General features: G+C 49.9%; 92 protein-coding genes and 5 pseudogenes (2 of these 97 cut by a window edge). 19 read left to right on the forward strand and 78 right to left on the reverse strand.

Going from position 1 to position 115343, the window contains the following annotated elements:
• From ACFOLF_RS00275 to ACFOLF_RS00300, 6 genes are all read right to left on the reverse strand, one after another.
• Window positions 1–856, reverse strand: partial view of an ABC transporter substrate-binding protein gene (locus ACFOLF_RS00275; RefSeq protein WP_210047144.1) — the 5' portion only. 542 nt of this gene lie to the left of the window's left edge; only the first 856 of its 1398 coding nucleotides appear in the window; it begins with the start codon at window positions 854–856; its stop codon lies beyond the left edge, outside the window.
• 90 nt (window positions 857–946) lie between these two features.
• Complete coding sequence (locus ACFOLF_RS00280; protein ID WP_210047143.1) at window positions 947–2488, reverse strand: response regulator transcription factor; 1542 nt, start codon at window positions 2486–2488, stop codon at window positions 947–949.
• Window positions 2489–2490: 2 nt separating this feature from the next.
• Window positions 2491–4227, reverse strand: coding sequence for a histidine kinase (locus ACFOLF_RS00285; protein WP_210047142.1), 1737 nt, complete (start codon window positions 4225–4227; stop codon window positions 2491–2493).
• A 425-nt stretch (window positions 4228–4652) separates the two neighbouring features.
• Window positions 4653–5090 carry an NUDIX hydrolase gene (locus ACFOLF_RS00290; RefSeq protein ID WP_210047141.1) on the reverse strand — a complete coding sequence of 146 codons (438 nt, stop codon included), beginning with the start codon at window positions 5088–5090 and terminating at the stop codon, window positions 4653–4655.
• 119 nt (window positions 5091–5209) lie between these two features.
• Window positions 5210–6442, reverse strand: coding sequence for an RNA polymerase sigma factor (locus ACFOLF_RS00295; RefSeq protein WP_379114505.1), 1233 nt, complete (start codon window positions 6440–6442; stop codon window positions 5210–5212).
• Window positions 6439–6789 carry a YciI family protein gene (locus ACFOLF_RS00300; RefSeq protein WP_210047139.1) on the reverse strand — a complete coding sequence of 117 codons (351 nt, stop codon included), beginning with the start codon at window positions 6787–6789 and terminating at the stop codon, window positions 6439–6441. Before ACFOLF_RS00300 ends, ACFOLF_RS00295 begins: the two co-directional genes overlap by 4 nt.
• A gap of 180 nt (window positions 6790–6969) precedes the next feature.
• Between ACFOLF_RS00300 and ACFOLF_RS00305 the strand changes: the two are divergent.
• Window positions 6970–7385: pseudogene (locus tag ACFOLF_RS00305) on the forward strand (methyltransferase domain-containing protein); the annotation flags it as partial.
• 12 nt (window positions 7386–7397) lie between these two features.
• Here ACFOLF_RS00305 and ACFOLF_RS00310 read toward each other — a convergent pair.
• From ACFOLF_RS00310 to ACFOLF_RS00350, 9 genes are all read right to left on the reverse strand, one after another.
• Entirely contained in the window at window positions 7398–8159 is a 762-nt protein-coding gene (locus ACFOLF_RS00310; protein ID WP_210047138.1) for an ABC transporter permease, read from the reverse strand.
• 2 nt (window positions 8160–8161) lie between these two features.
• A complete protein-coding gene (locus tag ACFOLF_RS00315) occupies window positions 8162–8920 on the reverse strand; it encodes an ABC transporter ATP-binding protein (RefSeq protein ID WP_210047137.1) in 759 nt (252 codons plus the stop codon).
• A 15-nt stretch (window positions 8921–8935) separates the two neighbouring features.
• A complete protein-coding gene (locus ACFOLF_RS00320; protein ID WP_210047155.1) occupies window positions 8936–9286 on the reverse strand; it encodes a DUF1048 domain-containing protein in 351 nt (116 codons plus the stop codon).
• Window positions 9287–9298: 12 nt separating this feature from the next.
• Window positions 9299–9646 carry a DUF1048 domain-containing protein gene (locus ACFOLF_RS00325; RefSeq protein ID WP_210047136.1) on the reverse strand — a complete coding sequence of 116 codons (348 nt, stop codon included), beginning with the start codon at window positions 9644–9646 and terminating at the stop codon, window positions 9299–9301.
• Window positions 9643–9951: a PadR family transcriptional regulator gene (locus ACFOLF_RS00330; protein ID WP_379114507.1), complete on the reverse strand. Its 309-nt coding sequence runs from the start codon at window positions 9949–9951 to the stop codon at window positions 9643–9645. Before ACFOLF_RS00330 ends, ACFOLF_RS00325 begins: the two co-directional genes overlap by 4 nt.
• A 367-nt stretch (window positions 9952–10318) precedes the next feature.
• Window positions 10319–11611, reverse strand: a complete 1293-nt coding sequence (gene ltrA / locus ACFOLF_RS00335) for a group II intron reverse transcriptase/maturase (RefSeq protein WP_379219374.1) — start codon at window positions 11609–11611, stop codon at window positions 10319–10321.
• Between the two features lie 800 nt (window positions 11612–12411).
• Window positions 12412–14682, reverse strand: a complete 2271-nt coding sequence (locus ACFOLF_RS00340) for a M56 family metallopeptidase (protein ID WP_210047181.1) — start codon at window positions 14680–14682, stop codon at window positions 12412–12414.
• Window positions 14679–15056 carry a BlaI/MecI/CopY family transcriptional regulator gene (locus ACFOLF_RS00345; protein ID WP_210047182.1) on the reverse strand — a complete coding sequence of 126 codons (378 nt, stop codon included), beginning with the start codon at window positions 15054–15056 and terminating at the stop codon, window positions 14679–14681. Before ACFOLF_RS00345 ends, ACFOLF_RS00340 begins: the two co-directional genes overlap by 4 nt.
• Window positions 15057–15387: 331 nt before the next feature.
• Window positions 15388–15609: a DNA-binding protein gene (locus tag ACFOLF_RS00350; RefSeq protein ID WP_210047183.1), complete on the reverse strand. Its 222-nt coding sequence runs from the start codon at window positions 15607–15609 to the stop codon at window positions 15388–15390.
• A gap of 439 nt (window positions 15610–16048) precedes the next feature.
• Here ACFOLF_RS00350 and ACFOLF_RS00355 point away from each other — a divergent pair.
• The 8 genes and pseudogenes from ACFOLF_RS00355 to ACFOLF_RS00390 all read left to right on the forward strand — a co-directional run.
• Window positions 16049–17014, forward strand: a pseudogene (locus tag ACFOLF_RS00355) (IS110 family transposase); the annotation flags it as partial.
• A gap of 585 nt (window positions 17015–17599) precedes the next feature.
• Entirely contained in the window at window positions 17600–19015 is a 1416-nt protein-coding gene (locus ACFOLF_RS00360; protein ID WP_210047191.1) for a spore germination protein, read from the forward strand.
• Entirely contained in the window at window positions 18916–20145 is a 1230-nt protein-coding gene (locus tag ACFOLF_RS00365) for a GerAB/ArcD/ProY family transporter (protein WP_210047184.1), read from the forward strand. The genes ACFOLF_RS00360 and ACFOLF_RS00365 overlap by 100 nt, the downstream gene beginning before the upstream one ends.
• A complete protein-coding gene (locus ACFOLF_RS00370) occupies window positions 20142–21233 on the forward strand; it encodes a Ger(x)C family spore germination protein (protein ID WP_210047185.1) in 1092 nt (363 codons plus the stop codon). Before ACFOLF_RS00365 ends, ACFOLF_RS00370 begins: the two co-directional genes overlap by 4 nt.
• A 519-nt stretch (window positions 21234–21752) precedes the next feature.
• Window positions 21753–21887, forward strand: a pseudogene (locus tag ACFOLF_RS00375) (IS110 family transposase); the annotation flags it as partial.
• Window positions 21888–21975: 88 nt separating this feature from the next.
• Window positions 21976–22308 (forward strand): transposase, encoded by a 333-nt coding sequence (locus ACFOLF_RS00380; RefSeq protein WP_210047186.1) that lies wholly within the window; start codon window positions 21976–21978, stop codon window positions 22306–22308.
• A gap of 96 nt (window positions 22309–22404) precedes the next feature.
• On the forward strand, window positions 22405–22719 hold the full coding sequence (locus tag ACFOLF_RS00385; protein ID WP_210047187.1) for an IS3 family transposase: 315 nt from the start codon (window positions 22405–22407) through the stop codon (window positions 22717–22719).
• Between the two features lie 3 nt (window positions 22720–22722).
• A complete protein-coding gene (locus tag ACFOLF_RS00390) occupies window positions 22723–23232 on the forward strand; it encodes a DDE-type integrase/transposase/recombinase (RefSeq protein ID WP_210047188.1) in 510 nt (169 codons plus the stop codon).
• Between the two features lie 268 nt (window positions 23233–23500).
• Here the strand turns inward: ACFOLF_RS00390 and ACFOLF_RS00395 are convergent, their stop codons facing one another.
• Window positions 23501–24805, reverse strand: a complete 1305-nt coding sequence (locus ACFOLF_RS00395; protein ID WP_210047189.1) for an alpha/beta hydrolase family protein — start codon at window positions 24803–24805, stop codon at window positions 23501–23503.
• 520 nt (window positions 24806–25325) lie between these two features.
• Window positions 25326–26231 (reverse strand): DUF3885 domain-containing protein, encoded by a 906-nt coding sequence (locus ACFOLF_RS00400; protein WP_210047190.1) that lies wholly within the window; start codon window positions 26229–26231, stop codon window positions 25326–25328.
• Between the two features lie 337 nt (window positions 26232–26568).
• Between ACFOLF_RS00400 and ACFOLF_RS00405 the strand changes: the two genes are divergently transcribed.
• Together ACFOLF_RS00405 and ACFOLF_RS00410 are read left to right on the forward strand one after the other, a co-directional pair.
• The gene (locus ACFOLF_RS00405; protein WP_379219376.1) at window positions 26569–27771 is read left to right on the forward strand and encodes an IS110 family transposase; all 1203 of its coding nucleotides are present in this window, start codon (window positions 26569–26571) and stop codon (window positions 27769–27771) included.
• 696 nt (window positions 27772–28467) lie between these two features.
• On the forward strand, window positions 28468–29691 hold the full coding sequence (locus ACFOLF_RS00410; protein ID WP_379219378.1) for an IS110 family transposase: 1224 nt from the start codon (window positions 28468–28470) through the stop codon (window positions 29689–29691).
• 265 nt (window positions 29692–29956) lie between these two features.
• On the opposite strand, the gene ACFOLF_RS00415 is transcribed toward ACFOLF_RS00410, so the two are convergent.
• From ACFOLF_RS00415 to ACFOLF_RS00455, 9 genes and pseudogenes are all read right to left on the reverse strand, one after another.
• The gene (locus tag ACFOLF_RS00415) at window positions 29957–31585 is read right to left on the reverse strand and encodes a bifunctional metallophosphatase/5'-nucleotidase (protein ID WP_210047198.1); all 1629 of its coding nucleotides are present in this window, start codon (window positions 31583–31585) and stop codon (window positions 29957–29959) included.
• 266 nt (window positions 31586–31851) lie between these two features.
• Entirely contained in the window at window positions 31852–33264 is a 1413-nt protein-coding gene (locus ACFOLF_RS00420; RefSeq protein WP_210047197.1) for an ABC transporter substrate-binding protein, read from the reverse strand.
• An 86-nt stretch (window positions 33265–33350) separates the two neighbouring features.
• Window positions 33351–34184 (reverse strand): carbohydrate ABC transporter permease, encoded by an 834-nt coding sequence (locus ACFOLF_RS00425; protein ID WP_210047196.1) that lies wholly within the window; start codon window positions 34182–34184, stop codon window positions 33351–33353.
• Complete coding sequence (locus tag ACFOLF_RS00430) at window positions 34181–35146, reverse strand: carbohydrate ABC transporter permease (protein WP_210047195.1); 966 nt, start codon at window positions 35144–35146, stop codon at window positions 34181–34183. Before ACFOLF_RS00430 ends, ACFOLF_RS00425 begins: the two co-directional genes overlap by 4 nt.
• A 10-nt stretch (window positions 35147–35156) precedes the next feature.
• Window positions 35157–36653, reverse strand: coding sequence for a bifunctional metallophosphatase/5'-nucleotidase (locus ACFOLF_RS00435; RefSeq protein WP_210047194.1), 1497 nt, complete (start codon window positions 36651–36653; stop codon window positions 35157–35159).
• 9 nt (window positions 36654–36662) lie between these two features.
• On the reverse strand, window positions 36663–37190 hold the full coding sequence (gene thpR / locus ACFOLF_RS00440) for an RNA 2',3'-cyclic phosphodiesterase (RefSeq protein ID WP_210047193.1): 528 nt from the start codon (window positions 37188–37190) through the stop codon (window positions 36663–36665).
• A 55-nt stretch (window positions 37191–37245) separates the two neighbouring features.
• A complete protein-coding gene (locus ACFOLF_RS00445; protein WP_210047192.1) occupies window positions 37246–38025 on the reverse strand; it encodes an HAD family hydrolase in 780 nt (259 codons plus the stop codon).
• 1951 nt (window positions 38026–39976) lie between these two features.
• A complete protein-coding gene (locus ACFOLF_RS00450) occupies window positions 39977–41248 on the reverse strand; it encodes an IS110 family transposase (RefSeq protein ID WP_379219380.1) in 1272 nt (423 codons plus the stop codon).
• A gap of 274 nt (window positions 41249–41522) precedes the next feature.
• Window positions 41523–41666 (reverse strand): annotated as a pseudogene (locus ACFOLF_RS00455) (TetR/AcrR family transcriptional regulator); the annotation flags it as partial.
• A gap of 492 nt (window positions 41667–42158) precedes the next feature.
• On the opposite strand from ACFOLF_RS00455, the gene ACFOLF_RS00460 reads away from it, so the two are divergent.
• The gene (locus ACFOLF_RS00460) at window positions 42159–43382 is read left to right on the forward strand and encodes an IS110 family transposase (protein ID WP_379219382.1); all 1224 of its coding nucleotides are present in this window, start codon (window positions 42159–42161) and stop codon (window positions 43380–43382) included.
• 478 nt (window positions 43383–43860) lie between these two features.
• Here the strand turns inward: ACFOLF_RS00460 and ACFOLF_RS00465 are convergent, their stop codons facing one another.
• Window positions 43861–44457 carry a TetR/AcrR family transcriptional regulator gene (locus ACFOLF_RS00465; RefSeq protein ID WP_210047210.1) on the reverse strand — a complete coding sequence of 199 codons (597 nt, stop codon included), beginning with the start codon at window positions 44455–44457 and terminating at the stop codon, window positions 43861–43863.
• A gap of 196 nt (window positions 44458–44653) precedes the next feature.
• Between ACFOLF_RS00465 and ACFOLF_RS00470 the strand changes: the two genes are divergently transcribed.
• Both ACFOLF_RS00470 and ACFOLF_RS00475 read left to right on the forward strand, forming a co-directional pair.
• Window positions 44654–45613 carry an NADP-dependent oxidoreductase gene (locus ACFOLF_RS00470; RefSeq protein ID WP_210047209.1) on the forward strand — a complete coding sequence of 320 codons (960 nt, stop codon included), beginning with the start codon at window positions 44654–44656 and terminating at the stop codon, window positions 45611–45613.
• 225 nt (window positions 45614–45838) lie between these two features.
• Window positions 45839–46055: pseudogene (locus ACFOLF_RS00475) on the forward strand (IS110 family transposase); the annotation flags it as partial.
• Between the two features lie 34 nt (window positions 46056–46089).
• Here the strand turns inward: ACFOLF_RS00475 and ACFOLF_RS00480 are convergent.
• A complete protein-coding gene (locus tag ACFOLF_RS00480) occupies window positions 46090–46956 on the reverse strand; it encodes an alpha/beta fold hydrolase (RefSeq protein ID WP_210047208.1) in 867 nt (288 codons plus the stop codon).
• A 530-nt stretch (window positions 46957–47486) separates the two neighbouring features.
• On the opposite strand from ACFOLF_RS00480, the gene ACFOLF_RS00485 reads away from it, so the two are divergent.
• Window positions 47487–48637 (forward strand): IS3 family transposase gene (locus ACFOLF_RS00485; protein WP_379114518.1). Its coding sequence is split into 2 segments (ribosomal slippage): window positions 47487–47739 and window positions 47739–48637, totalling 1152 coding nucleotides; the frame shifts between segments, so codons are not numbered across the junction.
• A gap of 509 nt (window positions 48638–49146) precedes the next feature.
• Here ACFOLF_RS00485 and tatC read toward each other — a convergent pair.
• From tatC to ACFOLF_RS00530, 9 genes are all read right to left on the reverse strand, one after another.
• Window positions 49147–49878, reverse strand: a complete 732-nt coding sequence (tatC, locus tag ACFOLF_RS00490; protein WP_210040978.1) for a twin-arginine translocase subunit TatC — start codon at window positions 49876–49878, stop codon at window positions 49147–49149.
• A gap of 1 nt (window position 49879) precedes the next feature.
• Window positions 49880–50098 (reverse strand): twin-arginine translocase TatA/TatE family subunit, encoded by a 219-nt coding sequence (locus ACFOLF_RS00495; protein WP_210040976.1) that lies wholly within the window; start codon window positions 50096–50098, stop codon window positions 49880–49882.
• Window positions 50099–50199: 101 nt separating this feature from the next.
• Window positions 50200–51831 (reverse strand): alkaline phosphatase D family protein, encoded by a 1632-nt coding sequence (locus tag ACFOLF_RS00500; RefSeq protein ID WP_210040973.1) that lies wholly within the window; start codon window positions 51829–51831, stop codon window positions 50200–50202.
• Between the two features lie 93 nt (window positions 51832–51924).
• Window positions 51925–52998 carry a metallophosphoesterase gene (locus ACFOLF_RS00505; RefSeq protein ID WP_210040971.1) on the reverse strand — a complete coding sequence of 358 codons (1074 nt, stop codon included), beginning with the start codon at window positions 52996–52998 and terminating at the stop codon, window positions 51925–51927.
• A 458-nt stretch (window positions 52999–53456) separates the two neighbouring features.
• Complete coding sequence (locus tag ACFOLF_RS00510; protein ID WP_210040969.1) at window positions 53457–54362, reverse strand: aldo/keto reductase; 906 nt, start codon at window positions 54360–54362, stop codon at window positions 53457–53459.
• Between the two features lie 78 nt (window positions 54363–54440).
• Entirely contained in the window at window positions 54441–55235 is a 795-nt protein-coding gene (locus ACFOLF_RS00515; protein ID WP_210040966.1) for an SDR family NAD(P)-dependent oxidoreductase, read from the reverse strand.
• 211 nt (window positions 55236–55446) lie between these two features.
• Window positions 55447–56496 carry a helix-turn-helix transcriptional regulator gene (locus ACFOLF_RS00520; protein ID WP_210040964.1) on the reverse strand — a complete coding sequence of 350 codons (1050 nt, stop codon included), beginning with the start codon at window positions 56494–56496 and terminating at the stop codon, window positions 55447–55449.
• 112 nt (window positions 56497–56608) lie between these two features.
• Window positions 56609–57316, reverse strand: a complete 708-nt coding sequence (locus tag ACFOLF_RS00525; RefSeq protein ID WP_210040962.1) for a DNA alkylation repair protein — start codon at window positions 57314–57316, stop codon at window positions 56609–56611.
• 1229 nt (window positions 57317–58545) lie between these two features.
• Window positions 58546–58923: a MerR family transcriptional regulator gene (locus ACFOLF_RS00530; RefSeq protein WP_210040961.1), complete on the reverse strand. Its 378-nt coding sequence runs from the start codon at window positions 58921–58923 to the stop codon at window positions 58546–58548.
• Window positions 58924–59246: 323 nt separating this feature from the next.
• On the opposite strand from ACFOLF_RS00530, the gene ACFOLF_RS00535 reads away from it, so the two are divergent.
• Window positions 59247–60119 carry an SDR family oxidoreductase gene (locus ACFOLF_RS00535; RefSeq protein WP_210040959.1) on the forward strand — a complete coding sequence of 291 codons (873 nt, stop codon included), beginning with the start codon at window positions 59247–59249 and terminating at the stop codon, window positions 60117–60119.
• 123 nt (window positions 60120–60242) lie between these two features.
• Here ACFOLF_RS00535 and ACFOLF_RS00540 read toward each other — a convergent pair whose 3' ends face one another.
• The 7 genes from ACFOLF_RS00540 to ACFOLF_RS00570 form a co-directional block, all read right to left on the reverse strand.
• Window positions 60243–60854 (reverse strand): NAD(P)H-binding protein, encoded by a 612-nt coding sequence (locus tag ACFOLF_RS00540; RefSeq protein WP_210040957.1) that lies wholly within the window; start codon window positions 60852–60854, stop codon window positions 60243–60245.
• A gap of 439 nt (window positions 60855–61293) precedes the next feature.
• Window positions 61294–61596: a hypothetical protein gene (locus ACFOLF_RS00545; protein WP_210040955.1), complete on the reverse strand. Its 303-nt coding sequence runs from the start codon at window positions 61594–61596 to the stop codon at window positions 61294–61296.
• Complete coding sequence (locus ACFOLF_RS00550) at window positions 61593–62156, reverse strand: SDR family oxidoreductase (protein WP_210040953.1); 564 nt, start codon at window positions 62154–62156, stop codon at window positions 61593–61595. The genes ACFOLF_RS00545 and ACFOLF_RS00550 overlap by 4 nt, the downstream gene beginning before the upstream one ends.
• 68 nt (window positions 62157–62224) lie before the next feature.
• Window positions 62225–62797 (reverse strand): TetR/AcrR family transcriptional regulator, encoded by a 573-nt coding sequence (locus ACFOLF_RS00555; RefSeq protein WP_210040951.1) that lies wholly within the window; start codon window positions 62795–62797, stop codon window positions 62225–62227.
• 182 nt (window positions 62798–62979) lie between these two features.
• The gene (locus ACFOLF_RS00560; RefSeq protein ID WP_210040949.1) at window positions 62980–66789 is read right to left on the reverse strand and encodes an RCC1 domain-containing protein; all 3810 of its coding nucleotides are present in this window, start codon (window positions 66787–66789) and stop codon (window positions 62980–62982) included.
• 391 nt (window positions 66790–67180) lie between these two features.
• Entirely contained in the window at window positions 67181–67624 is a 444-nt protein-coding gene (locus tag ACFOLF_RS00565; protein WP_210040947.1) for a CBS domain-containing protein, read from the reverse strand.
• A 52-nt stretch (window positions 67625–67676) separates the two neighbouring features.
• Window positions 67677–68531: a manganese catalase family protein gene (locus ACFOLF_RS00570; RefSeq protein ID WP_210040945.1), complete on the reverse strand. Its 855-nt coding sequence runs from the start codon at window positions 68529–68531 to the stop codon at window positions 67677–67679.
• A gap of 353 nt (window positions 68532–68884) precedes the next feature.
• On the opposite strand from ACFOLF_RS00570, the gene ACFOLF_RS00575 reads away from it, so the two are divergent.
• Window positions 68885–69058 carry a YfhD family protein gene (locus tag ACFOLF_RS00575; protein ID WP_210040943.1) on the forward strand — a complete coding sequence of 58 codons (174 nt, stop codon included), beginning with the start codon at window positions 68885–68887 and terminating at the stop codon, window positions 69056–69058.
• Between the two features lie 159 nt (window positions 69059–69217).
• On the opposite strand, the gene ACFOLF_RS00580 is transcribed toward ACFOLF_RS00575, so the two are convergent.
• The 7 genes from ACFOLF_RS00580 to ACFOLF_RS00610 form a co-directional block, all read right to left on the reverse strand.
• A complete protein-coding gene (locus ACFOLF_RS00580) occupies window positions 69218–69349 on the reverse strand; it encodes a DUF4023 domain-containing protein (protein ID WP_210040941.1) in 132 nt (43 codons plus the stop codon).
• 123 nt (window positions 69350–69472) lie between these two features.
• Window positions 69473–70069 carry an isochorismatase family protein gene (locus ACFOLF_RS00585; protein WP_210040939.1) on the reverse strand — a complete coding sequence of 199 codons (597 nt, stop codon included), beginning with the start codon at window positions 70067–70069 and terminating at the stop codon, window positions 69473–69475.
• Window positions 70070–70089: 20 nt separating this feature from the next.
• Window positions 70090–71298, reverse strand: a complete 1209-nt coding sequence (locus ACFOLF_RS00590) for a multidrug efflux MFS transporter (RefSeq protein ID WP_210040937.1) — start codon at window positions 71296–71298, stop codon at window positions 70090–70092.
• Window positions 71299–71406: 108 nt separating this feature from the next.
• On the reverse strand, window positions 71407–72231 hold the full coding sequence (locus tag ACFOLF_RS00595) for an AraC family transcriptional regulator (protein WP_210040935.1): 825 nt from the start codon (window positions 72229–72231) through the stop codon (window positions 71407–71409).
• A gap of 255 nt (window positions 72232–72486) precedes the next feature.
• Complete coding sequence (locus ACFOLF_RS00600; RefSeq protein ID WP_210040933.1) at window positions 72487–73227, reverse strand: MBL fold metallo-hydrolase; 741 nt, start codon at window positions 73225–73227, stop codon at window positions 72487–72489.
• Between the two features lie 77 nt (window positions 73228–73304).
• Window positions 73305–73691: a VOC family protein gene (locus ACFOLF_RS00605; protein WP_379113889.1), complete on the reverse strand. Its 387-nt coding sequence runs from the start codon at window positions 73689–73691 to the stop codon at window positions 73305–73307.
• Window positions 73692–73775: 84 nt separating this feature from the next.
• Entirely contained in the window at window positions 73776–74762 is a 987-nt protein-coding gene (locus tag ACFOLF_RS00610; protein WP_210040929.1) for an oxidoreductase, read from the reverse strand.
• 259 nt (window positions 74763–75021) lie between these two features.
• On the opposite strand from ACFOLF_RS00610, the gene ACFOLF_RS00615 reads away from it, so the two are divergent.
• Complete coding sequence (locus tag ACFOLF_RS00615) at window positions 75022–75375, forward strand: winged helix-turn-helix transcriptional regulator (protein WP_210040927.1); 354 nt, start codon at window positions 75022–75024, stop codon at window positions 75373–75375.
• 376 nt (window positions 75376–75751) lie between these two features.
• Here the strand turns inward: ACFOLF_RS00615 and ACFOLF_RS00620 are convergent, their stop codons facing one another.
• The 6 genes from ACFOLF_RS00620 to ACFOLF_RS00645 form a co-directional block, all read right to left on the reverse strand.
• Window positions 75752–76174, reverse strand: a complete 423-nt coding sequence (locus ACFOLF_RS00620; protein WP_210040925.1) for a cupin domain-containing protein — start codon at window positions 76172–76174, stop codon at window positions 75752–75754.
• A gap of 352 nt (window positions 76175–76526) precedes the next feature.
• Window positions 76527–77483 carry a DUF1861 family protein gene (locus tag ACFOLF_RS00625; protein ID WP_210040923.1) on the reverse strand — a complete coding sequence of 319 codons (957 nt, stop codon included), beginning with the start codon at window positions 77481–77483 and terminating at the stop codon, window positions 76527–76529.
• 78 nt (window positions 77484–77561) lie between these two features.
• Complete coding sequence (locus tag ACFOLF_RS00630; RefSeq protein ID WP_210040921.1) at window positions 77562–78623, reverse strand: BtaManbiosPhlase; 1062 nt, start codon at window positions 78621–78623, stop codon at window positions 77562–77564.
• 44 nt (window positions 78624–78667) lie between these two features.
• A complete protein-coding gene (locus ACFOLF_RS00635; RefSeq protein ID WP_210040919.1) occupies window positions 78668–79507 on the reverse strand; it encodes a carbohydrate ABC transporter permease in 840 nt (279 codons plus the stop codon).
• Window positions 79494–80369 carry a carbohydrate ABC transporter permease gene (locus tag ACFOLF_RS00640; protein WP_210040917.1) on the reverse strand — a complete coding sequence of 292 codons (876 nt, stop codon included), beginning with the start codon at window positions 80367–80369 and terminating at the stop codon, window positions 79494–79496. Before ACFOLF_RS00640 ends, ACFOLF_RS00635 begins: the two co-directional genes overlap by 14 nt.
• A gap of 45 nt (window positions 80370–80414) precedes the next feature.
• Window positions 80415–81758: an ABC transporter substrate-binding protein gene (locus ACFOLF_RS00645; RefSeq protein ID WP_210040915.1), complete on the reverse strand. Its 1344-nt coding sequence runs from the start codon at window positions 81756–81758 to the stop codon at window positions 80415–80417.
• A gap of 352 nt (window positions 81759–82110) precedes the next feature.
• On the opposite strand from ACFOLF_RS00645, the gene ACFOLF_RS00650 reads away from it, so the two are divergent.
• On the forward strand, window positions 82111–83196 hold the full coding sequence (locus tag ACFOLF_RS00650; RefSeq protein ID WP_210040913.1) for a LacI family DNA-binding transcriptional regulator: 1086 nt from the start codon (window positions 82111–82113) through the stop codon (window positions 83194–83196).
• Between the two features lie 228 nt (window positions 83197–83424).
• Here the strand turns inward: ACFOLF_RS00650 and ACFOLF_RS00655 are convergent, their stop codons facing one another.
• The 21 genes from ACFOLF_RS00655 to ACFOLF_RS00755 all read right to left on the reverse strand — a co-directional run.
• On the reverse strand, window positions 83425–84549 hold the full coding sequence (locus ACFOLF_RS00655; RefSeq protein WP_210040911.1) for a glycoside hydrolase family 88 protein: 1125 nt from the start codon (window positions 84547–84549) through the stop codon (window positions 83425–83427).
• Complete coding sequence (locus ACFOLF_RS00660) at window positions 84533–86869, reverse strand: glycoside hydrolase family 95 protein (protein WP_210040909.1); 2337 nt, start codon at window positions 86867–86869, stop codon at window positions 84533–84535. The genes ACFOLF_RS00655 and ACFOLF_RS00660 overlap by 17 nt, the downstream gene beginning before the upstream one ends.
• Before the next feature lie 60 nt (window positions 86870–86929).
• Window positions 86930–89062, reverse strand: a complete 2133-nt coding sequence (locus ACFOLF_RS00665) for a TIM-barrel domain-containing protein (protein ID WP_210040907.1) — start codon at window positions 89060–89062, stop codon at window positions 86930–86932.
• Between the two features lie 24 nt (window positions 89063–89086).
• Window positions 89087–90061 (reverse strand): Gfo/Idh/MocA family protein, encoded by a 975-nt coding sequence (locus tag ACFOLF_RS00670; protein ID WP_210040905.1) that lies wholly within the window; start codon window positions 90059–90061, stop codon window positions 89087–89089.
• Window positions 90062–90065: 4 nt separating this feature from the next.
• A complete protein-coding gene (locus tag ACFOLF_RS00675) occupies window positions 90066–91106 on the reverse strand; it encodes a glycoside hydrolase family protein (RefSeq protein WP_210040902.1) in 1041 nt (346 codons plus the stop codon).
• Window positions 91107–91112: 6 nt separating this feature from the next.
• Window positions 91113–92423 (reverse strand): glucuronate isomerase, encoded by a 1311-nt coding sequence (locus tag ACFOLF_RS00680; protein WP_379113815.1) that lies wholly within the window; start codon window positions 92421–92423, stop codon window positions 91113–91115.
• Between the two features lie 92 nt (window positions 92424–92515).
• Window positions 92516–94363 carry a sensor histidine kinase gene (locus ACFOLF_RS00685; protein ID WP_210040900.1) on the reverse strand — a complete coding sequence of 616 codons (1848 nt, stop codon included), beginning with the start codon at window positions 94361–94363 and terminating at the stop codon, window positions 92516–92518.
• The gene (locus tag ACFOLF_RS00690; protein WP_210040898.1) at window positions 94360–95379 is read right to left on the reverse strand and encodes a response regulator transcription factor; all 1020 of its coding nucleotides are present in this window, start codon (window positions 95377–95379) and stop codon (window positions 94360–94362) included. The genes ACFOLF_RS00685 and ACFOLF_RS00690 overlap by 4 nt, the downstream gene beginning before the upstream one ends.
• A gap of 349 nt (window positions 95380–95728) precedes the next feature.
• Entirely contained in the window at window positions 95729–97327 is a 1599-nt protein-coding gene (locus ACFOLF_RS00695) for an extracellular solute-binding protein (RefSeq protein WP_210040896.1), read from the reverse strand.
• An 83-nt stretch (window positions 97328–97410) separates the two neighbouring features.
• Window positions 97411–98280 (reverse strand): carbohydrate ABC transporter permease, encoded by an 870-nt coding sequence (locus ACFOLF_RS00700; protein ID WP_210040894.1) that lies wholly within the window; start codon window positions 98278–98280, stop codon window positions 97411–97413.
• Between the two features lie 29 nt (window positions 98281–98309).
• Window positions 98310–99266 carry an ABC transporter permease gene (locus ACFOLF_RS00705; RefSeq protein WP_210040892.1) on the reverse strand — a complete coding sequence of 319 codons (957 nt, stop codon included), beginning with the start codon at window positions 99264–99266 and terminating at the stop codon, window positions 98310–98312.
• A gap of 55 nt (window positions 99267–99321) precedes the next feature.
• A complete protein-coding gene (locus ACFOLF_RS00710) occupies window positions 99322–99687 on the reverse strand; it encodes a cupin domain-containing protein (protein WP_210040890.1) in 366 nt (121 codons plus the stop codon).
• 235 nt (window positions 99688–99922) lie between these two features.
• Complete coding sequence (locus ACFOLF_RS00715) at window positions 99923–102490, reverse strand: glycosyl hydrolase family 95 catalytic domain-containing protein (protein ID WP_210040888.1); 2568 nt, start codon at window positions 102488–102490, stop codon at window positions 99923–99925.
• 203 nt (window positions 102491–102693) lie between these two features.
• The gene (locus tag ACFOLF_RS00720) at window positions 102694–106392 is read right to left on the reverse strand and encodes an OmpL47-type beta-barrel domain-containing protein (protein WP_210040886.1); all 3699 of its coding nucleotides are present in this window, start codon (window positions 106390–106392) and stop codon (window positions 102694–102696) included.
• Between the two features lie 50 nt (window positions 106393–106442).
• Window positions 106443–109508: an FIMAH domain-containing protein gene (locus ACFOLF_RS00725; RefSeq protein ID WP_210040884.1), complete on the reverse strand. Its 3066-nt coding sequence runs from the start codon at window positions 109506–109508 to the stop codon at window positions 106443–106445.
• A gap of 296 nt (window positions 109509–109804) precedes the next feature.
• Window positions 109805–110023 carry a small, acid-soluble spore protein, alpha/beta type gene (locus tag ACFOLF_RS00730; RefSeq protein ID WP_210040882.1) on the reverse strand — a complete coding sequence of 73 codons (219 nt, stop codon included), beginning with the start codon at window positions 110021–110023 and terminating at the stop codon, window positions 109805–109807.
• A gap of 117 nt (window positions 110024–110140) precedes the next feature.
• Window positions 110141–111100, reverse strand: a complete 960-nt coding sequence (locus ACFOLF_RS00735) for an ATP-dependent DNA ligase (RefSeq protein WP_210040881.1) — start codon at window positions 111098–111100, stop codon at window positions 110141–110143.
• Between the two features lie 110 nt (window positions 111101–111210).
• Complete coding sequence (locus ACFOLF_RS00740; RefSeq protein ID WP_210040879.1) at window positions 111211–112236, reverse strand: LacI family DNA-binding transcriptional regulator; 1026 nt, start codon at window positions 112234–112236, stop codon at window positions 111211–111213.
• 67 nt (window positions 112237–112303) lie between these two features.
• On the reverse strand, window positions 112304–113335 hold the full coding sequence (locus tag ACFOLF_RS00745; protein WP_210040877.1) for an ABC transporter ATP-binding protein: 1032 nt from the start codon (window positions 113333–113335) through the stop codon (window positions 112304–112306).
• Between the two features lie 2 nt (window positions 113336–113337).
• On the reverse strand, window positions 113338–114375 hold the full coding sequence (locus ACFOLF_RS00750; protein WP_210040874.1) for an ABC transporter ATP-binding protein: 1038 nt from the start codon (window positions 114373–114375) through the stop codon (window positions 113338–113340).
• Window positions 114376–114408: 33 nt separating this feature from the next.
• On the reverse strand, window positions 114409–115343 hold the 3' portion of the coding sequence (locus ACFOLF_RS00755; RefSeq protein WP_210040872.1) for an ABC transporter permease. It continues 211 nt past the right edge of the window; only the last 935 of its 1146 coding nucleotides appear in the window; its start codon lies off the right edge, out of view; it ends in the stop codon at window positions 114409–114411.

Genomic DNA, 115343 nt, shown 5'->3' on the forward strand with positions numbered 1-115343 from the left:
CGTTTTTGTTGAAATAGTCTTTTTCCTTCATCGTTTGAAGATTTTTATAGACCGCCTGGATCGCCGGATCGTCCGCTTTGATCACGCCGTCGTACATCTTTTTGCCGTATTCGGGATCGCTTGCAAACCCGTAGGATTGGATCCACAACGACATGAACAACTGCGCCGTCCAGGCGTCTTTGAATCCGAGCGCAATCGGCGTTTTGCCGGCCGCCTTCAGCTTCTCGCAGACGTCCATAAATTCCTGCACCGTTGTCGGCGGCTTCAGACCGAGTTCGTTGAACATGTCCGCGTTGTACCATACGCCCCCGGCCGGGGTGCTTCCGAGCGGCACGCCGAGTAGTTGGCCTTCATACAAGACGGCAGGAGATTTCTTGCCGGCATCCGACAGGCGGCCGACCCACGGCTCGTTCGAAAGGTCCATGAAATTGCCGGCTTTGAACCAGTCCTTCTTCTGGAAGAAAGTGACGTCGGGTGCCGAATCGGAAGCAAACTGCGCCTTCAGCTTGTCGAAATAGGTGGCGCCGAGCGTAATATCCCACTGAATTTTGGCGTTGGGATAAACCTTCTTGTAGCCCTCTTCAACCGCTTTCATGAAATCCTGTTGGTATGGGCGGTCGTCGAGGAACCAGGAGCCGATGCGGATCGTAAACGCCTTGTCCTTCGAAGCGTCTGCGGCTTCTCCGCCCGCCGCATCGTTCGCCGCTTCGTCCGTAGCGTTGTTCTCCGTGTTGTTCGCCGCCGCGCCCCCATTGTCGGCATTGCCTGAGTTCCCCGAGTTCCCCTCGCCGCACGCCGCCAGCACAAGCATCAGACAAAGCACGGCAAGCAATGATATGATTGCATTCTTCCTCAATGTGAGCACCCCTTCTTGACGCATTATCGCTTACATTTCCATGTTAGCCTGGATGGGGGGAATGTTCGATGGCTGGGTTTTGGTTTTTCTTTATTGCAATTTACCGCCGGACTGGCGCTTGTATTCGCTCGGAGTGCATCCCGCCATTTTCTTGAAGAGCATGCTGAAGTGGGCCGAATCCTTGAAGCCGACGGCATAAGCGATCTCGTAAGCCTTGAGGTCGTCTTTCAACAGCTTGACCTTGGCCGCCTCTATGCGGCATTCCCAAAGCATATCCGTAAAATTAACGCCCGTTTCTTTCTTGATCAGACGGCTCAGATAGGAATAATTCACGTTCAGCCGTTTGGCCAGTGTTTGCAGCGTGAGCTCGGACGCATACTCCCGGTCGATGATCTGCTTGGTTTCCGCGACGAGCCGCTTTGGAGACTGCGACAGAAGGCGACGGATTTCTTCCGCGTTATCCAGCAGATAACGTTCAAGCGATTTCATCATATCCGTCAGGATCAAACTGGAAAGCATCGTTTCCCGGATTTCGACCGCCGTTCGGGCGTCCGGCTCGATGCCAAACTCAAGCAGCACGTCCTCCGATCGTTCAACCATCCCGATGCAGAAATGCTGGATGTCCTTTCGGCTCGCGCCGACGGACAGCATGCGGCGGTAAGCGGCGGAAATCGAATCGCGGATGCCGTCCGTTTCTCCGGTGCGCAGCAGCTCTGCCACCCGGTTGACCGATGAGAGAGACTCTTTCTCCTTCTCGCTGACGATCGTCTCGATCGCATCGAAGGCGAGCACCGTTTTTTTGCCGAGCAGCATGCGATAGTCCATGCAAACGCCGGTTTGCCCGATGGCCTCCGGAAGCTTGAGAAAGGAAGCCATCGTCCGGCTGATGCCGACCGAAACGCTCGGTCCTTCCTGAGACTCGCACGCTTCGATCATTCGTTTCGCGAATTCGATGCTCCGGGATGCATTTGTTTCCGAATCCGACCGGCATGGCAGAAGCACGTAGACCCCGCTGGAGGCTTCCGACATCCAGGCCGTCGTTCCCTCCCGTTTCGAAACGGTCTCAAGCGCCTTACGAACCTGCTTCAGCGCAAACGGATTTCGCGAATATTGCAGACCGTGCACATGATCCAGCTCAGCATAAAGCAATACAAAGTTTCCGTCTTCGATTCCGCGGTCCCGCAGCCATTCCCGCTTCCGTTCCGCGCATAGCGTTTCGCCGCCGATTGCCGTAAAGAAAGAATCCCGCTCCAGCCAATCGTCGCGCTCCTTTGTTCGCAGCTGCTCCACCGCACTCACGATGTCCTCCGGCCTGAACGGCTTCGTAATAAAATCGGCGGCGCCCAGACGGACCGCTTGTCTCGCATACTCGAATTCATGATGCGCGGTAAGGAAAATAATCGGCAGATCGGGACGCGTCGCCCGGACCGCCTCGGCCAGCGCGATGCCGTCCATTACGGGCATGCGAATGTCGGTCAACAGTACGTCGGGACTCGTTCTCTCCATCAGTCCCAGCGCCTCCTCCCCGTTGGCGGCTGTCCCGACGACCGTGCACCTTGCCTCTTCCCATTGCGGTAATCCCGCCAAATAGTCGCGGATTTCGGACTCGTCGTCAACGATAAGTATGCGCATCTCTATTCCTCTCCCGTCTCGCTCCAAAGTTGGATCGGCATTTTCAGCGTGACCGTTACCGTTCCTTCCGCGTCCCGGCTGAGCTTGGCACCGTATACATTGCCGAAATGATGGCGTAGCCTCATATTCACATTTTCCAGACCGGAACCCAAACCTTTCTTGTCCGGTCGACCGGGACCCGGGCTGCGATCCGATTCAGCGGGCGGAGCCGGGTTTCGGATTTCGACCACAAGCATATAATCTTCTTCTTTCGCCTCGATCTCGATGCGGCCGCCATCCGGCAGACGGTCGATGCCATGGATCACCGCATTCTCGATGAGCGGCTGCAGCACCAGCTTCGGCACCACGGCCTGCCGGAGCATGTCCGGCAGAACGATGGTGTGTTGCATCCGCCCGCCGAACCGGTATCGATGAATCTGCAAGTACTTTTCCGCGAATTCGAATTCCGTCTCCAGAGATACGAACTTTCCGCCCGGCATGATGGAGAACCGGAAAATGCTTGACAGCTTCTGCACGATATCGGGCACGTACCTCGCCTTGCCGGGGTTCTGCGACATGATGCTGATGTATTCCAGCGTGTTGTACAGGAAATGCGGATTGATGTACATGCGGATCGCTTTCAGCTCGGCCTCCCTCACAAGAAGCTCGTTCTTGTAGTTTTTGTCGATCAAGTCCTTCGTCCGCAGCACGAGCCGATTATAGCCGTGACAGAGCATCGCGATTTCGTCCCTCGTAACGACGTCCTGTATGAGCTGGTATTCCTCCTTCTCCGCCCGGCGCATCAGCCGGGTAAGACGCTGGATCGGATCGGTTACTTGCTTGAGTATCAAATACGTCACTACCAGGACGGCCAGCCACGCCACGAATGTGAGCGAAGCGGAAAACAGCGCCTGCTTTTCCACAATCTCGTCCGTGCCCGGCGTTGCCAGAAAAATGTAGCGGAAGTCGGCATACTGTGACTTCTGCCGAATAAGCAGCTGCCTTGACGGTCCCCGCACATCCAGCACGCTTCCGATTTCGCCCGGATCAGAGGCGGAGAGGACGATGTTGTCCGAACTGGTGATGAAGAACGTACCGGGCGCAAATCCGGCATAGGCGTTCTGCAGACCCGAGGGGAGCAGCGTGACGACGATCTGCCCAAGCAATTTATCGGTATCGAGCTCCTTATCGACCCCGAAAATTTTCATATCGCAAGCCATCCGTCCATCATCAGTAAAAAAAGCCCATTCGGGCATTCGTTCGAATTCGAAAGGCAAGAGGCGATAGGCGGAAGGGTACTGCAGCATAAGGCTGCCGTCGATACCGACGACCAGATCGTCCGGCGTGATCAAATACATGTTGTCCACGAATGGACCGATGGTTCTCTTCATTTCAACCAGTTCGACCTGCAGTACATCCTTTACGCTTTCGAGCAAGTTGGACCGGTTATCGTCGTTCGTCGCGTTAGCATCGGTCTGTTGATACAGCTTCAAGTAGGATTGGATCGTATTCCGTTCGCCCACCTCCAGCATCCTCTTCTTGATCGCAAGAAGAGGGGCGTCAATTGCTGTCGCAGCCGCACCAAGCTCCTGCTGGGCGTTCTCCGTCGCTTTCTTGCCAATCAATTGGCTGGAACGGTAGTAGAAGGTGGTGCTGACGACGATCAGCGGAACAAGCGTAAGCAGGGAGTAGATGATGAGCATTTTGTAGAAAAGCCTTGAACGGATCGAGTTGACGAAATCGAACATAAAGTTTGCCATGTCGCAGGCCCCCACAACGATATCTATATGCCGATTATACTACAACCGCTGAGCTGTCCCTTTGCTCCGTTTGATCATTTCTTTGCTGCATTTGACACGGCGGAGCCAAAAGGCCCAACCTTAGGAACTTATTATGTATTTTCATGATTGTATCTATTGCAGGTAACTCCAGTCATAGTTGAAAATTCAACTTGATTATATCCATTTATTTATCTTATCCGTAACGTTCTCCCAATGTGGACGAGTTGATGAATATAAGAAAATCCCGATAAAGCCCCTGATTTCCAGATATAAACTTTATTTAGAATAAGGCGATTTGTTGCGCATAACTGCCCGTAAGCGTAACGAAAAAGGAGCAGCTGCGGCTGGCAAACTGCTCCAAGATGCGTTGAACTATTGTGCTTCGTTCGTTAAAGAAACAAATATTAAGATTTATGAACAACAGTTCCCCTAAAGATATAGGGGGCTGACCATTCTTTAATCTCCCCCTTTAATTCACTAGGTATATGCATGTGCGTTTCTGCTATTTGGGGTTTCAGCCAAGTAACTTCCTCAATCTCCTCTGGAAATAAAATTGTTATTTCCCCATCCACTATCCTTCCTCTAAAAGTAAAGAAAATAACGTGATGTCCATTTTCCTCAAAAAACGCTTCACTCACTGTTAAGATACCATCTAATTCAACGTCTAATCCTGTTTCTTCTTTAACTTCCCGAATAGCAGCCTGTTGTAATGTTTCGCCCTGTTCCACCGCTCCTCCAGGGAGTGTGTAGTATGAAGCTTTATCTCCTTTATTTTTTACCATCAATATATTCTCGCCAATCTCATCGTAGAGAAGTACATATGCAACATCTACTCTTTTCATATAATCCTGACCCCTTTGACGTATTAATTTCCATATAAATATTCGTCTAATGACTTTATTATCCTGCCAAATTGAAGAAGCGGCAAGCGTGAAGTCTGCCTGACATTCAAACGAAACAGTTAACATTCGACGGATTGCTTCTCCAGAAACGCTCGAATGGATGGATCCGTGCACAGTCCGATGGCCCGGCTGTATGCAGCGCGAGCCTCCTCGAATCTCTTCATCTTTTTGAACAAATGGGCGCGCAGCGCCCAATAAGGCTGATAGCTCTTAACCGCTTCTGCCGGTATTTCAGCCAACAGCGCCATCCCGGATTCGGTGCCGCGCGCTTCGGCAACAGCTGCCGCGCGGCCGACAATTGCGCCGATCGTTGGAGCGATGCCCACCAGCCCCTCGTACAGAAGAGCAATCTCTTCCCATTCCGTACGGTTAGTCCAGGCACGCTGGGCATGTACGGATTGAATCGCCGCTTCAAGCTGGAACCGCCCGATGCGCTTCCCTTGAGCGGCAGTGCGAAGGCAATGCTCCGCTTCCTCGATCATCCCGATCGACCAACGTGAATGATCCTGTTCGGATATTGGCACATAGCCGCCTGCCTCCTCGCGCCGCACATGGCGGCGCGCTTCGCAGTGCAGCATAAGAGCCAGCAATCCGAGCGCTTCCGGTTCCCCCGGCATGAATCGCACAATCAGCCTTCCCATGAAAATCGCTTCTTCAGCCAGACCCTTCCGGCGCGGATCTATGCCGGCTATATCATCCCAGCCGCTTCCATAGGCTGCATAGACGGCTTCAAGCACGGCATCAAGGCGCTCCGGCCATTCATCCTTACCGGGCAAGTCGAATCTAATGCCATCGCTCTTCAGCTTAGCTTTAGCCCGGGTAAGGCGCTGCCCCATCGTAGCAGGTTTAACGACAAAAGCCGAAGCAATGCGGGCCGCGTCAAGACCAAGCACGGACTGGAGCATAAGCGGCGTGCGCACAGCAGGATCGATTCCGGGATGAGCGCAAATAAACAGCATCTTGATCCGTTCATCCGGGAAAGATGTCTCGGTTCCGGCCCATTGCTGTGCGTCTTCTGCCATTGTGATCAAAGCTTGCTCCGCACCGGTTTGCACCCGGGCATGCCGGGTGCCGTCGATCAGCCGACGCCGCGCAGCGGTGAGCAGCCATGCCTCTGGTTTGTCCGGCACTCCGGTCGCAGGCCATTTTTCCAGCGCGGCCAGAAAGGCGTCTGCAAGCGCATCCTCCGCCGCGGCCAGGTCGCGCCAACGAACAGCCAGAAATGCAACCAGACGGCCGTAGGATTCACGGGCCGTCTGTTCGATTATTTGGTGAGTTTGCATGGCGCTCATTTCGAAATCGGATGCAAGTTGGGGCGAACTTCAACCGAGCTGCCGGGACAACGTGCCGCCCATTCCAATGCGGTGTCCAAATCTGGCACGTCGATGATCATCAAACCGCCGATTTGCTCCTTGGTTTCGGTGATCGGGCCATCCTGAACCAGCAATTCACCACCCCTGAGGCTAAGCGTGGTCGCGGTCTCCGGGGGATGGAGACCTGCACCGCTTACAACAATGCCGGAATCGAGCAACGCTGTGACATAATGAGCCCAGCTTGCGGCATACGCCTCCTTGTGAACCGGATCGGTTCGTTTGGCGAAATCCTCTGTCGTTTCATACATTAACAATGTGTAATTCATGGTTATTGCTCCTCTCAACGTTCATAGTGGGTTGTTTCACGACGTCTTCACAATAATGACGAGTCAGATGTATGGATTTCTACATCATGTGAAAATATTATTTTTTGACGACGGGTAAAGCTACTCATGGCCATCTCAAAACCCATACTATCCAGGTAATAGCAGCCGCCGGCAACTTGACCAGTGGATTATTTTGACTTTGTTTATTCGATTTATGCCATAGACTGGACCACCGACCTTGAGGGTGCTTTTTGCCGGATCGCTTCCTACCTTAAAAAAGACGGTGTATTTATTTTCAGTTGGTCTCACCCTATACACTTGTTGCAGAAAATAATATGCTTGCTTTTAAAAAATGTTATTTCGATGAATCTTGGTATTCGGTATCTCTTGATGAAGGTGCGCTAACATTATCGGACCGTAAACTATCAACCTATGTGAATGCGTTGGCAAAAGCGGGATTTGTAATTGAGCAAATGATTGAGCAATCTGATGATGAAATTATGCAATTGCGAGACGATAACAGCGATTTTGCAATAAAAGCAAAGATGCTTCCTGTAACTTTTGTAGTCAAAGCAAGAAAACTAAAAACATTATAATGCATACAAACATTAAGCTGCATTCTGTTTATATGCGCGCACCGCAAATAGATATGCGACGATCATTATCCCTAAGCACCACGCTAAAGCGACCCAGATATCATTGCCTACCGGTTGACTTGACAATAGTGCACGGATGGTTTCTACGATAGAGGTCACCGGCTGGTTTTCGGCAAAAGCACGAACGACTTTCGGCATCGAGTCGGTCGGCACAAAGGCCGAGCTGATAAACGGCAGGAAGATAAGCGGATAGGAAAATGCGCTTGCACCTTCCACTGATTTCCCGGACAATCCGGCAATCGCCGCAACCCAAGTCAAAGCCAGCGTAAACAGCACGAGTATACCGGTTACGGCGAGCCATGGCAGGACCCCTGCCGACGAGCGAAAGCCCATAATGAGCGCTACGAGAATGATGACGACAAGAGAAATGACGTTGGATACCAGCGAGGTCAGCACGTGCCCCCACAGCACGGCGGAACGCGCAATCGGCATGGAGTGGAACCGCTCAATGATGCCCCGTTGCTTATCCATAAACAGGCGGTAAGCCGTATAGGATATACCGCTTGCAATCGCAATCAGCAGGATACCGGGCAACAGGTAGTTCACATAGTTATCCGTACCGGTTTGAATGGCGCCGCCAAACACATAGACGAACAGCAGCATCATCGCAATCGGCGTGATGCAGACCGTGATGATGGTGTCCATGCTGCGGAAAATATGACGCATGGAACGTCCAAGCATCACGCTCATGTCGCTGAAAAAGTATTTATTCATGGTTACTTTCCCTCCTTTTTACCGATGATTGCGAGGAAGATCTCCTCCAATGAAGGTTGTTTTTCCACATACTCCACTTTTGCGGGCGGGAACAGCTTTTTCAGTTCCTCAAGCGTTCCATTGGCAATAATCCTACCCTCATGCAAAATGGAAATTCGATCGGCAAGTTGTTCAGCCTCATCCAAATACTGAGTGGTCAGGAATACCGTTGTGCCACCCTTGGCAAGCTCTTTGACAGTCTTCCAAACCTCGATGCGCGCCTCGGGGTCAAGCCCGGTGGTCGGCTCGTCGAGGAAAATGATCTGCGGTTTTCCGATCAGGCTTAAGGCGATGTCGAGCCTGCGGCGCATACCACCCGAATAAGTAGATGCCTTTCGGTCCGCGGCATCTGTCAAGCCGAAGCGTTTAAGCATATCGTCCGCAACCTGACGCGGATTTTTAAGGTGCCGCAGTTTGGCGATCAAAATAAGATTCTCCCGCCCGGTCAATATCTCGTCCACGGCGGCAAATTGCCCGGTCAGACTGATCGCATGCCGCACATGGTCGGGTTTTGACGCGACGTCAAATCCGTTTACGGTGGCGGTGCCTCCGTCCTGTTTGAGCAGCGTGGTGAGGATTCTGACAATCGTCGTCTTGCCCGCGCCGTTGGAGCCAAGCAAGGCGAAAATCTCACCTCGCTTCACTTCAAAATCCACGCCCTTTAGCACTTCTGTGTCCTTGAAAGACTTTCGCAGACCTTTCACTTCAATTGCTTTTTCCATCCCTATATCCCCCTTTTACTTTTTTTTATCCGTAACCTTTTTCATGGTCTTGTTACCTTCTTGGTCAACAGATGCTTGATAGATGTCAGCGTAAGTTTTTGAATCTTTGATTAGATCGTCGCAGAAAGCCGCTACGTCACTGCCCGTCACTTCGAGCACGCCTTTCCCCAAGGCCGCGCCCTCTTCAAAAAGATCGATAATCCCCGAGAGCAAACCAGTCCCGTCGGTTAGCTCAACAGGGCCGACCTTAAAAAGATATTTCTGAATCTCTTTATAAACAATTTGATAATCTTGCGGGAGCGCCTTGACACGCGCCATGTGCGCTCGCCACTCTTTTTTGCCTTCGATGATATCTTGTATTCTCATCATTTTACCCTCCTATTTACCTAATTTTTTAGCGATATTATTGTTGAGTTGCTCGCGCCACTTGTCGCGAAAAGACTTTGCCCCTTCTTCGCCGGCCAGCGCTGAACAGAAGCCTTTGATATCGTCACCCAAAACCTCTTGGACACTCTGACCGTCCGCCGCCGTTTCTTCGAACAGACCAAGCACACCGTCAAGAATTGGCATGAGGTTGCGACCGGAGAAATCGGAGTAGTGCCAAATGTTGGCCCAAACTTCTCCCCATGCCGCTTGATAATCAGCCGGCAGCTTTTTGACTCGCGATTCAAAAGATTTCAATTCTTTAGTCATGTCGCTGCCAGTGATCTTTTCCCAAAAATTCATGATTTTTTCTCCTTTAACTCGTTAATTTTTGATGATACGAACTCCCATTTTTCCCAGAACCTCCGCAGCTCCTCGCGCCCAGCGTCGTTGATCGCGAAGAACTTTCGCGGCGGACCCATGTCGGAGGGCTTCTTGGTGATCTCCACCAGCTTGTTTTTTTCAAGCCGGATCAGGATGGTGTACACCGTTCCCTCCACAACATCTGTAAAGCCGAGGGCGTTCAGCCGCCGCGTAATTTCGTAGCCGTAAGTTTCTTTGCGGCTTATAATTTCAAGGACACAGCCCTCAAGCGCCCCTTTGAGCATTTCCGTTAGATTTTCCAGCACAATCACCCCTTGCTATTCTGCATCACTGGTATGAAGTGGTACTTACTACTGCTATAAAGTAACACGCAGTAGTTTATTTGTCAATAGCATTTGCTGATACGGATTTTACATTTTCATTAATCTGCCCGTTAGCCACCCATGCCCTCTCGTGTTTCCTTTCTCAGCAAATAGTTGGAGACCATTCAAGCACAATATTAGACGAATGGGAGGAGAAGTTGTTGCGTTAATCTGCCAGTTACTTCAACTAGAGTAAGGGACTGAATAATTTCAGCCCCTCCTCATCAAACCGTACGTGAGGTTTTCCCTCATACGGCTTTCCGATGTTCGTCATTCATGTGCATGCGATTTACGCAAGCGCCTTTAATCTATGCATGTGGCTAAGCAACTTCACTTCTTGTCCGGAACTGCGCCAGTTGCTACGCTGGCGCTTCTTAGCGTACCACTTCGTTAGCCGTTGCCGAATGTACCAATCTAGCTTCGTCATCCACTTCGTGCTGTACGGCGTCGCATAATAGTTCTTCCAGCCTTGTATTCTCAGGTTGAGCCATCTCACGTGTTCTTCGAACGAAACGTGCCGCATCTTAGGCGGAGCGAGTCGTTCTTTTACGACTTCCCGTACATGCTTCTCTGCTTTTACGCAGAGCCATTGTTGGGTCGTGTAATACACACGTTTCTGTCCCGTTTCCGCTTTTGTCTTCCGGTGGTGCATGCCGAGGAAGTCAAAGCCTTCTTCTCCCGTCCATAGCCCCACAATCCGCGTTTTCTCCGGATGCAAGGTCAGTTCCAATCGCGCCATAATCGTTTGTATAAGCTTACACGCATGTTGCGCGTCCTTCCTTGTCTTGCATACCACGACGAAATCGTCTGCATACCGCGTCAATTCTCCGACCCCTTTGCCATGTTTCTCCCACAATAGATCGAAGTAGTTCAGGTAGATGTTCGCAAGTAACGGCGATATCACGCCGCCTTGCGGCGTGCCAAGGTCGGTCCGTCTTACTTGCCCTTCCTCCATCACGCCTGCTCCGAGCCATTGCCGGATCAGCTTGAGTATACGTCTGTCGCTGATTCTCATTTCCACCAGCTTCATCCGTTTCTCTTGGTTCATGTTGTCGAAGTAGCCTTGGATGTCCACGTCGACCACCCAATTGCCTTTACGGTTGCATGCTTTGCGGATTCGCTCGAGCGCTTGTTTTGCGCCGCGCTTTGGTCGAAAGCCATACGAGCATTCCTGAAAATCGGCTTCAAAGATCGGTTCGACAATCCGTTTCGTTGCCATTTGTACGACGCGGTCTCTCACCGTCGGAATGCCCAGCGGACGTTTTCGTCCATCTTTCTTCGGAATGTAGTGGCGACGAACGGGCTGGGGACGGTAGCTATTCTTCAACAGTTGTTCTTGGCATTGTGCGACGAATTGATCTTCACCTATCTTTGCAATATCAGCCATGGTCTCACCGTCTACGCCTGCCGCACCCTTATTTGCCCTCACTCTTCGCCACGCTTCCTGAAGGACATCCAGTCGATGAACCTTGTCGTACAGTGCATGAAATTTTCTACGCTTGCTGATCTTGGCAGCATGACCTAGCTTCTCTTGGAGTTGTTGAACTTTTTCCCTAGGTGTCGTTAGCCATTTGGCAATCACTCACTCGTACCTCCTTGAAAAGCTTGAACAAAGCAGGGCGCCTTCCCTCCCGCAGGTTGTGTTGTCCTGCATTCTTCGGTACTATGCACCCCTCGGACTCCCTTCCTGCAGATGGCTCACTTCGTCTTTTTGACTTATAGAGTCTCTCGCTACGAAAAAAAAACTTTCGTGCAGGGGAGGGTCTCCCCAGTTCACTGCATTATCTTTCCTACCATGCCGATCCCATTACACCGGGAGATCCTTCGCTGTTGTTCCAAGTTCTGCACAGCTTCCTTGGCCTTCGTCTACGTTTGCAAGACTCGGCTTCCCCTTTTTCCTCTCGCGAGGCCTTTTTGACGATGCGGCAGGATTCACTTCATGTTACGGCCTGGTATGTTGCTCGCCTTGTCTCCGACAAGTACTTTGTCGATGCGCTTTTACGCACAGATTTCGCCATGCGCAAGCATCCTAGCTACAAGGGTGGCTTGGTCCCTCCCTTGGTTGGACTTTCACCAACTAGATAATGCGTGCTTCTGGGCACGCCAAACAAAAAAGGAGCTGCCGCGTGGCAAGCTCCTCACTAACGTAATCCGTTAGCGCAATGATCTTTGATTTTTTTATGATTCGGTTCACCGTATCTTCTAAAAGGGGAATTTGGGAGGCTCCCTCTCGGGAGCCTTGCTTTCACATCGAACGATGATCTGAACGACTCAAACCAACCGATCTCCGCGCTTCTTCACATAGTTTGCAAACACGAAACGCCAAGGAATGACGAAGGGATATATCAGGACCAACAAGCAAGCATTTTGTTATTTTCCTGGTCATTCAACGGGAGCGAGTACTAAGGCGTTAAGGTTTTCTTCCTGATGTTTGTCCACCCCATAGAAATGAGCCGTATAATAAACACCGTTTTGCTGCCACACGTAAAACGTTTGAGTTTTGAACTTCAATTGATTGCTATCGGAATGGACAGGCTCTGTATAGATATTATCGTTATCCGCATAGGCGGTAATTCCGATCCCGTTCATCTCCAACTTGCGCAGGAACGACAGCCTTTTCACGTCCACAACAGGTGCCTTGCTTTGATAAAACTCAATACTGTCATTTAGTTCATACATGGGAGAATTGAAAGGAACTCGATATGAATTCCACAAAACATCCGTGTCCGGTCTAAAATAGAACTTGGTGTTCTGATCGTCAGCCCGCATCAGAGATGAATCGGAAAGTTTAAGACCATAGTCTGAGACATCAACCGGAATCTTCACTGGAAAGCCAAGAATACGCTTCGCTTCTTGCAGGTCTGTCTCGTCATATAAAGCGAATGAATTGCCCTCACCTTTATAGTCGACATGTTGAACTTGGCCTGGCGAAACAAAGGATTGCACGACTTTCGCCAGTTCATCCTGGGAAAGATCATTGCTATAGAAATTAATCGTATACATGACACCGTTATCCTGCCATACAAAGCTTTTGGCCGTTTCAGGTTTTTGCTTGGACCAGATCTTGGTAGTCGTGTACATAACACCATTGATATTGCCGATTGTCATGTCTTCTTGCTTGTCGGAAGGCGCGCGGTCCAGCGCTTGGGGATACGGGGCACCCCACAAAAAATTATGCTCCAGCAGCGTGCCGTTTCCTTTGGCAGCAACCATCTCGAAATAGTGTTCGTCTTTCTGGCCAAAGTTGGATACGAAAGTGATGGAAACTGAATTAATCAAGTCCGCTTTATGCGCTTTCGCGAAACTCTCGCCCAAATTTATATTTTCCAATTGATACCGTTCAGGCATATAATCAGGTACTTTAAATTCAAACTTTGAAAAATTGATTGCCCGGTTCAGGTTATTAAACCATTTGTACGAGGGAATCAGTCTGTCGACCTCAAATTGGGCAACCGGATTCTCTTCCTCCGGACTCTCCGCCCGGGAGGAGGCGTTTGATTCGACTTTAGCATTGGTGAGCAAAACTGCGCCCAAGAGGAGGATCAACACAACAGCCATGGCAGACAGCTTGTATGAACCTTGTTTGAACTTTGTGATCATGGTAACTCTCCGTTTCGTTTCATTCTTGTTGTTGAAATAATAGGAAAGATGAACCCGCGGCGAAGAGCTTCGGGAAAATAAACGCGACAGCATAAGAAGTGTCATGCCGTAGGAAGAAGATCCCCGCTCGCCCAGCAGCTCAAGCACAGCCGCATCGCAGGCCATTTCCCGATCGGAGGCCATTTTGCGCCGGGCCAGCCACACGAAAGGATTAAACCAATGCAGCCATACCGCTAACGTCCACAAGGAATTGAACCCTAAATCCTTGCGTTTATAATGGGCTAGTTCGTGTAAAAGAACATGCGCCAGCTGCCGGGAATCGGCGATTACAGCAAAATCCTCCGGCAAATAAATTCTCGGCTTTCTCACTCCGTAGATGCAAGGGCTGTAAAAACCGCTTATCTCATACACCGGAATGATTTGTTTGATTCCGAGTTGTTTACTGCACGCTTTAAGAACGGAAAGTACCTCTTCGTCGTCGATCGGACGGGAGTGCTTGAGTTGTTTTCTGAATCTGAGCGTCACAATCAAATAATACATCCCGAGTACGGCCAAACCTCCAAGCCATATCCATAAACCGATTTTAAGTATATTGGACCACAACTGTTTTTTCTCAACGGTAGGAGGAAGAGAAGTTGCTCCTGCTGAAACAGGTTCTTCAGGCTGCTTTGTCGATAAATTGGAAGGCAGGTTTTCTTCTGTTCGTTGCGGCAAAGTTGCCTTCGTTTCGTTACCGGGTGCCAAAATAGCAGGAGAGGAAGACCCGTTATCCCCGCTCTGATTTACGGATTCGGAATGATCGGCCGGATGGCTTTGAACGGTTGTCCATTTGTCGGCTGTCGCTTGCGGCACCAGATTAAACAAACTGATGGAACTCGACGGACCGACAGGAATAAGAAGCTTAATTAATACAAGGAACCATAAGACGTAAATGAATCTGGGTTTCAGCCGCACAAGGAACAGCTTCCGAATGCCGAGCAGCAGCAAGACGATTACCGACGATGCCAACGATGCGTGCAAGATAACGGAGAATATCGTTTTCATGACGATCATGATTTTTTCTTCTCTTCCAGCAGCTGTTGGAGCTCTTCGATATCTTTCTCCGAAAGAGTCTCTTCCTCAAGAAATTTCGCAAAAAGCATGCCTACGGCACCGTTATAAACTCTGTCCAGAAAGGATCGGTTCTCGGTTTTTAAGTAATCTTCATATGAAACCAACGGATAATAGAGATAATTCCTGCCGGACTTTTCGAAACGGATCGCATTCTTCTTGTGTAAGCGGTTCAGAAAGGTTTTGATTGTCTGATCCGACCATTGCATCTGTTCCGTCAGCTTGAGTATGATCTCATTAGCGGATAAAGGCTCTTTCTGCCAAAGAAGCTTCATGACTTCAAGTTCGGCATCGGTAATGTGAGGGGGATTATTCATAGTCTTAACCTCTTTTCAATCCCAAACTTATCGTTTACACCTGTAAACGATATTTAAAATTTACACATATAAAAGAATATTGTCAACCGGAGAGATATGGATAACCCGAAATTGTAGCAAAAGACATATTCTATTTCGGGTACATTACCTTGCATATTCCCAATAAAGGACAGCCGGGTTCCCCGCAAATGATCTTTAACTAACCGTTACTTCAATGAAAAAGCAGCTGATCGATGTAACCAGCTGCTGATCATCCTTCTATCTGCCAAAAAGCAAGCTCCTCCACTATCGTACCCTTAACGGAAAAATGAATGTGCATAATTCTCGTAGCTTAAGATCTGTCAGCGAACGAAAGTCCCTTAGCGGCGAGTTCTTGACGGATAATATCTAACGCTTTTGGTCCCATACCATGCAACTTCAGAACCTCGGCTTCGCTGATCATCGTGAACTTTTCAAGCCGAAAGTATCCAGCTCCGGCGAGTGCTCGTTGTGCTGGTTTGCCTATCCCGGTCGGAAGGTCGTTTTCAGGTTTTGGTTCATTGATATTTGTCAACGCTATTTCTCCCTTCTCCTTAAGTAGTGATTTTCGATCTTGAATTGATGACTGTAAGTTTCTCTCTATCATAGCAGGTAATATATGTCATGAGTTCTTATCGACTGCTCCCTTTTTGAAATAACGCGTTTGGGAAGGTTTTTTGAGCTGCCGTGGCAGCTCCTTCGTAAAGCTATCTATCGTGCTTCGTTAGCCTCCCATGCCCCTCTCGGGGCACCGCAGAGTAATGAAAATTTTGGTGCGGCGTTTTATACTATATTTACGGCTGGTGAGGAAGGTCGTTACGCTATGGTGTCACGAACCCATCCGTTAGTCTGACTACGACGATCACGGTGCACCACGGTATGTCGCTCCTTTTGGGAAGCACGCGGGGTAGAGTAATCCTTTTCTGGTTGTTGCACCAGTCCTCAACTTTCATTGCCGTAGAAAGGTGAATGTTATGGATGTCCTGATCGAACGCGCTTGTGGTTTGGATGTTCACAAGAAGTCCATCACTGCTTGTGTTTTGACGCCAGAAGGAAAGGAGATTAAGACCTTTCGTACGCATACGGTGTTCCTGCTGGACTTGATCGACTGGATCAAGCAGTATCGCTGTACACACGTGGCCATGGAGAGTACCGGCGTTTTCTGGAAACCCGTCGTCAACCTGCTTGAAGCCGAGGAGATTCCGTTTCTCGTCGTTAACGCCCAACACATCAAGGCAGTCCCCGGCAGGAAGACGGACGTGAAAGATGCCGAGTGGATCTGTAACCTTCTGCGTCATGGACTGCTCAAACCCAGCTACATTCCGGACCGTAACCAACGCGAACTCCGCGAATTAGTCCGTTACCGTCGCAGCCTGATTCAGGAACGCTCTCGTGAACATAACCGGGTTCAGAAGGTCCTTGAAGGCGCCAACATTAAGCTCGCTGCTGTTGTCTCCGACATTATGGGCGTGAGCAGCCGCGATATGATGGGTGCCATGATCGAGGGCGAAGAAGATCCAGAAAAGCTGGCAGCCTTTGCACGGCGGACACGAAAGAAAAAGAAAGAAGAGCTGGAATTAGCCTTACGCGGCAACAGGAGTGCCCACCAGCGGATCATGCTGAAAACCATGCTCACTCACGTCGATTTTTTGAATGAGCAGATTCTCGAACTGGATACGGAGGTAGCCAAACGGCTCGACCCTTTTCAGCAAGACATTGAACGGCTGGATACGATTCCAGGGATCGGCCGGCGTACCGCCGAACAAATCTTAGCCGAAGTTGGGACTGACGTCGCTTCACGCTTCCCATCTGCCGCTCATCTCTGTTCGTGGGCTGGCCTCGTTCCAGGGCAAAATGAAAGTGCCGGAAAACGTAAATCCTCGAAAACTCGCAAAGGCAACAAATATCTCCGAGCGGCACTGATCGAAGTCGCCCATTCGGAAATCAATGATATCACTATACGTTAACTGATTATATTTCACTTCAAAATAATCCTTCGTTATGCTGTTGATAAATCCGGTTGTTTTCACCTTCCCTTTTATCAGGGTATTGAATGTCACTCTAACCTGATTGCCCTCAATATAAGCTTGGTGAATCAATTGTTTCCACACTATCGGCTGTAATATAACCACCGCGTCATAAAAGGCCTTTCTCACTTGTTCGATATGTAGAGATTCTTAGGATCTCCACGCAAGCTCATCGTTCATTCCGTTCCAAGCTGGCCATTGTTCCAATAAGAAGATCATACGCTCCAGATCCACATTCGGCTTAATCGCATTTCCTCTCAAAAGATATACGGCATTTTTGATCGCCTGGTGCGACTCATTAATAATGGGCCCACGCATTTTCCCAATCCTCGGGTTATGCTTACTCTCAAATGAAATCCATATCTCTAGCATCTGCGCGATTCGCTCATTCAATCGTAAACGGACCAGCGGAGGATAAAATAATCGCGGCCTGAGCATATTAAATTATGGCAATTATTATGGTTAAGGCGGTGTATTTCCTTGGTTGATGCCAGCTCCATGCTAACCATGGACAATCTCAAAGCACTTCTTGAAGGCATGAGCGATGCCCAATTCGACCTGCATGAGTTCAACGAGCGCCACAAGACAACCCTGGTTTATATTAAGACGCTAATCGATTCTGAACGATTAAACGAAGCTGTCATTGAACCCTTGACTATCCATCCGCATGAGACGCTAATAGAAGGTCCGGCTGTCTCTAAAGTGATTTCGATTACCTCCTTGCAGGAGGCAGAGGACAAGCTTGTTACCGGATATGTTCTTATTGTCAATATGCTCCAGCATCAGTGGCTGGCAGTGCAGTTGGAGAACCCGCTTAGCCGCGCTATCGAACAATCTGTCACGGAAACGATTATCTATGGAGCCAAGGATAGCTTTGACGAGCAATTGGAACACAATATCACAATGATCCGAAGGCGTCTACCTCTTGCCGCACTCAAAACAGAGAAATTTATCGTCGGGTCGTTGTCAAAAACGGAAGTCGTTCTTATGTATATCAAAGGGTTGACCAATCCCGAGTTTATCTCCATAGCAAGAGAAAAAATTAATGCGATCGATTATGACATGTTTCTTGATTCATCGCAGATTGCCGCTTTTATAGAGGACCATAAATATACCGTATTTCCTCAATTCCTGGAAACTGACCGCCCGGATCAGTGTGTTTATTCCCTGGGGCTCGGCAAGCTTGTCATCCTGGTAGGCAATACACCCTATGTCTTGATAGCTCCGATCACCTTCTTCCACCTTTTTCAATCGCCGGAGGATTATTTTCTTCGCTGGAACGTTGCCAGTTTTTTTCGTGTTATCCGATATCTCAGTTTCTTCCTGTCGATATTCTTAATTCCTTTTTATGTGGCGTTGTCCACCCATCACTATGAAATGTTTCCGCTGCAAATTCTGTATGTAATGATGGAATCCCGCAGCAGATTGCCATTTACTCCTTTCTGGGAAGCGTTTATTATGCTAATCACCCTGGAAATCATTAAGGAAGCCAGCATGCGAATGCCGTCCAAATCCGGGCAAATCCTGGGGGTTATTGGCGGTATCGTGATTGGGCAAGCTACAGTTGCGGCAGGTTTAGTCAGTAAAGTCCTCATCGTTCTGGTCGGTATTTCAGCTATCGCCTCTTACTTGGTGCCTAACTATCTCATGACCAAGTCCAGCACATTGATTCAGTTTCTTTTTCTTGTGATGGCTTCTTCAATGGGAATATACGGCCTGATACTCGGATTGACCTGCCTTCTGGCACATTTGAATGGACTTTCCTCCTTGAAACAGCCTTTTTTTTCTCCTGTATCCCCTTTTTACGGAAGAGAGTGGCTGGACTTGTTTATTCGGGCACCGCTGAGTTGGATGAAGGACCGGCCAGCATCGCTGCTCCCTTTACAGAAATGGCGAACCAGCCGAAAGAGGTGACTTTCATGAATCCTGTTGCATTTTTCGAGAAAAAATATACCTACAGCGGCGTCTATGCCTTTCTGCTGATCAACCGCATTCAGATTCTTTATTATCCTTTAATCCTGCCTACTTATTTGATTCACCCTTATATGATATGGGGGATTATTGGGGTTGGCCTTATTTCGCAGTTTAATTTATTCCTGCTGTCGAAATGGTTTTCTTCCGAGCATTCCGGTTTGGGGTATAAAGGGCTGGTCCATCTTTTTGGACAAGGCTGGCTTCGGCTATTTGCTGTAATTGGCCTTTTCCTGCTTATCATGAAGCTATCTGTTATTACCCTCGGTTATGTTGAGATTTTGGATACATTTATTTTCCCCTCCATGAGTTCAATTTGGTTGACTTTGTCTCTATTATTGGTTGGCTTCTATATTGCCTCCTATGGTCTGGAGAAAACCATCCGGTTTATTGTTGTCGTTTTTTTATGCTCAGTCTGGCTCATTATCGTTTATATTCCTTTCCTATTACCGCCTGTTGCTCATCTTTATGACATATACCCCTTGTTTCCCGTAGACGGTATAGATTCGCCATGGAAAAGCCTATTGTTTATTTGGTCAGCCTTTTCCGGTCCGGAGTATCTGGTATGCCTTTCCCCATGGCTGAAGCCGCAATCCAGGATGCTCAAATCGTTCACTTTGGCGAATACCCTCTCCATTGTTGAATATTTAATCCTGTTTATCAGTTCATTATTTTATTTCGGGTCAGCCTATATTAATAAAATTAGTTATCCGATCCTGAGCATGCTTCGTTATCTTCAATATCCTGTGCTTGAACGAATAGATATGTTTTTTATTACCATTCACATGCTTAACTTTTTGTTTTTCATCTCGCTGTTCCTGTTAATGATCTATGGAGCTGGAAGGATATCTATGGGAATCCATCTCAAGCCAACCAGTCGTATGGGGTTCATCTTGTGCTCCTTGGCCTTGTATGCATGTATGATTGCGGCATACAAATGGCTTTGGCGTACGGAATCCTCATTGAATATCATGATAGTCTTCGAAATTTGTTCCAGCGCCCTCAGTTATTTGCTTGTTCCTTCTTTGCTCCTCATTGCCATAAAATTAAAAAAAGGACGCGTACCCTCATGAGAACAACCAATCGGACATTCATATGGATCTTGCTTGTCGGCTGCATTTTGATTAGCGGCTGCTCACCCTTTGTGGACAATAATACGGTTGAAGAAATCGCTCCGATTATTTTCTGGTCCATTGATGGAGCAAGCGGAAAGAAGCTCAAAATCAGCACACTGGTACCGCCTTTGCTTAATATGAAGAAAAGAATGCTAACCATGCAGGTGGATATGTTAAAGCAAGGTGAAAAGAACTTCAATTTGAACTATTACCGCGAATTAAAGCTTGGACAGCTTCGTATGCTGTTCCTGAACGAGAATTATGTAAAACACAACGGAACCAAACCGCTGCGGACCTCCCTCATGAATCCTGATGTTTCCCCACGAATCTTTCCTGTCATCGTACGGGGGAAATTCGAAGAATACTTGAATAATCAATTGCCCGAACAGGATAATTTGGACTATTTTCTTTATCGCATGTTCAAGCACTATGAGATTCAGCATCAAGGAGAGATGACCATTGTCAATCTGCATGATTATCTGAAACGTTATTATTCCCCCTCGCCGTATCCGGTTCTTCCGGTCTTCAAGGCAGTTCCTTCCAGTTTCACCTATGACGGGACGGCATTGTTTCATGGTGATACCCTCATGGGAACAATCCATAATGAGGAGGATGAAATTTTCCAGCTCATCGATAACGATCATTACCTCAAGCAGTTACCAATACCTAAGCTTTCCTTGAGTCTAGGAAATATCCGGGCTGAGACCAGTATGAAAATTAGCCGTGATTATTCGGCTCTCTCCTTGCAAGTCAGGCTTGAGGCCAAGCTTGAAGAGTATCAAAAGGAGAACAATTTATTTGAACAAGATGGATTAAGTGCGCTGGAAGTTGAGATTGAATCCTATTTAAATACTAGCACCTTGAATCTGCTCAACAAAATGCAGCGGTGGAAAGTAGATCCCTTACAGGTAGGTACGCACACAATCACCCCATTCAAAAAGCCGATGAGCAGTGAACGATGGGAAGTTTACTGGGAGCATATGAAGATGAATGTAGATTATCAGGTTGTCGTTGTCCTCCGCCCTTTGACCAGAGTTAGCAAATAAAGTCAGGTTAGGTGATGCTGATTCGAGGAGGAATGAGAAATAAGAAAGAACCATAATGGTCCTTCAGAGTGTCGAGAAAGCCCAACGGACTTTTCGGCACTTTTATTTTTATTTGGTGGTTCTCGTCTCATTGAAGAAAAATCGATTTAAAACGATCTGAGGACCACATTTAGACGAAAAAACTTCGAGGAATTTAAGTCCGCATAAAAAATAGGGGGTTTCTCGACAGCCTGAGGACCATAATGGTCCTTCTTTGTTGAAGAACTATCGTACCCCTTCGTATTATGAGGTCACCAGAACTTACTGGTCGACCTCATTTTTATGTGGTCGTAAGATAGCGGTAGCCGGTGATCGAACGTTCGTACCCGTGGGACTTGGATCCCGAGAGCTATTCCGTTCATCCCCCTACTTGTTAAACCATGATTAGGCTGGTTGGGACAAAGATCCCGAATAACAAGCGATACTGTGGACGACAAGATTGTTAGGGTTGCCGGTGAAAATAAGTTAAGGAGTGGTGGAATGAACCCTGTTATTGGATTGGACGTATCAAAAGGAGAAAGTCATGCACAAGCTTTTTCAGATCGAGGAACGCCTTACGGAAAGACCTTTCGATTTGAGCACAATCTGGAGGGATTAGCCTCCTTCCTTCGTTATGGGTTTTACCTCTTAAGCCCCAAAATTGGATTTGAGTCTAGTCTACTTAACGTAGTAAACTAGAAGCAGAGCCGATGGAGGGATTTTTATGCAACGAAGAAGGTTCACAATCGAGTTTAAACAACAGCTTATCCAAGAAGCGAGTGAGATTGGAAATGCATCTCAGGTAGCCCGCCGGCATGGTGTGGATCCTAAAATGTTGTATCGATGGATCAAGCAGGCGGAACACGCTGATTGGAAAAACACCGATCCTGCTTTGAAGGCGGTCAAGGTGCATACCCCTTCGCCCCATGAGTTTCGAAGTCTTGAAGGGGAAAATAAGCAGCTAAAGGAATTGCTCGGGGAGAAGGATCTTGAGATCGCCATTCTGCGTGATCTGATAAAAAAGCAGAACCCAGCTTATCGGACAAAATTGAAGTAGCCGACAAGTGGATCAAGCTGGGGTATGCGGCAAACCGCGTGTTAGGGATCGTCGACGTAAGCGAGCAGATCTATTATTACCGGCAAGAAAATACAGGTGGAGCCTCGTTCCGCCAAGCGCGGCGGTGGTCGCCCCGTGCCTGGTTACTCCCGGTCTCTTTTTGGAGATCCGGTCAGTGACGGGCAGATCGCCGAGTGGCTTAGTGAGCTGATCAACGGGGAAACCGGCGTGTATGGCTACCGTAAGCTGACGCTTGCCCTGCAGCAGGATTACCACCTCATCATCAACAAAAAGAAAGTGTATCGCCTGCTCAAATCCATGGACCTGTTGCATCCACAACGCCGCAAACGCGTGCATTACCCGCGAAAATTAGCAAATAATCGGATCATCCAGGCCTCCAATGAGCTGTAGGAGATGGATATCAAATATGGCTATATTGCAGGCGAACAGCGCTTCTTCTTCCTGCTCAGTGTCCTGGATGTCTACGATCGTGCGGTGATCGATTACCACATCGGTTTGTCCTGTGAGGGGAGTCATGCAGCGGCTCTTATTCCGCGTGCGCTTTGGAAACGTCAGTTGTTCCACTCGACCATTCGACCGGTTATTCGGACGGACAACGGGCCGCAGTTCATTTCTCGTGCCTTCGAAGAGACTTGTCGGATGCATCAGACGGAACATGAACGTATTCCGCCGAAAACGCCGAATAAAAACGCGCACATCGAAGCTTTCCACAGTCTCCTTGAGGCCGAATGTCTGTTGCGAAATGAGTTTGTAGATTACCAGGAAGCGTATCGTGTTGTAACAGAATACCTTTCGTTTTATAACGAGCGGCGCATGCATGGCAGCTTATATGATCGTTCACCCGAACAATTTCGAAAAGCGATCATGGCCCAGCAAGTTCAGCCATTCACAGTGAAAGTTTGAGTAGATTCGTGCAAATATAAGGATAATGCTCGTTAAGTGGTCTTGACTCAAAAATTTGGGTGTTTAAGCGTTACGATATAAAGTAATTCTGCGTAGTAATTAGGGTATCCTGCCCGTTCGTAACGACATTTTCAACACATACCTTATATCTTATGTATCGAAAAAACCAGCCCCCTTAAAGGACTGGTTCACTGCAGCTAGCTATCGTCTCCGGTTTGGGCGTTTCCGTACCTCTGAAACGGTTGTCCACATTGGCCTGTTAGATTGATTAACGGATAAATTCAATTTCCGGGTGCTCCGGTGAAGGACCTTGGAGTAAATCGCCGGACATGTATCGCAAGTGTCGGTCGAAGAAAGCTATGACATAATCGCGTTGGACTGCAATTGCCTGCGCCGGATCGATGGTACCGATCGACTCTTGGATCACCGTATCGGGTAAGCCCAGCTTTTCTTTCAATTGTGGCAAAATCGCCGGGTAATCAGTAAACGTAAAATGCATGCCTTGAGGCGCGTTCAGATCAAGCTTCCAGCCGGCTGAATGCTCCCACAACGACTTCCAGTCCGGCCTCGTCAAGTGGGAATCGGGTCCTTCCTCCTTGTAATACCCTGAGCCCAACAACATGAAGGGCCGATCCAGACCTTCCGTCGCGACCGGAAGCAGAGAATCCGGCAAATAGCCTAACGTGCCGTCCATGAGTATGCCGGCATCGATGCGACTGTCATCGTGCATCGTTTGCAAGGCGGCGGCACCTCCGGCCGAATGACCGAATATGCCGATATGCGCAAGATCCATCGCTTCGCCAAGCCCGTAAGGTAGCCGGCGCTGATCGGCGTCGGGATTTCCACCGGTAGAGAGTACAGCAAGCTGGTCAAGGACGAATCGAATGTCCAGCTCGCGTACGGCAAGCGATCGCATCACTGATTCCTTGCTCAGCTTTGGCAATGCCTGGATTTCGACCCTCCCGTCGGGAAATTCAACTTCGGACGCGTCGTACGTATGATCAATAGTAACTACGACATAACCATGGCTGGCCAATTCCTCGGCCGCAATCGTGCCGGCCGTCCGCGGTACGCCGCTTCCTGGCGAGTACAGTACGACGGGATAGCCGCCACGGGCATTCGCGACCGGGGCAGCTATCCGACCGTGCGTCGTAATTCGCGACCAATTGATTGTCCCCGGCTTTATGCCGACGGAGGCAAGAGTCGTCTGCTCGTAGTGGGCGGCCGCTCCGGGCTGCATGTATGGGGCGAGCTGTCCGGGCTTCTGCTTGGCTGGATACCAGATGCTGATCATGAGTTCGCGCTTTTTGTCTTCCACCCACGGATCAGGCCGGCCCCGGTCAATCAGATGCAGCTCCGTCGTGCCGATCGAGTAAGGCCCGGTTGGCGCAGGCAAGCTGAACGTGACCGATGCGTTCGTGTCTCGAATCGGGACGGAGACTGACGATTCAGCATACAAGGTCGGAACGGCTTCGGTCATTCCGCCAACCAGGAGGGCGCCTATGCTTAGATGGAGCAGAAGCTTCCGGCCCATCGCCGCACTGTTTAGAATGATTTTCCATTTGGTTTTCATGCTTTTGGAACCTCCATTCGCCTATTGAGGATAACTCAATGTCCTCTTTTCTCATTCTACACGAGGCTATACTAATTCTGACTTACAATGCGGTTCCCCAAACTTACGTTTTTGTAACGATGATGGTCGCGGGACAGGTTCCCGCATCGATGTTCATTCCATAACCAAAATGAACAGAGATCTTCTGTAGCTACCAGCACTCATTGAGAAGTCTTCTCAGCTAAGGAAATTGATATAGGTTCTTTGTAGTCCGGCGCTTGTATTGAAAAAGTCGCCCTCCTGTCTAGGGGACTTTTTAGTTCTCCTTATAACAGTCTAGTAGATGCTTTTCCGGGTTGGAATGGAAAATAGGAAGGACCATAATGGCCCCCCCTTATTGAGCTATTGTACCCGTTAGCGGAATGGTTACTTACTAAATTAAGTGCAATCAATTATTATTTGCTATATTTGAAATGGCTTGAGCTAATATTTCTGCAGCTCGATATTCTTCCTGAAGGCTGTTTTCTTGACCTCCACTGAATCAAACTGTTTTCTCAGAGCTCCAACCGGCATAGGTCCCATATTTTTTGCCGTACATACTCATGAGGTGCGTTTGATAATCAATAAGCGCTAAGGCTTGCGTTTTGGTAGCTATAAACGTGACCCGGTCATCCGTTATGGAAATCCGCCGAATCGCGAACGACGTGAACGCGATTTCTATTGCAAACTTATCGGCGTTCACGGACGGAATCTCGAAATGATGCGATATGTGACAGGTATTAACTCGCCTAAGATTGATTCCGGAATCAGTAACTTTTTTGTCGTTAAATTCCCATCGAGTCTTTCGTTCTTCGTCCGTTTCAATGATACCGGCGAGTCCTTCACCGAAAAGGCTGTCAATTTCGTATCGGTTAAAATCTAGGATCCATTTTCGGTGTAGATGGTAGAGAGGCAAAAGAGTGCCTTTGTCGGAACTGAAAATATCACAGCCGCGATCGTCATACATGTGAAACAAAATGCCTTTTGTTTTGTTATACAGGTAAATCCGACCGCCGGAGGTCGGTTTACGCATGAAATCGGCATTTTCAATGGATTCAAGTACATACGGCATTCGGATTTCTTTCGCTTTAACTTCAACAGCCCATTCTTTAGTGTAGAGTTCGTCATCAGATTCATCAAACTCATATGGCAAAGTGCACGATCGCGTTTGCTTCAATCGCGTTTTGAAAAAGCGTTTTAATCGTATTTTACTGACTCGTTTTTCATTTGTACCATAGCTGGTGCGATGCATAAAAATCACATCGTCTTCAGGATCGAAAATTGAACGACAAATGGCACTCGCGCGACGTAGACCTTCGCACCGATATGCCTCACCCATCAAATTTTCGAGTCCTAGTTCAAGACGAATGTAAAGACCATGAGCCTTCATTTCTTTTACAATATCCACTGCAAATATTCCCTTCGTATAAAATATTAGCTTTAATTTACCATGTAGTACTGGCCAGCCGCCTTCATGTCTCGATTAAGCTATCGTACCCGTCGTATTATGAGGTCAGCCAGTTTTTACTGGTTGACCACTTTGCTTTACGCGGTGTATGTATCGGTAGCCGGAGCAGAACGATCGTATCCGTGGGAGGAAATCCCGTCGCTAAAACTGTTCGCCCCCTACTTGTGGAAACCATGTTTAGGCTGGTTGAGACTTGGATCTCGCATAACAAGCGATGCTGTGGAACTGCAAGCCGTATAGGGGTTACCGGCCATTCCACTTCTGAAAGGAGAATATCATGAATCCAGTAATTGGCCTGGATATTTCAAAAGGGCAAAGTGAAGGACAAGCATTTTTAAGTAAAGGGCAACCCTATGGCAGGAGCTTTCGGTTCCTCCATACGCTTGAAGGGTTTAAAGATTTGCTGGGCACCATCCAAGATGTCCGTAATAAAACGGGCTCTACCCCTGTTTTCATATTGGAATCAACGGGGCATTATCATCAAGCTGTCGTACAGTTTCTCGAGTCAAACGAGTTCTTGTACCTTGTGATCAATCCGCTTATTTCTCATCAAGCGAAGAAATCCAGTCTTCGCAAGGTGAAAACTGATGCTGTGGATGCCTACCAACTGTGCGAGCTTTATTACAAAGAGGAGTTTGAAACCCAAAAACAAAGAGGTATTGGGCTGCTCAACCTTCGTCACCTGACACGACAGCACGATTCCATTACCCATATGTATGTTCAGGCTAAGCTTCACTTCCAGGCCGTATTAGACCAAGTCTTCCCCGACTATAGAGGGATTTTCGGGGACTTGTACTCCACTGTTTCCTTATCTGTCCTAAGGGAGTTTCCAACATCCAAAATGATTCTTGGGGCCGGATTAACGAAACTCACGGACAGAATCGCGTGTCTTTGCCCTAGACGCTCCGAGAACTGGGCTAGCGAAAAGGCCAAGACCATTCTAAAAGCAGCGGTGAATAACCCTTTCCAGGAGACAGCCTACAGCAGCCATCTCGTTAGCATTGGGTTATACATCAACCTCCTCCTTCAATACCAAGAGCATCTATCCCACCTTGAAAAGAAGATCGATGCTCTCGCTAAAGAAGTTGAGGAATTTAGAATTATCCAGTCAATACCCGGGATCGGCAGCAAAATCGCGGCAACGGTTTTGTCCGAAATCGGGGAGATCAACCGGTTTAATCACGCCAAAAAAGTAGTTGCCTTTGCAGGCGTAGACCCTAGTGTCTTTTCGTCAGGGAAGTTTACCGCCACCACCAATCGCATCACGAAACGTGGCTCCAAGCAGCTGAGGCATAGCCTGTATCTTGCGGTCATATGTGGGTTAAAGAATTCCCGGAATAAAAAGCTTCGTGAATACTACGATAAGAAGCGTGAAGAAGGAAAACCATACCGAGTCGCCGTTGTTGCCTGTATAAACAAGCTCCTTCACTGGATCTATGCCATTTTAACCAAGAAAGAGCCCTTCCTTGATTTAGCTTAAGAACCACACTTTCCATTAAGACCAAAAACCTTCCATCGCTCATAAGGAAGGCTCTTAACCATGCCCATTTTTCAGTATAGTGCTTTTTCTTCTAAAACTTAAGAGAAAAATCTTGACAAGCTATTAGCTGGTTTTAGCTGAGTGAAGGCCCTGCTGTTGAGATTTGGGAGAGTGAATCCCAAGGACCTTGTGGAGAGAGACGTGCAGTAAATCTTTCTATGGAAGATATTGTAAATATACCAACACCCTCTATTCCCGCATGCCCTCAAATGGAACTGCTTAGCCCATTTAATGTAATCATTTAAACTCCTATTTAAACATGCATGTGACATCCTGCGAATGAGCGAGCATTCGTGAGAAAATCCTTATTCTCTGAGGGAGTTTAATAAAAATAACGAACAGCGCCACGGCAAACTGCTCCTTATATCATTCAACTAACGTACCCGTTAGCCACCCATGCCCCTCTCGGGGCACCACAGAGTAATGAAAATTTTGGTGCGGCGTTTTATACTATATTTACGGCTGGTGAGGAAGGTCGTTACGCTATGGTGTCGCGAACCCATCCGTTAGTCTGACTACGACGATCACGGTGCACCACGGTATGTCGCTCCTTTTGGGAAGCACGCGGGGTAGAGTAATCCTTTTCTGGTTGTTGCACCAGTCCTCAACTTTCATTGCCGTAGAAAGGTGAATGTTATGGATGTCCTGATCGAACGCGCTTGTGGTTTGGATGTTCACAAGAAGTCCATTACCGCTTGCGTCATGACTCCCGAAGGAAAGGAGATTAAGACCTTTCGTACGCATACGGTGTTCCTGCTGGATTTAATCGACTGGATCAAGCAGCATCGCTGTACGCACGTGGCCATGGAGAGTACCGGTGTTTACTGGAAACCCATCGTCAACCTGCTTGAAGCCGAGGAGATTCAATTCCTCGTCGTAAACGCACAGCACATTAAAGCTGTTCCCGGCAGGAAGACGGATGTGAAAGATGCCGAGTGGATCTGTAACCTTCTGCGTCATGGACTGCTCAAACCCAGCTACATTCCGGACCGTAACCAACGCGAACTCCGCGAATTAGTCCGTTACCGTCGCAGCCTGATTCAGGAACGCTCTCGTGAACATAACCGGGTTCAGAAGGTCCTTGAAGGCGCCAACATGAAGCTCGCTGCTGTTGTCTCCGACATTATGGGCGTGAGCAGCCGCGATATGATGGGTGCCATGATCGAGGGAGAAGAAGATCCCGAAAAGCTGGCAGCTTTCGCGCGACGAACACTGAAGAAAAAGAAGGAAGAGTTGGAATTGGCCTTACGCGGCAACATGAGTGCCCACCAGCGGATCATGCTGAAAACGATGCTCACACACGTCGATTTTCTGAATGAGCAGATTCTCGAACTGGATACGGAGGTAGCCAAACGGCTCGACCCTTTTCAGCAAGACATTGAGCGTCTAGATACCATTCCAGGGATCGGCCGACGAACCGCCGAACAAATCCTTGCCGAAGTTGGGACTGATGTCGGTTCGCGCTTCCCATCCGCCCCTAATCTCTGTTCATGGGCGGGCCTCGTTCCAGGACAGAATGAAAGTGCCGGAAAACGAAAATCCTCAAAAACTCGCAAAGGCAACAAATATCTCCGAGCGGCACTGATTGAAGTCGCCCATTCCGTATGTAGATCCGACAACTACCTAGGAGCACAGTACAGACGCATTGCCGCCCGAAAAGGCAGACACCGAGCAGCCGTAGCCGTCGCGCACTCCATCATGACCATTGTTTATTACGTTCTTACACGAAAAGAAGATTACAAAGATTTAGGAAGTCATTATTTTGAACAGCGACAACAAGAAGCGATCGTGAGACAAGCCATACGAAAGCTTGAGAATCTTGGTTTTCAGGTAGCCCTCTCTAATTCGGAGGCCTCTTAGCGTTTCAATGTCTCATAGATTGCGAAGAAGCACAGTTTTTAAAAACCATAAAAGCTGGGTTTAGTTTCGTGCTGCCATTTTTAGGTCTGAGCTAATAGTAATTTTCGGGGTAGCGCAACGAAAAAAACGCCTTCGAGGGATACGTTGTAAATAAATTAATTAATTATATCCAATCGTACTTACTTTTGAGACGGTAAACTTAGAAGTCAGACTGGCTAGCCAGCGATAACCCTTCGAGGTATCTCTTAAGTTGTTTAATTGTTGTTTATTCTCTTGGCCTTTCCCTATCCAACGGCATGCCTTGTGATTCACTTCCGTTCACGACGCGCCAGTTCCCGTTTGCCGTAGCCTCAATTCGACTACGATTCCGGATGTAGTCAGCCAACAATTCTATCATATCGGTAGCAATATTTTTCACAACGGGCTTATGCTGGAACATCGTGTAATTGCCGCCACCTCCCGCGCGGTAATTGTTCATCACTACGTCGAACGATTCGTCTTCGGCAATCAGCCGGCCATTTCGTTCCAATTTCGTCACCCGCCTGCCGAACGGCAGCGATATGTCCAGTGTGTAATCAATGCCTTCCCACATATCGTAATTGTAATGCTGCGGTTTCGGCGTCAGGAATGAATGGTTTACGACAATTTCACCCTCCGCGCCAAGCTTAAAATATTCTGCTGACTTTTCCAGCGCGGCTCGGATATCGCGACCCGAGATACGGAGCACCTTCAATGTATTAGGATAAACGTAATTTGAAATAATATCGCGCATTGTTATGTGTTGGCTAAAGCCCTTGGAGTGGTTGTCGAACAAAGAGGTGTTGGAGATGTCCGCTCCAGAAACATCCATCTGCACGCGATTGATGAATTCAATTAACGGATGCTCGCGTAGCCGAGCGTCCGCATGCGATGTTATCATCATATCCCCTTCGACGAAGCCGGTCGGCTGATCCAGCCAATCCTGTGTCAATGCTTCCACCTCTTCGACTATTCGTACAATGACTTCATCTGGGCCGTAATTCGCTGCAGAGATTAACTCAGACCGACTGCCCGTCACGGTCCAGCCACTTTCGCCCTTGGCAAGCTGCAGCGTTACTTTCGCTAAAAAGCGGCCTTCATTCGCAGGCTGAACGACGCAAACTCCATTGATTTTACAATCGGCAATCGCGCGGTGCTGATGCCCCGTCAGCAGCACGTCAATGCCGCTCACCTGTTCGCAAAGCGTGTACCCGACGTTTTCGTCGGTAAGCGGCTCCGTTGCATCTCCAGTTATCGGATCACGCTCGAAGCCGCCGTGGTAAGACACGATGACAACGTCGGCGCGCTCTTCCCGTCTCAACCGATTCACCCATTGCCGCGCAGCTTCCACTGCATCACCAAATTGAATACCTTTAATATGCTGCGGATGTTCCCAATTCGGAATGTAAGATGTAGTCAAGCCAAGCACTCCGATCCGCAAGCCATTCGGCATCTCACGGACAATATAAGGTTTTCCGAACAAAGGGGCTCCGGTTTCGGCATCCATCGTGTTGGCTGAAAGCCACGGAAACGACGACGCCTCGACTGCGCCTCGCAAATAAGGCATGCCGTAGTTGAATTCATGATTGCCGAGCACAGCTGCGTCGTAGCTGAGCGCGTTCATGCAAGCAACGACCGGATTGGCTGCCGTGTCGTTGACCTTGGCATGGTAATATGTAAGTGGCGTGCCTTGCAGGCAATCGCCGTTATCGATCAACAGTGTTTGTGGATTAATCTGCCGCATTTCCCTCACGATGCTCGCAATGCGGGCGAGTCCTTGTCCGATAGCACTCTGATCTGCATAACTTCTGGGCAGTACCACCCCGTGAAGGTCACTTGTTTCAAGCAACACCACTTCGCACATTTGATTTTCCATTTCTATCTCTCCCGGTGGTATCCATTTAAAATGATTAGTTGCTCGGCCATACATACGGCCGGGCCGAGAGTTGGCCTGGAGGCGGGATGGCTTTCGTATACCCATTATCTGCTCAAGAAAGTGGTGTAAAAAGGCGAAATGGTGACTTATGAATAACACTCATAACGCCACCATCTCGCCTCTTTTTGTCCCTTTTTCAAGCGAGCTGTACCTAGAATAAGCTAGAACACTATTTATCTTCTCGCTTTACTCCAAGTACGATGATTTTATCTCACTTTGGCGGCTGCAGCTTGGAGTTGCTGATTATTGTCTCCTCCGCCGATCATAATTGCTTCCCACATGTCGCCGACCGCTTGGGCAAGTTGGCCCGACTTCGGAATCACCTTGTTAAAGGACAAATTCCCCAATGCAAGTACGGCATTGACCGCTGCGGCCCGATAGTACGCAGAATCGCCGCTCGGCTTTGCCGTCAGAAATTGCTTATACGCAGATTCGTCCAGCATAGCTTGGCTGATTGGAAGATTACCCGTCTGGATAAGCCAATCAGCATTTTGCTTCGCATCTGACAAGAATGAGATGAGTAGCCACGCTGCGACTCTTTCTTCTTCCGTGGCATTAGCGAAAATGACGTAGTCTTCTCCCTTTGAGAAGCTCACTGGATGGCTATGGTCCTTCTGCGGCAAAGGTGCAACACCTACTTCAAAGCTTTTCTGACCTGCATCCGGCTTAGGTACTGCAAACTGTACACCTGCTGCCGCTCCGATGAACATATACGTCTCTTCCTTGACAAACGCGTTGCTGGTGTACTTTGTACCTTCCGTGCTAGGCAGTAATTCGGGCATTGTAAAATATCCCTTGTCCATATTTTCCTTATAGAAGTTCAAAGCTGATTTGCTTGCATCGTTGTCGATGTCGATCGTACCGTCAGCGTTGATATAAGGGCTGCCCCATTGCTCAGAGAGCAGTTTGAAAGGAGCATCACCATACGCATTATCGAAGCTAAAGCCAGGCTTTCCCGTCCCTTCTTTAATCGACTTCGCGTAGCTTACGACCTCGTCCCACGTTTTCGGAGCTTGCCAGCCTTTGCTGTCGAAGTAAGTTTTGTTGTAAATCAACACATCTGACGTCTTCTTATTGGTGGGGAATCCGTACATCGTGCCTTCCGGGCCAAAGCTCTTCACTTCATCCAAGTAATACCGGAACAGTCCGTTGCTGCTAGTCGCCATTCCAATGTCTTTATTTTGGTAATACGGCATTAGGTCTACGATCGCATTACTGCTAATGTATTCAGGAAAGGTTGTAATATCGATATTGGACAACGTCGGTGTCGACTTAGAGACGATATTCTGTGTTAATTTGTCCGTCAGTTCGCCGATCGCCCCCTGATTAGATAATTCCACTTTGATATTCGGATATTGAACTTGGAAGGCGTCGACCATCTTTTGCAGTATTGGAAAGTTCGCGGCGCCAGTTCCCGTCCAGAACGAAATATGGACCTCCTTCTTATCCGTCAATATACTATTGACGGATGCTTCCAGGGCGCCCTGCGAAGCTGATGAGCCTGCAGATGACGAGGCTTGCTCGCTAGCATCGCTGCTTTCCGGCGTTTGATTGGTACCGCAAGCAGCCAACGAGATTAAAGATAAAGCAATAAGAACGGACAAGATCATTTTTTTCATTTCAGAATACTCTCCCTCATCTTATTGTTTTATATAAAGGTCGGTTTGATGAACCGCACCGGATATGGACTTGAAGGTCTACTTTGCTAGCCTTTGATGCCCCCATGTATCATGCCTGAAAATACCTGTTTGCGTAGCAAAAGGAACATCATGATCAAGGGCAATGTGACGATTGCCGCCGCGGCCATCTGTAATTCGTAGGCGATCGTACCAACACTGCTGGTAAAAGCATTCTGTAAACCGTTAGAAACGAGCCTCAGGCTATCTTTTGTCGTAACCAGATTCGGCCATGCAAAGGTTTGCCAGATCAATATCATGGACAGAACCAGGGTCGTCGCCACGGTTGATTTGGAGAGCGGCAGCACGATGCTCATCAAGTAGCGAAAGTTGGTTAATCCATCGACCTTCGCCGCTTGATACAGTTCGTCGGGAATCTGCATAAAGGTCTGCCTCAGCAGATAGATATTAAAAGGATTGACCCAGTACGGCACCACCAGCGCTTGCCACGTGTTCATCCATCCCCAGTTCGCAATCGTCTGGAAATTGGTAATAATCAGCATTTCCTGCGGAATCATCATTGTAGACAGGACAACGAAGAAAAGCATGTTCTTCCCGCGGAAGCGCAACCGGGCGAAAGCGAATGCCGCTAGAAGAGACACGGTCGTGCTAATTGTTAGGGTCGCTATACCCACGATCAAGTTATTGCACAAATACGTGAGTAGTGGCGCCTGAACGATGGCATCTGCATAGTTTTGCCACCGCAACTCTGTCGGGAACAATGTTGGAGGAACTCGAACAACCTCTGCTGCCGATTTCAGGGACGTGCTAATCATCCAATAATACGGCACAAGTATCAGCACTGCAGATACGGTTAATAACAGATATAGCACCCCTTGGCCAAACCTTACTGCAGATTTCACTGGTAGAACACCTTTCCCTTCGTCCATCTCATTTGCAGGTACACAACTGTCATGACCATCAGTACCAAGATCACCGCCGCAGCGCTGGCGCTACTTACAGCTCCAGGGGTTAAATAGTTGCCCAAAGCGTCCATGATATAGCCGACAAGTGTAATCATCATCTTGGAATTATCTCCCGGCGGTCCGAATGAACCACCGAACAAGGCGATGACACTGGCGTATGCCCGGAAAGAAAATATGACGGAGGTAACGAAAACGAAAATGGTTGTCGGCGACAACAATGGCAATGTGATTTTGCGAACAATCGTCCATTTGCTAACACCGTCTAGGCTGGCGGCTTCATAATAGGACCGGTCGATATTTTGAAGCCCGCCCAGGAAGAGGAGGATGTGCAGTGACAATCCATCCCATACGCTGTAAGCGAATAAGACGAACAGACTGTGCATGTAGGCGACATTGTACCGATGCTGCGAGCTTAGAATGCCTTCACCACTAATCCATGCGATTGGCTCTATTCCGAACCATCCGAGAATTGAGTTCATGAGTCCGACATGGGTGTTGAAAATAAATGTGAATACCATCCCCGCAGCGATCACATTGGTTACCTGTGGAAGAAAGAAGACCGTAACGAACAATCCCTTGAACCGATTGATGGAATTCAGGCCAATCGCCAGAATAAAAGAAAAGAGCATAGAGCAAGGCACACAGATGAAAGCGATGAACAGCGTGTTGATTAGCGCTCTCCCGAAGACGGGGTCCTTGATGACATCGAGATATTGTTTGATACTCCATCCGGTGTGCTCACCAGTTAAAAACCGGTAGTCGAGCTTAAAGGAAGTGATGAACGTATGAATGACGGGGTATACAGTAAAGATCCCGAGCAGTAAAAACGCTGGCAGCAGATATAAATAAGCTGAATGGTCATAACGCACTTTCAGTCTATTTCCCTTGAGTCTAAGCATGTTCATCCCCCTACTTGTTTTTCACTTTGATCGTCGCTGGAGACTCAGCTGTGAGAACTTTCCGCTCCCTAATCTCTTTGATCAATTGATCGCGCAAGAACACTCCTGTGTGCTTACGTTCAATGCCGGATGAGAAGTCATATCCCATTTCATGGGAAGCAAGACATTCATCAATGACGATCTCGTAATAACGATCCGACTCAATCGGTTGGCCATTCTCTAACACGATGGATTCGATTCTGGCACCGTACGGCTTGGCATAGTCGGCTACGATGAATAGTCCACTAACTGCAACGGGCGAAGCCCGCTCGACACGCAGTGTGCTGATGCCGTTTTCGATATTGCGAACCAAATCAGAACCTTTGACCCTCATCGTGAACAATTCGTCATTAAAGTAGATCAGTTTACGAAGTTGGTACAGGGTAATTTCCCCTGATGGAAGACCTGGCCCCATGCGGCCCGAGTAGAGAAGCGCAATTTCGCAGCCTGTCGCCAAGCGCATCACATCTGTCGCTAACTTCGTTAGCGGTGTTCCTTCCATATCCACCTCAGCCGTGAACGGAGACTTATGCATGAACTCTTGCTCCAACCAGCCGACTACGGCGCCAAGCTTGTCTTTTGTCCGCCGCTTGTATTCGTCCAACTTGAGCAGCATCTCCTCATTCGACAAAACTTCGCTGACAAAACTGCTCGCATTCACATATCCAGGCGTCACTTGCCGAATCTCTTTATCCGGGGAGAACTCGATCGTGAGCTTAGCGAATCCTCTTCCGTTACTGCCCCCTTGCACGACGGGCACTTGATGGACCTCCGAGCTGATGAATTGGTGCCAATGTGCGGTGAATAACCCGGACAGCTCGGGAACCCGCTGGCACAACTCGATCGCTTCCTCTCCCACAAGAGTGGAGCGATCGGCTTTATATTTCAATCCGTAATGTGTCAGAGCGATGATCGCATCCGGCTTGCCTTGGGAATCTAAGCCACGATTCAAATAGTCAACCCATTTCCGAGCTTCTCGAGCGCCGTCCACAATTTCTAGAAAGCGCGTATTCATCGAATGACCAGGACGATCCAGCAACTCCGGGGTGGACAAACCGATAAACGCGATCTGGATGCCTGCGATCTCCTGCATGACATAAGGCCGAAATCCAGCTGCAATTTCTCCTGTTCTTCTGTCTAGCAAATTCGCTGCAACGAACGTGAACTTGCCTTGCATCGACCAATTGCTGAGCGTCTCTACTCCGTATTCAAACTCATGATTACCTACGGCAGATACTTTTACTCCTAGTTGCATCATGAGATCGATAACCGGCTCGCCCGACAGTTCTTCCGATACTGGATCTCCATTGAAATTATCGCCTCCAAATACAACGATCGTATTGGGGTTGCCCCTTTTCTCCTGCTCCAATAGTGCGCACAACTTTGCGCAGCCCAGTGTATAATCGGTCTCGAAGATCTCCGCATGGAAATCGTTAATTCCGATAATCGATACCGTTCTAGTCTCCATGCTTACACCTTAACCCTTCAGCTTGAAGTCATTAAGCTTGCGGAAACGCAAGCCTTCAGGCAAATATTTTACTTCATACAAATAGAAGTGTGAAACTTCAAAAGATAACGATGAAACCGGGCAGAAAGAAAACACATCCGAAATGTTTAAACTGCAGTTATAGGCGAGCGAGATATGAGGGGCAAATGAGTATTGCTCCTTGCTGGTGCTCATATCAGCTAATTTGCGATTTATTTTCCCTTGCAAGTCGTGCAAGCAAGGTTCCTCTCTCACATTGACCCACACCACGTTCCCACCAGCAATGTCAAATAGGCCAAGTTCATGAAGAGACAATTTGAACGGTTTGCAATTGATTTGCATTAATCGTTCGATAATTGCATCTGCATTAGACAACTCTCCGATATAGTGCAAAGTCAAATGATAGTTTTCAATCGGTTCATAGGCTCCCGATGGGTCAAAAAAAAGCAGAGAACTTTGAATGCGTTCCAATTCTTGCTTGACATCCCCTGGAAAATCGAGTCCAACGAACAACTCCATCTTTCATCATTCCAATCTAGTCCGGTAATATGCGTGTGAAACATTTAATATAAAATCAAATAAGACCGTAAGATGTTAAAGCCTGTCGAATCCCATCTTCGTCAGCAGATCCTGTCACCAGCTCCGCCACCTCCTTTAGAGCATCTGAAGCATTGCCCATCGCGACGCCGTGACCTACCGATAACAGCATGTCAACATCGTTAAAACCGTCGCCGAAGGCGAACGAGCATTCCTTCGGAATGTCGGCTTCCTTCAAAAGCCATCGAACAGCTTGTGACTTGCCCGCCTCCTTTGAGATCATATTGACCAAGTATTCGTGAGACCAGTTGATCACATAGTCGTTCAAATACTCCTGCACATCGTTTGCCTCTTCTTTAGTGATATAGAGATGAGCCTGGTACAAGGGATGGCGCCTCTCGAAACGATTCAACACCTTCGGTAGCTTGTTATTGAAATCGTGCCAGACCTTTTCCACCCGCTCGTTCATATGGTCCACGATCTCGCCGTACTCATAATGCCCTCCGTAAGCAAAGCCACAGGACCTCACTCTTTCGATCATTCGATCCATGGACGGCAGTGTAATAAATCGTTCGAATATTTTCTGACTCTTGCGAAAGATAAGTTGACCGTTGAGGAAGACCATCGTATCGCATGGAACAGCCAATTGCTCTTGGATAAATGGCATCGATGCTGGTCCTCGACCCGTGGCAATCACTATCGTGTGCCCGCGAGACTGCAGTTCGATCAAGGCGTCGCGCGTACTCCTGGATACGCCTTTGGTTGTATGGCTGTAGAGGGTATCGTCAAAGTCGAAGAATATGAGTTGGGGTTGCAAGACAACGACTCCTTTACGGAATTATTTTCGGAATATTCTGTAAATAATACAAACACATATTTCAGCTTATCTGCTCATCCGACTCATGAGAAACGGACAAATAGACATTACGCCAGAATACTATAGAATCTTGTTTATTTGTCACTAGTTTTGTAAATTGTACGTTAAGTAATTATTAAATTTCTAAAATTCACGTGAATAATTCTTCACGTTCGCTTCAAAAATCCATAAACTCCCGAGCCGATCAATAAAAGGAGTTGTTCCAAAAGGTCAACATTTTTACCTGAGGGGTATTGCTCTTGGATAAACATCTTCGATACTGGTCCTCCGCTCTTGGTAACCTTTATTATGTGCCCGCGAGACTCCAGTTAAGGCTCGATTGAACTCTTCAATATGCTCTTTTGTTTTATGGCTGGAAAGGATCGTCAACGAGTATGAGTTGGGATTACACGACAACTACTCCTTTATGGAAAATATTTTCGTATAAATAAAACGAACAACATTAAAGCTTACCTGCTTTATCCGTTTCATGAGAAATGGACAAATGCCGGATATGCCAGCATACTACAGAATCTTTTTTATTTGTCACTAGTCTTGTAAACTGTACGTTAAGTAATTATGAATTTTTTGAAATCACGTGAATACTACTTTCACGTTCGCTTCAAAATCCATAAACTTCCGAGCCGATCAATAAAAGGAGTTGTCCCAAACGGTCAACGTTTTTACCTGAGTGGTATTGCTCTTGGATAAACATCTTCGATGCTGGTCCTCCACTCTTGGTAACCTTTATTATGTGCCCGCGAGACTCCAGTTAAGGCTCGAGTGAACTCATCAATATGCTCTTTTGTTATATGGCTAGAGAGGATTCGTCAAAGAATATGGGTTGGGGTTGCAAGACAACTACTCCTTTATGGAAAATATTTCCGTATAAATAAAACGAACAACATTATAGCTTACCTGCTTTATCCGTTTCATGAGAAATGGACAAATACCGGATATGCCAGCAGGCCAGCATACTATAGAATTTAGTTTGCTTGTCACTAGTTTTGTAAATTTTACGTAAAGAAATTATTAAATTTCTCGAATTTAATATCTTCATTCACGTTCGCTTATCACCTATAAAATCCCCGGCCAACACAACAAAAAGGAGTGTCCCAAAAGGCCTGATGGAAACCTTTGATTGAAGATAGAAAAACAAATAACCGTTCTTTTATTACAAAAAGAACGGTTTCTTGTACATCCGAATATATACCATGAACCACTTTCAATACTACGTCAGATCTAATCAATAAGGTGACTCGATAAATGAACAGGTATTCCATACAAACCCAATGCAAAATAGTACAGAAGCTGAGGTAATTTATAATTTAGTGGCTGTCTTGATGAACAAACAGTTTAGCAAGAACAGGTGAAGGCATTTATAAAGCATCTCATAACAGTAAAATTCTATTGCATTCTTACAATTCGTGATACCAGTCAGATACCTCTTTGAATTGCCCGTTACTGACCTATTGCCAAATGAAAAAGGAACAGCTGCCGCCGGCAAACTGCTCCAAGATACGTTGAACTCCCTCGGTACGATTAAGTTTTCTCACGAATGCTCGCTTATTCGCAGGATTCCACCCTTGATAGACATGGATGAAGGACGCTCGGGTGACCACTTCATAGACCTGGACAACATGGAGGCGTGAGGAAATAGAGGGGGAGATTGAAACCCCATATTCTTCCATATCCTGCACGTATTCTCCACGCCGTCCCTGGAGGTTCTCACTCCCATGCCTCAACGGGTCGATGCCCTTTCATTCCTTCGTTACGCCTATCCAAGGGGTGGAGGCCGGTCTTGCTATCGTTACGGGTCGGTGCCCTTTGGTTCAATGTATCCGGTACGCCGTGCTTTCTTTGAAATCCCGCGAATAAGCCAAAATTCGTGCAACGAAACGGTAGGTATCGATTAAGCTGCTAGCTGGATTGGCATGGTTTTAGGAGGGTTGTAGGCTTCGCCGCTGCGAGCCATTCCAACTAATATTCTCGCTAACTTGCCACACAACTTCATAATGGACCTCATTTTCTTCATCTTCTTCACCTGCACATTGTAGGCATGCATCGCTTTAAACTCCGGATTGTTCGCAACTAAACTCATCGTCATCATGAAGATGAAACGTCGGAGTCGGGATCGTCCTCGTTTACTAATCTTCATTTGTCCGGTCCATTTGCCTGAACTTGCTTCTGCGAGGTTGAGACCGGCATGTCGCAGTAAGGCATTCCCGTGAACAAAGCCACTTAAATCCCCCGCCTCGCCTAGAATACCAGCCAGTGAAATGGCGCTGATCCCTTTGACAGCAAGCATAAATTTCGCAAATGGAATCCGTTCTAAAACGGCAACAATCTCCGTCTCTACCGTTTCTAGCTGCAGGCAAGCAAGATCGTACTCATCGAGAAGCTGCTTCAAGTGAAGCTTGTAGGCATGCAAGGCCTGCTTAGAACCCACAGAACGGCTAGCAAGAGCGATAAGGGTTCGGGCTTTTCGCTCACCAGCATGCCGTTTCATGAGTGATTTCCAACCTTGTATGACATCTTGGGGCTGTAAGGTACACATGTCATCGGGCGTTGGAAAAAGACGAAGTGTGGCCAATGAACCGGTGCACATGATGTTCGTGAAGACTTGCCGCAGCTCCGGGAAAACCACGTCGACCCAGCGATGAATTTGGTTCTTCGCACTCACGAGTCTCTTCACGACAAAGTCGCGATTGGAGAGAAAGACACGTCGTTCTTCAAAGGCTGCTGGTGTTGTACGAGTGAAGGAGTAGTATCCGTTTTTGACCATGTCGGCGATGACCAGAGCATCCTTTTTATCGCTCTTTGAGGGCGTGTTGTCGCGGTTTTCTTTGTTCTTCTTTACAAGATGCGGATTGACGAGAACAACCTCAAACTGACGTTCGGCAAGCCACTTGGATACGTTAAGCCAGTAGTGTCCGGTAGGCTCCATGCCAACAATGGCCGCCGTTAAAGCATGGGCAGATTGTAGCGTCTGGATCCACCGAAGAAGATTGTGAAAACCTTCCTCATCATTCGAGAAGGATAGGGGATTACCAAGCACAATACCTCGAAAGTTCACAGCTCGTGCGACATGCGTTTGCTGGGCGATGTCAATCCCAACGACTAGATGTTGGGCCGTCATTTTTTCAAGGAGTTGATTTTGTTTGTCCTGCGATTTAAACTTCATAGTAGAGCGTCCTCCTGGATGATGGGATTTAAAGGGCTATGACCCGTTGCGTACTCCCATCGTACCGAGGCGCTCGTTTTTTTGCAAAGCAGTAATTTAATGCTCTACAGGAATGCTATCGTACCCGTTAGTTAAGAAAGCGGCAGCCCCTTCTGGCTGCCGCTTCGTCTTGGTTATTGAGCTATCGTACCCGTTATTTGAATGACTTATGACACGGTTTACCGTGCTGTCTATTCATCTATGCAAGTGGACGGGCGGGTGTAATCTCCTGAGTGTGGCGAAAAAGCGTCTTTTCACTCAAACCTGCCGCGGTGGCTATTTCCATGGTGGTTACACCGTTGTATCCTTTCTCCGCTATCAGATCGATCGCTGCTAACAACAACTTATGTTTGCTGCTCAGATTTTCACTACGGTTCACTTTCTTCCTCCTTCATTAAAATGACAGACAGTACTGACATACCATAATTTAATTTTTATTATTTGTAAAGGAAAAGTTCTGATTTTATTTTAGGGGTCTTGCGAATGCCAACGACTTTTCAAGTCAGGCAAGCAGCTGAGGAAGAAATTACACGTGGTAGCCTTCCAAATAGCTTTGCGAAGAAGCAAAGGGAACTGCCTAGCAGTCCTTTCGTCAAATGTCTTTTTAAGCTATCGTACCAGTTAGCCACCCATGCCCCTCTCGGGGCACCACAGAGTAATGAAAATTTTGGTGCGGCGTTTTATACTATATTTACGGCTGGTGAGGAAGGTCGTTACGCTATGGTGTCACGAACCCATCCGTTAGTCTGACTACGACGATCACGGTGCACCACGGTATGTCGCTCCTTTTGGGAAGCACGCGGGGTAGAGTAATCCTTTTCTGGTTGTTGCACCAGTCCTCAACTTTCATTGCCGTAGAAAGGTGAATGTTATGGATGTCCTGATCGAACGCGCTTGTGGTTTGGATGTTCACAAGAAGTCCATTACCGCTTGCGTCATGACTCCCGAAGGAAAGGAGATTAAGACCTTTCGTACGCATACGGTGTTCCTGCTGGATTTAATCGACTGGATCAAGCAGCATCGCTGTACGCACGTGGCCATGGAGAGTACCGGTGTTTACTGGAAACCCATCGTCAACCTGCTTGAAGCCGAGGAGATTCAATTCCTCGTCGTAAACGCACAGCACATTAAAGCTGTTCCCGGCAGGAAGACGGATGTGAAAGATGCCGAGTGGATCTGTAACCTTCTGCGTCATGGACTGCTCAAACCCAGCTACATTCCGGACCGTAACCAACGCGAACTCCGCGAATTAGTCCGTTACCGTCGCAGCCTGATTCAGGAACGCTCTCGTGAACATAACCGGATTCAGAAGGTCCTTGAAGGCGCCAACATTAAGCTCGCTGCTGTTGTCTCCGACATTATGGGCGTGAGCAGCCGCGATATGATGGGGGCCATGATCGAGGGAGAAGAAGATCCCGAAAAGCTGGCAGCTTTCGCGCGACGAACACTGAAGAAAAAGAAGGAAGAGTTGGAATTGGCCTTACGCGGCAACATGAGTGCCCACCAACGGATCATGCTGAAAACGATGCTCACACACGTCGATTTTCTGAATGAGCAGATTCTCGAACTGGATACGGAGGTAGCCAAACGGCTCGACCCTTTTCAGCAAGACATTGAGCGTCTAGATACCATTCCAGGGATCGGCCAACGAACCGCCGAACAAATCCTTGCCGAAGTTGGGACTGATGTCGGTTCACGCTTCCCATCTGCCGCTCATCTCTGTTCATGGGCGGGCCTCGTTCCAGGGCAAAATGAAAGTGCCGGAAAACGTAAATCCTCGAAAACTCGCAAAGGCAACAAATATCTCCGAGCGGCACTGATTGAAGTCGCCCATTCCGTATGTAGATCCGACAACTACCTAGGAGCACAGTACAGACGCATTGCCGCCCGAAAAGGCAGACACCGAGCAGCCGTAGCCGTCGCGCACTCCATCATGACCATTGTTTATTACGTTCTTACACGAAAAGAAGATTACAAAGATTTAGGAAGTCATTATTTTGAACAGCGACAACAAGAAGCGATCGTGAGACAAGCCGTACGAAAGCTTGAGAATCTTGGTTTTCAGGTAGCCCTCTCTAACTCGGAGGCCTCTTAGCGTTTCAATGTCTCATAGATTGCGAAGAAGCACAGTTTTTAAAAACCATAAAAGCTGGGTTTAGTTTCGTGCTGCCATTTTTAGGTCTGAGCTAATAGTAATTTTCGGGGTAGCGTAACGATATCAATCTAAGTGGTACGGATTAAGATTAATTCGTTAAGGTCCTTCTTGGGTTTATGAATTCTTCCCCTCATGATAGTTTTCCCATAGTGGACCGATGTATTTTTCTAATGTATTTACAACGTCATCTCTTCGGCTCTCTTCGACATTTACAGTGTCATTAGAAATATCATTTCTAATTCGTATGAGCACAAATAAAGGGGGTAATGCAGCCTCACGGAGAGCCTTTATCAAGTGTTCTTCTTGTGGAGTTATATCCATAGTGTATCATTTTCCTTTCTAAGTAGATTTCTGCATATAAACTAATTATAAACCCTGGCTCAGTGTCAGGGGCAAGAGGAGGTAAGCTATTCATCCACTATCGTTTCTCATGGACAAAGTCCATTTTAGCTCCTTCAGTTAGAACGGTCAGCACGCGGGCGGTCATCTCGTCCACGCTGATGTCCTCGTAACTTTTGCCCCACTGAACCGCTGCCCCGAAGATCGCCCAACTCGTCATGAGCGCCATCGTATCGACTGGAACTTGTCTGTCGGCTCGAGCCTTCTGGATCTGCACAAGCCAGTGCCTCAGCAATTCAGCCAGCTCGTCTCGGACCGATCGTTCAAACAGCGGATCGACGGTATCGACCGGACTGCAGCGGCCATAAAGCGACCGTACGTGCTCCAGCACCGTTTGAACCAAAATGCTCAAATGCTCCGTACGCCAGCCGGAATCCGCCGGCAGCTTCCGCTCCAGCAGATGTCGGAACTTACCTCGGATGGACTGTTCCAGCAGCGCGAATTTGTCTGGAAAGTGTGTATAGAATGTCCCTCGGTGCAAATCCGCCCGATCGGCGATATCCTGGATCGTCATCGCAGTAAATCCCTTCTCCCGCATCAGCTTTTCGAACGACTGCTTTAACAGACGCTGTGAACGATTGCGCCGTCTATCCGTTTCCTTCTTTTCACTTTCCATAGCATGCACCATCCCTTGCTCTACGAATTCGAACAGTTATCCCGGCTGGCCCGACAAAACAGCCGTTTTGTCAGGTAACCGACATTCAGGCACCACTGTCCGTTGTTTCCGGGCTATACTTTTCCTACTATTGTAATGAACGGAGTTGAATTATTCAATTCAACGAAATGAAAAGAAAAGAAAAGAGGGAGTAAACATGGCAATAGGAATGCCTGAGACAATGAGAGCGATCCGCTATTATTCCTTCGGAGGGCCTGACGTACTGCGTTTGGAAGAAGCGCCCGTTCCGAACGCCGGCATAGGCGAGGCCATCATCCGCGTTCATGCCGTCGGCGTCAATCCCGGCGATTGGCAGATCCGTTCGGGTTTGGCCGGCGATCGGTTCGAACTGCCTTATACCCCCGGCTGGGACGTGTCAGGAATCGTTGTGAGTATAGGGGATGGAGTGACCAGCTTCCGCCCGGGCGACGCCGTCTACGGCATGACCACCAATAGCGGGGGATGCGCGGAATACGTCGCCGTGCCGGCCGGAAATCTAGCACTGAAGCCTAGATCGATCAATTTCGTAGAAGCGGCGGCTTTACCCCAGTCCGGCTTCACAGCTTGGCATGCGTTGTTCGTCCAGGGGAAGCTGGAGTCGGGTCAGACCGTGTTGATCAACGGCGCCGCCGGAGGAGTCGGTCACCTGGCTGTTCAGCTGGCCCGATGGAAGGGCGCGAGCATCATCGGAGCCGCTTCCGCCCGTAACGAGCCGTTCCTGTGCGAATTGGGCGTCGATCGGTTCGTAGACTATGCGGCTGCTCTGCCGACGGCCATCGCACGGAGCGCGGACCTTGTCCTCGACACGGCCGGCGGTAACCAAGGGGATTGGCTGCTCGATACGCTAAAGCCAGGAGGCCAGCTTGTGCCCATCGCATGGGGGAGCTACTCGTCTGAGCAAGCGACGAATGCGTCGGTTACCGTCCACGAAGTGCAGTATCCACTGATAACGTCGGCTTATTTGGAGGAATTGGCCCGACTGATTGACACAAAATGGCTTAACGTGACGATCGATTCTATATTTCCTTTAGAGGAGACGGCCAACGCGCACATTAAAAGTGAAAGTCACCGGGCACGCGGCAAAATCGTAATCCGCGTTTTTTCTGAACTGCAATAAAGCAATACGAGCAAAGGCTGCCGGTCATGCTGGCAGCCTTGTCCTGGATCTTTACTCAATTATCGTACCCATCGTATTATGAGGTCAGCCAGTTTTTACTGGTTGACCACTTTGCTTTACGCGGTGTATGTATCGGTAACCGGGGCAGAACGATCGTATCCGTGGGAGGAAATCCCGTCGCTAAAACTGTTCGCCTCCTAATTGTGGAAACCACGTTTAGGCTGGGATGCCTACCAACTGTGCGAGCTTTATTACAAGAGGCGTTTGAAACCCATAAACAAAGAACCTTCGTCACCTGACACGACAGCACGATTCCATTACTCCTATGTATGTTCAGGCTAAGCTTCACTTCCAGGCAGTATTAGACCAAGTCTTCCCCGATTATAGAGGGATTTTCGGGGACTTGTACCTCTTAAACCCCTTTACTCTTAAGAAAAGATATGAGACTGAGATTCCTGGGTAGTCAGAGTCCGTGATCATTCTTCTAGATCAGATTCATTGAAGAAGCTGCGCAGCACCTCCGCTACAATTGCTGGCTTGCCGCCATCGTCTGGTCCTGAATGATCCAGACCGGGGAATTCCATAGATTTAACGCGTGGTATGACAGCTGATAGTTTCTTGATAACTATTTTAAAGTATCCCGGACTTTTGCTGCCACCCATTATTAGCGATTTAGCCCGGACATTTTTAAAAGTCTTAAACGTTTCTTCTGTTTCCCTTATTAGCAGATTGTCATAATGAAATGTAGGGATTAGCTCTTTCAGCGGTACATCACCCTTGGGCTCATTGCTTTTGCTTCGTGCGGTGAGCTTTAAAAGCGGCAGCAATATGAACCGCGGTATGATGTTTAGGATTGGAGATATTCCGAGCCCCTTTATAATAGTAATGAATGCCGAAACTAACTTACCCTCAGCAATCTCCTGCTCATAGCGAGGTACAAACTTGTTTAACACTGAAGTTATTGAGAGCGGGGGTTCGAAGAGTGCGACTTTGTGAATGGCCGGCAGGTTGAGTGCTGAATACAGTGAAATAACCGCCCCCGAGCTCAGCCCAAACACATAGTGAGCACCGGTCTTACGGAGAAGGGCATCAAGATCTTCGCATTCCTTCCGAATGCTGTAGTTTTCGCCAGGTGGCCCGCTTAAACCTCGACCACGGCGGTCGGGTAGATACACCGTAAATTCATCTGACAGAGCCGTGGCAAGCAGCATAAAGTTTTGCGCAGCTTGCAAGCCACCATGCATGATAACAAGGCCTGGACCTCGGCCTAGCTGTCGATAGCCAATCGTAGTCCCATCTTTAGATGTTATGCATCCGATAGTGTAAGCTTTCTGGGTAATCATTTTTACGACACCTTTTCTCTTTGGTTTATAGGATTTTTCAATCCCTTCATAAGGATAAGGTATCATAGAATTTTGAATTGATTGTGAACAATGGCATATGGACTATCCACTTTTCATAGCCTCACGCCGCGTGGCAAGCTTCCCACTAACGTACCCGTTAGCCACCCATGCCCCTCGCGGGGCACCACAGAATCATGAAAATGAAGCCCATTCATTTTATACTAATCTTACGGCTGGCGAGGGAGGTCGATCAACGATGGTCTTGCGAACCCATCCGTTAGTCTGACTTAGGCGACCTTGGTGCACCACGGAATGTCGCTCCCTTTTGGGAAGCACGCAGGGTAGATTAATCCTTTTTGGTTGTTGCACCAGCCCTCGAATTCGGTTTGCCGTAAAATGGTGAGTTTCATGGATGTTCTCATTGAACGAGCTTGCGGCTTGGATGTTCACAAGAAGAGCATTGAAGTTAGACTGAGTAGTAGACACAGATTATACTAGATTCAAATAGATGAGCGGAGGACACTGTGTCTATGAAACAGATCAAGTATGATGAAGCGTACAAGAAGCAAACAGTTAAATATATAAAGGAGAGTGGGAAGTCGGTAGCAGAGATCGGTCGCGAGTTGAAGATTAATGCAAATACATTATATGGCTGGGAGAAAAGGTATGGCAGTGAGCCGGAAATCGTTGCTGTACAAGCCCTAGTCCCAGAAGATCAGAGAATAAAAGAGATGCAAAAATACATTCGTGATCTTCAAGAGGAGAACGAAATCTTAAAAAAGGCGATGCACTTCTTTGCGAAAGACCGTCGGTAAGATATACGTTCATCCACGAACACCGCTCCGAGTACCGATTGGAGAAGATGTGCTGCATAATGAAAGTCTCTCGTAGCGGCTATTACAAATGGCTAGGGCGCCCTGAGAGTGAACGTAAGCGTCAGCACAAGGAATGGACGGAACAAATCAAGGAAGTATACGATGAGAATAGGCAACTTTATGGAAGCCCGAAAATCACCGAACGGTTGCATCAACAGGGTGTCAAAATCTCTCGTCGTACCGTTACTCGTATCATGAAGGAGAATGGAATACGGTCCAAGACCGTAAAGAAATACAAAGCGACAACCAATTCTAAGCACTCCCTACCGGTTCAAGAAAATGTAATGAACCAAGAGTTTACTGCAAGTAAACCGAATGAGAAGTGGGTTACAGATATTACATATATCCCCACTGATGAGGGTTGGCTTTATTTGGCGAGCGTACTCGATCTATACTCACGTAAGATTGTCGGCTGGCACATGAGTGAACGGATGACGAAAGAGCTTGTACTACAGGCATTGAGACAGGCCCACGGTCGTCAACAGCCAAGTACAGGATTGTTGCACCACTCGGATCGCGGAAGTCAGTACGCATCCCATGATTACCAGAAGCAACTCAACACATATGAAATGACCGGTAGCATGAGTCGCAAGGGAAACTGTTACGATAACGCCTGCATCGAGTCATTTCACAGCGTTCTAAAGAAAGAACTGATTTATCTCAATAAATACCAAACGCGCGAAGAAGCGAAAAAGAGTATCTTTGAATACATCGAAGTTTTTTACAACAACCAACGTATCCATTCTACGATAGGGTATAACACGCCTTCTGACTACGAACGTATGTACCCCGGTCAGGCAGCGTAAGAAAAAAATCTGTGTCTACTATCTTGACAGAGGTCCACATTACAGCTCGCATCGTTACACCTGAAGGAAAGGAGATGAAGACATTTCGTACACACACGGTCTTCATCATAGAACTAATCGATTGGATTAAGGGACGGTTCTGGTCAATGTCCAGGATCAGGACGGCACGGAAGTGTTGATTAAATTGCAGGCGAAGCTTTCATTTACAGCGTCTCAGGGGTGCTTAAAATTAACCTGTTTCATCATCAGAGGCAGCCTTGGACTTACTCGTAATTGGATGCCTCTTTTAGCTGTCCTGTAACTGTCCAAGAGGGGTATACCATATCATATTAACGCTGGGAAGTGTTAAATTAGATGGACATAGAAACGGCTGTCGAGACTTTCTCGACAGCCTGACAAGCAGAAAACGCTTGTTTTTTATTTCTTTGAAAAAAGTATAACCGCAATTTGGTTAGCGTCCTTTTATTACCGGTATTCATAAAATTAAAGATGAGGACACTTAGTCCGGGTCACTGCTCGCTCTGAAGATTCAGCTGTTTCCGGTACACGACCTTGGAAATCGCGATGCTGATTTCGTACAGCAAGAACAGCGGTACCGTTACAACCAGATCGGATAAAATATCCGGAGGCGTAATCGCAACAGCGACGATTAGGAGCAAGAAATAAGCGAGTTTACGCGCTTTAGCAAGGCGATGCGGATTCAGAATGCCAAGACGGGTCAGAAACATAACGACCGCAGGCATTTCAAACAGCAAACCGAACGGCACGGTCATATGAATCATGAACGTAAAATACTTATCCGCTGTATACATCGCATTAAAATCAGCCGCTGCCATCTGATTCATGAAGGAGAGCACCATTGGAAATAGAATAAGATAACCGAAGCTGATGCCAATCATGAACAATATTGTCAATCCTGGAATGAACAAGAGAGTTGCTCGCCGAGCTTGCTCGGAAAGAGCCGGCTTCACAAACTTCCAGATTTGATAAGCGGCTATCGGGATCGTAACCGCGAGTGCAAACACGCCCGCTATCATAAAATAGACCCACATCACATCAGACGGCCCAAGAATAACCAGCTTCTCATCCATTCCGCGCACGAGCCATTGATAGATATCCCGCACATAGAGGAAAGAGGCAACCATTGCGACCAGAAACGCAAGCAAGGTTCGAATAAGCCTCTTCCGCATCTCTTCAAGGTGTTCCATTACATTCATCTGTTTATTGCTGTCTGTACCCATGCTACTTGCCAACCTCAATAGATGTCTTCGAAGACTCGGTATCGCTCTTTCCTTCTTCAGCAGAATCGCCATTAACGAGTCCGCGCGTAGCACCTTTAAACTCATTTAGCGTTCTGCCGACAGCTCGTCCAAGCTCAGGAAGCTTGGACGGCCCGAATATAATAAGCGCTATCACCAATATCAAGACAAGACCGCCAATTCCAATGTTTCCAAACGGCATAACCATTCATCTCCTCAGACTATTATAGGTCAGGTCAGCCACAGCTTTTTTGGATGCTGTGGCTGGCGGTTTTCTAATCGGGCTTAAATCCAGTGCGTTCTCTATACGGTGACCGCAGCATCGTAAATTTTCTGCAATCCCGGTTTGCCCTTTTCCATCAGAAAGGAAGCACGGGTGAAAATCCCGGCGCCGGGACGGGTAACAAACGGAACAATCTGGTAATCCGCCTGAAAACTTTCATGCGTAGCGGTGCAGCGCACATAACCACGCTGGTTATTATAGAACTTGATATGCGGATTTTCCGCTAGGATGGCTTTTTGGGCATCGGTAATATCGACGCCGTCTCCTCCGGAGGTTATAGAAGTGCCGACAAATTCGGCTCCAAGGATCCCGGAATCTGGGTTGTTGAAATCCGCCTTGATATCGCAAGCCCAGTTTGAGTGAACATCCCCGGTCAGGACAACAAGATTGGAAAGGTTCTTCTGTTTGGCGAAGCCTAGAATCCGGTCACGATTGGCGGAATAGCCATCCCATCCGTCCATGCTGAACTCTTCCCCCTCTCCAATCAGGTAGTCCCTCTTACAGAAAAACACCTGCTGGGGAATAATGTTCCACTGCGCTTGCGATTGATTGAGCCCTGAAAGCAGCCATTGCTCCTGCTCTTCGCCCATAATCGAGCGTTCCATACTCGTGGATTCGGGTGTTGGGGGTTTGAGTCCGTCTCCACTCGCCTGATCATCACGGAATTGGCGGGTGTCCAGTACATGAACATTAGCCAGGTCACCGTAATTGAAATGTCTGTACAACTGCATGGTGAATCCGCTTGGCAGGGAAGCGCTTCTTAAAGGCATATTTTCATAATAGGCCTGGAATGCCGCAGTCTTGCGGGCCAGGAAAGGTTCGACCGGCTGATTGGCCTCAGGGATCAGACCGGCGTGGTTGTTCTCGACTTCATGGTCGTCCATCGCAACTACCCATGGGAACTTGGCATGTGCGGCTTGCAGGTCGCTATCACTTTTGTACAACGCGTAGCGGTTGCGGTAATCGCCAAGTGTAATGATTTCGGGACCGTTATGGTACCGTGGGCTTGGAGTATTCTGGTTGGGGCCGGGACCCTCATAAATGTAATCGCCCAGATGAAAGACGAGGTCCAATTCATCCGCCGCCATATGCCGGTAAGGGGTAAAGTATCCCGTTGGGTAGTTTTGGCAGGAAGCAAAAGCAAATGTCATTTTCGAAACGTGAGATCCGTATGCCGGCAGCGTTTTCGTCCGGCCTGTGGGACTGATTTCCTTTCCGGCTTGAAAGCGGTAGTAATAGACTTGGTTCGGTTTCAGTCCATCCACCTCGACATGCACAGAATGCCCAAGCTGGGCTCTGGCAAAGCCTGCTCCTTCACGCACGACCTTGCGGAATTTGTCGTCGATGGCCACTTCCCATTTGACAGGAACGTCGCTGCCTGTCATGCCTCCGCCATTCAGCGGGTCTGGTGCAAGCCGGGTCCAGAGCACAACGCTATCCTGCCAAGGGTCACCGGACGCCACCCCTAAAGTAAATGGATACGCTGAAAATTTCGGCGCTGCATCGACAAAACCCCCTTGAAGTGAAGCGGCGATCGTCAAACCAAGCGATGCGATTGCGACCTTTCCTGTTGCCTGGAGAAAATCGCGGCGATCCATCTTGCCTTCCCGAAAGCGTTGTTCCAGATCCTTGAATAGTTTATCCTTGCTCATTACATCGACCCCTTTTCATTTGTATTAAAGCTTCTTCCCTTGTCCACAACATCGACTCCTTGTGATTTCTTTTTTCTGCTTCAGAAATAACGGTCACGCGTGTTGAATCTCTTTGGCGGTTTCTGCATGACGTATTTTTCCAATCTTTAGTACACGGTTCGGCTCCCGTCCATATCCTTTAATCTCTAACCTGTCTGGATACACCCTGACGATTGAATACGCATTAGTGTTGGCGGTTTCTACCATACCTTTGAAGTTTACGAAATAGATTCCGTTCTGCTCCGCATAGTTGCCTTCATGATTATGACCATTGAAGTAGGCAACTACATTTCCGGAGGACCCCAGCACCTTGACCAGAGCTTCGTAATTCCAAGCGTTGTGAATATTCAGTGGAGCAATCGGGTGATGACCGATAACGATTACCTTTTCTCCAGCCTTGACAGACTTTGCAAGTATATCCTGCAGCCAAGTCATTTGAACCGAATCTACACCACCGTTCCAAGTCTGGGCGTTGTCCGCCCCACTCCAGGTCAATACATCTAACACCGTCTTGGCATGTTGGTATTTCTCGGAATTTACAGGATTTGCGTATAAGCTGAGATCATTCGTGTCAAGCACCACAAATCGCCAACCCTCATAGCTGAAATCATAATAAAAATTAGGCATGCCTAGCAGGTCGGCCACCTTTTTGGCATCCATAGCATAGTCATGATTTCCAAGCAAATGGTACTTTGGCCCTTTAACCTGATTGTAGACAGGTAGAATTTTTGAAAAACTGGAAGCGTTTTGGTCAATGATGTCGCCAAGATGGATGGTGAACGTGACATCGTTATCGTTGAAGGTTCTAACCGCTTCCGCAAGCTTGTCAAGTGAAGCCCGGTAATAACGTGTTGAACCGGACGGCGTATCGATATCGGCATATTGAGCGTCTGCCACGAGACCAAACTGAAAAATAAACTTCTTTTGGGAAAGAGTATTGGAATGATCGGAATCGTCTGAAGCTGCAAATACGCTTCCAATCGGGTTCAACATGGATAAAGCGAAAGCTGCTCCTGCCAGCTTGGTTGTCTTTTGCAAAAAGGTACGGCGATCTATTTCTTGATCAAAGACAAAGACATTCTCAAGTTTTTGCTTTTTCTGTTCTTGTACTTCTCTATCATTTTTCATTTGTTCTCAACACTTCCTGTTCATCGTAGTTTCAAGACTCCCAGGACAAAAGAATAGAATATGCCATTTTAAGGGCTCCTCGCCTATTCCGATTAAGTTATCAATTCCTCCCTTTCAATTATTTTGGTCATACAAAATCAAGGCGAGTACAAAGCAGACGTCCCCCTCCTTCCATCTGGGTAATATGGCTATTCTTTCCTAAGTCGGCTTAATAATAACGTCTGTTTATTTGTACAATTTCAACTCAACTTGTAGATTTTGTAAATATATGCTCGAGTGGTTTTCATTTTTCTTAGCATATATCAATTACTGCCTGCCTTTTTGTATTTTCACAGAACATTTGTCATCTTCGAAGAAGTAAAAGGAGCTGCCGCAGCAGCTCCTTCGTCAAATATCTTTTAGCAAGCATCGTGCTCGTTCGTGTTACCTTCCTGAGTCTTACGTACAGGAATGAGGCGCTACCGGTGATCCTTGTAACGGTTCGGTCTGGTCACAGCCCGTATTGCTTCTCGTTCCTCGACGGACAGCGGCACAGCAGCGGCCGATACATTGTGCCGCAGCTGCTCCAGACTACTTGCGCCGGGAATTACCACACTCACCGTTGGATCGCTCAGCACATACCGAATGGCGGTCTGCGCCAGCGTTCGTGTATCGCCAGCGAGCCCTAGGAGACTCCGGCGCAGGGCGGGCAATTCCTCACGGCTGTAATCGAGATAGTCCCGGTCCGCCTTGTCCTCCCCGCCCGCTGCGAGGATGCCGCCAGCGAGTGGTCCGCGTGCGATCAAGCCGATCTCGTGCTCTGCAAGCAATGGAAGAACTTCCTCCTCTGCACGCCTGTCAAGCATGCTGTACTGGTTCATCACGCTTACGATGCCGCTGCGCCGGACGTATTCCCTGATTACATTCGGACGTATGGACGATATCCCGTAGTGGCGGATCAGCCCGTCCCGTTTAAGCTCCTCAAACGCTTCGATCGTTTCCCCGATCGGATCCCCAATCGTTCCTCCGTGCAGCTGGTACAGATCGATATAGTCAGTCCCAAGCCTTCTTAGGCTCTCTTTGACCGCCGCTTGAATGTAAGCTTTGGAAGGGTCCCAGGACCAGCCCTCTTTGCCCGGCTCCCGCCGGTTGCCGACTTTGGTCGCCACGATGACATCGGCGCGGCGGTGCCGGATCGCCCTGCCAACAATCTCCTCATTGCGCCCCTCATTATAGAGGTCGGCGGTGTCGAGGAAATTCACGCCATGCTCCAATGCCTCGTGGATGATGGAGACGGCCTTGGCCTCGTCCGACCCCAGCGACATGCACCCGAGACCGATCTCACTAACGTACAGATCCGACCTCCCCAAGCGATTTCGTTTCATCTGCTTCCCCTCCTGTGTGCGGATTGTTCAAGTATACCAATTCAATTGGCTTAACGCCGTTGCCTGGCTGAAATAATATTAAAAAATAGTCGGTACCATTCCCCCATCCATGCGGATTGGAGAACCCTTGAACGCGGATGCATATGGACTACATACAAATGCAGCCAGTCTGCCTATTTCAAGAGGCTTGATAAATCGCTGTATTTCAGATTGAGGCAGGTTTGCAGCCATAAATTGTTTTTCTTTTTCTGCAAAAGTCATATCTTCATCAGAGTATAGACCCTCGATTATTTGATGCACACTTTCAGAGAGTGTTGGTCCCGGCATGATCGTATTGACTGTAACCTCCGTTCCTATTGTTAATTTGGATAAGCTTTTTGACAATGATAACAGCATCGATTTTGTCATACCATACTGAGGCATTAGTCCTGAAGGCATAACTGCTTCTTCGCTCGCAATAAAGATAATGCGGCCATAATCATTTTTCAACATTTTAGGCAAATAAAATTTTGATAATCCATTTGCAGCAAGAACATTGGTACGGAAGTATTTTTCCCATACCTCATCGTCAACGTCCTCATATTTCATCATTTCATAAATCCCCATATTATTAACTAAAATATCGATATTGGGGTATTTTTCAAATAATGCTTCTCTTTGCCCAATATCCACAATATCGGCTGCGGCATTTTGAGGAGAGGTAGCCGGAAAATCTGACTTCATTTCATGTACAATTCGTTCTGCCTCTTCATAATTTCGTCCATTAATTAGTACATTAACACCTTCTTTGGCGAGTTCAATGGCAATTGCTTTACCTATACCTTTTGTTGATCCTGTAACTAAAGCTGTTTTATTGGTTAATCCCATATCCATAATAGATTTCTCCTTTATTTAGTATTTATTAGTTTATTAACCCTTTTTTTGATATAGGGTTAATAAATTTACGTTGGACAGTGATTATATTACCTTCTCCGGATTGTTCAGTAACTAGCATACTGCGCCAAAGTTCTTGTATGACACGCCAAATGATAAAACTCAGCAAATACGGGTTCTCTGCCGTTTTGGTTAGGTTGTGAATTCTATATTAATGAATGGGCGGCATTCCTTGCCGTCCTTCTGATATTGAGTTTGTACCCGAATGTTCAGTACGATAATTTGAAGGAGTGTCACCTTCCCAAAGGCGGAAGGCGCGGTAGAACGAGTTCTGGTCTTCATATCCAATCAAGAAAGCCACTTCTTTAATATCGAGCGAGGTGTCTGCCAAGTACTCTCGTGCCTGCTCATGTCTGGCCTCTGTCAACAGCTGCTTGAAGCTCGTGTTTTCGTCAGCAAGCCGGCGCTGCAAGGTACGATCGCTCATATTGAGCTCCTTCGCAACAGCCTGAATGTCGGGGCGCCCTCCTGTGAGGCTGCGTTTCATGATCCATTTGACCATCTCGGCAATTGAGCGGCTGCTCTGCTGTTCATTGAGCGACCGGTCCAGAACGGGAGTCAGGATCTCCAGCAGCTCTTCGTTGTACGAGACAAAGGGGAGGTCCAGATCTCTTCGATGCAGCGTCAACCGGTTACATTTTGCACCAATCCGGATACGGCAGCCGAAGTAAGCTTCAAGAGCCTGCACATCGCCCATGGAATGCGAAAATTCGACGGACTGAGCCGTCAAAGGCTGACCTGTGCCCCGGCGCCCAAGCTCCAGAAGATATGCCAGCGTGATACCAATCAGCATCGGCGGACCGGGTTGCCCGGTATGCAGCCATTCCAGTTCGATTGTACAGAGCTCGCCCTCCTCGGTGATACGCAAGCTTTCGGGGGGACATAGTTGTTTGTACCGGGCCATTCGGTTTAGAGCGTCGCGATAGTCACGAGCATGGTAAGTAGCCAAGACGGACGGAGGGTACTTTGCTGTTTCAAAGACAGTCGCAAGCTTGATGATTCCTTTGGCAGTGTCGCCGATGAGATCGGAATATGCCTGCCAGATCGCGAAATATTGGGCGGTGGTGACCAATGGTTCACTAATAATAGTGAGCGGCAGTCGTGCTTTGCGAGCTACGTCGTGCGCGGAAATCCCTAATTGACATAACCCTGCCCAAAATCCCGGCGGGAATTTAATACGGTCAGAGGTATGAGACTTCATATATGCGGGCCTCCTTTAGCTAGTTCATTAGTTTTGCCCTTAAAAATGAAAAAGCCGCGATTTACGCGGCAATTGATAAGATAATGTTCTTTTTTTCTTGCGGCGAAGCGATTTAACATCTTACATATTTGCGTTTGAAGCCAAGCTGTCCTTTATCAACTGCCTTTTGAATATTTTCGGAAGCGAGCAGAAACTTGCTTTTGGTCTTGTCCCGTTTGACTTCTACCGGACCTACTGCCTTTGCGGTGTCGAACGCCTTATCATGAAGCGGCAAATAGGATACCCCGACTGTATAAATAAAATTATTCATAGCATATTTTGTTCGTTCGGGAGAATCCTGAATCGTAGTTTGCGCGATTTCAAGCATATTGGCAAGTTTGCTCTCGGAAAATTCACCATCGGGTCGATTTCCCAAAAGCCAGCAGTAACAGCTCCAGCCCGCTGACATTCTCAGCTCTTCACCGCTTGCAATCCATTTATCGGCAACTTGTTGTGCAATATCTGTTTCTGCCAAGGTTACTGCCACCACATAATCGGAAAGCATAAAAAAATATGCCGCATCTATCCAACGCTCAAAGTCAGCTTCAGTCATTTCTTTTGGATCGGAAATTACGCCGGCAAAGTACATGGCGTCATAATTTCCCGTGGCGTAAAGCTGCTCAGCCAAAGGCTGATTTTTTTTAATTTTCTTGGCGATGGGCTTCATTTCGCCTGTAGCCACACCAAAAAGCGGATCGTGCGCGCCATTGGATATGTATATTTTCTTGGTTCGTTCCTTGCCGAGAGCTTCAAGCTCCTGCATAACCATTTCGATATTCATTGTTTTACACTTCCTTATTTTGAAGGATTTCATCAAGTTTATCATATTCACATACTGCACAGCTATAGTGAAGCAAAACCGGTTGCGTTCGAGAAGCCATCGTATTTGCATTTGCAATCCATCGTCCCTATTGCTGACAAATATAACCGAATGTTGGTTTAGAAATCCGAATCCAATCCGATCAAACAGGGAATAATTAGTTTGGGTTACTCATTCATTTGGAAGAAGGAAGATGTCAATGCCAAATTATGTTTGGTACCTCTCTCTCGTCGTTATAAGCATCATCATAGACGTATTTATGGTGATAAAAACAAAGAAAATCCAATTAATCAGTTTACTTTTCGGGATGATTGGAGTCGGTTATTCCGTCGAATTTTTTATCTGTATACTTTTTGACAGCTATCGTTACATCCCCGATATTCTTGATAATTCTTATGACGATAACATTCTTGGCGCATTTGTATCCAATGCGTTTTCTTTGCCTTCTGCTTCGATTGTGATAGCCGGTTTTTATTTAAACTTTGGATGGATTCTGCTGTTCTCCGGAATATTTTTCGGAATAGATTGTCTTTTCCTCAAGCTGGGTATTTATGAGCACCACTGGTGGAAATCTATATATACACTTATTGCCCTCCCGTTTTATTTCGGGTTCGCAAAAATTTGGTTTCGTAAAATAGAAAAGTTCCTCCACCCTCCTCTATACTTTGCAACGCTATGCTTCATTATTTTCGGCATTCGCGTATCCATGGATTATGTAATCTACGCAATCATAAAGAGTCACCTTTTTTTAATCGGATGGTTTGAGAACCCGTATCGGGATAATACGGTATTCGCTACTGTTCAGTGTTTATTAATTAGTATTTTAATCGTTGTCCTATTTACGCTTAAACTGCATCTATCCGTTAAAATAGTCCTCCTCTTCCTGATAACTGGACTTAATTCTTTAATATTGATTTCGTTGGATATTTTACATATTAAGTCTTGGGATGTGTTTTTTTCATTTTCGGCAAACCTGATTGTACTCCTTATCCTGTTTCCGTTCAGTCGGTTATTATCATATCCCAAAAAGAAGCTCCCGTAATGTAATCCGGCATCGGAAGACAAGAACCTGATGTCATTATTGAAATAAAGTACATGCTCCCTGATCCGGAGAACGGACAATAAGACACTTTCTCATATAATGAGATTGTGTCTTATTCGGGTATGCCGTCAGTTTCCCTTTGATTCTGCTATGGCAGCTTCTCAAATCTATTTTCCTGGGCGTCAATCAACGCCATTTTATAGTTCAGCTTTTCTAATGTTTTCATTAACTTTTGTATTTGTTCTTCTACCTTGTATTTCTGGTGGGCCAGCATGCCTTTCCTTTGCTGCAGCGTACTGTCCCCAGCCCTATAAAGCTCGTTATATTGTTTGATTTCCGCTAAAGGCAAACCTGTTGAACGCAGGGCTTGCACCGTTTCGATCCAATCGATGTTCGTGTCATTATATACCCGCCCCCCATTCACATCCCGGTCAACATTGGGCAGCACGCCTTCTTTCTCATAAAAACGCAAGGTATGCGGAGTGATGCCCGTTTTTTCTGATACCTCTTTAACTGTATAGAGCATACAATATTTTCACCATCCACATTAGAGTTACTTTAATGTATTTTACATTATAAAGGTCGTTTTTTCAACTAAATACCTGTAATCTATTGGGTTCAAAAAAAAGGTTGACTTAGAGTCACTTCTACCTAGTAAGCTTATATAGAGTTAAGACAAACGCTGCAGCGTTTCAACAAAGCGGGGTGATTTTAGTTTCAATTGACACTTCCTTCATGGGAATGGAAGGGCGAAGCCGTCATTCTGTCGTTGCATTCGCATTTCAGATTTTTCTATTGTTTCGTCACATCATAACGATATTATACTGTTCTTGACAAGGAGATGCTTCAATGACAAAAACTGTATTAATCACGGGCTGCTCAACTGGATTGGGAAAAACAACAGCCAGAAAGTTTACTTCCGAGGGATGGAATGTAATTGCGACAATGCGTAAGCCGGACGAAAGTATTGCGGCAGAAAATCCCGATCGGATTTTCGTAACAGCGCTGGACGTAACCGATCCTGCCAGCATTGAGACGGCAATTGCGGCGGGAGCCGCCCGGTTTGGGCGGATAGACGCCGTTGTGAACAACGCCGGTATCAGCGTTGTTTCGATTTTTGAGGCGACACCTATGAAGATGGTGCGCGACATTTTCGAAACCAATGTATTCGGCGTCATGAACGTGATTCAGGCGATCATACCGCATTTTCGCGAGCATAGCGGCGGAGCTGTCGTCAATATCAGCTCGGGTGTGGGCTACGCGTCGAGCCCGCTGCTGACGGTCTATACGGCGAGCAAGCATGCGATCGAGGGGTTGTCGGAATCGCTGTCCTATGAGCTTGAATCGCAAAACATCACGGTAAAACTTGTTGAGCCGGGAGCCATTAGAACCACAAACTTTACGCCGAGCACTCTGTCTGCCTCCCAGGATGCTCCCACTCCTCCTGAATATAAGGTGTATGTTGACCGAATGATGAATGCCATGATGAATTATCCGTTCGAAGATGCGAATGAGGAGCATGTTGCCGCTATTGTCTATGAAGCAGCAGGCGACGAGTCTGTCCGGCTCCGGTATGTCTCAGGCCCCGATGCAGAAGAGATGGCGAGGCTGAGATGGTCGACGTCGGAAGAAAATTACATGACAGTCATGCGTGACCTGATGGGCCAGACAGCGTGGCGCAACAGTCTTGGCAAGCAAAGCCTTGAACAGCCAAACACTTGAAAGATGTCTCTTAGATGATTCGGGCCATCACCCGGTTCTAACGCAATGTCCGATAAGCATTTACAAGAATAAAGCTGAATCCAATTATAGGGTTCAGCTTTATTACATAGAGCGCTTTGAGCATTACAACAAATATTTCATATTTCTCCAATTATAAACCTTAACTTTCTCCAGTTGATTTTTTGCGGCATTATTCATTGCATTGGCAATGTTTTTTCCTTCGGTACCTTTATAATGATTCAGTTTCCCAAAGAAAAACGGGTCAATTATCGTCCATATTCTCATTATGATTCTTTCTAACGGGCGATTTTCCTTTCGTTCACCCATAATCATTGATGGACGAAAAAAGTGCGTATGATCAAAATCCAGCTCTCTAATATCCCGTTCGATTTCGCCTTTGGTTTTTACATAAGAAATCCGCGAATTGACATTTGCCCCGACCGCTGTAACCACGAAAACAGATCTTGCTCCTTTTTCTTTGGCGATTTGTGCCGCTAAAACCGGATAATCGTGCGTTTCGCCAAGTGTAATGAATATTTCATCTGCTTCCATATGTTCTTTCAAGCCAGGCAAAGAATAGTAATCACCGATCAATCTCTTTAATTTGGGATGATTGATATTCAAATTTCTACGAACAACAGCGGTTACTTGTTCATAATCAGCATTATTCAACAGCTCATCAAGAAGGTATGAACCTACGAAACCGGTTGCTCCGAAAATAATTGCTTTTTTCATCTTTGTCCTACCTCCTGCTCGCTCCATTCCCATAGTTTGGATGAAAGCTGTTTATCCTGTGCCTGGGAGGAAACAGGAGCAACCTTCTTTTTCTGAAAGTTATTTGCCGCTAATTCTCTCGACACCGGGACTGTCCGCTAAAAATATAGCGGTTTGCGCTCCCTTTATGGGGCTTGAGACAAGGGGTTCATTAAACCATGTAGTAATTTTGTCCATGTCCCGTTTTCCCCACTCACGCCGATGTTCCTGGAAACCGTTCCGGAATCCAAACAATTGGCCGCAGCACGACTCCACTTTCAATTGATAAATGAATGCAACGTCACTCTGGGCGATCGCCGTCCCATATTGTACTGGACGGCGATTGCACAGCACCTGTCCAGAGCATTGCCGCGGCGAAAATGCAAGACGCCGGGCGAAGTTCCGGGCGCCCAACAGTCGTTTACTTGAGAGATAAACCCGCCAGCAGAGATAGATCGCTGCCCTCGAAGTCTGTCGACTTGCTGACTTCTTCCCACTCGGCGGCAGCCTTCGCATGCGATTGCATCCCCATCTCAAAGCCAAAGAGCGCATCGCTCCCAAGTATGAGATGGCTTGGAAGTTCCTCACGGCGTGACAGGTCAAAGATGACCTTGGCGATCTTAACCGGGTCATCGATCTCATTCCCCCGGTAATTTCCCAGCATAGTCAGCATGGCGCCGACACTGGCATCATAGTCCGGTATCAGACTAGGCGTGTTGCTCATGGCTGTCTCGGCACACTCTGTCCGCATGCCGCCGGGTTCGACCGAAATAGCCTTGACGCCAAAGGCGGCGACCTCGGCTGCAATTGACTCCGTGTAACCGCGAACTTCGCGGCGGTATAGGCAGCCTGGCCGGGACCGCCGATCCGGCCGCCTACAGATGAGATGTTGATGATGTGACCGGACCGCTGCTCACGCATGACGGGGATGGCGGCCCGCATCAGATTGACGACGCCGTAAAAGTTCGTGTCGATCAACGACCTGAATTTCTTTTCAGATACCTGTTCAAAAGGAGCAACATAACTAAAACCCGCATTGTTAACCAATACGTCCAGACCGCCAAAGACATCGACCGCAAGCTGCACGGCATCCTGCGCTGCTTTTGGCTCAGAAACATCAAGCGTTGCCAGCTTGACGCGGTTTCCATAGCCTTCCTTAAGGTCGGCTAGACTTTCGATATTCCTCGCAGTTGCCACCAAGCGATCTCCATTCTTGAGTACAGCTTCCGCAATGGAACGTCCTAATCCGCGACTACTGCCCGTGACCAGCCAGACTTTATCCATATTCATCTAACTCCTTCATTTATTTGAGTGTGTTCTCACTCATTTAAAAGCTAAAAAGAATGCACGCGTTACCGGCGTGCGATGGCCCCCCACAATGCCTCCCACCCCATTGACTTGTATTGATCGAGTTTGACAGAATCCTCCGAAGCCTTCTGCAAAACCATGTCGGCCAAAGCATTGATGACCCCGCCTAAAAAGGAGATAGGCTGCTTCCGGAGAATACCCTCCTTGAAGCCATCCTCCACTACCGTCTCGAGGTTGTAGAACATCTCTTCGCTTTCATTCTGGCTCGCCTCGGTGATTCTCTCCGACACGCTAAGCTGCCGCAGCGCCTTCCGCTTGTCCGGGCTGTTCGCTCCCCAGTCGATGAAGCTGCTCCAGAGATGCCCAATCTGCTCCCGGATGCTTGCATCAGCCGGATAGTCAGCGGCGAGGAAGCCCATTAGGTCAGACTTCAATTCCAGATAAAGCTGGTTAAGCAGGTCGTCTTTGGTCGGGAAGTAGACAAACAGAGTCCCCTCCGCAACACCTGCATTCTTGGCGATCCTGATCGTGGATGCAGCAACGCCTGCCGATGCCACCTCATTCGTCGCAGCTGTCAGTAAAGCCTTTCGTTTCTCTTCGCTAAGGGGGCGGGCCATGGTTGACCTCCTTCATTTCAAATTATTGAGTGAGAACATACTCAATTATATGACCCGTTAAATCAGTTGTCAAGAATGGCTATCAGAGCCACACTGGGGAATGCTGTTTCGATGAGGCAAATAAAAAAACCGGCTCATTCAGGCCGGTTCATGAAAAGTTTTCACCTGGCATGCCTTCCGGATTACCGGCGGTCGATCAGGACGCTTTGCTGCAGCAGCTGCTGCACGAGATTCGCGGCTTCCGCTCTCTTCAAGTCGATCAGCGGCCTGAACATGCCGTCCGCTCCTTCTGCAAGACCACTGAGGACGACGGTGGCGACCGCTTGTCTGGCCCAGTCGCTGATCTGCGCGCTGTCCCCGAAGTCTGCAAGCGCAAAATCCCCGTCGGCCCCGGCTGAGTCCGTCTTGAGGCCAGTGAGCTTCATCGCTCTGGCCAGCACTGTAACGGCTTCCTCGCGCGTTATCGTCTTTTCCGGCCGAAACAATCCGTCCATGCCACCCTCCATGAGGCCGTACTGCCGTGCCAGACTGACCGCTTCCGCGAACCAGTCGCTCTCTTGTACGTCCTTGTAGCCAGGCGCGCCGGCCTGCCCGGCCAGCCCGAGCGCCCGGACGAGCATCTCCGCATACTGGACGCGGGTTACGGCGGCTTCGGGATGAAACAGTCCATCCGACATTCCGTTTACGACCAGACGCGAGCCTAGATCGCTGACGGCCGATTCGGCCCAATGCCCCGCCATATCGGGGAATGCGGCATCATGATGAATCAACGAATACGTGCTGCCCGTCATGCTGCTTACTACAGCGAGGGTATGCCCATTGCGGAGGATCTTGCGCGTTGGCGCAGGATGGACGGAGCCGTCCGCATCCAATACGACAGCCGTCGACAGCAGGCTTGGATTCATCCAACCCGGCAGGGCGATTTCCCGCTCTACATAAGCGTCGAAGCTGTCCGCATCTACCGTCTTGCCGCCGTAGGAGGCGGTGACGCGGAAATCAAGCGGCTGGGCGATCGTCATAAAGTTCGCTTCCTTGCCCGCAGCGTTCAACGCCGCGATTTTATCCGCGCTGCTCCTGACAATATCCAGCCGCAGGGCGAATTCCTCCGGCGGCGGCGCTTCCCCGAGCAGAGCGGTCAGCCGCTTGAATGACAGCTGCGCCGCCGGCAGCCGATAGCTGCCTTCCTGTGCCCGCAGTTCAAGGACGGCTGCTTTGTCCTCCAACGCCTTAAGCGCTTCTCCCGACAGCTGCAAGGACGCTTGATCCGCTGCCGAATCCAACTCGACGGCCACGAGCGGATTCGCAGCCGTTTCTTTCGCCAAATCGGCGACGAGCTTGGCCGCGTCCAGCTTCACGGTGACGGTCGCGCGGCCTTCCGAATCCTCTTTCGTTATAGTCGCCGCCCCGCTTGGCCGGCTGTTCACGGTCAGATACGAGAAGTCAGCGGAATTGTCCTCGTCCCTGCTCTCATCTCCTGCGCCTGCGGTATCCGGGCATTCATCTTCAGGCGGCGGCTCTGCCGGTGGAACATCGTACACAGCTGCTCTTGTCACCATGATGTTGTACGCTTGCGCCGTACCGTCCTCAGCCAAGACATTCAGCTCGATCCGGCTGCGGCCAAGATCGACCGGCAGCGTTCCGCTTGCCTGCCCGTCGGCCAGCGGGAACGGACCGCTGATAAGTCTCCTGGAATCGTCATACATACTGACGGTCATGCCTGCACGACTCTCATACACCGATGCCGTAACCGTCAATCCGGCGACGGAATTCGGCAGGGAAATTGCATAATCTCTCGTATTTCGCCCAAACGCCGGGCTGATCGGCAGAAATTCCGCTCCCGCGTAGACATTCAGCCCCTTGAGCGTGGCGTCGGCGCCCGGATCCGGGTCAATGGCTTCCCGGGCTGTCGTGAACGTCCACGCTCCCCGGCTGGTAATACCGGCATAATCGTTGCCCGCCGCGTCCTTGAATGCTCCGGGTGCCACCTTAATGTTATAGGCTGTTCCGTAGGAGAGCCCGGAAGAGAGCCGTATCGTTGCCGTTAGACCAGTTATTGTTACCCGGTCCGGGTTGGAGGCGTCAACGGCTTCCACTGGACTGTCATCCTCTGCTCGGCTGACGACAATCGTCCTGCCCGCCACTGCGGAGATCGGCTCGTCGAATGTCAGCGACAGCTTTGTCCCGTTGCTCACACCTTCGGCACTGCTGCCAGGCACCGTGGAGATCACCTTCGGCGGCTCCGTGTCGGCCGCAGAATTGGGCGTCCACTGCGCGTACAGGGTAATATCAGCGGCATCGAACGTCAGCTGGGAGCCTGGCATATAGGGCGTGCCGCTGCCGTCCGCTGCTGTATTCCAGCCGGCAAACATATACCCGCTCCGGAATAGCAATCCCATATTTCCCTGTATGGTTGTAGACATGCCCTGCTCATAGCTGCTTCCGTCCGAAGGAGCGGCGCCCCCCGTATTCCCGTTGCCGTCATACGTCAGCGTATAGGCCGGAATAGAAGCGGTTTTCACTCGCAGCATCTTATAGGCGCTTTTGTTCCCGGCAAGATCCTCGGCAATGACATTGAAATAATAGGCCGTATCCGGCTGCAGACCCGCCATCTCGAAGGAGCCGCTGTCTACCAGATAGGATCCGGCCGCTTTTCCGTTGCTCTGGGCATGGCTTGCGGTGTCGATGTTGCCGCTGGCGGAGATGTAAGGGATATAGCGGATGCCGATCTGCTTCGTCATATTGTCGGCGGCTCTCGTCCAGCTCAGTGTCACTCCGGACGTCGTAACTCCGGTCGCGGCAAGCATGCCGTCCGAAGGAGCCGGCGCCGTAAGGTCAAAGTTGGCCTTGTTCTTGACGGGATAGGTTTTGGGCGCAGAGGTTCCGTCGCCAAGCATGCCGCCGTCGTTGTAACCCCAGGCCCATCCCGATCCGCCACTGTCCATGGCGATGCTGTGAAATTGCCCCGCTGCTACCGCCGCTATGCTGCTTAACCCGGGTATCTGGGTCGGGGCATTGCGCTTGACATTATCTCCGCCACCAAGGCCGAGCTGATAGTAATTGTTCAGCCCCCAGCCCCACACCGTGCCGTCCGCTTTCAGCACAAGGTTGTGAAAGAAACCGGCGGAGATGGAGACGACGCCGTCGACTCCGGCGATTTTCACCGGACTTCTCCGTTCCGTATAGGTGCCGTCGCCGACCGCGCCGTTCGTGTTCTGTCCCCAGGCCCAAACGAAGCCGTCGGCATCGAGCGCAAGCGCATGGTTGTATCCGGCGGAAATCGCCACGATGCCGCTCAAGCCCGGGACCGGCGTAGGAGTCTCCCGCTGCTGGTCCGATGTCCCATCGCCCAGCTGGCCCTGCTTGTTCCAGCCCCATGACCATACTTTGCCCTCCTCCGTCAACGCCAGACTGAAGGAGCCGCCCGTCGCAGCGGCTTTAATGCCGCTCAAGCCGGGAACCTGAACCGGCGTATTGCGCTGGTTGGTCGTACCGTCACCCAGCTGACCGCCGTCGTTCGCGCCCCAGGCCCAAACGCTGCCGTCGGTACCGACGGCAAGCCCATGAAGACCCGGGCCTCCTGCCACCGCCTTGATATTTTGCAGTCCAGGCACCGTAACCGGCACAAGGCGGTTATTGGTTGTGCCGTCGCCCATCTGGCCGGTGTCGCCCATTCCCCAGGCGCGCACCGTTCCGTCATTCATGACCGCATACGAGCTGTCGTACGTGGAGCCGATCGATTTGGCGCCGGATATGCCGGCGACCTGTACGGGAGAGGCATTGTTTTTGGCCTCTCCATTGCCGAGCTGGCCATCGGCGCCCCTGCCCCAGGACCACACCGTTCCATCGCTGGCGATTCCTGCGCTGAAATAATCCCCTGCCGCCAGTTGGGGAATGACCGTCCCCGCTTCCGCTGCGGCCGCTTTTTCGCCGTAATACTCGAATGCGCCCGATAGCAGCAGCAATACGAGCAATAGGCTGACTCTCCGTTTCATCGTACACTTCCTTCCGTATTGCCGATCTCACCTGCATCTTACCAAACCGGTGCAGAGCGATAAATTAACTAAAGTTAATTGGCGGCAAAATTTACGGAAGGACTTCAATGGTATACAACAAACAGCGAGTCCTGCCCATTATTAGACTCAGCCTCCGTCTGACCGGTTAACGAATTTATAATTGAGTCCGCGGCATCTGGATACGGAAAATAAGAAAAAGCCGCAGAAGGTATGCGGCTTTCGGCTTCTGCGGAGTCTGAGTCCTATACCTGTTTGCCATATAGAACGAAGATATCCTTGGTTCTTGCAGGCAGCATCAGGCTGAGGCTTGTCTATCGGCCATAGCTTCACCGATGGCCAAGACATGCTGTCATCAGAAGTTAGGTATCAATTAATGTTGAATTTGACTGGAGGCAGAATGGTTATGCTCAGATATATTGCTTAATGCCTCTCCGGCTTCATTTACGAATATTTCGCGTATGGCCATGTCTCCCAATGAAATGACACCCAATAAATCTCCATTGGAAACGACCGGCAGCCTGCGAATTTGTTCAGCAGCCATAATCTCGGCTGCTTCATCGACAGTTGCATCCGGTTCAATCGTTATATAGTCTTTGGTTAACACTTCCGTAACCGCGATGGTACCGTCTTTTTTGGCTGCATAGCCGCGGATTACCAGGTCCCGGTCCGTAATGACCCCGATCAGTTTATTTTGATCAACGACCGGCAAGAAGCCGATATTATGTTGATCCATTAACCCGGCTGCTTCATAAAGCGTATTATCCTTGGAAACAGTTATACAGCTGGATGACATGATTTCTTTTATTTTGCGCATGTTGAACTCTCCTTTGTGATATGGGGTGGAAAATGCGATATAATGCCGCCTTCTATCTGCTCATATCGACTAATCCCGGACTATGCTCATTCGGCATTTCCGGAAGCTGCGGTACCGGGAATCCCATAGGAGGCTGTGCAACAGTCAAGTCCCCACCGTTTCGGCTCGGAGATTGCCCTTGAAATATCTCGCCAATCCGGGTATTGTCCAGCCTGAAATTGAACTGCATATTATGATATCCCATATCTACATATTTACGGCATTCCGGATATTTGTTGATATCATAATTCGGTACGGGGAAGAGTTTTCCCCAATTGACTCCCAAAACTTCAAGAGCCTTGGCGAACGCATTTTGATGGGCGTTGTCGCGTACGATCAAAAAGCCAAGGGTTTCCCGGAATGTTTTATTGGAGCTCATTTCGTAAATTCTTGTTTTTTGAAGAACACCGGTCGATTCGAGTACAACATTGTTCAGCATATCGCTGATTAAATTGCCATGACTGTATACCCAAGAACCATTCCATGGGTTTCCTCCGGCATCGACCGGTAGAGCGCTTTGGGCACCCATTATAAAATGATGGGGGTTCGCGTGCTTGACAGCCTCGTCAATCGGCGCATTATCCATGCCTGAACTGCCTGGCATCGATTCTCCCGCCCCATTCAGCAGTTGATTAATCGTCGTTTGGACAAGCTCGACATGAGCGATTTCCTCAAGGAACACGCCACGCAGCAAATCGCGGAACTGCTTCTCCTTGCCTCGAAAATTGGAGCTTTGGAAAAAATACTGCATCATGGTCCGCATCTCGCCGAATTGTCCGCCCAGCGTTTCCTGCAGCACCTTTGCAGCAGCGGGATCGGGTTGATCCGGTTCGATAATGTTAATCAGTTCTTCCTTGTAATAATACATCGTTATCTCTCCCTTTATCATTGCCAAATAGCAATCCATTAACAGCGACTGGCGGTTTCAGTTCGGCCAAAGCTACTATGGAATGGCGGGCCGCTAGACCAGTCGTCATACCGACAAAGCAGATACTCGCACTTCAAACGGTCGATATCGATTGACTGACCTAGTATTGCCTTGGACGGGTTCATTATGTAAAAAAGCCCTTGAAATGAATAAGAAAAACTTGCCTGTTTCATACTACATGAGGAAGGAAGTTGTACATTGACAGGGATTTTGAGAATTTAAGGAAAATAGGGTCATTTGGCGGTTCCAACGCATGGACAGATAAGCTGCCGGGCCGCAAAGGAGGTACAAGCATGAACGAACATGGTTCAAACGATAACTATTCACGCAAGCAGTCTCAAACTCCCGGCAAGCTGCCGATTGGCAAGAACGAGGATGTCGAGTTCTCCGAGACACTTGCAGATGAAAACGACAAGGAAGCCGAGCAGCGTGCGGCAGAAGCGGATAAGAGGGCTGAACAGGAGTAGCTGGCGTCAACTGCATGACTTTTTTTGGGACTACGGAAGGTTGGGACGATGTTTCAATTAATTGGCCTGTATTCCGGAAATGCCGAGCAAGTTACTCCAAAGCGGCAGCAAAAAGGGCCGGTTATTCTGCAGCCTGGCAGAATAACGGCCCTTTTCCAACTACGGATTGTTTGTATGCTGCACGTTCTGCAGCTTCTGTGAAGGCTTGCCTTTACCATTGTGTTCCTTGTTCTTCTGCTGCTTGGACTGCGTATCCTTGACCTTGTTCACGAATTCATTCGTCGATTCCATTCGCGCTTCAATCCTCCTTCGGCTCTGTCTCCCTTAGGTAGGCTTTCCCCACTTTTATCGCGTTATGCAGCCTGCGACCTCACAGTGGCTGGACAGATGTTAAGCGATCAGCACACCATTCTTTTATTTCATCGCCAAAACCACTTCTTCCGTTGTCCGGATCTTGCCCATTCTGGGGAAAATGGTCTTGACTACATAATCGTGTTCCTCTTGTGCCGTAGCTGTCATGGCTTCTTCCACAAAAACTTGGTTATATCCATGTTGAAAAGCTTCTCTTGCTGTTGTATCCACACCGATGGAAGTGGAAATTCCGCATAACACGACGGTGTCGATACCGCGGCGGCGCAGCTGCAGATCCAGATCCGTACCGAAGAAGGCTCCCCACTGCCGTTTCGTCACCACATGGGCATTTTTAAAATCCGACAGTTCAGGGATCAGATTGTCCCAGCCTTCCGGCCACTGCATGGCATTCGGTTTGGCGTCCGTTTTTGGCATTAGCATATCTTTGCCGTCCAAGGTGGAGACTCTGACGAGCACAACGAAAGCGCCTTTTTCCGTAAAAGCTTCAACCAGCTTACTTGCCTGTCCAATCACCTGCTCAACCGAGTTGGGAGCGCACTGGCGACCCGGGGCTGCAATTCCATTTTGCAGGTCTATAACGACCAGCGCTGTTTTCTCCGCATCCAGCACTTCAGTTTCCGCTGTTTTTACGTCTGTCATGTTCATCTCTCCCATTCTGCTTAATTTTTGTATAAGGCCATGTTTATGTTAAGTTTCTTATACACCTTGAAATAAACCCACACCGCATTGAGCAATAACAGGGCGCTCGTAGTAAAAAATACATACCGGATCCCAAGCCAAGCAGCGACTTGTCCTCCAAGCACCGAGCCTCCAAAGGCGCCTAAATATAAGGCCGATATGTTAAACCCGAACACCCGGCCAGTTAGGGAATCCGGGGTGATTTTCTTAAGCAGGATGTTGATCGACGGGCCAAGCCCGGCCGCCGCAAGTCCAAACAGGAAACGCAGTCCTGTCAGCTGCCAGGGATTAGTAACGAAAGCTTGGGGAATAAATACGATGCCCGCCACGATGAGTGCGACCAGTACGACCTTGTGAGCCCCCATCTTATCTGACAGTTTCCCAAGTCCGGGAGCGGCGAGAATATTGGCCAGCCCCGAGGCGGAGAATGCGATCCCGGCGATGAGAGCCACATGGCTGGTAGTCCTTGACAGCTGGGTCACATAGACGGTGATGATCGGTTCAACTGAATACAACGCCACCGTCAGGACAAAAAAGGTAATGAAAAGAGTGATCGTCAAACTTTTTTCAGGTACGCTGGCCCAGATCTCTTTCATACGGAGTACTTTTTTATCTTGACGGGTAAATGATTCTTTGACAAACAGGGCCGTTGTAACAAAGGCAATCAGCATAAGTCCGCCGGTTAAAAAAAATGAATTCTGCAATCCGAAATTTTCGGCTATGAAACCGCCGATCGTTGGCCCGATTAAAGAACCCGAAATATTGGCGGTCGAAAGGGTTCCCAGCGCCCAACCCGAATGCTCCTTATCTGTCTGGGTCGCAATCAAGGTCGTACAAGCGGTGCTGTAGCCCGTGATTACCCCCTGCAGCAGCCGAAGGCCAATCAATACGTAAACATTGTGCGCAAAACCCATACAGCCTACAACGACCGCTATTCCCAGGCTCGCCCGGAGCAGCATCGGTTTGCGTCCATATTTATCTGCGGCGATCCCCCATATCGGTGAAAAGATAGCTGAGACGATAAAGGTAATCCCGAATGCAAGTCCTGCAAATTGGACAATAGATCCGGAATCGTGCACGCCAAGCTGCTTGATGTAAAGCGGCAGGATCGGGGCGATCTGGCTCATCCCAATACCGGTGACGAACATTCCAAACCAGCAAAAGAACAAATTCCGTTTCCACATGGGCATAAAAATAGCCTTCCTTCTGTCATGGTTCCATTACTGTGTCTGTACAAAAGCACTTCACAATAACATCCTCATCATAGCTGCCGGAAAGGCTATATACCATGGAACATATTAATCTCCATGGACATTTTTGCTGTAGAATTCCGAGGGGCTGAGTCCTTCCGTTTTCTTGAATATGCGGCTAAAATAAAATTCATCCGTAAATCCAAGGGCTCCGGCAACTTCTTTGATCTTCCTGTTCCCTTCCAGAATCATCTCTTTGGCTTTGTCCGTCTTCATCTTATTAAAGAACTCGATAATGGAATAACCGGTAATTTCTTTAAATACTCTGGATAAATAAGCCGGTGACAACTGCACAAGGTCCGACAATTTCGTCAGGGTGATCTTATCATGTACATGTTCATGCATATATTGAATAATTTTCTCTACTTTCAGCGAAATTGAGAAATTTTGGTTTTCTTTTTTTATGTTTTGGGCAATGGCAATGAGCAGTTGCTGGAACAAGGTTTTGGACATAAACTCATAGCCCGGCAATTTTGCATCCCAGCTCTCCGCCAGTTTTTTGAACACATCCTCAATTTGATAATAATCCTTTAATTCTTGCGCAGCCTGGAGGGGGAGAATTTGTTGTTCCTCTTTAATATTCCATTGGCCTTCCTCTATATTCACACGCGCATAGCTGAAATGGACGGTAAAGCAGCTAACCTCAGGATCCGTTTCGATTTCATGCGGCATGTCAGGCCCAATGTAGAGCAGCATGCCGTCCTTCAGCTCATATTTCTTTTTATCCATTGTAAAACTGCCCTTTGCATGGGCAATAAAAATAAGCTCATGATGCTGAAGGGTTCTCTTGATTTTGACCGGAAGGATATCCGCTTTGTTGGACAGCCTGAAATTGCAGTAGTGTATATGAAAGAAGAGATTTTTAAATTTCATGAGCGCCTCCAAGGTTATAATGGGTTAATTGTCGTCCAGAAACGTCCAAAACTCAAATTTTGCGATGCTAATTAAATGAGGATATTATTTGACTCGGCTTATGCAGGGGTTGTATGGGATACGTTTGGGATACGCTGCAAGGGAGGACTATAACAACCACAAAAAAACCACATGGAGTGGTTCTACTCTCATGTGGCCAACATTTATATGTCAAGATCTCTTTGCCAACAGTCCCAGAAGTCCAGGATTAGCCCTTTAAATCGTAAATATTTCTCTTGTTTGTAAAATGTTCAAGTTAACACGATTCCCGGCGCTATAGGTTAATCGATTCATCATTTCTGGCGTCTGCGTATAGATAGGCGGTTGATGCACAGCCTTATAATGGATCGGAATAAGCGTCTTGGCCCCAAGGATCTCGGCCGCCGTAACCGCCTGTTCAGGCGTAAGACAAATGGGCTGGTCGCTGTGCGGCCAAACTCCCGAAAATTGCGTTACGGCTCCATTCACAGGCAGACAGGCGGCATCAAACGTGCCGAAGGCTTTAACCAGCTTCCACCAATACCCATGCCATAACGTATCTCCGGCGTGAATCATCTGCTTGCCGCCACCGCGCACGATCCAGGATACTTGCGGGTCACCCGAGCCGTCCACCGATTGTGCCGCAATAATCGTGAATGGTCCGATGGTGAAGGTGCTGCCAACCGGAGCTCCGGTTACGCGGCCTAATCCGTTGGAAGCCGCCAGATCAACGATTTCCTCGGGGACGAATACCGGAACGTCAGAGCCGTAAGCCGAAATGATCGCTTGCGGGTCATAATGGTCCGCATGTTGGTGCGTGATCAGCACGGCTGCGACAGGCCCGTACGATTCTAAGGGAAAGAAAAGCTCATTAGGCTCACCTAATTTGGCAGGGAAATGATAAAGAGGATCGATGACAATAGCGGAACTTTCTAATTCGACTCGAATGCCGGCCCAAGGAAGCTTCTGAATTTCCAAGAATATCAATCCCTTTCTTTTTTCAAATGGCTTAGCGAATTCCATCATAATATTTACGATTTAGCTGTGATTCCGAATTATACTCTTTGGAAGAACTCGATCCATTCCTTCTCAGGTCCGTAAATGAAAAAGTAGCGGATTCCGTTCGGCATGGTTGCGATCTCTTGATCGATGAACTCGACACCTTTTTGCTTCAGCCGGTCCCATTCTGCTTGAATATCAGTTACTGAGAGCGCAACGTGATGCACTTTACCTTCGGCTGGCAATTGATCCTTGAAGCCGTGTATCAATTCAATTTCCGTCTCGCCCTCAAAGCCGTAGCCCAGAAAAGCCACTTCAAGTCCATTGTCGTGCATGTTTCGATTTTTCACCACGAGTCCAGCCACCTCCGTGTAGAAGCGGATGGATGTATCCATATCATTCACCATGATTCCCACATGATCGACCATTCTTTTCATGGTTATTTACGCCTCCTATATATTCAAGAAATCAATTTCCCGGCTTCAACGGATACTATGCCGAATATCCCGCAACGTCCGATGCGCATATTAAATCGAAAATTCCAGTCCGACCAGCTGCTCGGTTGTCTGCCACAAACGTTGAGCATGCCCGGAATTAACGGCCCACTCAAACACGCCTGGCGCAAACCTCGTATCCGTCAAGCTCGCGATATCTCCATTCTCGCAATAAACGCCGCCTTTGTCGTTCAGCTGAGGGCTGGTTGCGCACCATACGATCGTAGCTGCTCCTTCCGGAATGGTTTTGAACTCATCGTTGAATTCGGGAAAAACAAGTTCCCCTTGCTCATTGAGCACACCCATGGCACGCATATCATCCTCGGTCAGATAACGCGACAAATCCGTCAAGATCGATCCCGGATGAACCGAGAATGCACGTACGCCATACGCTCGGCCGCGCTTGTCCATCTCGACAGCGAATAAGACGTTGGCTGTCTTAGATTGTCCATAAGCGACAAATTTGTCATAGGGACGGTTATTGAAGTTGAGATCTTCGAAATCGATACCGCTCATTTGGTGAGCGCGCGATGATACCGAAACGATCCTTGCCCCTTTTGCCTTCTCAAGCGCCGGCCACAGTCTGGCGGTCAACTGAAAATGCCCCAGATGATTTGTTGCCAGTTGGGATTCGTAACCGCGGTGGTCTCGGACGAGCGGGTTCGCCATAATACCGGCAGCGTTGATCAGCATATGCAAGGGCCGATTCGACGCAAGGAACTTCTCGGCGAAGGCGTCGATCGACGCGGGATCCATGAGATCCATCCTTACAAGCTCGACACCCAGAATTTCACTTAGTGCAGCTTGGGCTTTCTCCACTGTCTTAACCGGCACAATGACCGTTGCTCCTGCAGAGGCCAGTACCCTCGTCGCTTCCAGGCCGAGTCCGGAGTATCCGCCTGTGATGATGGCAATTTTCCCGGTCAAATCTTGACCACCCAATACCTCCTGAGCTGTTGTACGCGGTCCGAAACCGGACAAAATAGGTTCTTGTGGCGTTGCATGGTTGTTCGTATTCATGATGAGCCTCCGTCATAGTTGTGATTGTTTAATTGTTAGCCTGAACAAGTCGTTAACTTTTAAGCCCTTTAAGGATATATGTTCTTGTCTTCCGACATAATGAGAAGAAGAAACATCAACAAACCGACAGCCATATAGATAAGACCGTGTGTATCATCTTTACAAACATCCCACATTATTGAGTGGACCTTGTTCATTTGTTATAATCCATTTATTGTTGCAGCCAATAGTTATGACTTCTGAAAAGCGAGGCGTTTAAATGATACATTTTAACAACAACACTTACCGCTGCACCTCTGAAATTTTCCTGCACTTGATTAGCGGAAAATGGAAGATACCGATCCTTAATCTGTTATCGAGCGGCACCTTGCGGTTTAATGAGCTGCAAAGACAGCTGCCCGAAGCCACCCAAAGAATGCTGACCATGCATTTAAGAGATCTCGAACGCGATGGTCTGATCAACCGTAAAGTCTATCCGGTTGCGCCTCCCAAGGTAGTGTATTACCTTTCTGATTTGGGGAATGAAACGATTCCCATATTGAAGATGCTCTATGATTTTGGCGCGACCTATGTGGAGCAATTCCAACCAGAAGAACAGGATTCGAAAATATAAGCGCCAATAATTTTCCTGTATTTCGCTTATGTCTTTACCCGGACCGGATACCAGTCTTAAAATACCTGTATGCCGACATATTCATTGCACCTCACTTTCTTCTTGTATAGACTAGCAATTCCTGATTGTTCTGAACAGTACGCACATTTATGTGCTGACGGATGCATTTTGTGCGATAGGATCAATTATGATCCTATATAAACCCGTCAAATTATCCAGCCGTTCCGTCCAATTCTTACATCGGGAATGGACCATGCTTTTGTCCCTTGATCCCATAAAAATGAAAAAAGCCGCTATGCAAGCGGCTTTAAAGGGTAAAAAAGTTCTCGTTCATTAACGGATGAATGATGACAAATTGGCAAAGAACATATAATGCCTATTTCGACCAGTTCACCGGTTTATCCAGAATGACACCATCAGTCATCACCCATTGGCGGAGACTGTCCGCCTTGACTTGAATAACGATGAAATACAAATCCCCGGTGCCGTTATTGCGGAGCGTGCGTTCGCCGTCTGGTCCTACGCGAATTGCTGATCCTTCCTTGACTTCAAAAATCTGCCCATCCACTTGAAACTGACCGCTGCCGCCAATGAAAAGGTACAGCTCCTCATTCTCGCGATGTGTGTGGAGGAACGGAACCGCCCCTCCCTCCGGCATTTGGTTAAGAGAAACTTCCATGCCAGTCAGTCCAAGACTGTCTTTCAGGAAGAACTTGCCTGCTGCAGGACCCTCCGTCACACTCAGAAGACCGCCAAAAGACCCCGCTTCCACAACACTGAAATTTGTTCCATTCAACATAATTAAACAGCTCCTCTTGACTTTCTGTGGTCCATTTTAATTTAACACACAGAGGATGCTGCCGTTTCTTCCCGATTGCTAATATTCCGATAGTGGATGAAATGCCTCCCTCGCAACAACAGCTAGATCTGATCAACTGCATTAGTCCCACCGTCTTGGTTGAGTCGCTGCCGGCCTACGCGCCATACTTCCCCTATATGCGATCGATAACGGACATTATTTCCGGACGAATTCTTAAAGTCCATTAAATTACAACTACGGAACAACATACTGTAATAGGAAAAACAGACGCCTCGTACTGAGCCGGCGTCTGTTTTGATCATTCCCACTGTATCATAGGGTTATTTTGGGATCATCTACTGCTGTCAAGCTGCTCATATTCCAGAAAAGGATCAGGAATCTCGATCTGATAGGCCTCGGCATCGCTTGCCCCGGCATAGAAGTCGGCCAAACCATTGGCTTTGCGGATAAGTCCCCCGCTAAAGATCACATCCGTCAAATCGATCCTCTTGCTGGCTCCCTCAGGGAAATTACTGCGCCGTGCAATGATTTTCACCGGCGTCCGCTCCATGGTATCCGGATTGAAGGCAAATCCCATGGCATGATAGTGACGCAGCCCGTTCTCATCGAAAGAAGCAATATGGCCGAGTACGCCGACAAGACCGTTGGCAAGCAAATGCGGCTCGTTGGCCCCTCCCCACTCCTCTTTGATGAACATATCCGGAAATAGCGGAGCAAACGCGATATCTTTCACATTAATCTCTTCCAGGGACCTGACTTTATAAAATCCGATTTGCCCTCTTCCGCCTATAAATCCTTGCGGCCGTGTTAGCACGCCGATCTCGCCGCTTGCCAATTCTATCAGCCGCAAATCCTTCATATGATAGGGTCCCATGAGAAATAACTCCAGGCTGGCAATATCCTTGCCGCGATAGAGCTGGGTAACCCACGACACGATATTCTCCGGGTAGAGAGGATCGGGAATAACCCGTACTCCTCCAAAAATAAGCTCCCCATTAATCCATGTAAAGAATGGATCCTGCAAGTCATATACCTGGTACTCGGGATGAGGAACCCACACGTCATCTTCCTGACGGAAAAACATGACTTGCGAAAATTCAGTATGACGGACTTCTACGCGTCCGGCAATGATGAGTTCGCCACGGTCCATGAAAGGAGCCGTAATGTTATAAACGTCTCTGCCGTTCGTCCCTTCAAACCGGATACGCTGACCAGTTTGAAGGTTCTGACTATCAAATTGCTGCAATAATTCCGAAGAAGTTTGGATATGAGTTTGATCTAATAGCATAATATGCCTCCGTTACAGGTTTCTGACGAAACCCTTATTGTTGCCTCAGGACTTCCGGCAATCCGCTGCATAGACAGGTCATACCGGCTCCAGGCTGTCGAGAATGTCCTGCAGGCTAAGCTCAGCGCAGGCCATCGAAGTATCGGACACGCCGTAATACATGGCTATCGTATCTCCGCGCACGAGGGCGCCGCAGGAGAATACAACCTCGCCGAAGAATCCCTTCTTTTCGTATTCCGCCTCCGGTTCGAGAATCGGCTCGCCGGATCGGGCAATGACCTTCGAAGGATCGTGCAGATCCAGCAGCACCGCTCCCATGCAGTAGCGGTGGTCTTTCGTCGCCCCGTGGTACAGCTCCAGCCAGCCGCGTTCGGTCTTGATCGGCACGGCCCCGCCGCCGATTCTCCCACTGTCCCACATATCTGGGCGCAATCCCATCAGATGCTTGTGGTTTCCCCAGTACAACAGATTGTCCGACTCGGCCAACCAGACTTCGGGACGGCCGCAGCTTTTTGTTGTCGGGCGGTGCAGCGCATAATATTTGCCGTCTATTTTTTCAGGGAAAATAAGCACGTCCTTGTTGTCGGGACCAAAAATCATGCCGTGATGCGTCAGGCTCCTGAAATCTGTCGTCGATACCAGCGATTCCCCGATGCCGACCGGGGATACCGCGGAGTAATAGATATAATACGTCTCCCCGATCTGCGTGATGCGGGGATCTTCGATGCCGAAGGTCTCCAGGCTTTGTGACGGATAAACAAAAGGCTGCTCGTCCACTGTAAAATGATGGCCGTCCCGGCTGCGCGCGATTCGCAAATACGACAGGCTTGTCAGATATTCGAATGCCGGCGCGTTCTCTTTGCGTATAATGACGCGGGGATCGGAAAAATCGTAGCGGTCATCATCCCTGCGGATTTCGATCAGATCGAGATCTGCGCTTTCGACGTTGTAGACTGGAGCCAGCACGATGTCCGGATCGGGACTTATCGGGCGCTCCGCCACACGCAGCAGCATGATGACCTCGCCTTTGTATTCGGCAATGCCGGCGTTGAATGCGCCAATGACTTCAAATCCATCCCGGTGCGGCGTTACGTCAGCCGGTGTAATGAGCGGATTCTGTTCATATCGGTCTATCTTCATCTGAGCAGCTCCTTACTTGTGTGAGTTTAGCATGATGTCATCCATTATTTCAGGCTGAATTGCATGCCCTCCTGGAATTTTTTACTGAAAATCAGAAACACGATAATGATCGGCAGCGTCAGAATCGTGGAGGCCGCATAGAGCGGACCAGGATATGATCCATAAGGCCCGAACATTTGCGATAACAGCACGTTCAGCGTCAGCATGCCGTCGCTTTTGACTACGATCATATCCCAGAGCAGCTCCGTCCACCGTTCCATCAGCAGGAACAGGAAGATGACTGTCGTGATCGATCTGGACATTGGCAGCATAATCCGATACATGATTTTCAAGTCGCTCGCTCCGTCCAGCCGCGCCGCTTCGATAAATACGGACGGCACGGCCTTGAAGAAGTTCGTATACATGAAGATCGCCCACAGGCTGACCGCTTTGGGGATGATCATCCCCAGATACGTATCGTACAGTCCCACCCGCTGAACGATCAGAAACGTCGGAATCAGCAAAATAATCGCGGGAAAAAACATATGAAACAGCACGAAGTTATTCATGGCATTGCGTCCGAAGAAATTCAGCTTGGAGAGCGCGTATGCCACCATTATGCCAAAAATCATCATAAGCGCCGTAGAAGCCACCGATACGATAATGCTGTTCATAAACGCGTGCAGCCAGGGCCGCGTCACGCCGGTTTCGCCTCCTGTGAACAGCCATTGGTACGATTTTGCCGAGAACTTGGTTGGAAACAGGCTTTTATCAATTTGCGCCCAATCCGCGAACGAGCTGAGCACCATGTACAGATAGGGATAAACCATAACCAGCAGCAGCGCAAGAGCCAGAACATAGCGGATCGCAATTCGCAGACGACGGTTCTGTTTAGACCCAACCATAGCGCTTCCCCCACAATTCCAGTAGTTTTCGAATAATAAAGATGGAGATGAACGTGGCAACCGATGCCAGCAGCGCTACCGCGGAAGCATAACCCGCCTGCAGATTGGTGAAGGCCTGTTTGAAAATCTCCATCTGCCACGTATTCGTTGCGTTCTGGGGCCCTCCGCCCGTCAGCTGGTAGACCTCGGTGAAGATGCCGAACGTCACGCCGAACGCCAGAATAAGCGTCGTATAAAGCGCCGGATATAACAGAGGCAGTGTAATACGCCAGAAGCGCTGACTATCCTTGACCCCGTCAATGGCCGCGGCTTCATATACTTCCTTGTCTATGCTGGCAAGGCCCGAGGTCAGAATAAGCGCATAATAGCCCGTAAATTTCCAGGCCAGTATCAGTCCCACAATGAACAGCGCCGAGAATGGCGTACCCAGCCAGTCGATGTTAATGCCGATTCCCCGCAGGGAAGTATTGATCGGACTGTTGTAGGACAGAAGCCCCTTCACGATCAGCGAGGAGACGACGCCTGAAGACAGATACGGCAGAAAAAAGCCGATCAGAAACAAACTCTTGAAGCGTTTCAGTCCATTCACCAGTACGGCTACCGCTATCGCGAGCACGGTGACAAGCGGTACGAAGATCAGCATAAATTTGTAGGTCACCCAGAATGCGGCATGTACTCCGGGCGAACGGATAGCATCCATAAAATTCTCTAATCCGACAAAGTTGAACGTAGGCGCAATCAGATTCCAGTCCGTTATGGACAGGAAGAACGACCAGATCAGCGGCCCGAAGAAGAAGATCAGCGAGTATATCAGGTAAGGGCTGGTGAACAGCCAGCCCAGCTTGTTGTTTCTTTGATCCATAGGGGATAAGCCTCCCTTGCTGCGATTTTCCCGGCTATGGCTCCCTTATTTCAGGGCGCTCTCTATAGCCTTTTTCATATTGGCCCATCCTGCGTCGGGAGTAATGCCCCCTTTGACAACCTTGTTAAACGCCTGTTCCCCGATAATCGTCTGCAGATCATTGTACTTTGCGTTGTCCATGGGTGGAATCGCGTTGGGTACATTTTCAGCATAGGGCTTCAACTCCGGATGCTGGTCCAAAATCGATGTGAAGGCCTCGTTGCTTGTCAGATCGTCGCGTGCCGGAGGCAGCATCGTTTGCTCGAACCAGGCCGCATCATTCTTCGCGTCCGAATACACCCACTTGATGAAATCGACGGCCGCCGCCTGCTGCTCCTTCGTGGCGGAGGCGTAGATGACAAGCCCCTTCGTGTCGGCAAATGTCTTGCTGTCCGCCGGGTCGACATCATCCGGTACCGGCGGCATCGTCAGCGTATAGTTGACATTGTATTTCAGCTCCGGATATTTCTCCGCCCAGGTTGTGAAGGTCCATGGTCCCACATCGACGAACGTACCAACACCGTTCTCGAACGGATCCGTTACCTGGCGGGCCAGCAGCCCGTTCTCTTTTCGTAGACTATCGACAAAGGTCAATACATCCAGACCTGCTTTATCAACGCCTGTAAACTTGTCGCCTTCAATGAATTTATTGCCGTTCGAGGCGGCGTCATACAGCATATAAAAGTCAAACCAGCGTTTCCAGGCCGTCGGATCGGCCAGATCGGCCTTCGCCCACAGAAACTTCTTGTCCCCGTATTTGGCTTTCAGCTTCTTGGTCAGCTCCAGAATCTCGCTGTATGTCTTCGGAGGCTCGCTGTAGCCGAGCTCCTTCAGCGTGTCCAGACGCCATCCGAACAGCATCGCATTGGAGTAGATGGGCAGCACATATTGATGGCTGTCAGCAAATCTCCACGGCTCAATCGTATTAGTCATACTGCGGCTTTTCACGATATCCTGAAAGCCGTCCAGTGTATCAAGAGGTACGAGCGCTTTACTGTCTGACAGCTGCGCCGCAAAGCCCCGGTTAATGTTCTCCGACATTGTCGGCGCGCTTTTGGCAGCGATCGCTGCCTGGATGCCTGCTTCGGAAGTAGGTGATTCCTTCATCGCACTGACGTTAACCTTAACCTTTGAATTAACCGCCTCGTAATCCTTGGCCATTGTCTGCCAGAACGCCTGCTGCGTCGGATTCGGCGCAGCCCAGAATTCGATTGTTGTAACGCCGCCGGCGCTTGTGTTCGGGGCATTGTCGCCATTTTGTGTCGAGCTTTGTCCTGTCGAGCAGGCGGAGAGCACTCCTGCTGCCATGACAGCTGTCAGCAGCACCGAAATCATTTTCTTTTTCTTCATGATAAGCATGACCTCCAACTTGTATTGTAATCCCAATGAATCCGACAATCAGCTTTTTGTAACGTTACTTTGAAGCGAAATAATAGATTGTAAGCGCTAGCTTCCTCATTATGCTCCTTATTCTTATTTGATGTCAAGTGATCATTCAATAAAATCTACTAGATTTGCATTACAAAAATATTAGTTTATAATGTTTGTAACGTTACAGTAATAGAAAAGATGGTTGTAAGCCCTATCCCGTCAAGGATTACTTGACAATGATAAGGGAAACATTAAAAATGAAGACAGTCCCATGTTTCGGGTGATTTATAGGCCTGATCGTCTTCAAGCAATGACCGGAGGTTGAATGTTTATGAAAAATAAAGTGACGATGCAGGATATCGCCGACACGCTGAATGTATCCAAAAACTCCGTTTCCCAGGCACTCACGGGCAAGGATGGCGTCAGTGAGGAAACCCGCCGGTTGATTGCCGAAACGGCTGAACGTATGGGTTATGTATACGGCAATGGACGAAGGACCAGGATTGGCGAGACCCCAGGCTTCGGCACCATCGCCCTTATCGCTTCTGACTATGCCTTCTCGATGAAAAGCTTTTTTGGCGAAATCTATTTGAGTATTGAGAAAGAAGTAAAGAACCGCGGCTGCGAGCTGATTATCCAACCCATTGGCAGGGAGAATGCCCAGGCTCTCTATTTACCGCCTTTCTTACAGAAACAATCGGTTGATGGCGTTCTTATTCTTTCCCATATCACGACAAATTATATAAATGCTGTGATAGATACCGGTATCCCTACAGTGCTGATCGATCACCACGATCCCGACATTCAGGCCGACAGCATATTGACCAACAACCGTTTCGCCACTTATGAAGCGGTGCGGCATTTAGCGGAGCTGGGCCACCTTTACATCGGATTCATCGGAAATATCGATGTCTCACCCAGCTATTACGAGAGGTTGGAAGGCTTCCGGATGGCGGCTCGCCGGTTCGGCCTGGAGATAAGAGACGAATGGATGCTGACCGATGCTCTGGAGGAAAGCGGCTTTGTCTTAGAGAAGATGACAAGCTTGAAGCAGCAGCCAACCGCTTGGCTCTGTGTCAATGATGGACTTGGTTTCATGGTCAATTCCGCACTTCAGCAGCTGGGGTTGAAAGTGCCGGACGACGCCTCGGTTGTCAGCTTCGACAACGGCTACCTCTCGCGTCTGGCAACCCCGCAAATAACCACGGTCGATATCGACCTGCGCCTGTTCGGCGTATACGCAGTCGAGCAGTTATTCAAGCGCATTGCCCAGCCGGAGCAGCTTTGTAAGGAGACGCTCCTGCCGACAAAACTGCTCGTGCGGGACTCGTCAGCCCCGCCGAAGACTGCCGATAGAGCCGAAGCAGCGGATGAATCCATAGAAGCCGGAGTTGCGGATGATAGGAGCCGGCCTTGAGAAATTACAGGCTAAATGAGAGTGGATAAACCCCGAAAAAAGATTAGGAGCGCCCCCTTTGGAATAGACATTGGTTAACCCCCAGGGACCCCGATGAGTGTAGTCCAAACCCCTTTTAACGGACATTGGAAAAACACCCAGGCAGCAGCAAACTACTGACGCCGGTCATGAGCCGGCGTCAGTTTGCATGTTCTCTGGGTGTTAATAATGGTTATAAAATTCCACTGGTTAGAATACCCGATTCCGCCATCCGAGCAGTTTGCAGATCGTCTCTACATAAAAATAATCCCCATAAATCAGCGAGACATTGACATTCTGATTGGCCGGCTTATTTCCAGTGCCTTCGCGCAGCAGCCCCTGATAGACAGGCTCATCCAAGGAAGAGTAATGCTGCGTTAGCGACTTCAGGATACTCTCAGCCGCTTGGCGGTAGATCCTGCCCTCTTCGGCGGACAGCAGGCCGGCGATTTCCAGCAATCCGGAGGCGGCGCAGCTGGCAGCTGAGGTATCCCTCGGCTGGCTCAGCGGGTCCGGCGTGCGGAAGTCCCAATGCGGCACATGATCCTCAGGCAGGCAGCTGAGAAAATAATGCGCTGCCCGCTGTGCGGCGCGAAGATAACGGATATCGCCCGTGTACCGGCAGGCTATGGCCATGCCGTATAGTGCCCATGCCTGGCCCCTGCTCCAGGAAGAATACGGCGCATACCCTTGACCGCCCAAATACTCGTCTACCTCACCGGACTCCGGATCGAAAGCCACGATATGATGGACAGAGCCGTCCTCGCGGATGAAATGCTTCAGCACGGTATCCGCGTGCGCGCAGGCGATCTGTCTGAACCGGGGATCGGCGATCTCCTCGGACGCCCAGAAGAGCAGGGATAAATTCATCATCGAATCGATAATGGCCCAGCCGGTTTTTTCCTGGTTCCAGGCGCGGAGAAACCTTCCGTTCAGATTAAAGCGTCCCGCGAGAAAGTTGGCAGCGGCCAATGCCCTCCTGCGGGCGTCTTCATCTCCGGTCAATTTATGCTTGATTACCGCTGTGGGCAGGAACTGAAAGCCGACGTCATGATGGAGATTATTGTCAGCAACGAAACATTGCTCAATCCGAGCGTCCCATCCCCAAGCCGTATGGCGGTACCGGTCATTTCCGGTCATGTCGTGCAATACCCACAGCATTCCCGGCCAGAAGCCGGATGTCCACCAATCCACCCGCATATCGTCATATACGCCTGCCGCCGATACATGCGGCGATTTATCGCCGATCTCATAAATCATCCGGTCTACCTTGCTTACGGCCTTATTCAGCCATAATGTCAATTGTTCCTGCTGTAAATTAACGGAATCCGTCATTCGAATCTCCTCCTTTTTGCCCTGCGCGGCCGATAACGCGGTAAGACTTGCCGGGTTCCAGCCGGAATCCCGCCAACTCGGAGCGGGACGCTTCGGCGATCTTTTCCTCTCCGGCGACAATAACGACCGGGACATTGCCACATCTCAGAAGGCAGTCGACTTGTTTCTTCGCCGTGATGCGCGCCTCCTTCAGCAGACCCTCCTCCCACTCGAGCTCGAAGGTTAGTCCCCCCCTCGCCCGCAGCCCTGTCACCTTCCCTCCGCTCCAGGCGGAAGGCAGCGCCGGAAGCAGGGCGATCTCCCCTCCATGCGACTGCAGCAGCATTTCGGTAATGCCGGCAGCGCCGCCAAAGTTGCCGTCGATCTGGAACGGCGGATGCGCGTCCAGCAGATTCGGATAGGTCGAGTGCGTAAGCAGCTGCTGAAGATGCGAATAGGCTTCATCCCCATCCTCAAGCCGTGCCCAGAAGTTTATGATCCATGCCCGGCTCCAGCCGGTATGCCCTCCGCCGTTTTCCAATCTGCGCACGATCGTCCGTCTCGCCGCTTCTGCGAGCTCCGGTGTCCGCCGCGCATGTATCCGTTCTCCGGGATGCAGAGCGAACAACTGCGAGATGTGACGATGCCCGGGATCGGCTTCGTCCCAATCCTCCAGCCACTCCATAATCTGCCCGTGCATGCCGATCTCTGGACGCGGCAGTTTGGCAAGGGCCTTCTCCAGCTCTTGACGGAACTCCTCTTCCCGCTCTAACGTCAGCAGCGCCTCGATGCAGGCGCTCCATAGGGCGTGAACAATCTGGCTATCAATCGACGGCCCCATGCACAGCGTGCCGGTTTCGCCGTTAGGTCGAACGAAACGGTTCTCCGGCGAGATTGACGGTCCGGATATCAAACGGCCGGAGTCATCTTCCGTCATGTAGTCGAGTAAAAACAAGGCCGCCTCCTTCATAATCGGATATGCTCGCCGCTCCAGGAACTCCTCGTCCAGACTATACCGGTAATGCTCCCACAGATGCAGGCACAGCCATGCAGCCCCCATCGGCCATATGGAGGAAGAGAGCAGAATACCTTCAATGTTTGTATCGCCCCAAAGATTCGTATTGTGATGGGCCACGAATCCGCGGCAGCCGTATACCTGACGGGCTGTTGCGCGGCCTGCGGGAAGCATGCTCTCAACAAGACCGAACAGCGGCTCATGGCATTCCGGCAGGCTTCCTGTCTCAGCCGGCCAGTAATTCATCTGCGTATTAATATTGATCGTATACTTCGACTCCCATGGAGGCGTGAAGCTGGCATTCCAGATGCCTTGCAGGTTGGCGGCAAGCGTGCCCGGCCGCGAGCACGACAGCAGCAAATATCGTCCGAATTGATAATACAGCGAGAATAACCCCGCGTCCTCCGCGCCTTCCTTCAGTTTCCGCAAGCGGACGTCGGTCGGAAGCTTCACGGCTTCCGCCTCCTGCGCAAGACCGCCTGATCCATGAAGCTCCAGATCTACTCTGCGGTAATAAACCGCATAATCGCTAATATGGCGTTCCCGAAGCGAGGCATAGGATAGTCGGCTTGCGGCTTGCAGCTGCTCCAGGGATGCCTGCTCCGGGTCGGAATGTCTGAATGACGTATTGGCGGCCAGCAGCAAGGTCACAGCGTCGGCTCCTTCGATCGAGAGGAAATCCCCGATAATCCGCACGCTTCCTCCTTCGGCAACCGCTTGTATAGCGGCGGCGAATCGCACGCCTCCGGGGCCGCTTTGTCCACTCATCATGATCGTACGTTCTCCCGCAGCCGTTGTCCCCTCATCGAAAGGACGCCGCATCAGGTTCACGCCGACCGTAATTGCTCCGGGCGTGTCAGCCGTCAGACGGACCGCCAGAACCTGATCGGCGGCGCTGCTGAAGTACTCTCTTTCATACATCGTATGATCCCGGACATAACGGACACGGGCAACGGCTTCTTCCAAACACAGCTCCCGCTCATACTCTTCGACGGGGCCTTCATGCTTTTGCATCCACAGCAGCATTTCGCCCAAGGGCTGATAGGGATGAAAGTACTTCGGGCTGGACATGAGCCCCATCCTGGCCAGATGCTCGGCCTCGGCCTGCCTGCCCTGCTGCAGCAGCCTCCGAATTTCCGGCATATAAGTCTGCGCGTCCGGATTATCCCCCCGGATTGGACCGCCGTACCAAAGCGAATCCTCGTTCAGCTGGATCGTCTCCTTCGCCACGCCGCCGAACACCATGCCGCCAATACGGCCGTTGCCAATAGGCAGCGCCTCCTCCCATTTGCTTGCGGGCGCTTCATACCACAGCCTGTGGTTCATTTTGTCGTTCTCCCTTCGGGTGCTGCTAGTTTTGTCGTACTCCCTTCCGGTGCGCCTTGGCTACTTGCCATGGAGATCAAGCCCCATCCTGGCAAAGCTCCAGCTCACGCTGCCATAAGAAGCCGGAAGCGCCGCCGGACCTGATAATTCGCCCTTATAGATGCCATCCTCCGACTTCGTCACGACTGCCTTCCACCAGCCGCAGGCACCGTGTTCATGATCCAGGGTTACCCCGTCGTCATCGTATAGCTCGCACTCCCCGGCGGCGGCGCCGAAATGAACAAATTCGAGAGGAGCCTGTTCGCCGGGACGAAGCGCATGCGGCAATGCGGCCGTCATCGGAATGACCGCTCCATCCCGCACGAATACCGGAATCGTCTCAATGCCCGCGCGGACCCGTATAATGCCTCCTCCTTCGTACCGTTCTCCAGTCTCGAAGCCGATCCATGAGCCTGCTGGCAGCAGAACCTCCCGCTCCTCTTCGCCCTCTACGAGCGGGGCGACAAGCAGCTGATCCCCGATCATGAATTGATCGTCCCATTGCGGAATGCTCCGCTTACCATATGCGCCGTCCGTTGTGTTCAACGTCATCTCAGCCGACCGCCGCTCCTCGGCGCGGACAAGCTCTTCCGGCGAGACGACGAACGGCATTGCCCGGAAGGGAGGAAGCCCCGTTTCCTTATAGCGGGCGAAGGCCGTGTATAGATAGGGCAGCAATCGCATTCGCAGCTTGATGTAGCGGCGAATGACCGGCTCCGCTTCCGGGAACGACCAAGGCTTTGTCCCGTCTCCCCAAGCGTTCAGCATCGCCAGAGGAGAGAAGCAGACGGTCTGCATCCTTCTGATCCAGTCCTCGGCGCTGCGTGCCCGGCGCACCTCCGGCGACCATAGAAGCCCGCTGAACGAAGAATTGCACAGCGCCCTAATGAAATGCTTATGCTCGTACAGATCCGAATAGAGCACATACGGAAGCGAAGAAGCCGCGGCATTGGATGCCCGCACCAGTCCGTAAGTTCTCCGATTGTCCGCGCGGTACAGGTCATTCGTCATCTTCTGAAACATCAGTCCGTACAGCTGTCTCATCTGCTCGCCGTCCAGCCCGGACGGGAAGCTCGCATGCTCGGGGAAAATCCAGGCGTTATTCGTCAGCTCGCTGCCGTCGCATTCGTCCAGCTTATAGCCGGATATGCCGATATCGATATGCTTCTCCTTATGCTGCTTTGCGTACAGCTCGCGGGCTTCGGGTAGCGAATAGTCGGGGACGAGTCCGCCCCATACCGAATAATCGCCGGATAATGGCTTGAGCGGCCCATAAAGCCCGCTCTCGGGCGATACATACGGATGCTCCCACAGGTTAACGCGGAAGCCGTTGTCCAACATCCCCCTTACGAAGCCCTCTGGATCCGGGAAGCGCTCCCGGTCCCATTCATATGTTGCCGGATAGCTGCGGGTGTGCCAGCCGGGCTCAAGACCGATCACGTCGCAAGGGTAATCCCGATGGCGGAACTCCAGGGCTTCCGCCATCGCCTCCTCCGCACTGAACAAGGCCGGCACGCGATGCCAGAACCCAAGACCCCACTTCGGCGGAAGAACGCCTCCGCCGCAGAAGAGATTGTACCGGCTTACCGCATCGGCGAGCGCAGGACCGCTGAAGACATAGACGTCGGCGCCTTCCTCAGGCAGGCGGATCTCTGCCCTTGACGAAGGAGGCGTCGCCTTCCAGCCTGCGTCGCGATTGCGATCCCGCACATCTGCCTGGCATGTCTCATCCAGGCGCACGGCCGATCCGAGATGCATCGTAATCGCGCGCGCCGAATCAATGAGCACGCCATATCCGCGGTCGCTGACATAGAAAGGAACCGGCGCGTGCGTCTCGCCGGTATCCTGCTTCGGATCGCTGTTTACGCGGAGATACCGGGTCCTTCCCCGCTGGTTCATGCGCATGAACTGCAACCCCGTACCGTGAAGCTTCTCGTCGGCCGTCAGCGGCAGCACGAGCAGGCGCCTTCCTCCTCCCGCCGCTTCCACGCGAATGTCATTCCACTGGAAGGGCGGAGCGGCCTGCGCCATTCGTTCCAATGCTTTCATCCGCGGAACAGCGCCAACCAGGGCCAGCGGCGAAAGCGCCTGCGAATCTCCAATTCTGGTGCGCCATACACCGGGCGCTGCTTCCGTCCATGTCAATGTCGTCATCAGCTGCTCCTTTCATCTTGAACATTATGTGACTTTACCCAAGTCCGGCAGTTCGACGGGCATTCTCCCACCTGACTCACCAGACAGATTCGTATAATGCACCAGCGCCTGCGTCAGCAGGTAGTCGCTGCCGCTCGATTCGGCCTCGCGTCCCGTCTCAAGCGATATCAGGAAATCGGTCAGCGTATCCCGTTCAATCACATCGGCGCAGCTTGGGATCAATCGTTCACCGTCATCATCATATAAACGTATTTCCTTTCCCGTCAATACCATCGCGCCGCGCGTGCCTTCGATACGCCAATCTCCGCTCCATTGCGTCTGCGGACCTCTTGACGCAATCGTCGCGGCATAGCCGGCGATTATGCCGCCATCCATCTCTATTATCGCGTTTGCGCTTTGAACTGCCCCTTCCTCTTCCCAGCCGCCAGGCGGATTATACAGCTTCGCCTGAACAGCCCTGCCTTCTTGTCCGGTCAAATAACGCAGCATATCGAAGTGATGGACGCCGATATCGTCCAGAATCCGCACCGCATACTTTCGCTGGACCCGATGGTAGCGGCGGAACGAAATGTCTATCGACGAGATTGCGCCTATTGAGTCCTCATCGAGCAATTGCTTCATCTTGCGGACATAGGGAAAACGCCGGTAATTCTCGGCGATCATGAATGGGATGTTCTCCTTCGCCGCCCTTGCCACAATCCCGATTGATTCCGGATAATCGAACGAAATCGGCTTCTCGCAGAGAACGGGAAGCCCTCTGTCGAACGCCGCATGGTTGACCTGCGTATGCGAGGCTGGCGACGTTACGTTAACGAGGAAGCCCGCCTCCTCATGCGCGAGCGCCTCCTCCAAAGAAGTATAGAACGGAAAAGAGTCGCCATCCATCTTGTCCTTCATCGCCGGATCCGCCTCAACGACGGCCGCGAGCAGTCCTCTGTCCCTCAGCCTTTTGTACCAGCTGTAACCCGCGCTCCCAAGGCCAACCAGTATCGCCTTCATCGCATTATTTTCCTCCCGTCTGTTCCAAAGGAATGACCATATTCCATGTATGGGCGGCATTGCGGAAGCCTCCCGGCCCATCTGCTGCCGCCATGAAGAGATGCGTCGGCTTCCCGTCCTGGAACAGCAGAAATGGCCGTTCGAGGCTTCCCATCGTCTGCACCGTTCCATCATCCCAGAGGATGGTGCGCGAGTAAGCCTGCGGTTCGTCGGCAAGCTCCCAATGCAGGCCGTCCCTGGAGACGGCCTGAATGCCGCCGTGCTTCTCCCCGCCAAGCGTCCCGTCCATGTCCTTGGCGATCAGCGCATATCCTACCCCCATCCTCCAGATGAATGGATCCTCGATATGGAACAGCTCCGGCGGGAAGACCGGCTCCTCCGTCATCACCCGGTACGGCCCGTCCCAATGCTCCGCGGCGGCGGCTCCGATCGTCATCCTGCCATAATCGCAGCCTTCGTAACGGCGGGCTTTGTAGATTAGCAGGACGGAGCCGTCATGATCCACGCAAGGAGCCGGATTCGACGTCAAATAGCTGTCGAATCGGCCCGGGCGGACCGGCAGCAGCGGCGCATCGCGCCTCTTCCATGGACCGAAGACGCTGTCTGCGACCGCAAGTCCGACGCGCTTATTCGAGCGGGCGACGATACAGCGCGCATCCTCGAGATTGAGGCCGCCGCCAGGAGACGTCTCTGGCAGCGGATGCGTAGAGCCCATATAATAAAGCAGATAGATGCCGTTATGCTTGACGATATGCGGATTATGCGTGCTGCGTCCGTCCCAGTACTCGGCTCCCCTGGCCGGGAGCACGACCTCCTGGAAGATATAAGGTCCCTCCGGCGTATCGGATACCGCTCTTACGATTTCCGATGCTACCAGCCATCCCGGATGCATAGGCAGGCTCTTCGGCCATCTTGAGGCGAACATATGGAAGCGGCCGTCCTCTCCCTGAATGACGGAGCCGCACCAGACCCAGTAGCCTTCCATCCGGAAACCGCCGTTCCTCGGCGCCGGCAGCAACTTTCCCACTAAACCGCTTGCTTTCATCGCTGCTCACCCCTTTATTGTTTGGCGTACTTCCTCTACTCCGTATCGCTTAACCGCACTTCCGTACAGCCATTGCTGCGCAGTATGCAGAGCCGTCTCCCGGTCGATCCAGCCTGATTCGAGCCGTTCCCACAGAAATTCCGCCGCCAGCTTCTTTACGAGCAGAATCTTGCCGTAGCTCCATTCCATGCACCGGGCATCGGATACGATGACGGAGCTTTTGCTCGCAGGCAGCGCCTCCAGCCGGTACTGCATGCTGTTCCGGTAGGTGCTTGCACGGAAGTTGAACCACCACATACCCCCGATATGGACGTTCGGAAAGTTCCAGGCGGCCTGTACCGCATCGAGATTATTTAATTCCGAGGCGAGCACAAGCTCGAATTCGCAGGCGTAATTCTCGAATAAAGCCGTCAGCTTCAGAATCCGCTCCGTGTCGTTCGCCGGGAAGGCGGTCCCGCACCACGAGCGCTCTACGCCCAGGAAGAACTGGATAAGCAGTCTGTTTCTCTCTGCCGCGGCGCATATGCTATGGAGCAGCTCCATCATGATATCGCCAGGCGTGCTGTCCGGACCGATTATTTGGCGGAGATGCGCGCTTGATTCGTAACGCGGCAGCGTTGTCATAATGCCGGGCAAGCCGGCATCTCCATAACTGTTGAGAAGCAGGTCGGCTTCGTCCTTCACCTTCATGAATTCCTGGGCGGGATCCGCCGACTGGACAACCCGTTCGACCCACTGGCCGAGCGCCCCGTCAATCCTCGGTATGAGTACGGCATTCTCCCGCATACCCTCGAAGACGGCGTGCTCCGGACGATTCACGACGAATCGGCAGATGTTCATCCGGTCAGCCGTTCGCTGCGCCCAGCCCACGTCGGCGCAGGAGCGTTTAACCGCTCTGTCCGCTTCCCTGACCGAAGCGGCATCCCGAATTTCAATGCCATACAGCTCGCGCATAATTGAGGTGAATACCCAGTTCATCAGAGTGCTTCTCGTTGCCTTGTATGATTCCAGAAATGCAGCGATGCGCTCTTCTTCAGGAAGCTCCCCGGCATCTGCGGGATAGCCCCCTGCCTGAAGCTCCCGGAACAGCCAGAAGTAATGCGCAATTTCCCAGAAATCCCTCGCGCAGAGCCGGTCGCCTACCAAGTGGGTATGAGTATCGAACACCGGCAAAGTCATGATGCGTTCGAAAAAATCGGCTTTTTCGCCGCCATTGCCAATCATGCTCATTTGAACATCTCCTTCATTTGGCTCAAATTTGCCGCTTCCATTTCCCTTATCCGGCAGAGCCGCCTTGAGTTCCCTCAACTGCTTCATGCTCCCGATCCCGCCTCTAGCTTGAAACGCCTTCATGATACTCCGCTTGCCGCTTCTTGACATGTCATTTCTTCAGATCAAAATGTGTTTTCCTAAGCTGGCGCGGGACGTTCCGTCTTATTCCTTGTAACCTGGGAGCTCTTCGGCATCAGCATCGTGACCTTCATACCCTGCTGCTCCTCGCTCTCGATACGAAGACCAAACCGGTCGCCGAATACCATCTGGATTCGCCTGTGTACGTTAAGCACGCCGATTCCGCCCTTGTGGCCGGCGTTGCCCTGGTCTTCCTCATCCGCCAACCGGTTTGCACGAAGCTTCTGCCGCAGCCTTGCCAGACTCTCAGGCGGCATGCCGCAGCCATTGTCCTCTACGCTGACCCAGAAGACGCCGTTCTCCTCACCGCAATCAATGCGGATAAAGTGGTACTCCTCCACACCTTCGGGGAACGCATGCTGGAATACATTCTCCACGAGCGGCTGCAGGGTTAGGCGGACCATGGCGTGCAGCAGGTACTCGGGCCTGGCGGCGACTTCGATTTCGAACTCCCGGCCGATCCGGTGCTGCATGACCTTCATATAATACATGACATGCTTCAATTCGTTAGCCACCGTAATCTCCTCCAGATTAGTCTGAACGGAGTACCGCAGCATATAAGCCAGCGCTGTGACGATTTCGGTAATATCCTCGGAATCCTGCACCGCAGCATAACAAACGATCGTTTCAAGCGTGTTGTACATAAAATGCGGATTAATCTGCAGCTGCAGGGACTGGAACTCGGCCCGCTGACGTTCAAGCCGGATTTCCTGGTTGCTCAGCTCCACCTGTACAACCTTGTCCACGGCATCGGAAAGGCGCTTCACCATCAGATTGTACCGCAGAATGAGCTCTGCGACTTCGTCCCGATGCTTCGGCAGCGGTATCGGGGCCCAATTGCCCTTCTCCGTTTCCCGCATCCCCAGTTTCAGCTTCTGGATCGGCCTGGTGATCGATTTGCTGAAGCGGTACGCCAGCAGGATAGCGAGCAGCAATGTGAACATCCCGATGACGAGCGTCGAATTACGGATATTCGTAACCGGCTTTCTCACCTCGTCGACAGGCATGGAGACAATCAGCTTCCAGTGTGAATAGTCCGACGTTTCCGCCATATACATCCGCTTCTCTCCCTCGCTGTCGTCGAAGAACGCGGCATCCCCGGAATGTTCCAGCTTGGTGCGTACGGCATCCGGAAGTACCGTCCCTTCCTTCATCTCCTCCGGGTGATAAATGACGTTCCCGTTCGCGTCCGTAATGAACAGATAGCCGAATTTTCCAAGATCGACGCCTTTCCAGAGGGCTGAGAGATCTGCTGAGCGCAGCTCGATTGCAAGCAAACCGCTCAATTCGGGTGAACTGTATCCGCGGATGCGCCGGACGAGCGTTACCATCTGATTCTCCTGGCCCGTCAGAATGCTGTTCTTCAGGATGCTCAGCTGGCCGTGCGGACTTGTATTGCCCATAAAGTAATCCCGCTGCCGGCGGATCTCCTCCGGGGAGAACGACTGCTCGCTTACCTCGTTGAAATAGTAGACGGCGTTGCCTTTGTCGCTGATCAGGTAGATGGAAGCGATTTTCGGATTGCGGATGAACAGCGGGTCCGCGACGACCTCGCGTATCATTTTCCGGTAATTATAATAGTCGTATTCCTCCCTGTCGGTCGGCAAATCCATAAACTCCATCACGTAGCGGAATGTCAGCAAAGAAACCATGGACCGTTCGTAATCCTTCAAATACAGATCCGTATGATGTACCGCGTTGCGGACGATCTGCTGCATCTGTTTCTCGGCCAGCTCGTCAAGCTCGCGGGTGGAGGTCGTATAGGAGATGCCTACACCGCTCAGCGTAAGCCCGATTACGACAAGAAAATAGAAAGTCAGCTTTGCATAGAGGCTGCGGAATCTCATTTGATTCCCAGCGCCGCCCGGTATTCCGATGGCGTGATGCCGACGAGCTTCTTGAATGTCTTTGTAAAATGCGGATAATCGTCATAGCCCACTTCCAGCGCAATGTCGACGATGCGGAAATGCGGTACGGCCAGCAGTTCCTTGGAGCGGTCGATCCGCCTGTTGATCCGGTATTTTACGAACGTCTCGTTCGTCATCTTCTTGAATAATGAGCTGAAGTACGTCGGTGTCAGACCGACCAGCGCCGCCACTTGGTCGAGCGTGATTTCCTGCGACAGCTTGCTGTCGATATAACATTTTGCCTCTTCGATCATATCCCGGAAGTTGCCGCTGCGCATCGACGCAAGTCCGTCCCTGATATCGCGAAGTCCCGCTTCGAAGACTTCGATCGCATCCTTCACGGATCCGGTCTGCATGAAGGAGAGGTCTGTCCTGGGAGAGAACTCCCGGGCCTGCAGCCGTTTCAACAGCATCTCATAGCAGTCATGAAGCAGCTCCTTCAATTGGGCCAGCGACAGATTGGCTGACTGGCAGTACTCCCGCAGCCGGCCGCTCAGCTCATCCAATCCGTCCTTCTGGAGGGACCAAATCTGCTGCTCCATATGATCGATCCATTCCACGTAACGGGAAGGCGCGACATATCCGGCCGTCTGCTTCTTGAGCAAACGACCCAGCACCTCATGCACATCCACCCTTGTAATCGGTTTCAACAAATAATGCTTCACGCCGTAATCCACACACTTCTGCGCGTAGCTGAAGTCGTTGTATCCGGAGATTACAACCGTTTTGATATGGGGATAAGCCTCCTGCAGAATCCTGCACAGCTCCAGGCCGTCCAGCTTCGGCATACGGATATCCGTAAGCACGATATCGGGTTCCATCGCCCCTATTCTCTCGAGAGCGGCTTGCCCGTTCTCTGCAGTCGACACTTTGGCGAAGGCGGGCATGTATTGCTCCGCCATCCTGGAGATCCCTCTGCGGATGACGGGTTCATCGTCTACGATAAGCACATGCATGAACGTTCCTCCTGCTCGATAGTGGGTTATGCCTGCAACCTACATCTTACCGTGTAGAAGCGCTTTCATCAATGGACGAATAGAACTGCTGCCTTATCCTCATCATTGCGCATAATGAGCGATCCCGATAGGCTTAATTTCCGGTCTCCTGTGTTTTTTTACGATTTTACAGGCCAATCCGTATTCACAAGAAGAAGCGGCCGCGGCCCTCCTTGGCGGCAAAGTCAGTTTCTTCCCTTAAACCTTATAGAAATGTACCGGAGTGAAACTTATACATTCTATCAGGTTAACGAAAGAAAAGCTCGCCTCTATTCGGAGGAGAGCTTTTTCGTTTCAAGTTTCGGGGGACCTACTCTCTGTCGATCATGACAGCGCCCTGCTTGTTATTCCAGCGTTCCGTCGCTTCCTTGACAATCTCGTCGCCGCCCTTGGCTTTGTACTCCTCAACAACCTTCGGCCAGTCGGAGATGGGTTCCTTGCCGTAGATCATCCTGACCATATGGTCGATAACAAGCTTTGGTCCCACATCCGGCTGGGGAGCGGCCAGATCGGGATACTTGCTGAAGGTACTCAATTCCGGATAAAAACCGATTCCAGACAGACCTTCCTGGGACAACACATTATCGAAAGCGTCCAGTGTTGCCTGGCCGTCTTCATTAAGCTCCAGCCGCAGTTTATTGTATGTGGAGTCATGCACGGCCCACAGTGTACCGCTCCTCCAGCCCTCTTCCTCCTGCTGCTCCTTGGTCTCCGGGAATTTATAGCTCACAGCACCGCCCGCATCCTTCGTGTAGGTATCGCCTTCGACGCCGAACGTGAAGAACTCCTCTGCTTCCGGGGTGACCATCCAGTCGAAAAATTTCACGATCTCGGCGGCTCTTTCTTCCTCGACATTCTTGTTGATGTAGAACGTGCGGACAACCGGCGAATAGAAGAAGTAACCGCCCTTGCCCTCAGGTCCCTTCGGGGAAGGAATAATGTCGATCTGCGCATCCGGAACGGCTAGCTTCACATTCGCCCTGTAGCCCGGCATTCCGGCTGCGTTCTGCGACCAAATGCCCGGCTTGCCGGCATCAATGCTCTTCGTAAAATCAGTCGATGATATGGTGGCGAACTCCTTCGGAATCAGCCCCTCTTCATACATCGTCTTGTACACCTCAAGTGCCTTCTGCATATTCTCGCTGTCGAAAAACTTGGGGACCACCTGGCCATCGACCAGTTCGAACTGGTCTTTGTACGGCAGGACATCAAAGGCGCCAAGAACGATATCCGCATACTTGAAGTTCTCGCGCATTTGGTACGGCGTCTCGACTCCAAGCTTCTTGAAGGCGCGGAGCACGTTCAGAAATTCATCGACCGTCTTTGGCGCCTGCAGTCCGGTCTTCTCTAGCAGATCGGTGCGGATGTATGTGGCCCGGCGCGAGGGGCTCTTCAGAAATTCCGGAATGCCGTAGATCTTGCCTTCATAAGAAGCCGTCTCCCATGCGGCTTTCGGAATCAGCTTCATCAGATTTGGCGCGTACTTCTGCAGCAAGTCGTCCAGAGGCATGAAGATGCCGCTCTCGATCGAGCCAGACATCGACTTGCTGCCGGGGCCGCCTATGCTCCCGACCACGTCAGGAATGTCGTTGCTTGCAAACATGACGCCATATTTCGCGTCCTCCATCACCTTGATGTCCAGATCGGTGTTCGTTAATTCTTCCAGCTTCAGCACCCATTTGTCCTTGTTCAGATCCGGCACCCGGGTGTGATAGCCCGAGCTCACTGTCGTCGGCAGCAGGAAGGAGAACTTCGCCCGCTCCTTCTGGCCTTCCGCCGTCTGCTGATTTCCGCCGTTATCCGCCTGCTGATCTGCCGGCTGCTGCTCGGCCGGCTTGTTTGCCGAGCATCCCGCCATCAGGCTCGCTGCCAGCACCAGCGACAATCCCATACCTGTCCATTTCTTCATACGACAACCCTTCTTCCCTCATGATTTGTAAGCGTTTTAGTGTTGAGAGCTGCTTCTTCCGCGTAATGTCTGGTTGTTATACGTTACGACTTGATGGAGCCCACCAGCATGCCCTGAATGAAATGCTTCTGCAGGAATGGATAAACGAGCATGATCGGAAGCGTCGCGACGACGATGACCGCCATCTTGATGCCTTCCGGCGACAGCATGACGAGCAGCTCCGAGGTGACGTCCGATTGGCCGTATTGATCGGTAAAGACAATTTCGCGCAGGCGGACCTGCAGCGGGATCCACTGCCTGTCGCTGATATAGAACACCGCCTCCGCATACCGGTTCCAGTGTGCGACGGCATAGATGATCCCCATCGTCGCCAGCGCCGGCTTGGAAAGCGGAAGCACGATTTTCCAGAATATCCTGAACTCGCCGCAGCCGTCGATCTTCGCCGAATCGATGAGCTCCCCTGGCAGATTCATGAAGAATGAGCGCATGACAAACAGGTTGAACGCGCTGATCGCCATCGGTAGCATGAGTGCCCACAGCGTATCAAGAAGTCCCAGCTGCTTTACCAGCAGATAGTTCGGAATAAGCGGAGCACTGAACACCAATGTAATCAAAATAAGGATCAGCACGAACTTGCGGTACAGATACTCCGGCCGGGAAAGCGGATAAGCGAGGCTTGACGTCATGATCAGGTTGATAAGCGTACCGAATACGGTAATGATTACGCTATTGCGAAAGCCCAACCAGATGGACGGGTCCTGCAGAATGAGCTTATAACTGCCGAATGTGAAACCGACAGGCCAGAAGCTAACCTCTCCCGCGTTGATGGCGACCGAGTTGCTGAGCGACTGCGCGATAATATGAATCAGCGGAAGCACCATACTCAGGCCGATAGCGCCGAGAAATACGATATTGCATGCGTTGAATATTTTCTGGCCTCTCGTCATTATCATATCGATTTTCACCCCGTTTCTCCAATGCCTTAGTACAGCCCGTTGCCGGTTACCTTCTTGCTGAATATGTTGCCGATCATGATGAGCGCAAGTCCCACGATCGACTTGAACAAGCCGATGGCGGTCGTGTAGCTGTATTGACGGTCAACAAGACCCGCCCGATACACATAGGTATCAATAATTTCCCCATTCTCGCTGTTGAGCGGATTAAGGAACACGAATACCCGCTCGAAGCCGAAGTCCAGGAAGTTGCCGATTTGTAGCAGAAACAAGATCGCAATGGTCGGCAGAATAATGGGAACCGTTATGGAGGTTACCTGTCGCAGCCGGCTTGCGCCATCCACCTGCGCCGCTTCGTACAAGTCGGGATTGATGCCGGCGATCGCAGCCAGATAGATAATCGTTCCCCAGCCGCTATCCTTCCATATGCCCGAACTGATGAGGATCGTGCGGATATATGAATTTTCGCCCAAGAAGTAGATGGGCTCGACGCCAAACAGCGCCAGCAAATGGTTGACGATGCCGGTAGAGGGTGACAATACGCCAACCACGATCCCTCCGACAATAACCCATGAGAGAAAGTGCGGCATATAGACGACCGTCTGAACAATCCGCTTGTAGGCCATGATGCGCAGCTCATTGAGCAGAAGCGCCAGAATGATCGGCACCGGGAAAGCAAAACATAAATCATAGATACCGATCAGAATGGTGTTCTTCAATATCGGGACAAACTCCGCATATTCGATCATTCTCTTGAAATTATCAAGCCCCACCCACGGACTGCCCTTGATGCCTTTAAAGATGTTGTACTCCTGAAACGCGATAGCCGATCCGAACATCGGAATGTACCGGAAGATCAAAAAAAAGATAATGCCCGGAATCGACAAGACGTAAAGCGGCCAATACTTCCGCATAAACTTCAACTTGTGGCCTGACGTCGCGAACTGATACATCATCCGGTCGGAACTCTCCACCTTGCCTGCCATGCTCTCCTCCCCTTTCCACGCTCGTCATCAAAAACGGTAAATAAGCGCACATCCTCTACGATTGTTTATGGTGACGGTGCGGACCGGCGTGGCACCAGAGCGTGACGATCGGATTCTCGGCGTCCGAGCAAAGATGATGATTCTCGCCAGGCTCGACGATGACGATATCGCCCGCTCTGACGGGATGATGCTCGCCGTTGATCTCCATCGTTCCAATCCCCTGCAGAATAAGGAATGCTTCCCGGTCGTCATGGACGTGAAAATCTCTGCCGTCCGGACCGTCGTTCGTATGGCTGCGCTCGCTTCGCCCGGCGAAAGCGAGCCCGCCGGAAGAGAGATAGGCGCCGGGCAGCAATTCCCCGAACACATGCCCCTTCTGCTCCGGGTTCAACCGCATCTCTTCTATTCGAGTACGGATCATGACGCCGCCCCTTCCCTGTGATTGTTCTCATTGGCTTCGCGGGTATACACAATCTGTATCCCGCTCAACTTGCCATTAGCAGCCCTCATGAGATTCCTCCCCTTCACCTCACCATTATAGAATTCGGACATCAGTCCCGGTATGGCAAAACTTTGGTTGGGTTGTTGTTTTTTATTGTCGCTCCCGTAAAATAATCCTGCCGGCCAATCCATTTTCGTCAGAATAGTTGTTCATCTCAACTCGAAAAAGGGATAAGTTCAATATCTTCGCCTTTCTGCGTATCGAACTCCAGCAAAGAGCCTTTTAGTGCTCTATTCTTGCCATCCGCTTTGCGCAATGACACCTCAGTCTCGCCCCAGGGATTCCTTATTCTGCATGATCCTCCCAGCGTTGAGTTGATTTTGACAAATGGAATACTTCCCGAGCGAATGGCGGAGGTGACATTGAATCCGCCATGGCACCATAGGGATATCTCTGCATTCCAGTCAGCCGGACACGCAGGGAAGACGCAAATGACGGATGCTTTGCCTGGACCCGGAGGCCCGCTTTGGCAAAGCGCTGCCTGCAGTGCAGAGGCGGCATTGCCTAAACGCTGCACGCTCATACAGTTGACTCCCTCTCTGACTGTCAGCCTGTTTTCAAAAAATTTCACTCTTCCCGTGTCAGCGAAATAACAATATTCCCGTTCCGCATTCACGCATTCCAATTGTGCCAATACGGCCTGCTTGAACGGTTCCGCGAGTCCCATGTGGGCATGCACACGCGCCGTACTCGACATTTCGGATGCTGCACGGCTCCAGTCATGGTCAAGCATTGCTTCCTGGTACCTGATCGTGGCCATGGTCGTTTCGAACATTTCCGGATTGTCATATGCCGTTTCCAGCGAGCACAGGCTGCCAAACCTCCCCGGCTTCAAATCGACATTGCTCTTGTTATCCAAAACAGGGCCGAGAGCGCCCACCCACACTGCGGGCTCATTTTCCGGAGTTCTCAACACGGCATCGGGATGATCGCTTCGCGGCAGCGGGGCAAGATTATCGTAAAGCTCCTGCCACACAGGCCGGATATCTTCATCCGCTTCCAATATTTCCGAAGCCTTCAGGACAATCGGGAAAATGGTGTGCATGCCCGCCATCGAATCCATTGTATTTTTGCCGCCGTAATATTTTTCGTCGCTGGTTGTTTGGTAAATGTGATAGCGGCCGTCCTCATCCTTTTTCAGATTCGGGAAATGGCGGAAAAACTCGGCGACTCCCTTCATAATCGGATATGCCCGTTCCCGCAGCCATGCTTCGTCCTTGGTGTACTCATAGTACATCCAGAAATGACAGGCAATCCCGACCTGGGATGCGAACATATGCGTCGTGAAGCCGAATGACCCGAAGCCTCTCTCTACATACACTAGTTTGCCGTCCACGTATTTTTCGTGATACTTCCAATTCCATCTGCTTTCATGCGGACGCTTGGAGAAAGCGAAATCGCGGAAACGGTCGGACATTTGATCCCACGGCTTGCGTACCAGATATAAATCTCTCATTTCCGCCGCGATATCCTCCGGCAGCTTCTCCATTCCGTCAAACGTCACAACCTCGGGTATGAAGATACCCTGACTTCCCCATTGCTGTCTGGCAGCTTCAGCACAAGATTCGTACATGGACGAGTACATGCTGAAATACGGATGAAACAGCTCATGATGACCGGACGGAAGCACAGCGTTATAGTACAGGCTCATGTTATTCCACCAGTGCATGGCTCCCCAGTGTCTGAGATCTCCCCGGGGACTTAGCAGCATGCCTCCGAAGTTAGGCGGGAACTGCCCTCCCCTGGAGCTTGACGCCATCAGGTACAAATAATACGTGTAATGAAGCTCCACAAACTCGGCGGTCCCATCTTCGCTGCTTAAGCGGATATAGGATTTTTCCCAAAACTGATTCCACCAGGACTTGTGCTCCTGTAGCAGGAGGTCGAATCCCGCTGCTGCTGCCTGCTCTACGATGTTGGCAGCGGCAGCGGCAATATCTTCATTTTCGTCAAAACTGGATGCGCTTCCTATAAAAACATCGAATATCCCCTGACCCGGCTTCACGCACAAACGCATCTCGGTTTCATTCGGCTGACCGATCACTTTGCTCTCCCTGAAGCTGCCTACTGGCGCCCGTCCGCCAAGCTCATCATTCATTCTCGCTTTGGACTCCCGTCCGGAAATTCCGATAGCGACGGCTGAGCTGCAGTAATAGCTGCCCTCCCTGAATTCCTGTGTTAATACAATCATCCCGCCGCGCATGCTTAAACGCGATACAGCCGAATGATTCTTGCTTACGACCTCCGCAGGTCGGAGCATCTTCAATTTAATGTTGATCACCTGGGGATCCTCTCTATCGTCCTGCACTCTGACTGCGAAAACATCCTGATTGGCCGAAGCAAATGCCTCTGCTTGCACCCCATCGCCCGAGACCAACGCCGTCCCGTCAAATAAGCTTAAATGCTGCTTTATTCCGCCGTCATGAAAGACGTCCTCGCCATAATCGACAAAATCGATATCGACAAAGCCGCATGCATACGCATAATCCGAATGTCTCTCGTTGAAGCTGTTCGTGCTGCAGTCATTTGCAAATACATCAACCCGGTTGATCTGAAATTTAATAGCGGAAGGGGAAGTCCACAGCAAGCTGCCCATTCTCCCGTTGCCCAGCGGCAGTCCGCCTTCACTTCGTTTGACCGTATGCTCATAGCGCAGATCCGCACGCGACACAAGCCCGGCATAATCCATTTTTGAATCGGCAGCCGTGTTTCCATGATCCATCAGAAGCTCTCCTCCCAAGACTGTTGATTTAATAATTGTATAGACAATACCGCTTCCAGGGATGTTGAAATTTATGATAAAACTTGTTTTTTTTATTATTTGCGGTCTCTCATCCAGAGGAGGGCAGCACAGCAAAACAACCCTATGAAGCACTCACTCGCATAGGGTTGTTTGGTTTGGTTAAATAATTTCCAGGCTGTTCTTTATTTTCCGGACCAGGCTTTGATCAAGGCGGCCGCATCAGCCTTGAGGACGGACTTCGCGGCTTTGGAGATTTTATCCGCCACCAGTTTGTTATCCAGATGCTTCAGGAAATCCTGCATATGCTTGACCGCTTTGCCTCTGTCGCCTTTGTCCAATTGATGCTGCGCCTGCTTCAGGCTGCTGCGCAGCTGGTCAACCAGCGGTTTCTTCAATTCGCCTGCCTTGACATAACGGTCAATCAAGCTGGATATCCCTTCAAGGGTGGCTTTAATTGTAAAGCGGACAGACTCATCCGTCGTATTGCCCGCCAGGTCGGTGATGACGATCTTCAGGGTATGCAGGCCAAGCTTGCCGGCCAAATCTACGGAAGCGCCGTTCTTCAAATGCATTCCGTCCAGGATGATTTCCTGGTTCGCTATGCCGGAGAGCGCATCGCTTGCGTTCAACTGGAGCGCAATCGGACGGGCGTCGGAGAAGACAGCGCCTCCAGCAAGCGGTTTACCGTTAGCCGCAAGCTCAAAAACAGGCCTCGTCTTGTCAATACGGACGGTAAGCTCCTTCGCTTGCTCGATGTTGCCTGCAGAGTCAATTGAGCGGAACTGGATCCGGTATACACCGTCATTCGTGAAGGTAACCGGTCCGGTATAGGTTTCCCACTCCGCAGCATCATCCGATTTATATTCCGTTCTCGCTATGCCGGAGAGATCGTCATGAGCCGTCAATGCGGCAGAGGCAGCCGTGTTCAGCCAGCCATTCCGCGGAGCTGGTTCGATCTTCGCTTCTGTCTCCGGCGAAGCCGTGTCCTTCAATTCTTCCGGAAAGGCCGGAGCCGAAATCATAAACTTGCGGGAGTACGGATCTGTTCCCTTCGACCTTACGGCGACTTTGGATATATCGGTCATGCCGCCCGGCAGCGTATAGCTTGCTGCGCCCGCCGGTAATTCGGTAAGTACCGCTGTGCCATCATAAACAATGTAGCCCTCGCTTGAATGATTGGAATCCCACTTCAGAGTTTTTACCGGACCGCTGGCTTCAACCATCAGATTCTGCGGAGGAGTCGGCGCATTGAAAACCTGAACCTGCGTAAGGCGCGGAGGCCCTGTCAGATCCGTGCCTGTATTGCCGCCGGATGCGTTCTCAACCGTTACTTTGACATATCTTGAATGATAGGTCTTGCCTAGATCTATCGGATGCGAGCTATCTTCTGAATCGGTACCGCCATTATCGTTTCCGGTCGCATACGTAAAGCCTTGGTCTGTTCGTTTATCCACTTGTTTAAATGTCACTTCGTCAAAATCGGCTGCCGATGTATGGTTTCCGAAATCATCGGATACATAAACGGTTACGCCTTTTAGCCGGGTGGACTTCGCAAACAGCCTTATTTGGCTGAAATCCATTGCCTGGCCAAGGTCCAGTACGAAGCTGCCTTTCCTCTCTCCGTCCGTACCCAGCCAGGAATACTGCCCAATTTGATCCAGACTGGTAACGTTCGTTACATTCCATTTTGTCGGATCCTCCAGCACGCCGCTCGTCAGTTTGTTCGCATTGCCGAATTCATTCACCGCAGCGGATTGCAGCTGAATCGGGTTGGCGCCTTCTGTCCTACCTGCGTTATACGCTTTTTTATGAAGGGCCAGATTTACGGACGATATTCCGGTCGCCACCTTGCTTATGGTGATGTCGGCAAGTTGAAGCCTGGCGTCATATGCGGAATTGGTGCCGCCCGCAGAACTGCGGTAAATGCCCCACTTGGGGCGCAGGTATTGATCGAAAACAGCGGGATACTCTGTCTCGAAGCCGCCGCTTCTTTCCGGTCTTCTCCACAGGTCCTTGACACCGTCGCTTGCGCCTTGATTGGAGAACATCTGATAAACATCCGGGCTGTCAAACGTGTATACCTTGCCGGTTACCATATCCGTGATCCTGATGGTGAGCCAGCCGGAATCCGAAATAAGCGCGTTAAGCTCTACCTTGATCCAGTGGCCGTCGATTTCCTTTAACGGAATTCTCATCAAGTTCTTATCCCCGTCATACCGGTTATGATTGACAACAAGATCTCTGCTGGTTGTTCCGGAAATGGACATCGCAATGATATATGCGCCGTTTTCACCGCCGCTGTTGCCCCCAGGCAGTGTATCTGCCCCTTGTGCATTCACAGCCTTCAACTGAAAGATATGCCTGAAGTTCGGCTGATTCCACTGGTCGCCGTCCGGTATATTCCAGAGCCATTCGTAGGAAACCTGGTCGCCCTCGTAGGCTGTAAAGTCGCCGGTTGAGTCCTCGCTTGGGCGAATTTCGATTCTTTGCCTGTCCGTAATGGCCGCCCCGCCAACCACGTAGCCCAAATTCCGGTCAAAAACCCCCTTGTGGCCGTACTCGCCGTCGCGAACCTTATCCATGAATTCATTATTCAAGCCTCTGCCGTTGGCAGTGATCTCGAATACATCCTTCTGCAGTGTGCTGTCCCAAACGCTCTTGATATGGTCGTCGGCCGCAGCCGCCTGGGGCTGATCGCCGTAAAACTCGTGGTACGCGTCTCTTATCCGTTTAGTCACGCCTTCTACCGGTTCATCGGTACCCATTGCGCCGCCCAGGATGTTATAAGGAGATACGCCTTCAATGGCATTCATCCTGATTGTCTTGTCATTCCCGCCATAGCCGCGTGCCGTCACGTCCAGTGCAAATATGGACGGGTCGCCGCTGTTGAAACGAAGCATAAATTCGTTTGTGCCCAGAGGCAGCTTGGCAAGGTATGCAGGTGCAAATGTAACCGTATTTCCTGATAGCGAGTAATCTAAATCCGGACGAAGCGCAGCAGCGCCTTTGCTAATGCCCGCGAGCGTCTGCCCGCTGGCAAGGCTTATATCCACCGATACAGGCTCGGCTTGATCCCAGGTGCTGTAGGTACCCTTGGCCGGCGCCAGTTCAGTCGCGTTGGATACCGGATCTTTGCCGTAAACAGCCAATCCGGACAAGCCCATCATGGAATGGTTATCATCCGCTCGCCTGTCGCCGGGGCCGACCAGAATCATGTTTATCATCACGTACCGGGCTGTAAACGGATACAGGAACGTCTTGGTATCATAACCCCATTGTTGGCCGTTGTACGTTACATAAGACCACAAGCCTTCCGTTTCCGTACCTCCGGCCAGTGTCCAGCCGTTCGACTTCCAGTCGTAATCGGATGCCGAATCGGATGCCGCAGGCGCAGTTGCCCAGGAATTGGAATCATTGGAGTAATAGATCTCGAATCTTCTCGCATTGCTTTGGATATTCGAGATCGTGTTGGGTATTTCGAGGTACAGCTTATCAATTGTTTTTGGAGCGCCCAAATCAAGGGATAATGCCAATGATGATGGAGAAAAGCCGCTCATATATACATTCGGGCTTGAATTGCGCCAATATCCGCTGCCGCCCGACCGTAAGGCGTCTACACCCGGATGATCGGGCGCTTCCGAGCTTGCCTTGAGATTCACGCCTGCCTGCGGCGAGAAACGGGTTGGGTCCAGCAGATTGACAGAACCTGCTGCTGCTGGAGGATAAACCGTATCCGTTACTGCCGGCTTCCATGACTCATCGCCAGTCGAAACGGCATGAACGGTTGGCACAGGAAGAGCGGATAGACCGACAAGTGAAAGTAAAAGCGCTGCTATAAGAACTGTGCTGAATGCCTTTTTTAGAACCTGCTGCTTGATCATCCTTAAACCTCCTCGGATCTCATAGAAATTTGTATATGAATACTTATTTGTTATTTCACGGACCAGGCTGTGATCAAGGCGTTTGCATCAGCCGTGAGGACGAGCTTCGCGGCATCGGAGACGTTACCCGCCATCGGCTTATTGTTCAGATGCTTCAGGAAATCCCGCATATGTTTGGCCGCTTTGTCATTGTCGCCTTTGTCCAATTGATGCCGTGCCTGGTTCAGGCTGCTGCGGAGCTGGTTAACCAGCGCTCCCGTCAATTCTCCGGCTTTGGCATAGCGGTCAATCAAGCTGGATACCCCTTCGGGGGTGACGGCAATTGTAAAACCGGCAGACTCATCCGCCGTATTGCCGGCCAGGTCGGTGACCACGGTCTTCAGGGTATGGGGGCCAAGCTTTCCAGCCAAATCAACGGAAGCGCCATTTTCCACATGAATTCCATCCAGGATGAGTTCCTGGCTCGTTATGCCGGACAGGGCATCGCTTGCATTCAAGAGCAGCGCAAGCGGGCGGTCGTCGGAGAAGGCTGCGCCATCAGCAAGCGGCTCCCCATTTGCCGTCATTGCCAAGACCGGTTTCGTCTTGTCTATCCGGACGGTCAGCTCCTGCGTCTGCTCGGTCCGGCCTGAAGCGTCGACAGAACGGAATTGCAGCGGGTAAACCCCGTCTTTCGTGAAAGCGACCGGTCCGGTATAGGTTTGCCATTGCGCGTTATCTTCCAGCCTATATTCCGTTTTCGCAATACCGGAGGGCTCGCCTTGGGCTGTCAGTGCGACGGACGCATCCGTGTTCAACCATCCGTTCCGCGGCGCCGGTTCGATCCGTGCCTCCGTCTCCGGCGGAGCCGCATCCTTTCGCGCCAGCTTGATATAATCGAAGGTAAGATGATAGCCGGAGCTGCCGGCATTCTTCCCGGTCACCACAAACCGGAACTTATGGCTGCCGGCTTCGAGAATGCTGCTGCCCATATCAGCCGCCGGAAAAGTTTGAGCGGGATGATACTCGTCTACGGGGCTGCCCTGGGAAACCCCATCCACATACAGCTGGGCGATTCCTCTATTGTTGTTCGACTTGTAGCCAAATTCGATATCATAGTTTCCAGTCTCGGGAACATCAACGGTTACTTCAACCCAATCGCCGGCCACGGGGGTCGAGGAGGTCTGCAAATACCTTCCTGTAGGCGTATTACCGCCTGCCGCCGTATTGATCGACGGTCCGCCGGGGTTGACGGTATAACTGGCGGTCGAAACCGGGATTATCGCAACAGAAGATGAATCTGTCAGCGAAACTACAATATAGGGCTTGATGTTTTTGGTGTTCGTAATACCCGGACTGGCAAATTCGCCAAAAATCTTATAGGTCCCCATGTTATCGGGATTGTAGCCTTCCGGGCTCCATGATACGTTCACCTTCTCTGTCTTGCCGGTGCTCAAAGTGACATCAAGCTGTGCAGGCAGCAGCAATTGGCTGAACGGAGTACCTTTGGAAGCTGTAATCTCTTGCGGCCTTGCCCACGCTGCCATATCCTTAGGCTGCACATTGGGATTCCAGCCATCGGGAAATATATAGCTGTTTTCATCCCTTTTGATTAAGTGCACATCTGCCAAATACATGGTTGCAGACTGGAATTCATCTGCAAAAGCCGCATCTCCCGGACCATTGTACATCCCCCTGTAAAGACCCCATTTGGAGCGGTTCTGTTGACCCGGCTCTACAGGCAGATCACCTCTTTCGTCTCTGCCGGTAGCCGGATTGTTTATTTCAGGGCGTCTGTATGTTTCGGCTGTCATACCGCCTTCGAAAAGCACCTCGCCAGTCTCCAGATCGACAAGCTTGCCGTACAAATAACCTTTATCGGCTGTTAAAATCGTTACTTCAAAATCAAGCCAGCGGTCAACGACCCTGTCAAAGGGTATCGTGAACAACGGCTTGATTCTGTCCGCGTAGCTGCCATCGGGGTTGTTCCTGAATTCAAGCTGGCCTTTGCCTCCGCTTGAAACCAGCGAGAGGGTAGCCACGGGCTGGCCGGCCGCATTGCCTGCTACTTCTTTCAGTTGGAATATGTGCCAAAACCTGTGGGGAACGATAAAATCACCGGCATGCTTATCACCGGTATCCTTCTGATATCTTAACGTTTCCGAAGGGAGCATCAGCCTCCAGTGATGGGTCATAATGTCGCCGCCAAAACTATTTGCATCCATATTGGCTGCGCTGGTGCTGCTTTTAATCTCCAGTCTCTGGCGGTCGCTGTTGACTGCGCCGCGATCGCCGTCGTCCCGGCTCACGCCTCCCGGGGCAACAAAAGGCGAAAATTCGTGAAAACGCAAAATATCGGAGTTAAGCTTCCCGGCGCCGGGAATATTTGCAATCCCGTACTTTGTAAGCGCATCCACATTACTTTTGCCAATGGTCTGCAAATACATATTGTCTCCCAGCCATGATTCATCAACAATCGAAGCCATCGGGTAGTCTCCCGAACGGTCGTAGACTGACTCCGGCCATGATATCCCGCTGTACGACGAAGGCGTGCCCGGACCTTCTATAGAACCCGTAGTACTGCCATTGCCAATTTTGGATGCGCCCATAACATCCCATGCATGTTCATGCGCCTGAATATTGAGCGGCAGGTATTTGTCATTAGATCCCATAGGGCCTGTAATTGGAGGCAAAGACATATCCACGGTGACCGTAATTGTATATCTTCGGATGCTGCTGCTGTCATTCTTATCGGTTACTGCCAAATAATATAACGTGGTTCCGCTTGTTGAAAACTGGTCCATTTTTGCATCGCCATTGTTCATGCCGCTGGCGGCAAAAGAAACGGCAGTCGTTCCATCGCTTCTGTAAAGCGCCGCAGAAGCGCCGGGATTCATTGTTACATTCAGCATCTGGTATAAGGTGCCGTAGGGCAATGATATATGAATGGTTGCATGATCAAGATCAACTTCTGCGTTAACCGGCTTGTTCAATTCAATATCCAATAGTCCCAGGCTGTTTGCCGGTGCTGCATGAACCGGTGAAGCTGGAAGCCCGGACAGATTAATAAATGGAAGGACAAGTGCAAATAAAAGAACGGAGCTTAATGCCTTAAGCAGGACCTGCGGCTTAAACATCTTTAAACCTCCTTTAATTTCGTAAACTTAAGCTTTTAAATCAATAAATCCGGATCCCTTCCTTCCGTTTTTTTTTGGATTTGAATACATGCCTCGAACTACCTTCATCATAGTTAACAATGAAATTTCCTGTATTGGTTAATTTATGGCTCTATGGAATTTTTTACGATTGCATGATTCTTACGCTGGAATAGGCTAATAATTAAAAAAAAAGACCAACGGGATCTCTGTAGTCAGAAGATCACCGTGGTCTTTTTCTCATGAACTGAATTTCAATACTTTCTCCTGTAACAGGCTTACGAACGGCCTGCTAATTGCTGCTCAGCAATTTGTACAAGTGTACGGGTGATGTTACCGCCAATTGTACCCGCTTCACGGGTAAGGAGTTGTCCGTTGTAGCCATTCGGTTGAAGTTGAATTCCGAATTGCTGTGCAATTTCGTATTTCATTTGATCCAGTGCTGCATTTGCTTGAGGAACGACCAATTGGTTGGTTGAAGATGATTTGCGGCTCATATTGTTAAAACCTCCTTTGTAATGTGAGGTTATTATGTGTCGCCAAAATGCTATTATACCCCGATAAATAATGTAATTATTTCCAATTGATTCGGCACCCGCTGCCTTCTTTATCATTTATGGGAATAGGCTCTGATCCGGAAAAACACATTCCGAAAGCGGCCGGTCCACAAACGCTTGAATGCTTGGCTGACGCAGGGAACGGCCTTCCTGCAGGCGCCATTCGGTGTACATCACTTTAACGGCGATCGAGGGCTTCACCCATATTGCGTCTTTATGCCGTTCCGGTGTATTGACAAAAGGACACTCCTTTACCGCATCAGGAGCCAGCCGTTCCGTCAAATCCCGCCAATCCCCCCTGCTAAGGCGTCCGGTGCCGGTGTGGCCTATATACCAAAAGCGTCCTTCCCTGTCATATAACCCCAGAATTATCGCATTGATAATGCCGCCGTTCAAGGTAAAACCGCCAATCGCGGCAATGACGTCACCGTAATTCTTAACCTTGACCCAATTCGCGGTTTTACCTCCAATCATGTAGGGGCTGTCGAGCCTTTTGCATACAATGCCTTCCATCCCCTGCTGCTTCATTAATTGAAATAGCGCCTGGCCGTCGGGATGATAGGTAACGGGCTGAACAGTCTGATTGGGGGTCAGTATGCCATGAAGCAGATCGGTCCGCTCTCGAAGCGGTAGGTCATTCACCCAATTCCCGTTTAGAAACAGCAGATCGAATACCATGTAGTAGATTGGAACTTCCTTCTGCACTTGAGGAACCCGTTCCATTCGCCGCAGCCCGTCTCTGCGCATGACTTCATGAAAGGACGGTTTACCGTCCGGGGCGAGTGCCACGATTTCCCCATCCATGATAAATGAATTCGCTTTGCAGTAAGACGGCACATCGTGAAGCTCCGGATAATGGCGCGTCCTTTCATTCAAACGCCTATTATAGAGGAATATCCCGCTTTCGTCGGCGTACGTTAACACTCTCACTCCATCCCATTTAATTTGGTACACCCAAGGATCTCCAACAGGTATGGTGTCTTGCCTTACAGGTTCGAAGGGCACAATTGGTTTCAAAGTTAGGCTTCTCCCGACTCTTGTTTTTACATAGTGTTACCGATCTGCAGGAAGAATATGACATATCCAATAAAAGAGCGTACCTTCTTACTTTTGCCAAGGCCAAAGCTTCAAAGCGATGAACAGGAGTCACCCTCAATTATTTTGCTGCTTATGATCATATGTTCTGGAAAATCTCCATCAAGGATACCCAGCTTATGCATAAGCAATCTGACGGAATGAACCCCGAGCTCCGAAGACTGCAAATCCATGCCCGTCAATGAAGGCGTTGCCTTATGCATCATAGAGAGATCACCGCAAATAACAAATAAAGAGAGATCTTCCGGCACGCTCAGACCCAAATCCTTGATGGCATTCATAACACTGAATGCGGTGCGGTCATCATCCGCAATAATTGCCGTTACCCGCTCCTTCAATTCGCTCAGCACATGGACCGTCTCATCGTACCCGTAGTTCATATATTTGCTTGAAGTTAAGGCGGGTTTATAGTGAATCATATGTTCCTGCAAATCGATCTGGTGATTTGTCAGCACCTCGATGAAAGCCTCTCTTCTTTCGATGGCAACGGTCATAAGCTCATTGGCATTTAGAAACATCATGCTGCGGTGGCCCTTGTCTATCAGATAGCTGCAAATATCACGGATAATCTGGAAGTTATCGTTGTTTACGGTCGATGCATCCTTGACATTCGCATTAAAGATTTTACCGATTGTGACGAATGGGATTTGGTTCAGATGCAGCAAATTGATACGCTCATCCTCTTCTGTAGGACCAAGCACAATTGCTCCGTCAATCGGATAACTAGCCAAAGAAGGAGTTTTCACCTTCTCTACCGGGACCATATCGAGCAGCACCCTATACCCGTAATGAGAAGCTTCCAAAATAACTCCATTGATAAACTGATTATGGAAAGTGTTGAAAAAGAAGTTGCCATGCGGAATCGTAAGCCCGATGGCCATTGTTTTTTTGGTCACCAGGCTTCTTGCGATATGATTCGGAACGTAATTTAATTCTCTGGAAGCTTCCAGGACTTTATCCGTTACTTTTTCGCTGGTAGGTCTCTTTTGGCTGAAAACATTGGATACGGTTCCCTTTGAGACACCGGCTAGACGTGCAACATCGTCGATTTTTGCCATTTCTTGTTACATCCTCTCAAAAAATGCAGCATCCATAATGGAGCCCAACGCTAATTGACATTCACTGTTATTCAACGGCTGCCGGTTCATTCGCTGCACCCCTCAGATTTAGTTGTTCCGCATAATGACAAGCCGCATATTGGTTGTCTCCTACCAGGCGCAGCTGTGGTGCCTCCTGCATGCATTTATCGGTCTTGTACGCACATCTTGGGTGGAAATGGCATCCGCTTGGCGGATTCGCAGGATTCGGAACCTCCCCTACCAATATAATTCTATCTTTCTTCTGATCCGGATCAGGCTGGGGCACCGCTGACATGAGCGCTTCCGTATAGGGGTGTTTGGGTTGACCAAACAATGAATCCACGGTTGCCAATTCTACAATTTTGCCCAGGTGCATCACTGCTACCCTGTCGGAAATATTCTGAACGATCGATAAGTCATGCGAGATAAAAATATACGTAATTTGAAATTGCTCTTGCAGGTCCTTTAAGAGATTTATAATTTGGGCTTGAATTGAAACGTCCAGGGCCGATACCGCTTCATCGCACACAATTAGTCTCGGTTGGGTAATGAGCGCCCTCGCAATGGCGATACGCTGTCTTTGTCCGCCGGAGAAGGCATGAGGGTAGCGTTTCAGGTAACTGATATTTAAGCCGGTTTTTTCTGCAATTGCCGCTACTTTTTCTTCCACTTCCGATTTATTCAGCTTGAAATTGGCGATCAGCGGCTCGGAAATAATGTCGAATACGCTCATTCGCGGGCTGAGAGAGGAATAAGGATCCTGAAAGATCATTTGAACATCTCTACGCAATCTCTTCGATTCTTTACCCTTCAGCTTTAAAAAATCAACGCTCTCCCCGCCTTCGGTATGATAGATGACCTCGCCGGATGAGGCATTCATCCCCCTTACGATGCACCGTCCCAAGGTCGTTTTTCCGCAGCCCGATTCTCCGACGATGCTTAAGGTTTCGCCTTCGAGGAGCTCAAATGAAATATCGCTTAATACTCGAACGGGCTTAGGCTTTGCAAACAAAGCTTTTTTGGACCTGACTTTGAAATCCTTGTTCAGCTTAATGACATCCAGAATTGGTTTGGACATGGCTATTCTCCTTCATGCTGATCCGAATACAGAAAACACCTGACCATATGTTTGTCGGATAGACGGGTTTTTGGTACGGCCTGCACATTGCATACCCCTTCAATCCGATCCTTGCAGCGATCGTAAAATCCGCACATAGGAGGCATATTGATAGGAATGGGCACGGAGCCTTCAATTGAGTCCAGGCGCTTGCTCTTATTTCCGCCTAATCTTGGCATCGATTTGAGCAACCCCTTCGTATAGGGGTGTTTAGGATTATGAAAAATTTCCTTTACGGGTGCCTGCTCAACAATTTTGCCAAGATACATGACCGCCACTTCATCGCACATTTCCGCAATGATGCCAAGATCATGAGTAACCAGCAGAATGGCCATACCGAACTCTTGCTGGAGCGACTTCATCAATTCCAGCACCTGGGGCTGAATCGTCACATCCAGTGCTGTTGTTGGCTCATCGGCAATTAATAATTCCGGATTGCAAGATAAGGCCATCGATATCATCGCCCGCTGCCGCATACCACCGGAGAATTCATGCGGATATTGGTCAAATCGCTTCTCCTGATCCGATATTCCCACTTTACTCAGCATTTCGAGCGTGATTTTCTTGGCTTCCTTCTTGTTCTTGGTGCGATGGATTAAGATCGCTTCCATGATCTGATTCCCGATCGTATACATCGGTGAGAAAGCCGTCATGGGCTCTTGAAAGATCATGGCGATTTTCCGACCGCGAATTGAACGAATCTGTTTGCCGCTTGGGTCCATGGACAACAGATTCAGCGGGTTTGCCGACTCCCCGGATGAGGATTGGTACATAATGCTTCCTGTCGTTTCGCACTCTTTCGGATTAATGCTGATAATGGCTCTGCTTGTCAGACTTTTCCCACAACCGGACTCGCCTACAAGGCCTAACGTTTTTCCTTTTTGAATGTCAAAGTCTACCCCGTCCACTGCGTTCATTTCCCCGTTATCCATCTGAATCCGAATTTTAAGGTCTTGAACGGAGAGAAGGGGCTGCTGAGCTTGAGCAGCCTGAGCCGTCATATTATCCCCTCGCTATGGCCTCAATTTATTGGATTATTTCTTGTAAGGGTCCGCGGCATCGCGCAAGCCATCGCCCAGAAAGTTAAAGGTTAATACCGTTAAGATAACCGCACCAAGCGGAATAAGCTTCCATGGATACAATGCTATATTCTGAATCTGCTGGGCTTCCTGAAGAAGAACACCCCAGCTGGTAGCCGGAGAGCGAATCCCTAAGCCGAGAAAGCTCATGGCCGTCTCGCCAAGAATCATGCCTGGAATCGCCAACGTCGTGGCTACAACCAAATAACTGATAAAACCCGGCAAAAGATGCCTTGTTATAATTCTCGCATCGCCAACGCCTGCAATCTTGGCCGCAAGAACATAATCTTCATTTTTCATAGAGATGAACTTGCCTCTCACGACCCTTGCCAGACCGGTCCACTCGATAAAAGCAAATATAATAACAATGTAAAGATACATACGGACCACCGGTATTCGCGGAGGAATAGCAGCGGATAACGCCATCCATAACGGAAGAGTCGGGAATGAGCGTATGATGTCGATAATCCGTTGAATCAAGGCATCCAGCCCGCCTCCAAAATATCCGGATATGCCGCCGATAATCAATCCCAATATAAAGCTGATACCAACCCCTACGAGAGGGATGCTAAGCGATACTTGACTTCCCAGCAAAATTCGGGAGAACATGTCTCTGCCAAGCGCATCGGTGCCTAACAGAAATATTCGTCCGGGTTGTTCCACTCCGAATAAATGCGTTTTTGTTGGAATGAATCCGAGAAATTTATAGCTTTCACCTTTGGCGAACATCTCGAGCGAATAACGTTTTTCTTTGTTCGGCTCGAATATTTTACGCATCGTTTCCGGGTCTCTGCCTGACTTCAATTCATATACGAACGGTCTAATATGGAATTTACCAGACGCATCTACGAATCGCAGGGTCATTGGAGGCGCATTCACATATTTGCTGT

The organism is Paenibacillus sepulcri (assembly GCF_042647105.1).
Lineage (GTDB): Bacteria > Bacillota > Bacilli > Paenibacillales > Paenibacillaceae > Paenibacillus_Z > Paenibacillus_Z sepulcri.

What these genes read in the sequence shown, in the direction of transcription:
- thpR (WP_210047193.1), bottom strand. Translation starts at nt 37,190, where the DNA reads ATGGAGTTGTTCGTTGGACTCGATTTTCCAGGGGATGTCAAGCAAGAA.
- ACFOLF_RS00590 (WP_210040937.1), bottom strand. Translation starts at nt 71,298, where the DNA reads ATGCCCATGTGGAAACGGAATTTGTTCTTTTGCTGGTTTGGAATGTTC.
- ACFOLF_RS00520 (WP_210040964.1), bottom strand. Translation starts at nt 56,496, where the DNA reads ATGAAGTCTCATACCTCTGACCGTATTAAATTCCCGCCGGGATTTTGG.
- ACFOLF_RS00395 (WP_210047189.1), bottom strand. Translation starts at nt 24,805, where the DNA reads ATGAAAACCAAATGGAAAATCATTCTAAACAGTGCGGCGATGGGCCGG.
- ACFOLF_RS00550 (WP_210040953.1), bottom strand. Translation starts at nt 62,156, where the DNA reads ATGGATAAAGTCTGGCTGGTCACGGGCAGTAGTCGCGGATTAGGACGT.
- ACFOLF_RS00495 (WP_210040976.1), bottom strand. Translation starts at nt 50,098, where the DNA reads ATGCCGTTTGGAAACATTGGAATTGGCGGTCTTGTCTTGATATTGGTG.
- ACFOLF_RS00565 (WP_210040947.1), bottom strand. Translation starts at nt 67,624, where the DNA reads ATGCGCAAAATAAAAGAAATCATGTCATCCAGCTGTATAACTGTTTCC.
- ACFOLF_RS00450 (WP_379219380.1), bottom strand. Translation starts at nt 41,248, where the DNA reads ATGAAGTTTAAATCGCAGGACAAACAAAATCAACTCCTTGAAAAAATG.
- ACFOLF_RS00710 (WP_210040890.1), bottom strand. Translation starts at nt 99,687, where the DNA reads ATGATCCGTACTCGAATAGAAGAGATGCGGTTGAACCCGGAGCAGAAG.
- ACFOLF_RS00560 (WP_210040949.1), bottom strand. Translation starts at nt 66,789, where the DNA reads ATGAAACGGAGAGTCAGCCTATTGCTCGTATTGCTGCTGCTATCGGGC.
- ACFOLF_RS00515 (WP_210040966.1), bottom strand. Translation starts at nt 55,235, where the DNA reads ATGGATATGGGATTAACCAATAAAACAGCTTTAGTTACAGGATCAACA.
- ACFOLF_RS00525 (WP_210040962.1), bottom strand. Translation starts at nt 57,316, where the DNA reads ATGAATATCGAAATGGTTATGCAGGAGCTTGAAGCTCTCGGCAAGGAA.
- ACFOLF_RS00740 (WP_210040879.1), bottom strand. Translation starts at nt 112,236, where the DNA reads ATGGCAAAAATCGACGATGTTGCACGTCTAGCCGGTGTCTCAAAGGGA.
- ACFOLF_RS00310 (WP_210047138.1), bottom strand. Translation starts at nt 8,159, where the DNA reads ATGAATAAATACTTTTTCAGCGACATGAGCGTGATGCTTGGACGTTCC.
- ACFOLF_RS00645 (WP_210040915.1), bottom strand. Translation starts at nt 81,758, where the DNA reads ATGAAGAAAAAGAAAATGATTTCGGTGCTGCTGACAGCTGTCATGGCA.
- ACFOLF_RS00415 (WP_210047198.1), bottom strand. Translation starts at nt 31,585, where the DNA reads ATGGAAAATCAAATGTGCGAAGTGGTGTTGCTTGAAACAAGTGACCTT.
- ACFOLF_RS00370 (WP_210047185.1), top strand. Translation starts at nt 20,142, where the DNA reads ATGAGAACAACCAATCGGACATTCATATGGATCTTGCTTGTCGGCTGC.
- ACFOLF_RS00615 (WP_210040927.1), top strand. Translation starts at nt 75,022, where the DNA reads ATGATACATTTTAACAACAACACTTACCGCTGCACCTCTGAAATTTTC.
- ACFOLF_RS00675 (WP_210040902.1), bottom strand. Translation starts at nt 91,106, where the DNA reads ATGAAAGCAAGCGGTTTAGTGGGAAAGTTGCTGCCGGCGCCGAGGAAC.
- ACFOLF_RS00750 (WP_210040874.1), bottom strand. Translation starts at nt 114,375, where the DNA reads ATGACGGCTCAGGCTGCTCAAGCTCAGCAGCCCCTTCTCTCCGTTCAA.
- ACFOLF_RS00595 (WP_210040935.1), bottom strand. Translation starts at nt 72,231, where the DNA reads ATGAAATTTAAAAATCTCTTCTTTCATATACACTACTGCAATTTCAGG.
- ACFOLF_RS00410 (WP_379219378.1), top strand. Translation starts at nt 28,468, where the DNA reads ATGGATGTCCTGATCGAACGCGCTTGTGGTTTGGATGTTCACAAGAAG.
- ACFOLF_RS00570 (WP_210040945.1), bottom strand. Translation starts at nt 68,531, where the DNA reads ATGTATTATTACAAGGAAGAACTGATTAACATTATCGAACCGGATCAA.
- ACFOLF_RS00655 (WP_210040911.1), bottom strand. Translation starts at nt 84,549, where the DNA reads ATGACGGATTCCGTTAATTTACAGCAGGAACAATTGACATTATGGCTG.
- ACFOLF_RS00665 (WP_210040907.1), bottom strand. Translation starts at nt 89,062, where the DNA reads ATGACGACATTGACATGGACGGAAGCAGCGCCCGGTGTATGGCGCACC.
- ACFOLF_RS00685 (WP_210040900.1), bottom strand. Translation starts at nt 94,363, where the DNA reads ATGAGATTCCGCAGCCTCTATGCAAAGCTGACTTTCTATTTTCTTGTC.
- ACFOLF_RS00725 (WP_210040884.1), bottom strand. Translation starts at nt 109,508, where the DNA reads ATGTTTAAGCCGCAGGTCCTGCTTAAGGCATTAAGCTCCGTTCTTTTA.
- ACFOLF_RS00505 (WP_210040971.1), bottom strand. Translation starts at nt 52,998, where the DNA reads ATGAAAAATGATAGAGAAGTACAAGAACAGAAAAAGCAAAAACTTGAG.
- ACFOLF_RS00745 (WP_210040877.1), bottom strand. Translation starts at nt 113,335, where the DNA reads ATGTCCAAACCAATTCTGGATGTCATTAAGCTGAACAAGGATTTCAAA.
- ACFOLF_RS00280 (WP_210047143.1), bottom strand. Translation starts at nt 2,488, where the DNA reads ATGCGCATACTTATCGTTGACGACGAGTCCGAAATCCGCGACTATTTG.
- ACFOLF_RS00325 (WP_210047136.1), bottom strand. Translation starts at nt 9,646, where the DNA reads ATGAATTTTTGGGAAAAGATCACTGGCAGCGACATGACTAAAGAATTG.
- ACFOLF_RS00540 (WP_210040957.1), bottom strand. Translation starts at nt 60,854, where the DNA reads ATGAAAAAAGCAATTATTTTCGGAGCAACCGGTTTCGTAGGTTCATAC.
- ACFOLF_RS00300 (WP_210047139.1), bottom strand. Translation starts at nt 6,789, where the DNA reads ATGAATTACACATTGTTAATGTATGAAACGACAGAGGATTTCGCCAAA.
- ACFOLF_RS00705 (WP_210040892.1), bottom strand. Translation starts at nt 99,266, where the DNA reads ATGGCAGGCAAGGTGGAGAGTTCCGACCGGATGATGTATCAGTTCGCG.
- ACFOLF_RS00360 (WP_210047191.1), top strand. Translation starts at nt 17,600, where the DNA reads ATGCTAACCATGGACAATCTCAAAGCACTTCTTGAAGGCATGAGCGAT.
- ACFOLF_RS00690 (WP_210040898.1), bottom strand. Translation starts at nt 95,379, where the DNA reads ATGCATGTGCTTATCGTAGACGATGAACCCGTCATCCGCAGAGGGATC.
- ACFOLF_RS00545 (WP_210040955.1), bottom strand. Translation starts at nt 61,596, where the DNA reads ATGAGCAACACGCCTAGTCTGATACCGGACTATGATGCCAGTGTCGGC.
- ACFOLF_RS00670 (WP_210040905.1), bottom strand. Translation starts at nt 90,061, where the DNA reads ATGAAGGCGATACTGGTTGGCCTTGGGAGCGCGGGTTACAGCTGGTAC.
- ACFOLF_RS00340 (WP_210047181.1), bottom strand. Translation starts at nt 14,682, where the DNA reads ATGATCGTCATGAAAACGATATTCTCCGTTATCTTGCACGCATCGTTG.
- ACFOLF_RS00715 (WP_210040888.1), bottom strand. Translation starts at nt 102,490, where the DNA reads ATGGATCATGGAAACACGGCTGCCGATTCAAAAATGGATTATGCCGGG.
- ACFOLF_RS00510 (WP_210040969.1), bottom strand. Translation starts at nt 54,362, where the DNA reads ATGAAACGAAATCGCTTGGGGAGGTCGGATCTGTACGTTAGTGAGATC.
- ACFOLF_RS00430 (WP_210047195.1), bottom strand. Translation starts at nt 35,146, where the DNA reads ATGCTTAGACTCAAGGGAAATAGACTGAAAGTGCGTTATGACCATTCA.
- ACFOLF_RS00625 (WP_210040923.1), bottom strand. Translation starts at nt 77,483, where the DNA reads ATGCTATTAGATCAAACTCATATCCAAACTTCTTCGGAATTATTGCAG.
- ACFOLF_RS00535 (WP_210040959.1), top strand. Translation starts at nt 59,247, where the DNA reads ATGACAAAAACTGTATTAATCACGGGCTGCTCAACTGGATTGGGAAAA.
- ACFOLF_RS00575 (WP_210040943.1), top strand. Translation starts at nt 68,885, where the DNA reads ATGAACGAACATGGTTCAAACGATAACTATTCACGCAAGCAGTCTCAA.
- ACFOLF_RS00465 (WP_210047210.1), bottom strand. Translation starts at nt 44,457, where the DNA reads ATGGAAAGTGAAAAGAAGGAAACGGATAGACGGCGCAATCGTTCACAG.
- ACFOLF_RS00580 (WP_210040941.1), bottom strand. Translation starts at nt 69,349, where the DNA reads ATGGAATCGACGAATGAATTCGTGAACAAGGTCAAGGATACGCAGTCC.
- ACFOLF_RS00695 (WP_210040896.1), bottom strand. Translation starts at nt 97,327, where the DNA reads ATGAAGAAATGGACAGGTATGGGATTGTCGCTGGTGCTGGCAGCGAGC.
- ACFOLF_RS00680 (WP_379113815.1), bottom strand. Translation starts at nt 92,423, where the DNA reads ATGAAGCAGTTGAGGGAACTCAAGGCGGCTCTGCCGGATAAGGGAAAT.
- ACFOLF_RS00315 (WP_210047137.1), bottom strand. Translation starts at nt 8,920, where the DNA reads ATGGAAAAAGCAATTGAAGTGAAAGGTCTGCGAAAGTCTTTCAAGGAC.
- ACFOLF_RS00700 (WP_210040894.1), bottom strand. Translation starts at nt 98,280, where the DNA reads ATGATAATGACGAGAGGCCAGAAAATATTCAACGCATGCAATATCGTA.
- ACFOLF_RS00530 (WP_210040961.1), bottom strand. Translation starts at nt 58,923, where the DNA reads ATGCTCTATACAGTTAAAGAGGTATCAGAAAAAACGGGCATCACTCCG.
- ACFOLF_RS00345 (WP_210047182.1), bottom strand. Translation starts at nt 15,056, where the DNA reads ATGAATAATCCCCCTCACATTACCGATGCCGAACTTGAAGTCATGAAG.
- ACFOLF_RS00470 (WP_210047209.1), top strand. Translation starts at nt 44,654, where the DNA reads ATGGCAATAGGAATGCCTGAGACAATGAGAGCGATCCGCTATTATTCC.
- ACFOLF_RS00585 (WP_210040939.1), bottom strand. Translation starts at nt 70,069, where the DNA reads ATGACAGACGTAAAAACAGCGGAAACTGAAGTGCTGGATGCGGAGAAA.
- ACFOLF_RS00420 (WP_210047197.1), bottom strand. Translation starts at nt 33,264, where the DNA reads ATGAAAAAAATGATCTTGTCCGTTCTTATTGCTTTATCTTTAATCTCG.
- ACFOLF_RS00660 (WP_210040909.1), bottom strand. Translation starts at nt 86,869, where the DNA reads ATGAACCACAGGCTGTGGTATGAAGCGCCCGCAAGCAAATGGGAGGAG.
- ACFOLF_RS00435 (WP_210047194.1), bottom strand. Translation starts at nt 36,653, where the DNA reads ATGGAGACTAGAACGGTATCGATTATCGGAATTAACGATTTCCATGCG.
- ACFOLF_RS00650 (WP_210040913.1), top strand. Translation starts at nt 82,111, where the DNA reads ATGAAAAATAAAGTGACGATGCAGGATATCGCCGACACGCTGAATGTA.
- ACFOLF_RS00480 (WP_210047208.1), bottom strand. Translation starts at nt 46,956, where the DNA reads ATGATTACCCAGAAAGCTTACACTATCGGATGCATAACATCTAAAGAT.
- ACFOLF_RS00620 (WP_210040925.1), bottom strand. Translation starts at nt 76,174, where the DNA reads ATGTTGAATGGAACAAATTTCAGTGTTGTGGAAGCGGGGTCTTTTGGC.
- ACFOLF_RS00630 (WP_210040921.1), bottom strand. Translation starts at nt 78,623, where the DNA reads ATGAAGATAGACCGATATGAACAGAATCCGCTCATTACACCGGCTGAC.
- ACFOLF_RS00610 (WP_210040929.1), bottom strand. Translation starts at nt 74,762, where the DNA reads ATGAATACGAACAACCATGCAACGCCACAAGAACCTATTTTGTCCGGT.
- ACFOLF_RS00730 (WP_210040882.1), bottom strand. Translation starts at nt 110,023, where the DNA reads ATGAGCCGCAAATCATCTTCAACCAACCAATTGGTCGTTCCTCAAGCA.
- ACFOLF_RS00635 (WP_210040919.1), bottom strand. Translation starts at nt 79,507, where the DNA reads ATGGTTGGGTCTAAACAGAACCGTCGTCTGCGAATTGCGATCCGCTAT.
- ACFOLF_RS00330 (WP_379114507.1), bottom strand. Translation starts at nt 9,951, where the DNA reads ATGCTCAAAGGGGCGCTTGAGGGCTGTGTCCTTGAAATTATAAGCCGC.
- ACFOLF_RS00405 (WP_379219376.1), top strand. Translation starts at nt 26,569, where the DNA reads ATGAATCCAGTAATTGGCCTGGATATTTCAAAAGGGCAAAGTGAAGGA.
- ACFOLF_RS00460 (WP_379219382.1), top strand. Translation starts at nt 42,159, where the DNA reads ATGGATGTCCTGATCGAACGCGCTTGTGGTTTGGATGTTCACAAGAAG.
- tatC (WP_210040978.1), bottom strand. Translation starts at nt 49,878, where the DNA reads ATGGGTACAGACAGCAATAAACAGATGAATGTAATGGAACACCTTGAA.
- ACFOLF_RS00500 (WP_210040973.1), bottom strand. Translation starts at nt 51,831, where the DNA reads ATGAGCAAGGATAAACTATTCAAGGATCTGGAACAACGCTTTCGGGAA.
- ACFOLF_RS00295 (WP_379114505.1), bottom strand. Translation starts at nt 6,442, where the DNA reads ATGAGCGCCATGCAAACTCACCAAATAATCGAACAGACGGCCCGTGAA.
- ACFOLF_RS00640 (WP_210040917.1), bottom strand. Translation starts at nt 80,369, where the DNA reads ATGGATCAAAGAAACAACAAGCTGGGCTGGCTGTTCACCAGCCCTTAC.
- ACFOLF_RS00380 (WP_210047186.1), top strand. Translation starts at nt 21,976, where the DNA reads ATGCAACGAAGAAGGTTCACAATCGAGTTTAAACAACAGCTTATCCAA.
- ACFOLF_RS00320 (WP_210047155.1), bottom strand. Translation starts at nt 9,286, where the DNA reads ATGAGAATACAAGATATCATCGAAGGCAAAAAAGAGTGGCGAGCGCAC.
- ACFOLF_RS00390 (WP_210047188.1), top strand. Translation starts at nt 22,723, where the DNA reads ATGGATATCAAATATGGCTATATTGCAGGCGAACAGCGCTTCTTCTTC.
- ACFOLF_RS00290 (WP_210047141.1), bottom strand. Translation starts at nt 5,090, where the DNA reads ATGAAAAGAGTAGATGTTGCATATGTACTTCTCTACGATGAGATTGGC.
- ACFOLF_RS00720 (WP_210040886.1), bottom strand. Translation starts at nt 106,392, where the DNA reads ATGATCAAGCAGCAGGTTCTAAAAAAGGCATTCAGCACAGTTCTTATA.
- ACFOLF_RS00285 (WP_210047142.1), bottom strand. Translation starts at nt 4,227, where the DNA reads ATGGCAAACTTTATGTTCGATTTCGTCAACTCGATCCGTTCAAGGCTT.
- ACFOLF_RS00555 (WP_210040951.1), bottom strand. Translation starts at nt 62,797, where the DNA reads ATGGCCCGCCCCCTTAGCGAAGAGAAACGAAAGGCTTTACTGACAGCT.